The sequence below is a fragment of the Archangium sp. Cb G35 genome (genome assembly GCF_001896145.1).
Classification (GTDB): domain Bacteria; phylum Myxococcota; class Myxococcia; order Myxococcales; family Myxococcaceae; genus Archangium; species Archangium violaceum.
This window is the reverse complement of record NZ_MPOI01000001.1, coordinates 1,318,319-1,433,661: the sequence shown is the minus strand read 5'-3', so window position 1 is coordinate 1,433,661 and position 115,343 is coordinate 1,318,319. Positions and strand designations below refer to the sequence as shown.

The 115,343-nt window shown below is 68.2% G+C and carries 82 protein-coding genes (2 of these 82 running past the window's edge); 37 read left to right on the top strand and 45 right to left on the bottom strand.

What is annotated here, in order from left to right; all coding sequences use genetic code 11:
- Positions 1 to 5,163 carry the 3' portion of an Ig-like domain-containing protein gene (locus tag BO221_RS05900; protein ID WP_143195277.1) on the top strand. Its footprint begins 555 nt before the window's first position, so only the last 5,163 of its 5,718 coding nucleotides appear in the window; its start codon lies beyond the left edge, outside the window; the stop codon is at positions 5,161 to 5,163.
- Between the two features lie 23 nt (positions 5,164 to 5,186).
- Positions 5,187 to 8,015 (top strand): Ig-like domain-containing protein, encoded by a 2,829-nt coding sequence (locus BO221_RS53485; RefSeq protein ID WP_158079791.1) that lies wholly within the window; start codon positions 5,187 to 5,189, stop codon positions 8,013 to 8,015.
- Between the two features lie 83 nt (positions 8,016 to 8,098).
- Here the strand turns inward: BO221_RS53485 and htpG are convergent, their stop codons facing one another.
- Complete coding sequence (gene htpG / locus BO221_RS05890) at positions 8,099 to 10,072, bottom strand: molecular chaperone HtpG (RefSeq protein ID WP_073559260.1); 1,974 nt, start codon at positions 10,070 to 10,072, stop codon at positions 8,099 to 8,101.
- 182 nt (positions 10,073 to 10,254) lie between these two features.
- Here htpG and eis point away from each other — a divergent pair, with 182 nt between their 5' ends.
- The gene (gene eis, locus BO221_RS05885) at positions 10,255 to 11,445 is read left to right on the top strand and encodes an enhanced intracellular survival protein Eis (protein WP_073559259.1); all 1,191 of its coding nucleotides are present in this window, start codon (positions 10,255 to 10,257) and stop codon (positions 11,443 to 11,445) included.
- Position 11,446: 1 nt separating this feature from the next.
- Here eis and BO221_RS05880 read toward each other — a convergent pair whose 3' ends face one another.
- The gene (locus BO221_RS05880) at positions 11,447 to 12,046 is read right to left on the bottom strand and encodes an RNA methyltransferase (RefSeq protein WP_073559258.1); all 600 of its coding nucleotides are present in this window, start codon (positions 12,044 to 12,046) and stop codon (positions 11,447 to 11,449) included.
- A gap of 17 nt (positions 12,047 to 12,063) precedes the next feature.
- Positions 12,064 to 12,354, bottom strand: coding sequence for a hypothetical protein (locus tag BO221_RS05875; protein ID WP_073559257.1), 291 nt, complete (start codon positions 12,352 to 12,354; stop codon positions 12,064 to 12,066).
- 112 nt (positions 12,355 to 12,466) lie between these two features.
- Here BO221_RS05875 and BO221_RS05870 point away from each other — a divergent pair, with 112 nt between their 5' ends.
- A complete protein-coding gene (locus tag BO221_RS05870) occupies positions 12,467 to 12,862 on the top strand; it encodes a RidA family protein (protein ID WP_073559256.1) in 396 nt (131 codons plus the stop codon).
- A gap of 52 nt (positions 12,863 to 12,914) precedes the next feature.
- Here BO221_RS05870 and BO221_RS05865 read toward each other — a convergent pair whose 3' ends face one another.
- The 3 genes from BO221_RS05865 to acs are packed head-to-tail and all read right to left on the bottom strand — an operon-like array spanning position 12,915 to position 16,799.
- Positions 12,915 to 14,528, bottom strand: a complete 1,614-nt coding sequence (locus BO221_RS05865) for a sodium/solute symporter (protein WP_073559255.1) — start codon at positions 14,526 to 14,528, stop codon at positions 12,915 to 12,917.
- A gap of 16 nt (positions 14,529 to 14,544) precedes the next feature.
- The gene (locus BO221_RS05860; RefSeq protein ID WP_073559254.1) at positions 14,545 to 14,823 is read right to left on the bottom strand and encodes a DUF485 domain-containing protein; all 279 of its coding nucleotides are present in this window, start codon (positions 14,821 to 14,823) and stop codon (positions 14,545 to 14,547) included.
- Between the two features lie 26 nt (positions 14,824 to 14,849).
- The gene (gene acs / locus BO221_RS05855) at positions 14,850 to 16,799 is read right to left on the bottom strand and encodes an acetate--CoA ligase (protein ID WP_083680759.1); all 1,950 of its coding nucleotides are present in this window, start codon (positions 16,797 to 16,799) and stop codon (positions 14,850 to 14,852) included.
- Between the two features lie 246 nt (positions 16,800 to 17,045).
- Here acs and BO221_RS05850 point away from each other — a divergent pair, with 246 nt between their 5' ends.
- Both BO221_RS05850 and BO221_RS05845 read left to right on the top strand, forming a co-directional pair.
- Positions 17,046 to 18,488 carry an APC family permease gene (locus BO221_RS05850; protein WP_073559252.1) on the top strand — a complete coding sequence of 481 codons (1,443 nt, stop codon included), beginning with the start codon at positions 17,046 to 17,048 and terminating at the stop codon, positions 18,486 to 18,488.
- Positions 18,458 to 19,042 carry a cyclopropane-fatty-acyl-phospholipid synthase family protein gene (locus BO221_RS05845; RefSeq protein WP_083680758.1) on the top strand — a complete coding sequence of 195 codons (585 nt, stop codon included), beginning with the start codon at positions 18,458 to 18,460 and terminating at the stop codon, positions 19,040 to 19,042. The genes BO221_RS05850 and BO221_RS05845 overlap by 31 nt, the downstream gene beginning before the upstream one ends.
- A gap of 26 nt (positions 19,043 to 19,068) precedes the next feature.
- Here the strand turns inward: BO221_RS05845 and BO221_RS05840 are convergent, their stop codons facing one another.
- A complete protein-coding gene (locus BO221_RS05840; protein WP_083680757.1) occupies positions 19,069 to 20,985 on the bottom strand; it encodes a nitrogen regulation protein NR(II) in 1,917 nt (638 codons plus the stop codon).
- 318 nt (positions 20,986 to 21,303) lie between these two features.
- Between BO221_RS05840 and BO221_RS05835 the strand changes: the two genes are divergently transcribed.
- A complete protein-coding gene (locus tag BO221_RS05835; protein WP_143195276.1) occupies positions 21,304 to 22,251 on the top strand; it encodes a MauE/DoxX family redox-associated membrane protein in 948 nt (315 codons plus the stop codon).
- Between the two features lie 4 nt (positions 22,252 to 22,255).
- Here BO221_RS05835 and BO221_RS05830 read toward each other — a convergent pair whose 3' ends face one another.
- Positions 22,256 to 23,623, bottom strand: coding sequence for a sigma-54 dependent transcriptional regulator (locus BO221_RS05830; protein ID WP_073559250.1), 1,368 nt, complete (start codon positions 23,621 to 23,623; stop codon positions 22,256 to 22,258).
- 169 nt (positions 23,624 to 23,792) lie between these two features.
- Between BO221_RS05830 and BO221_RS05825 the strand changes: the two genes are divergently transcribed.
- The 4 genes from BO221_RS05825 (at position 23,793) to BO221_RS52350 (ending at position 26,888) form a co-directional block, all read left to right on the top strand.
- Positions 23,793 to 24,761: a hypothetical protein gene (locus tag BO221_RS05825; RefSeq protein WP_073559249.1), complete on the top strand. Its 969-nt coding sequence runs from the start codon at positions 23,793 to 23,795 to the stop codon at positions 24,759 to 24,761.
- The gene (locus BO221_RS53480) at positions 24,758 to 25,633 is read left to right on the top strand and encodes a hypothetical protein (protein WP_143195275.1); all 876 of its coding nucleotides are present in this window, start codon (positions 24,758 to 24,760) and stop codon (positions 25,631 to 25,633) included. The genes BO221_RS05825 and BO221_RS53480 overlap by 4 nt, the downstream gene beginning before the upstream one ends.
- 252 nt (positions 25,634 to 25,885) lie before the next feature.
- Entirely contained in the window at positions 25,886 to 26,386 is a 501-nt protein-coding gene (locus BO221_RS52355) for a helix-turn-helix domain-containing protein (RefSeq protein WP_158079790.1), read from the top strand.
- On the top strand, positions 26,379 to 26,888 hold the full coding sequence (locus BO221_RS52350) for a transposase (RefSeq protein WP_083680755.1): 510 nt from the start codon (positions 26,379 to 26,381) through the stop codon (positions 26,886 to 26,888). The genes BO221_RS52355 and BO221_RS52350 overlap by 8 nt, the downstream gene beginning before the upstream one ends.
- Positions 26,889 to 27,222: 334 nt before the next feature.
- Here the strand turns inward: BO221_RS52350 and BO221_RS53475 are convergent, their stop codons facing one another.
- The 6 genes from BO221_RS53475 to BO221_RS05790 all read right to left on the bottom strand — a co-directional run bounded on the left by BO221_RS53475 (position 27,223) and on the right by BO221_RS05790 (position 35,965).
- Positions 27,223 to 28,527 carry a hypothetical protein gene (locus BO221_RS53475; RefSeq protein WP_143195274.1) on the bottom strand — a complete coding sequence of 435 codons (1,305 nt, stop codon included), beginning with the start codon at positions 28,525 to 28,527 and terminating at the stop codon, positions 27,223 to 27,225.
- 151 nt (positions 28,528 to 28,678) lie between these two features.
- Positions 28,679 to 31,633 carry an ATP-binding protein gene (locus BO221_RS05810; protein ID WP_073559247.1) on the bottom strand — a complete coding sequence of 985 codons (2,955 nt, stop codon included), beginning with the start codon at positions 31,631 to 31,633 and terminating at the stop codon, positions 28,679 to 28,681.
- The gene (locus BO221_RS05805) at positions 31,630 to 31,824 is read right to left on the bottom strand and encodes a hypothetical protein (protein ID WP_043392229.1); all 195 of its coding nucleotides are present in this window, start codon (positions 31,822 to 31,824) and stop codon (positions 31,630 to 31,632) included. Before BO221_RS05805 ends, BO221_RS05810 begins: the two co-directional genes overlap by 4 nt.
- Before the next feature lie 2 nt (positions 31,825 to 31,826).
- Complete coding sequence (locus BO221_RS05800; RefSeq protein ID WP_073559246.1) at positions 31,827 to 32,201, bottom strand: Hpt domain-containing protein; 375 nt, start codon at positions 32,199 to 32,201, stop codon at positions 31,827 to 31,829.
- A gap of 97 nt (positions 32,202 to 32,298) precedes the next feature.
- Positions 32,299 to 35,421 carry a lipopolysaccharide assembly protein LapB gene (locus tag BO221_RS05795; RefSeq protein WP_143195273.1) on the bottom strand — a complete coding sequence of 1,041 codons (3,123 nt, stop codon included), beginning with the start codon at positions 35,419 to 35,421 and terminating at the stop codon, positions 32,299 to 32,301.
- A 169-nt stretch (positions 35,422 to 35,590) separates the two neighbouring features.
- Positions 35,591 to 35,965, bottom strand: a complete 375-nt coding sequence (locus tag BO221_RS05790; RefSeq protein ID WP_073559244.1) for a DUF488 domain-containing protein — start codon at positions 35,963 to 35,965, stop codon at positions 35,591 to 35,593.
- A gap of 141 nt (positions 35,966 to 36,106) precedes the next feature.
- Here BO221_RS05790 and BO221_RS05785 point away from each other — a divergent pair, with 141 nt between their 5' ends.
- Both BO221_RS05785 and BO221_RS05780 read left to right on the top strand, forming a co-directional pair.
- On the top strand, positions 36,107 to 36,550 hold the full coding sequence (locus tag BO221_RS05785; protein WP_073559243.1) for a GNAT family N-acetyltransferase: 444 nt from the start codon (positions 36,107 to 36,109) through the stop codon (positions 36,548 to 36,550).
- Positions 36,551 to 36,581: 31 nt separating this feature from the next.
- Complete coding sequence (locus BO221_RS05780; protein ID WP_073559242.1) at positions 36,582 to 37,151, top strand: class I SAM-dependent methyltransferase; 570 nt, start codon at positions 36,582 to 36,584, stop codon at positions 37,149 to 37,151.
- On the opposite strand, the gene BO221_RS05775 is transcribed toward BO221_RS05780, so the two are convergent.
- Together BO221_RS05775 and BO221_RS05770 are read right to left on the bottom strand one after the other, a co-directional pair.
- A complete protein-coding gene (locus tag BO221_RS05775) occupies positions 37,081 to 38,433 on the bottom strand; it encodes an AarF/ABC1/UbiB kinase family protein (protein WP_073559241.1) in 1,353 nt (450 codons plus the stop codon). The two genes, BO221_RS05780 and BO221_RS05775, sit on opposite strands and share 71 nt — an antisense overlap.
- Positions 38,434 to 38,493: 60 nt before the next feature.
- Positions 38,494 to 39,675 carry a serine hydrolase gene (locus tag BO221_RS05770; RefSeq protein WP_073559240.1) on the bottom strand — a complete coding sequence of 394 codons (1,182 nt, stop codon included), beginning with the start codon at positions 39,673 to 39,675 and terminating at the stop codon, positions 38,494 to 38,496.
- A gap of 165 nt (positions 39,676 to 39,840) precedes the next feature.
- Between BO221_RS05770 and BO221_RS05765 the strand changes: the two genes are divergently transcribed.
- From BO221_RS05765 to BO221_RS05750, 4 genes are all read left to right on the top strand, one after another.
- Complete coding sequence (locus BO221_RS05765; protein WP_073559239.1) at positions 39,841 to 41,082, top strand: hypothetical protein; 1,242 nt, start codon at positions 39,841 to 39,843, stop codon at positions 41,080 to 41,082.
- A gap of 46 nt (positions 41,083 to 41,128) precedes the next feature.
- A complete protein-coding gene (locus BO221_RS05760; protein ID WP_083680754.1) occupies positions 41,129 to 42,370 on the top strand; it encodes an MFS transporter in 1,242 nt (413 codons plus the stop codon).
- An 88-nt stretch (positions 42,371 to 42,458) separates the two neighbouring features.
- The gene (locus BO221_RS05755; protein ID WP_233165689.1) at positions 42,459 to 43,658 is read left to right on the top strand and encodes an Ig-like domain-containing protein; all 1,200 of its coding nucleotides are present in this window, start codon (positions 42,459 to 42,461) and stop codon (positions 43,656 to 43,658) included.
- Positions 43,659 to 43,757: 99 nt separating this feature from the next.
- Positions 43,758 to 44,060, top strand: coding sequence for a hypothetical protein (locus tag BO221_RS05750; protein ID WP_073559237.1), 303 nt, complete (start codon positions 43,758 to 43,760; stop codon positions 44,058 to 44,060).
- 1,013 nt (positions 44,061 to 45,073) lie between these two features.
- On the opposite strand, the gene BO221_RS05745 is transcribed toward BO221_RS05750, so the two are convergent.
- The 4 genes from BO221_RS05745 to BO221_RS05730 form a co-directional block, all read right to left on the bottom strand.
- Positions 45,074 to 45,775 (bottom strand): ribosomal protein L7/L12, encoded by a 702-nt coding sequence (locus BO221_RS05745; protein ID WP_073559236.1) that lies wholly within the window; start codon positions 45,773 to 45,775, stop codon positions 45,074 to 45,076.
- Between the two features lie 164 nt (positions 45,776 to 45,939).
- Positions 45,940 to 46,833, bottom strand: a complete 894-nt coding sequence (locus BO221_RS05740) for an alpha/beta fold hydrolase (RefSeq protein WP_233165687.1) — start codon at positions 46,831 to 46,833, stop codon at positions 45,940 to 45,942.
- Between the two features lie 32 nt (positions 46,834 to 46,865).
- Entirely contained in the window at positions 46,866 to 47,435 is a 570-nt protein-coding gene (locus BO221_RS05735) for a DUF488 family protein (protein ID WP_073559235.1), read from the bottom strand.
- A 124-nt stretch (positions 47,436 to 47,559) separates the two neighbouring features.
- Complete coding sequence (locus BO221_RS05730; protein WP_073559234.1) at positions 47,560 to 48,345, bottom strand: S-adenosyl-l-methionine hydroxide adenosyltransferase family protein; 786 nt, start codon at positions 48,343 to 48,345, stop codon at positions 47,560 to 47,562.
- 106 nt (positions 48,346 to 48,451) lie between these two features.
- Between BO221_RS05730 and BO221_RS05725 the strand changes: the two genes are divergently transcribed.
- The 3 genes from BO221_RS05725 to BO221_RS05715 all read left to right on the top strand — a co-directional run bounded on the left by BO221_RS05725 (position 48,452) and on the right by BO221_RS05715 (position 50,825).
- Positions 48,452 to 49,462: an FAD-dependent oxidoreductase gene (locus BO221_RS05725; RefSeq protein ID WP_083680753.1), complete on the top strand. Its 1,011-nt coding sequence runs from the start codon at positions 48,452 to 48,454 to the stop codon at positions 49,460 to 49,462.
- Positions 49,452 to 49,844: a DUF2750 domain-containing protein gene (locus BO221_RS05720; protein WP_073559233.1), complete on the top strand. Its 393-nt coding sequence runs from the start codon at positions 49,452 to 49,454 to the stop codon at positions 49,842 to 49,844. Before BO221_RS05725 ends, BO221_RS05720 begins: the two co-directional genes overlap by 11 nt.
- 99 nt (positions 49,845 to 49,943) lie before the next feature.
- Positions 49,944 to 50,825 carry an OmpA family protein gene (locus BO221_RS05715; protein ID WP_233165685.1) on the top strand — a complete coding sequence of 294 codons (882 nt, stop codon included), beginning with the start codon at positions 49,944 to 49,946 and terminating at the stop codon, positions 50,823 to 50,825.
- A gap of 7 nt (positions 50,826 to 50,832) precedes the next feature.
- Here BO221_RS05715 and BO221_RS05710 read toward each other — a convergent pair whose 3' ends face one another.
- Positions 50,833 to 51,066 carry a hypothetical protein gene (locus BO221_RS05710; RefSeq protein ID WP_233165684.1) on the bottom strand — a complete coding sequence of 78 codons (234 nt, stop codon included), beginning with the start codon at positions 51,064 to 51,066 and terminating at the stop codon, positions 50,833 to 50,835.
- Between the two features lie 249 nt (positions 51,067 to 51,315).
- Between BO221_RS05710 and BO221_RS05705 the strand changes: the two genes are divergently transcribed.
- Both BO221_RS05705 and BO221_RS05700 read left to right on the top strand, forming a co-directional pair.
- On the top strand, positions 51,316 to 53,847 hold the full coding sequence (locus BO221_RS05705) for a kelch repeat-containing protein (RefSeq protein WP_073559231.1): 2,532 nt from the start codon (positions 51,316 to 51,318) through the stop codon (positions 53,845 to 53,847).
- A gap of 110 nt (positions 53,848 to 53,957) precedes the next feature.
- The gene (locus tag BO221_RS05700; protein WP_073559492.1) at positions 53,958 to 55,640 is read left to right on the top strand and encodes an amidase; all 1,683 of its coding nucleotides are present in this window, start codon (positions 53,958 to 53,960) and stop codon (positions 55,638 to 55,640) included.
- 77 nt (positions 55,641 to 55,717) lie between these two features.
- Here the strand turns inward: BO221_RS05700 and BO221_RS05695 are convergent, their stop codons facing one another.
- Both BO221_RS05695 and BO221_RS05690 read right to left on the bottom strand, forming a co-directional pair.
- Positions 55,718 to 58,903: a tetratricopeptide repeat-containing serine/threonine-protein kinase gene (locus BO221_RS05695; protein ID WP_073559230.1), complete on the bottom strand. Its 3,186-nt coding sequence runs from the start codon at positions 58,901 to 58,903 to the stop codon at positions 55,718 to 55,720.
- Positions 58,904 to 59,034: 131 nt separating this feature from the next.
- Entirely contained in the window at positions 59,035 to 59,508 is a 474-nt protein-coding gene (locus BO221_RS05690) for a GNAT family N-acetyltransferase (RefSeq protein WP_073559229.1), read from the bottom strand.
- Between the two features lie 95 nt (positions 59,509 to 59,603).
- Between BO221_RS05690 and BO221_RS05685 the strand changes: the two genes are divergently transcribed.
- Genes BO221_RS05685 through BO221_RS05675 form a run of 3 tightly spaced genes read left to right on the top strand, consistent with a single transcriptional unit; the run spans position 59,604 to position 61,604 of the window.
- On the top strand, positions 59,604 to 60,467 hold the full coding sequence (locus tag BO221_RS05685; protein ID WP_073559228.1) for a WGR domain-containing protein: 864 nt from the start codon (positions 59,604 to 59,606) through the stop codon (positions 60,465 to 60,467).
- Between the two features lie 28 nt (positions 60,468 to 60,495).
- Positions 60,496 to 60,903: a hypothetical protein gene (locus BO221_RS05680; RefSeq protein ID WP_143195271.1), complete on the top strand. Its 408-nt coding sequence runs from the start codon at positions 60,496 to 60,498 to the stop codon at positions 60,901 to 60,903.
- On the top strand, positions 60,900 to 61,604 hold the full coding sequence (locus BO221_RS05675) for a hypothetical protein (RefSeq protein WP_143195270.1): 705 nt from the start codon (positions 60,900 to 60,902) through the stop codon (positions 61,602 to 61,604). The genes BO221_RS05680 and BO221_RS05675 overlap by 4 nt, the downstream gene beginning before the upstream one ends.
- A gap of 9 nt (positions 61,605 to 61,613) precedes the next feature.
- Here the strand turns inward: BO221_RS05675 and BO221_RS05670 are convergent, their stop codons facing one another.
- Positions 61,614 to 62,468, bottom strand: a complete 855-nt coding sequence (locus BO221_RS05670; RefSeq protein WP_073559225.1) for a hypothetical protein — start codon at positions 62,466 to 62,468, stop codon at positions 61,614 to 61,616.
- Positions 62,469 to 62,709: 241 nt separating this feature from the next.
- On the opposite strand from BO221_RS05670, the gene BO221_RS05665 reads away from it, so the two are divergent.
- Positions 62,710 to 63,672, top strand: a complete 963-nt coding sequence (locus BO221_RS05665) for a DUF6624 domain-containing protein (RefSeq protein WP_073559224.1) — start codon at positions 62,710 to 62,712, stop codon at positions 63,670 to 63,672.
- Between the two features lie 12 nt (positions 63,673 to 63,684).
- On the opposite strand, the gene BO221_RS05660 is transcribed toward BO221_RS05665, so the two are convergent.
- The 8 genes from BO221_RS05660 to BO221_RS05625 all read right to left on the bottom strand — a co-directional run bounded on the left by BO221_RS05660 (position 63,685) and on the right by BO221_RS05625 (position 74,304).
- Positions 63,685 to 65,127, bottom strand: coding sequence for a radical SAM protein (locus BO221_RS05660; RefSeq protein WP_073559223.1), 1,443 nt, complete (start codon positions 65,125 to 65,127; stop codon positions 63,685 to 63,687).
- Positions 65,128 to 65,178: 51 nt separating this feature from the next.
- Entirely contained in the window at positions 65,179 to 66,042 is an 864-nt protein-coding gene (locus BO221_RS05655) for a fatty acid desaturase (RefSeq protein ID WP_073559222.1), read from the bottom strand.
- Positions 66,043 to 66,128: 86 nt separating this feature from the next.
- The gene (locus BO221_RS05650; RefSeq protein WP_083680752.1) at positions 66,129 to 68,687 is read right to left on the bottom strand and encodes an FAD-dependent oxidoreductase; all 2,559 of its coding nucleotides are present in this window, start codon (positions 68,685 to 68,687) and stop codon (positions 66,129 to 66,131) included.
- A gap of 30 nt (positions 68,688 to 68,717) precedes the next feature.
- Positions 68,718 to 70,304 (bottom strand): FAD-binding oxidoreductase, encoded by a 1,587-nt coding sequence (locus tag BO221_RS05645; protein WP_073559220.1) that lies wholly within the window; start codon positions 70,302 to 70,304, stop codon positions 68,718 to 68,720.
- Between the two features lie 50 nt (positions 70,305 to 70,354).
- On the bottom strand, positions 70,355 to 71,905 hold the full coding sequence (locus BO221_RS05640) for a sensor histidine kinase KdpD (protein ID WP_073559219.1): 1,551 nt from the start codon (positions 71,903 to 71,905) through the stop codon (positions 70,355 to 70,357).
- 145 nt (positions 71,906 to 72,050) lie between these two features.
- On the bottom strand, positions 72,051 to 72,935 hold the full coding sequence (locus BO221_RS05635) for an aldo/keto reductase (protein WP_233165682.1): 885 nt from the start codon (positions 72,933 to 72,935) through the stop codon (positions 72,051 to 72,053).
- Positions 72,932 to 73,744 (bottom strand): hypothetical protein, encoded by an 813-nt coding sequence (locus BO221_RS05630; protein WP_073559218.1) that lies wholly within the window; start codon positions 73,742 to 73,744, stop codon positions 72,932 to 72,934. Before BO221_RS05630 ends, BO221_RS05635 begins: the two co-directional genes overlap by 4 nt.
- Positions 73,745 to 73,842: 98 nt before the next feature.
- Positions 73,843 to 74,304 carry a Spy/CpxP family protein refolding chaperone gene (locus BO221_RS05625; RefSeq protein WP_073559217.1) on the bottom strand — a complete coding sequence of 154 codons (462 nt, stop codon included), beginning with the start codon at positions 74,302 to 74,304 and terminating at the stop codon, positions 73,843 to 73,845.
- Between the two features lie 351 nt (positions 74,305 to 74,655).
- Here BO221_RS05625 and dnaE point away from each other — a divergent pair, with 351 nt between their 5' ends.
- From dnaE to BO221_RS05600, 5 genes are all read left to right on the top strand, one after another.
- A complete protein-coding gene (dnaE, locus tag BO221_RS05620; RefSeq protein WP_073559216.1) occupies positions 74,656 to 78,231 on the top strand; it encodes a DNA polymerase III subunit alpha in 3,576 nt (1,191 codons plus the stop codon).
- A gap of 66 nt (positions 78,232 to 78,297) precedes the next feature.
- Complete coding sequence (locus BO221_RS05615; RefSeq protein WP_073559215.1) at positions 78,298 to 79,125, top strand: crotonase/enoyl-CoA hydratase family protein; 828 nt, start codon at positions 78,298 to 78,300, stop codon at positions 79,123 to 79,125.
- Between the two features lie 5 nt (positions 79,126 to 79,130).
- Positions 79,131 to 79,931 (top strand): SDR family oxidoreductase, encoded by an 801-nt coding sequence (locus BO221_RS05610; protein ID WP_073559214.1) that lies wholly within the window; start codon positions 79,131 to 79,133, stop codon positions 79,929 to 79,931.
- Between the two features lie 142 nt (positions 79,932 to 80,073).
- On the top strand, positions 80,074 to 85,638 hold the full coding sequence (locus tag BO221_RS57235) for an Ig-like domain-containing protein (protein ID WP_073559213.1): 5,565 nt from the start codon (positions 80,074 to 80,076) through the stop codon (positions 85,636 to 85,638).
- A gap of 341 nt (positions 85,639 to 85,979) precedes the next feature.
- Positions 85,980 to 86,945 (top strand): hypothetical protein, encoded by a 966-nt coding sequence (locus tag BO221_RS05600; protein WP_073559212.1) that lies wholly within the window; start codon positions 85,980 to 85,982, stop codon positions 86,943 to 86,945.
- Positions 86,946 to 87,032: 87 nt separating this feature from the next.
- Here the strand turns inward: BO221_RS05600 and BO221_RS05595 are convergent, their stop codons facing one another.
- On the bottom strand, positions 87,033 to 89,543 hold the full coding sequence (locus BO221_RS05595) for a glycogen/starch/alpha-glucan phosphorylase (RefSeq protein ID WP_073559211.1): 2,511 nt from the start codon (positions 89,541 to 89,543) through the stop codon (positions 87,033 to 87,035).
- A 342-nt stretch (positions 89,544 to 89,885) separates the two neighbouring features.
- On the opposite strand from BO221_RS05595, the gene BO221_RS05590 reads away from it, so the two are divergent.
- Positions 89,886 to 90,473, top strand: coding sequence for a TIGR02265 family protein (locus BO221_RS05590; RefSeq protein WP_073559210.1), 588 nt, complete (start codon positions 89,886 to 89,888; stop codon positions 90,471 to 90,473).
- Here BO221_RS05590 and BO221_RS05585 read toward each other — a convergent pair.
- From BO221_RS05585 to BO221_RS05540, 10 genes are all read right to left on the bottom strand, one after another.
- Positions 90,470 to 91,546, bottom strand: a complete 1,077-nt coding sequence (locus BO221_RS05585) for a class I SAM-dependent methyltransferase (RefSeq protein ID WP_073559209.1) — start codon at positions 91,544 to 91,546, stop codon at positions 90,470 to 90,472. The two genes, BO221_RS05590 and BO221_RS05585, sit on opposite strands and share 4 nt — an antisense overlap.
- 156 nt (positions 91,547 to 91,702) lie before the next feature.
- A complete protein-coding gene (locus BO221_RS05580; RefSeq protein ID WP_073559208.1) occupies positions 91,703 to 92,875 on the bottom strand; it encodes a peptidoglycan DD-metalloendopeptidase family protein in 1,173 nt (390 codons plus the stop codon).
- A 213-nt stretch (positions 92,876 to 93,088) separates the two neighbouring features.
- Positions 93,089 to 94,582, bottom strand: coding sequence for a SpoVR family protein (locus tag BO221_RS05575; protein ID WP_043392120.1), 1,494 nt, complete (start codon positions 94,580 to 94,582; stop codon positions 93,089 to 93,091).
- Positions 94,583 to 94,603: 21 nt separating this feature from the next.
- Positions 94,604 to 95,713: a DUF444 family protein gene (locus BO221_RS05570; RefSeq protein ID WP_073559207.1), complete on the bottom strand. Its 1,110-nt coding sequence runs from the start codon at positions 95,711 to 95,713 to the stop codon at positions 94,604 to 94,606.
- A gap of 21 nt (positions 95,714 to 95,734) precedes the next feature.
- Positions 95,735 to 97,801 carry a PrkA family serine protein kinase gene (locus BO221_RS05565; protein WP_073559206.1) on the bottom strand — a complete coding sequence of 689 codons (2,067 nt, stop codon included), beginning with the start codon at positions 97,799 to 97,801 and terminating at the stop codon, positions 95,735 to 95,737.
- 334 nt (positions 97,802 to 98,135) lie between these two features.
- Entirely contained in the window at positions 98,136 to 98,933 is a 798-nt protein-coding gene (locus BO221_RS05560) for an ABC transporter permease (protein ID WP_073559205.1), read from the bottom strand.
- Positions 98,933 to 99,691: an ABC transporter ATP-binding protein gene (locus BO221_RS05555; RefSeq protein ID WP_052517864.1), complete on the bottom strand. Its 759-nt coding sequence runs from the start codon at positions 99,689 to 99,691 to the stop codon at positions 98,933 to 98,935. Before BO221_RS05555 ends, BO221_RS05560 begins: the two co-directional genes overlap by 1 nt.
- Positions 99,692 to 99,752: 61 nt before the next feature.
- Complete coding sequence (locus BO221_RS05550) at positions 99,753 to 100,133, bottom strand: hypothetical protein (protein WP_143195269.1); 381 nt, start codon at positions 100,131 to 100,133, stop codon at positions 99,753 to 99,755.
- A 312-nt stretch (positions 100,134 to 100,445) separates the two neighbouring features.
- Complete coding sequence (locus BO221_RS57230; RefSeq protein WP_073559203.1) at positions 100,446 to 104,081, bottom strand: PAS domain-containing protein; 3,636 nt, start codon at positions 104,079 to 104,081, stop codon at positions 100,446 to 100,448.
- A 62-nt stretch (positions 104,082 to 104,143) separates the two neighbouring features.
- Entirely contained in the window at positions 104,144 to 104,479 is a 336-nt protein-coding gene (locus BO221_RS05540; RefSeq protein ID WP_073559202.1) for a hypothetical protein, read from the bottom strand.
- 239 nt (positions 104,480 to 104,718) lie between these two features.
- Here BO221_RS05540 and BO221_RS05535 point away from each other — a divergent pair, with 239 nt between their 5' ends.
- Positions 104,719 to 105,642, top strand: coding sequence for a hypothetical protein (locus BO221_RS05535; RefSeq protein WP_073559490.1), 924 nt, complete (start codon positions 104,719 to 104,721; stop codon positions 105,640 to 105,642).
- A gap of 269 nt (positions 105,643 to 105,911) precedes the next feature.
- Here BO221_RS05535 and BO221_RS05530 read toward each other — a convergent pair whose 3' ends face one another.
- A complete protein-coding gene (locus tag BO221_RS05530; RefSeq protein WP_073559201.1) occupies positions 105,912 to 106,715 on the bottom strand; it encodes a tetratricopeptide repeat protein in 804 nt (267 codons plus the stop codon).
- A 252-nt stretch (positions 106,716 to 106,967) separates the two neighbouring features.
- Between BO221_RS05530 and BO221_RS05525 the strand changes: the two genes are divergently transcribed.
- Both BO221_RS05525 and BO221_RS05520 read left to right on the top strand, forming a co-directional pair.
- A complete protein-coding gene (locus BO221_RS05525; protein WP_083680750.1) occupies positions 106,968 to 108,551 on the top strand; it encodes a glycosyltransferase family 39 protein in 1,584 nt (527 codons plus the stop codon).
- A 147-nt stretch (positions 108,552 to 108,698) separates the two neighbouring features.
- A complete protein-coding gene (locus BO221_RS05520; RefSeq protein WP_073559199.1) occupies positions 108,699 to 111,023 on the top strand; it encodes a PAS domain-containing protein in 2,325 nt (774 codons plus the stop codon).
- Here BO221_RS05520 and BO221_RS05515 read toward each other — a convergent pair.
- The gene (locus BO221_RS05515) at positions 111,006 to 113,426 is read right to left on the bottom strand and encodes a PAS domain S-box protein (protein ID WP_073559198.1); all 2,421 of its coding nucleotides are present in this window, start codon (positions 113,424 to 113,426) and stop codon (positions 111,006 to 111,008) included. The two genes, BO221_RS05520 and BO221_RS05515, sit on opposite strands and share 18 nt — an antisense overlap.
- Positions 113,427 to 113,843: 417 nt before the next feature.
- Between BO221_RS05515 and BO221_RS05510 the strand changes: the two genes are divergently transcribed.
- Both BO221_RS05510 and BO221_RS55875 read left to right on the top strand, forming a co-directional pair.
- On the top strand, positions 113,844 to 114,095 hold the full coding sequence (locus BO221_RS05510; RefSeq protein ID WP_143195267.1) for a hypothetical protein: 252 nt from the start codon (positions 113,844 to 113,846) through the stop codon (positions 114,093 to 114,095).
- 82 nt (positions 114,096 to 114,177) lie between these two features.
- Positions 114,178 to 115,343 carry the start of a PAS domain-containing protein gene (locus BO221_RS55875; RefSeq protein ID WP_073559196.1) on the top strand. 1,666 nt of this gene lie beyond the right edge of the window, so 1,166 of the gene's 2,832 nt are visible here — the first part of the coding sequence; it begins with the start codon at positions 114,178 to 114,180; its stop codon lies beyond the right edge, outside the window.

The following is a 115,343-nucleotide window of genomic DNA, read 5'->3' as shown; positions in this document are numbered from 1 at the left end:
AGCGGCAGCGGCTTCCGCGGAGGCAGCTACGTCCGGCAGGTCCTGTCACGCCAATGCACCTCGCCGAGCGCTTGGATGGAGCGAGGCGCTCGCCGGGGTGAGGGTGTTGACAGTACGAATCCTGGAGGAGGGAGTGGCAGGGCCAACATCGCCAATGGCGGCGGCGGCGGCGCGTGCATGCCCTCGGGTGGCGGTGGTGGCGGTCATGGTGGGCCGGGCGGTCAGGGCGGCCAGCCCGCGGAGGGTCCACGAGACGTGGGCGGCATGGGCGGTGCCAGGCTCGTCTACTCGCTGCTGGACCGGCTGACCCTCGGCGGTGGTGGTGGTGGTGGTTCTGGATGGAATGCCCAGTACGCCCCCAACTCGAATGGTGGCCAGGGCGGTGGTGCCATCTTCATCCGCGCGGAGGCCCTGGTCGGCAACGGGCGGGTCGTGGCTCGGGGAGAGCCGGGGCATGGCAGCGAGAAGGAGGGCGCTGGCGGCGGCGGCGCGGGTGGAAGCATCTCGCTGAGAGTCGCGGGAGCTTTGCAGTGCGCGAGCCTCGATGCCTCGGGTGGTCATGGAGGCAATAACGGCGCTACGGGGGCTCTTGCGGCGGGCGGTGGGGGTGGCGGAGGGCAGGTGCTCTATCAGGCCGCCTGGGTGAGCGAATGCGTGATGTCGGCCGCGGCCAGTCTCGCGGGGTCGGGCCGGGCTCCCTCGGGTGCACAGCCTGACTCCACCACGCTGTTCGCCCATGCCGGTACCGTCACGCAGTTGGACGGTGGTCTGATTCGGCCTGGCGCCGCCACCATCCTCCACCCTGAATATGGCGCGCTCGTGAGGACCCGAACGCCCACCATCTCGGGAACTGCTCCGGTCGGACTGGAGGTGGTGATCTTCCTGGATGGCCTGGAAGTGGGCCGCACGGTGGCCGAGGGAGGCTTTTTTGAGTGGCGCATGAACCAGCCGCTCTCAGAAGGGCTTCACCATGTGCAAGCGGCTGCCTCGTACCAGGGATTGCAGGGGGAGTTGAGCCCATTCCAACTGCTCGTTGTATCCCTTCCACAATCCCCCTTGATTGAGGGTTCCACCGCCATTCCGGCTGTCTCCGCACCCACTTTCGATAAGATCGCTACCCGCAGTTACTCCAGTGGAATGCTCATCAATGACGCCAGCCCGTTGATCGAGGGGGCTGCTGCGGCTTGCGATTCAGTGACGGTGGAAATCAGAAATAGCGGCGGTAGCCTTGTCGCTCTACTCGTTGACCTCTGTTCGAGCAATAGATGGGATGTCACACCCGGTTTCGACCTTGATAACGGAACCTACACACTGATTGCGAAAGCGATCAAGGGCCTCGAGGAGAGTCCTACTGCGTCAGGCAGCTTCAGGGTAGACGCAGAGGCGCCTCCTGCCCCCGTCATCCAGGTGCCGGCGAACGGGGGATACGTCAATGATTTGAGCCCTGTTATCAGTGGCACGGCGGAGCCCTCGAGCACAATCAAGGTCTACATCGATGGTGCGTCCACGCCCATGTCGACGTCGCCCTCCACTGTCACCACCAGCGCCGGGGGGGCGTGGTCTCTCTCCCCTGGGTCGAGTCGCTCTGTAGGCTTCCATTGGATCCGGGTCGAGGCGACGGACGCGGCGGGCAACACCAGCCCCTTGTCCGATGTCTCAACCTTCACCATCGACAATGTCGCCCCCTCAATTCCGGTGGTGACTTCGCCTGCGAACAACGCTGTTACCAATGACACTCCCGAGATCCGGGGGACGGCCGAGGCGGGCAGTACAATCATCGTGATTGACGGAGCCACGGAATTGACGCCTACCGTGGTGGCGGATTCTTCAGGGAATTGGGTCTTCGTGGCGAGCACCCGGTGGAGTCAGGGCGCTCACTCGTTCAAGGTCAAGGCCAGGGATAGGGCGGGCAACATGGGGAGTGAGTCGTCGGCGCGTAATCTCACCATCGACGTCGCGCCTCCAGAGACGACCATCTCGCCCGCCGTCGCCGCATTCATCAAGACGGCTTCCCTCACCATCTCGTTCACGAGCGAGGCCGGTGCGACTTTCAAGTGCAGCACGGACGGGGTGAACTTCACAAACTGCACGACAGCCTCTTCCCACACCATCAACAGCATGGTTCACGGCTCCACGTACCGGTTCTACGTGCGTGCCAGCGACGCGGTCGGCAATGTGGATCCCACACCGGCCAGCGCGTCATGGGAGGTGGATACGCAAGTCACATCGCCCACGTTCACCTCTCCCGACAACAACGCCTACACCAACGACACGACGCCCGAGCTCCAGGGCACGGCCGAGGCGGGAAGCACGGTGACCGTGTATGACAGCGGCGTTGCGCTGACGCCTACCGTGGTGGCGGATGCTGCGGGGAAGTGGGTTTTCGTACCCAGTAGCCCGTTGACGGCGGCCACTCATACATTGACCGCCACGGCCAGGGATAGGGCGCTCAATGATAGTACTCCTTCCGCCCCGCGTACGCTCACCATCGACACCACGGTTCCGGACACCGTTCTCACGGGCATGCCGCCCAACCCGGACTACTCCGCTGATGCGCGGTTCACGTTCGCCGCCGGCCCGGGGGCGGGGACCGTCAACTTCGAGTGCAGCCTCGACGGGGCGGAGTTCTCGTCATGCTCGAGCGAGCACGCGATTGCCGATCTGGTATTCGGAACCCATACGTTCAGGGTGAGAGCCGTTGACCTCGCCTTGAATAGCGACCCGACGCCCGCGAGCTACACGTGGCTCTACGACAACCGTCCGACTGAAACCCGTATCGATAGCAAACCGGATGCATTCTCCAATGCGGCGAGTGTGACGATCTTGTTCAGCTCCAACAAGAGCGTCGCCACCTTCGAATGTCAGTACTACAAGGTGGGCACGACGCCTCCGGGCCCGACGGATTGCGCCTCTCCTTTCCCCATCTCCGGCCTCACCACGGGCCGCTATCGGTTCGAGGTCAATGCCACGGATGGGTCAGGCAATCGCGACGCAGCGGGGGCTTCCGCCGAATGGGAGATCGATCGCACAGCTCCACCGATGCCCACCATCTCGTCGCCGCTGGCCGGGGCGCTCCTGGCCTCCAACAGCTTTTCCGTTTCTGGCAAGGCGGAAGTGGGAGCCATCGTCACCGTCTCCATTGACGGCATCTCCAAGGGCGAAGTGGTAGTCACCGACCCCTCGGGCAATTGGTCGGTGCCGGTGTCTGCTGTCTCCGAAGGGGTCCGCACGGTGCGGGCCATGGCCAGGGACCTGGCTGGCAATATCAGCACGCCTCCCACGGAAAACAGCCGCCAGGTCACCGTGGATACCACCCCTCCCATCACCGTCCTGGACAGCCCCAGGCCCCCTCTGTACTCACCCGTGGCAACGGCACAGATCCACTTCTCCGCGAGCCTCGATACCAGCGAAAGCGCGGTGACCTACGAGTGCCGGCTCGACACTGGACTCGAAGAGGCTTGTTCCTCGCCCTGGACGGTGCCGGCCGCGGGGACCCTCTCTGAAGGGCCTCATACCGTCTTCGTACGCGCCACGGATGCCGCGGGTAACCGGGATCTCACTCCCGCGGAGTACACGTGGGAGGTCGACACGGTGAAGCCGCAGACCTTCGTCGATTTGAAGCCACCCGAGCGCACCGGAGCGAGGACGGTCTATTTCTCCTTCCGCTCCTCCGAGACGCCGATGACCTTCAAATGCGAGCTCGATGGTGTGCTCGTCTCGGGTGGGTGCTTGAGCAGTCACTCGGTGACCATCACGCCCGTCAGCCCCGACGTGCCGGAGACGCACTCCCTCAAGGTGTGGGCGTACGACCGGGCAGGCAATGAGGACCCCGTCGCGGAGACGATCACCTGGACCCTGGACGAGAACCTCCCTGGCGTCGCCATCGTGACAGCACCGCCAGACCCGACCAAGAACGCGCAGGCGGTCTTCGAGTTCACGTCGACCAAGTCGGGCGCCTTGTATGAGTGTCTGTTGGATCCCGTGGGAGAGCCCACAACCATCAGCAGTTGGCTGGGCTGTACTACTCCGTTCTCCTTCTTCGTCTCGGATGGGCCGCACGTGCTGTGGGTCCGGGCCCGGGACACCCTGGGCAACGTCACGTCCCCGGATGAATACAAGTCCGCGACGTGGACGGTCGATACGCAACGGCCAGACACCGTGATCGAAACGGACACGGCCGCGTGGACGCAGGAGACGACGGCCACCTTCAAGTTCTCCGCGAAGGATGAGACCGACGTCAGCTTCGAATGCACCCTGAACGGCGCTTCCCTCGCGTGCCTCACCACGCCCTTCACGACGCCGCCCCTCCCCGATGGCACCCACACGCTGAGTGTCAAGGCGAGAGATGCGGCGGGGAACGAGGATGCCGTGGCGGCCACGTTCACGTGGACGGTGGACACAGTGGATCCCGCTGCGCCGGTGGTAACCGCGCCTGCCGCTGACTCCATCCTGACGAACAACAGGCTCACGTTCGAGGGGACGGTGGAGCCATTGGCCCGGGTGGTCCTCGTCCAAGGGTCGAGAGAGCTGGGTTCGACGGTGGCGAGTGAAACGGGCGCCTGGCGCTTGGAATTGGCCGAGACCTTCCGGGATGGCTCGTACGACTTCGCCCTGACGGCTTACGATCGGGCACTCAACAGCAGCGAGGTGCCTACTGCTCTGTCGCTGGCGATTGATGCCACGGCTCCAGAATCCCTCATCCTCGAGGGGCCCGATGAGCGGCAGCGCATCCGCGCGAGGGAGGTCTCCTTCCGGATTGGCGCGAATGAGCCGGCGAACCTCGAGTGCAGTGTGGATGGCAATGAGCCCTTCGATTGCGGAGATGAGCCCTTCAATTGCGGTGGTGAGGGGCAACCTCCTGCTGCTTGTGGTGTGGTGCTCAACCTCAAGGACTTGAAGGAAGGAGATCACGACCTGTTCATCACCGCGAAGGACAAGGCGGGAAACAGGGAAATCTCAGCCGAGGTCAGGCGTTGGCGCGTCTATCTGGGCGGGGACAGCAAGGCCATGGGCGGTGGTCTGGCATTGAATTGTGCGGCAGGCGGAGCGGGTGCTTCGTCCCTCCTCCCGCTGGGGCTGGCGCTCATGTCAACGCTGCTGCGGCGCAAGCGCCGGGCCGTGACCACGAATCCAAACAAGTGTGTTGACAAGGAGTTGGTATAATGAGTTCTCAGTGGATGAGGTGGGTGCGAACCGCCCTCTCGGTGGCGATGGTGCTCACTTCGGGTTTGGTCCGGGCGGAACGGGATGTGTTCTTCCTGGGGACGGGTCGTGACGGGGCGTTGACTGTGTCCACGGCGGGCTCCGTCATCAATCGGTATGCGCAGGTAACGGTACCTCTGGCTGGAGGAGACACTTCCTTCTCCGTTTCCACGGTGGCCGCGGACAGCTTCAAGCCGGGGGACCTGATCATGGTGCTCCAGACGACAGGAATCGTGCCGGTTCCCGAGTCTGGGAGCGAGCTCAGCGTTTCCCTCGCCAACACGCCCGTAGGCCGATGGGAGTTGGCACGGCTTCAATCCGTCTCCGCTGCTTCAGGGGGAGCGACACTCACCCTGACCGCGCCCCTCGTCTACAGTTACGCCGCGCAGGTCACGCAGGTCATCCGCGTTCCCGAGTACACCACCGTGCAGGTCGATACCGGGGCGACGATCGAGGCCACTCCCTGGGATGGGGCCTCGGGTGGCGTGATTGCCTTCCTCGTTCAAAACACGCTGACGAACAACGGCAGGGTCATCGCCACGGGAGTGGGCTTCCGCGGGGGACAGGGGTCGAGGACCCCGGCAGCGGAGAGCCTGGGATGCCTGGGCGTCGACGAGGCGGCCCCCAACGGCGCCGCGAAAGGCGAGGGAGTCGCCAACGTGCGCTATGGGCCCTCTCATACAGGGAGGGGCAACGTCGGCAATGGTGGAGGCGGAGGGGTGTGCCTGCAGTCCGGAGGCGCTGGAGGTGGCAATGGTGGCGTGGGTGGTCAGGGTGGCTGGCCCAACAACGAAAAGGATTTTCCAGGCTACATCCGGGAGGCCGGAGGAATGCCTGGCACTCAAGTCCAGTTCTCTCCGTTCTATTATCTCAGCATGGGGAGTGGCGGCGGCGCCGGCCATGGTGTCACTGGGACGGGCGGTGATGGCGGACGAGGTGGTGGCATCGTCTTCATCCGCGCCAACGCCTTGACGGGGACGGGCCTCATCGAGGCGGAAGGTGCGCGGGGCTCGACTTCCACCGGTGTGGATGCGGGCGGCGGCGGTGGGTCGGGTGGAACCATCTACGCGCGCTTTGCTAGCACGGCGGCCTGCGGGAATCTGCGGGCGCGAGGCGGCTTGGGTGGGCAGTCCAATGGCGGTACGGCCTTTGTCGGGACGGGCGGCGGTGGCGGTGGCGGCGTGGTGCTGCTGCAGTCGTCGGGGGGAACCTGCACGCCGATCATCCTGGGAGGCGGCCAGGGCACCACCGTACAGGTCGACAACCCGTACGGCCGGACCTATGGCGCGGCGCAGGGGCGTAATGGTCGAAGCGAAACCTACACCACTTCCGGGTATGCTCGTCCTTCCACGCCTGTCTTCGAGACACCGGCGGATGGTGCGCTCGTCAATCGCGCGACACCTTTCGTGTCTGGAAAGGCGCAGCCCGGGGTCATCATCTACATCTACGTCGATGGGGTCCAGGTGGATGCGATCGCGGCTGATTCCGCGGGGAACTTCGGGGCCGAGATGGTCGCTGCGCTCACCGACGGTGCTCATCGGATGGAGTTGGCGGCCGAGTTCCAGGGTGCATGGAGCGCACGGAGTAGCGCCCACCAGTTCACGGTGGATGCCACTCCGCCCGCGACACCGGTTGTCACCGCACCGGCTGCGGGCGCCCGGATCGCCGACACGACGCCTACGATCACCGGGACGGCGGAGCCTCTCAGCAATGTGTCTGTCTACACCAACGCCTATGGAGGCAGGCAGTTTCCCACCACGGCGGATGCTTCCGGCAACTGGAGCGTTACGTTGGAGCCAGCCCTCGAGGAGACGACCTACCTCGTGTCCGTCAGGACCTACGATGCCGCCGGCAACAGCAGCCCCATTACGCCCGACAGGTTCTTCACGGTGGATGTGACGATGCCGGAGACGAGTCTCGACTCGAGGCCCGAGAACCCGAGCCGCACCGCCAGCAGCACCTTTACCTTCTCGTCGAACGAGGCGGAGGTTGGCTTCGAATGTGCCCTGGATGCCGGGGACTTCGCGAGCTGCACCAGCCCCGCCACCTTCAACCTGTCCGACGGTGCTCACGATTTCAAGGTCCGTGCCCGGGATGCGGCGGGCAATGTGGATGCCACTCCGGCTACGTACTCCTGGATCCTCGATACGGGTGCGCCAGATATCTTGATCACCGAGATGCCGCTGGCCGTGACGAACGTGACGAGCGCGAAGTTCGTCTTCAGCTCGACGGATCTTGGCTCGAGCTTCGAGTGCAGCTTCGATGAAGCTGCATTCACGTCCTGCACTTCCCCGTTCGAGCGCACGGGCCTCGCTGCGGGGAGCCACTCCTTCAAGGTGATTGCGCGGGACCTGGTGGGGAACGTCTCGGCGGCACCTGCCAGTTGGAACTGGACGATCGATACCACCGCTCCCGCTGCTCCCGTGGTGACGGCTCCTGTGGAGGGTCAGAAGATCGAGGTCTCCAACCTGACCATCACCGGAACGGCCGAGCCGGGCAGCAAGGTGCGAGTCTTCATCGGTGGAACCGAGGCGGGTTCTGTTACCGCGGGGGGCTCTGGCGATTGGAGCTTCTCTCCGTCCCCTTCGCTTGGGAATGGCAGTTACACCATCAAGGCCACCGCGACCGATGCGGCTGGGAACACCAGTCCCGAGTCTGGCGCGCGCAACTTTGTGGTGGAACTCAAGCAGGATCAGCCTGGGGATGAGGAGCCCTCGGGCTGTGGCTGCGCGGCGTCTGGTTTCGACCCGGCCATGTCGATGATGGCGCTGGCGGGGCTCGCGGCCTTCGTCTCCCGCCGCCGCCGCCAGTAGTCTGGTTTCAGGTTGTACGAAGGGGCTCCCCGGTGCTCACAATCGAGCGCCGGTGGAGCCCCTCTCATTTCAACACGGTGCTCTCAGTTGGGCCGGGCGGGCGTCTCGGGACCGGCGGCCACCGCGCCCGCGGGCGTGTGTGTGCCCGTCACCGGCGACTGCGCCGCCAGCTGCGTCATCAGCGACGTCATCCGGCGCGCGAAGCGGTTGGGGTCCTCCACGCTGCTGCCCTCGGTGAGCAGCGCCTGGTCGTAGAGCATCTCCACCCACTCCGTCACCTGCGGGGACGCCGGCTCCTTCTCCTGCAGCGCCTTCAGGTGCTCGACGATGGGGTGCGAGGGATTCACCTCCAGAATCCGCTTCACGCGCGGCACGCCCCGGCCCCGCTCACGCAGCAGCCGCTCCACGTACGCATGCGAGCCGCCCTCGGGCACCACCAGGCAGCACGGCGAGTCCGTGAGCCGGTCCGACACCCGCACCTCGCGCACGTGCTCCTTCAGCACCTCCTTCATCCGGTCCGCCAGCGGCCCCAGCCCCTTCGCGCGCTCCTCCTTCTCGCGCTTCTCCTCGTCCGTCTCCTTGAGCTTCAGGTCCGCGTGCATCGCCGACACCAGCGGCTTGCCCTGGAATTCCCTCAGCCCCTGCGTGGCCCACTCGTCCACCGGGTCCGTCATGTACAGCACCTCGTACCCACGCTTCTTCAGCGCCTCGAGGTGCGGGGAGTCCACCACCGCCTTCCGGGACTCGCCGAAGATGTAATAGATGGCCTCCTGGCCCTCCTTCATCCTCGACACGTAGTCCGCCAGCGAGGTGAGCCCCTCCTCCCGCGAGCTCTCGTAGCGCACCAGCGTGCCCAGCTTCTCGCGGTACTCGGTGTCGACCGCCAGGCCCTCCTTGAGCACCGTGCCGAAGCTCTTCCAGAACGTCTGGTAGTCCTCGGCCTTGTCCTTGGACAGCTTCTCCAGCATGTCCAGGGTCTTCTTCGTCACGTGCTTGCGGATGGCATTCACCACCGCCGAGTCCTGCAGCAGCTCGCGCGACACGTTGAGCGGCAGGTCATCCGAGTCCACCACGCCCCGCACGAAGCGCAGCCACTGCGGCAGCATCTCCTCGCACCGGTCCATGATGAGCACGCGCTTCACGAACAACCGCACCCCTCGCTGCTGGGCCGCGTTCAGGTCGAACGGCGGATTCTTCGGCAGGAAGAGCAGTCCCGTGAAGACCTGGTTGCCCTCGGTCCGGAAGTGCGTCCACGCCAGCGGCGCCTCCCAGTCGTGCGTCAGGTGCTTGTAGAACTCCTGGTACTGCTCGTCGGTGATTTCGCTCTTGGAGCGCTGCCACAGGGCGCTGGCCTTGTTCACCACCTCGAGCTGCGTCTCGGTCTTCTTCTCGTCCCCCTCGCCGGTGGTCTTCCGCACCTGGAGCTTGATGGGGTGGCTCACGTAGTCCGAGTACTGCTTCACCAGCTCGCGCAGGCGCCACTCCTGGAGGAAGTCCTTCTGGTCCTCCTTCAGGTGCAGGGTGATGGTGGTGCCGCGCGTGGCGTGCTCGGCCGGCTCCACCGTGAAGGCGCCCTTGGCGTCCGAGGCCCACTTCCAGGCCTTCGGGTCCTTGCCCGCCGCCCGGCTCACCACCTCGACCTGGTCCGCCACCAGATAGGCGCTGTAGAAGCCCACGCCGAACTGGCCAATCAGGTTCGCGTCCTTCTGGCCCCGCTGCGCCGCCAGCTCCAGGAACTCGCGCGAGCCCGAGTGCGCGATCGTTCCCAGGTTCTTCACCAGCTCGTCATGCGTCATGCCGATGCCGGTGTCCTCGATGGTCAGCGTGCCCTTCTCCGCGTCCGGAATCAGGCGGATCTCCAGCTCGGAGGCGCCCTCGAGCAGCTCCGGCTCGGTGACGGAGCGGAAGCGCAGCTTGTCCAACGCGTCCGAGGCGTTCGAGACGAGCTCGCGCAGGAAGATCTCCTTATGGCTGTAGAGGGAGTTGATGACCAGGTTCAGGAGCTGGTTGATCTCCGCCTGGAACGTGTGGGTTTCCCGCTGGGGGTCGACGGACATGTTTCCTCCGGGCGCCCATGGCGGGGCGCGATCTCCCTCCCCGTAACCATGGAAAACGGCTTGTCCAGTAACGGGGACGGTTTCCCGGGGTGAAACGCCCGGGGGGCGGCGGAGGAGGAGGCCCTGGCGCGCCTGCCCGCCCGGCTCCTAGGCTGCGCCGTCTCTGACTCCGGGAGGACAGCGTGGACACGACAGCTCCGGATTTTGGCCCGCCCCAGGGGGAGCGGGAGCACACCGCGGCCGCGGATATCTGGGCCCAGGCCTTCGCCCTCTCCCTCGAGGATGCCCGGGGCTGGCAGAAGAAGATCGAGGCAGGAGAGGCCCGGGTGGGTGTCCTGCGCGAGGGGGGCTCGGTGGCCGCCACCATCGTTCTCATCCCCATGGGGCAGTGGTTCAACGGGCGCCGGGTGCCCATGGCGGGCATCGGCGGGGTGGGCGTGGCCCCCGAACGCCGCGGCCAGGGCACGGCCACCCGGCTCATGCGCTCGGCCCTCCGGGAGCTGCGCGGCCAGGGTGTCCCCCTCGCGAGCCTCTATCCCGCCACCCAGCCGCTCTACCGGCGCGTGGGCTTCGAGCAGTCCGGCTCGCGCCAGGAGATTCGCGTGCAGCTCCACGGGCTCGATTTCCAGGAGCGCACCCTCGCGCTGCGGCCCGTGACGGAGGCCGACGTGCCAGCCCTCCGCGACGTCTACCGCCGCTACGCGCAGCGGCAGCAGGGGTGGATCGACCGCACCGCCTATACCTGGAACCGTGTCACCCATCCCCGGGAGGAGACCGCCTACGGGTACCTCGTGGAGGGCCCTGCCGGCATCGAGGGCTACGTCTACCTCACGCGCCGGGTGGTCTCGCAGGGCCTGTTTCAGGAGTTGAATCTCACCGACATCGTCGCGCTCACCCCGGCAGCGGGCCGGCGGTTGCTGAGCTTTCTCGGCGACCATCGCTCCATGGCCCAGGAGGTGGTGTGGCGGGGCGGGCCGGCGGATCCACTTCTCTTCCAACTGCGCGAGCAGACGTATGAGGTGAAGCACCTCTTGCACTGGATGCTGCGCCTGCTGGACGTGCCCGCCGCGCTCCAGGCGCGTGGCTATCCGGCCGGGCTCTCGGGAGCCCTGCACCTGGAGGTGGAGGATGACCTCTTCCCGGAGAACCACGGCCGCTTCGTACTCGAGGTGGAGAACGGCGAGGCCGAGGTGCGCCGGGGGGGCGATGGGGACGTGAAGCTGCACGTCCGGGCGCTCGCTCCGCTCTACAGCGGATTCCTCTCGCCCGCGGCCCTCCAGGGCGCCGGGGCGCTCGAGGCCGACGAGTCCTCCCTGCGCACGGCCGCGGCGATCTTCTCCGGACCGCCGCCCGCCATGCCCGACATGTACTGAGTCAGGGAACCCACGGGCCGAGTCCCGCCGGGGCTCCACCACAGACCTCGCGCAACCTCGCGAGCGCATCCTCATAGGTGAGGGACCCGGCGGCTTCCTTCACCGTGGGGGAGACCCAGTCCCTCCAGGAGCGCAGGACGGTGACGTGACGGCCCTCCTCCGTTCCGGCCTCGGAGACGTGCACGAGCAGCCGCTCCTCCAGGGCCTCGCGCCCCTTCGTCCACTCGCTGTTCTTCTCCAGGCGCACCACCTTGTCCCGCTCCACCGCCGTCAGCAGGGCGCGGGCCTGGGGAGACAGCCCCTCCAGCGAGCGGCGGCGGCGAGAGGGCTCCATGGCCACGCGGTACACCACCGCCCACAGCACGGGGTCCACGAAGGCCACCTTGCCCTCCACCAGCCGCACCGCGAGCACCTCGTCCGAGGCTCGCAGCATGCGGCCCAGCCGGTACATGAGCCGGCCCTTGGCGTGGCTGCGCCAACTGCCGTGCACCGGGCCTCCGGCCACGGCCTCGACGAGCGAGCTCATCCCCAGGGCCGGCACCTCGGTGATGATGCGCTTCGTACGGATGAGCTCCAGTGCGTCATGCTCGGTGCGGACCACGTTCGCGCGCCTCGCTCTCAGCCCTGGTGACCCTCGTGGCCGTGCGCGCAGCTACAGGTAGCCGCCTGGCCTTCCGTGCCCTGGGCCTCCGCGCTCTTGGCGGCGTGCCCACAGTGCGGGCAGCTACACCCGGCGGCATGGCCCTCCGCGGCCTGCGCGGAGCCTTCCTGGGCCTTGTGGTTGCAGCTGCACATCTTCGCTTCCGTCCCGCCGCTCGGGGCCTCCATCCGCGTGGCCGGAGCCGGGGTGCTGGCACAGCCGAGCAGGGCCGTGGTGGAGAGGGCCAGGAACATCGTGCGTACGCTCATGACAGGACTCCTTTGGGGGAGCATGGGGGTGGAACGTGGAGCATGCTCCTGGCTCCCGGTCATCCCCTGAGGGGATGAGCGCGGGCGTCCTGAAGTGAACTGGAGGTTCCACATGGCTCGCAAAACGCTGCACTCCGACAAGGCCCCCAAGGCCATTGGTCCCTACTCGCAGGCCGTCGAGGTGGGCCTCGGGAGGATGGTCTTCCTCTCGGGACAGACGCCCATCGACCCCGCCACCGGCGAGCTGGTCCAGGGGAGCGTGAAGGTCCAGACGGCTCGGGCCATGGACAACCTGCGGGAGGTGCTCGCGGCCGGTGGCCTGGACTTCTCCCACGTCGTCCGGTGTGGCGTCTTCCTCGTCGACATGGCCGACTTCGCCGAGATGAACGAGGTCTACGGCCGCTACTTCCAGGGGACTCCCCCCGCGCGCACCACCGTGCAGGTGGCGGGCCTGCCCAAGGGCGCGCGGGTGGAGATCGACTGCATCGCGGTGGTTCAACCCTCTTGAGGGAAGACCCTCACCCCAGCCCTCTCCCAGAGGGAGAGGGAGTGGGAGTGGCTCAGGTGATCTGCACGGGCGTGGCCTCCGCGGACGCCTTGCTGGGGGCCGAAGGCGTGGGTTCATCGGCCTCGGCGCCCACGTGCATGCGGTGCTCCACCTCGGCGTAGCGGCTGGAAGCCTCGGGCTCGGGGGACACCAGCGACACCACCCAGCCCACGATGAAGGCCAGCGGCATGGTGAGGATGCCCGGGTTCTTCAGCGGGAAGAGCGCCTCCTTGTTGCCCAGCAGCTCCACCTGCACCGTGGGCGACAGGAAGATGAGAATCACCGCGCTGAACGTGCCCGTGACCATGCTGGCCACCGCGCCCCGCGTGGTGAAGCCCTTCCACAACATGGACAGCAGCAGCGCCGGGAAGTTGGCGCTCGCCGCGATGGCGAAGGCCAGGCCCACCATGAAGGCCACGTTCTGCCCCTTGAAGATGATGCCCAGCAGGATGGCGAGAATCCCCAGGCCCAGGCTCGCCAGACGCGCCACCCGGAGCTGCTCGTGCTCGGGCGACTGGCCCTTGCGCACCACGTGCGTCCACAGGTCATGCGACAGCGCCGCCGCGCCCGACAACGTCAGTCCGGCCACCACCGCGAGGATGGTGGCGAAGGCCACCGCGGAGATGAAGCCCAGGAAGGGCGTGCCACCCACCGCCTCGGCCAGCATGGGCGCCGCCATGTTGCCGCCCTTGTCCACGCCGGTAATCGCCCCGCGGCCCAGCAGCACGGAGGCGCCGAAGCCGAGGATGAACGTCACCAGGTAGAAGTAGCCGATGAGGCCCGTGGCGTAGAACACCGAGCTGCGCGCCGCCTTCGCGTTGGGCACCGTGTAGAAGCGCATGAGGATGTGCGGCAGACCCGCCGTGCCGAACATCAGCGCCAGGCCCAGCGACACCGCCTCCAGCGGATTCGTCACCAGTTTGCCCGGCGCCAGCACCTCCGGGCCGTACTGGTTGACCGCCTCCTGGAAGAGCGCCAGCGGGCTGTAGTTGAACTTCGCCAGCACCATCAACGCCAGCGCGGAGGCTCCGCCCAGCAGCAGCACCGCCTTGACGATCTGCACCCACGTGGTGGCGATCATTCCGCCGAAGAGCACGTAGAGGATCATCACCACGCCCACGATGACGACGGCCATCTCATAGGAGAGGCCGAACATCATGCGGATGAGGTTGCCGGCGCCCACCATCTGGGCGATGAGGTAGAAGGCCACCACCGTCAGGGTGCCGAGCGCGGCGGAGATGCGCACCGGCGTCTGCTTCAACCGGTAGGCCACCACGTCCGCGAAGGTGTACTTGCCCAGGTTGCGCAGGGGCTCGGCGATGAGGAACGTCACCACCGGCCAGCCCACCAGCCAGCCCACCGAGTAGATGAGGCCATCGAAGCCGGAGAGCGCCACCAGGCCGGCGATGCCCAGGAAGCTCGCGGCGCTCATGAAGTCACCGGCGAGCGCGAAGCCGTTCTGCAGACCGGTGACGCCTCCACCGGCGGCGAAGAACTCCGAGGTCGTCTTCGTCTTGCGCGCCGCCCAGTACGTGATGGCGAGGGTAAGGCCCACGAAGGCCAGGAAGAAGACGATGGCCGTGGTGTTGGGCTCGCCGATCGAGGTTTGTGCCTGTTGGGGATTCATTCGCGTGGCTCCTGATTCAGCGGCGGAACTGGTGGAGGGCCTTGTCGTAGCGGTTGTTCGCCCACAGCACGTAGATGCCGGTGAACACCCAGGCCGAGGCGATGACCAGCGCGCCCAGCAGGATGCCGAGCGACAGCCCCGGGGCGATCTGCTTGCCCATCAGCGGCTTGTCGAACGCGACGAGCAGGATGAAGCCGAAATAGGAAATCAGCATGGCCGCGGTGAGCACGGCGGCCACGCGCCAGCGCGCCGCCGCCAGGGCCTCGAGCTCTTCCGCCTTGGTTTTCTGGGACATGGGTAGGGACTCTCCTCGGGAGATGGTCAGCGACGCTGGGACTGCAGTTGGGATTGCTGCTGGAGCAGTTCGTCGAGCACGGAGGGCTCGGCGAGGGTGGAGGTGTCGCCCAGGTCCTGCGTCTCACCGCAGGCGATCTTCCGCAGCATGCGGCGGAGGATCTTCCCGGAGCGCGTCTTGGGCAGGCCGGACACGATGCGCACCTGGTCCGGCGTGGCGATGGGGCCGATGACGTGGCGCACCTGCTCCTTGAGCGCGCCCATCATCTGCTCCTTGCTGGCGTCCAGGTACTCGGGCTTGAGCGTGACGAAGGCACATACGCCCGTGCCCTTGAGGTCATGCGGGACGCCCACCACGGCGGCCTCGGCGACGGACTCGTGGGCCACCAGCGCGCTCTCCACCTCGGCGGTGCCCAGACGGTGGCCGGAGACGTTGAGCACGTCATCCACGCGGCCCGTGATCCAGTAGTAGCCGTCCTCGTCGCGGCGGCAGCCGTCCCCAGTGAAGTAGAGGCGGGGGAAGCGCGAGTAGTACGTCTCGATGAAGCGCTGGTGGTTGCCCCAGATGGTGCGGGCCTGGCCCGGCCACGTGCGGGCGATGCACAGGTTGCCGGAGACGCCGTTGCCCTCCAGGACGCGGCCCTCGTCATCCACCAGCACGGGCTCGACGCCGAAGAAGGGCAGGGTGGCACTGCCGGGCTTGCAGGGCGTGGCGCCCGGCATGGGGGCGATGAGCACTCCGCCCGTCTCCGTCTGCCACCAGTTGTCCACCACGGGGCAGCGGCCCTCGCCCACCACGTCGTGGTACCAGCGCCATACCTCGGGGTTGATGGGCTCGCCCGCGGAGGCCAGCAGCCGCAGGCTCTTCCGCGAGTACTTCTTCACGTGCGCGTCCCCCTCGCGGAGGATGGCGCGCAGCGCCGTGGGCGCGGTGAAGAGCACCGTGGCCTTCACATCGTCCACCACCTGCCACAGCCGCCCCGCGTCCGGGTACGTGGGAATGGACTCGAAGAGCACCGTCGTCGTCCCGTTCGCCAGCGGCCCGTACAGCAGGTACGTGTGGCCGGTAATCCACCCCATGTCCGCGGTGCAGAAGTGCACGTCATCCGGCTGCAGGTCGAAGACGTAGCGGTGCGTGGTGACGGCGTAGACGAGGTAGCCGCCCGTGGTGTGCAGCACCCCCTTGGGCTTCCCGGTGCTGCCCGAGGTGTAGAGGATGAAGAGCGGATCCTCCGCGGCCATCCACTCCACCGGGCAGGTGCCGCGGTACTTGCTCATCTCCTGGTCCAGCCACCAGTCCCGGCCGGCCTTCATGGGCACGTCCGTCTCGGTGCGGCGCACCACCAGCACGGACTGCACCTGCGAGAGGCCCTCCACCGCGTCGTCGCTGATGGCCTTGGTCTGCACCCGCTTGGGGCCGCGCGGGCCTTCGTTGGCGGTGACGAGCACCCGTGCCCCTGAGTCGAGGATGCGCTCGCGCAGCGAGTCCGCGGAGAAGCCGGCGAACACCACCGAGTGCACCGCGCCGATGCGCGCGCACGCCAGCATGGTGTAGGCCAGCTCCGGCACCATGGGCAGGTAGATGCAGACGCGGTCCCCCTTCTTCACCCCGTGTGCCTTGAGCACGTTGGCCACGCGCCCCACGTTGTGCTTGAGATCCCTCCAGGTGATGAGCTCGTACTGCCCCGGCTCGTTCTTCGCCCAGATGATGGCGGGTCGGCGGGGGTTCGCCTTCACGTGCCGGTCCACCGCGTTGTAGCAGGCGTTGAGCCGGCCGCCGCCGAACCAGGAGAAGTCCACCAGGTCCGGGTCCGCGTCCAGGATGGTGTCTGGCGAGTGGAACCACGTGAGCGCCTGCGCCATCTCCCCCCAGAACTCCTCGGGCCGCTCGATGCTCTTGCGATAGAGGAGCTGGTAGTCCTCCATGCTCTGGATTCGAGCGGTCCTGCCGAAGCCTTCCTTGGGTGGGTAGATCATCGCAGGCCTCCATGAGCAACGCTCATTCCAGCCCGCAGCATGAATGTTCTCGCGGACTTGGCGCCTGCCACGCCGCGTCGAACGTTTCGAAAGGTAACGTCTCCGTCACCCCGGTAACGCCGGTAACACCAGCCCCCCGCCCCGCTGGAGCCCCGCCGAGCACTCGGTAATGGCCGTCATCGCGGGGCGCATTGCCCCACGGCCACGAGGTGTCCATCCCTTCACACAACCAGGGAGCGGTTACCCATGACGCAGGAGAAGTACCAGGGGGAGGGGCAGCCGGGCGGCGAGGCACGGCCCGAGCCGGCGCTCCCCTTGCCAAGTCTGCGCGTCATGGACGCCGTCGCGCTCGTGGTGGGCATCGTCGTGGGGGCGGGCATCTTCCGCACGCCCTCCCTGGTGGCGCAGAACGCCTCGGGCCCGGCCGCCGTGCTGCTGTTGTGGGGGCTCGGAGGACTGGTCTCCCTCATCGGCGCCATGTGCTACGCGGAGCTGGCCAGCACCTGGCCTCACGCGGGAGGCGACTACCACTACCTGCGCCGGGCCCTCGGCAGCTCGTTGGCCTTCCTGTTCGCCTGGGCCCGGTTGACGGTCATCCCCACCGGCTCCATCGCGCTGCTGGGCTTCATCTTCGGGGACTACGCCTCCCAGTTGCTGCCACTGGGGGCGCACTCGCCGGCGATCTACGCCGCGCTCTCGGTGGTGGTGCTCACCGGGTTGAACGTGGCCGGCATCCAACTGGGCAAGTGGACGCAGAACCTGCTCACCGTGGCGGTGGTGGTGGGGCTGGGCCTGGTCATTGCCGCCGGGTTCTTCTTCGCTCCCTCCGTGGCCCCCGCTCCCGCCGCCGCGGTGTCATCCGGCGAGGCACCCCATGCCGCCTGGGGCCTGGCCATGGTGTTCGTGCTGCTGACGTACGGCGGGTGGAACGAGGCGGCCTATATCTCCAGCGAGCTGCGCGGAGGCCGCCGGAGCATCGTGTCCGCGCTGCTGTGGAGCATGGTGGCCGTCACCGGTCTCTACCTGCTGGCGAACGCGGCCTACCTCCAGGGGCTGGGCATGGCGGGCGTGGGTCAATCCGACACGGTGGCGGCGGATCTCATGCAGCGCGTGGCGGGGCCCTCGGGAGCCTGGCTCATCAGCCTGCTCATCTGCGCCGCGGTGCTCACCTCGTCCAACGCCACCATCCTCATGGGCTCGCGCACCCATTACGCCATGGGCCGGGACTTCCCGCTGTTTTCCCCGCTGGGGCGGTGGAGCGCGCGGGCGAGTGCCCCCGTCAACGCCCTGCTGGTACAGGGGGCCATCTCCCTGGCGCTGGTGGGCGTGGGCTCCATCACCCGGCGAGGCTTCGAGACGATGGTGGAGTACACCGCTCCCGTCTTCTGGTTCTTCTTCCTGCTCTCGGGCGTGTCGCTGCTGGTGCTGCGCCGGCGCGAGCCGCACGTGGCCCGCCCCTTCCGCGTGCCGCTCTACCCGCTGACGCCGCTGCTGTTCTGCGCCTCGTGCGCGTACCTCCTCTATTCCAGCCTGGCCTACACCGGGGTGGGCGCACTCGCCGGCGTCGCGGTGCTGGCCACCGGCCTGGTTCCGCTGGCGCTCATGCGCAGGCGCGCGGGCCACCCACGCAGCAACCCCTCACCTGGAGGTCGTAAGTCATGGGGATTTGGAAGGCCGCGGTCGGTGTAGCGCTGTTGTTGGGGCTCGGGAGCGCTCCTGCCGTGGGGCAGGATGAGGACTTCATCTCCGTTCCGCCCAACCTGGGCCGCTCGGATCTGCCCGAGCGTGCGCCGGACGTGCCGTACGTGCCCACCCCGCAACCGGTGGTGGACGCGATGCTGGAGGTGGCCGACGTGAAGCCGGGAGACGTGCTCTACGACCTGGGCTCGGGAGACGGGCGCATCGTCGTCACCGCGGCGCAGCGCTTCGGCGTGCGCGGGGTGGGCATCGACATCAACCCCGAGCGCGTCCAGGAAGCGGAGGCCAACGCCAAGGCCGCGGGCGTGGAGCGGCTCACCGATTTCCGCCAGGAGGACATCTTCAAGGCGGACTTCGGCGAGGCGACGGTGGTGACCATGTACCTGCTGCCGAGCGTCAACAACCGGCTGAAGCCCAAGCTTCTGAATGATCTGAAGCCGGGGACGCGCATCGTCTCGCACGCCTTCGACATCGAGGGCTGGGAGCCGGAGCGCATCATCGAGACCGATGGGCGCACCATCTACTTCTGGGTGGTGCCGGAGTAGCCGGGACGCGGCGAGCGCTGACGGCCTCAGGCGTGGGGCTGGGGCTCCCCTCCCTGGAAGGGGAGCTCGATGGTGAAGGTGGCCCCCTGGCCGGGGCCCGCGCTCGTGCACGTGAGCGAGCCTCCCATTTCCCCGGCGGCCAGCGCGCTGATGTGCAGGCCGAAGCCGTGCCCATCCTTCCTCGTGGTGAAACCCTGCGTGCAGATGCGTGGCAGGTTCTCCGCCAGGATGCCCACGCCGTTGTCGGCCACCTGGATGCGCAGCCGTCCCTCGGGACTCCGTTCCACCCGGATGCGGATGTGTTTGTCGGTCTGGGTGCTGTCGAGCAGCGCATACCGGGCGTTGCTCACCAGGTTGATGAGGATCTGAAGCAACTTGTGCCGGTCCACCATCATCGGGGGGAGTTGCGAGGCATGGTCGGTTCGCACCTGGATGCCCACCTGCTCGAAGGACACGCTGTGCAGGCGCACCGCGTCGTCGATCAACTGCGGCACCGACACTTCCTCCACCACGCCCGTCACACGCGCGTGGGATTGCTGCATGCACACCACGGCCTTGATGTGCTCCACGCTCTGCTCGAGCCTCCGCGTCTCGGCCAGCAGCGCCTCCTGCTCCGTGGTGAGGTTCTGCGAGAGCAGTTCCAGGTATTGGAGGAACTGCTGGCCACGCGGGTCCCGGGTGAAGAAGGAGGACAGGTCGTGCGCCTGCTCGCGCAACAGCGCCGAGGCCCGGGCAACGCCGGTCAGCTTCAGCTTCCGCAGCCGCTGGGCGAGCAGCCCCGCGGACACGTTCACGCTGTTGAGCGTGTTGCCCACGTTGTGGAGGATGCCGTTGGCCATCTCCGCCATGCCCGCCTGGCGTGAGACGTCCAGCAGGTTGCGATGCAGCTCGCCCAGCCGGGCCTCGGCCTCCTTGAGGGCGGTGATGTCCCGTCCGAAGATCGTCATCCCCACCGGACGCCGCCCGGTCCCGAGCAGGGGGCTGAGGTTGATGTCCATCACCCGGGGCTTGCCCTCCATCGTGAGCTTCAGCTGCACGCGGATGTGCTCCCCATCGAGCGTCCGTCTGGCCCGCTCCTGCCAGACCGCCCGTTGCTCCAGGGGGAGCGCATCGAAGAGGGAACTGCCCGGAAGGGGGCTCGCTCCGAAGAGCTGACGGCACAGATCCGCCCCCGCATGGTTGAGGGTGAGGATCCGGCCCCGGACGTCGAGCGAGCACACCGGATCATCCGTGCTCTCCACGAGGCTGAGGAGCTTCTCCTCGCTCTCGCGCAGCGTCCGCAGCGCCTGCTCGAGCGCCGCGTCCGCCTCGTCACGCGAGGCGAGGAACATCCAGCTCACCAGCCAGCCGCACAGGAGGAAGAGCGCGGAGTAGAGGTTCAGCGCCCGGGTCTCGGGCGGTGGGTAGAGGTACGGGTGGACGAAGCCGATGTTCACGGCGGTGATCAGGGTGAAGAACAAGCCCCAGCGCACCCCCAGCAGGTACACGGTCAACATGGGCACCAGCATGGCCATGACGTTCACGGCCACGGCCTGCGAGCCGGTCCGCAGTGACTCGGCGCCTACGGCGGCCGTCACGAGGAAGCACAGCAGCAGGGCCGATCCCCGGAGCGAGCTGACCCGGCGCAGCCTCCAGAACGTCGCGGAGAAGAACACCAGGCACGTGAGCTGGACGATGCTGGAGGGCAAGGGATCCGGCTTCGCCTGGAGGAGGAAGACCAGGACGAGCAGATCGAAGAGCAGGAGCATCGCGAGGATGCCCACCAGCAACCGGCCCCGGCTGAGCTCCACGGGAGAGCTCTGGCGTAGCGGCTCCGAGAGGCACGCGTCGAGCCGTGCCAGCACCCAGGACCACAGGCCACGGCGCGAGAGCACGGGCAGGGAGGGCTGTGAGGGCCTGGTCGGATGATGCAGCCGGGCCTCGATGGTCGACGTAGTGGGCATGGACAGGAACCCCCGTGTATTCCCGGCGTCCGGAGACGTCGGGGAATCAGGAGAGCATGTCTGCCCATCGCGGGGTGCCCGGGGCGGGCTTTTCACCCGGGCGGACGTTGATGGCTCACCAACACGGAGCGTTCTGGCTCCGGAACGTGTTGGGCGGAGCACACTTCGGTGGCGGCCGGAGCTTCGTCACGGCTGGATCGCCCGCGGCTCACGGCTCCTCAGCGGCACCGGCGGGCCGCCGTGTGACCGATGGTGCCCGAACAGTCGAGGCGGGTGGTGTGTTGAGCCGCGGTGGGAAATCCCGGAGGGTGTGACTCCATGCCCGAGCAAGAAACACCTCGCGTGTCCCAGGTGGCCATTCTCGTGCTCTCCGTTGAATGGTTGTTGTTTGGCTCGTTCCACTTCACCTTCCGCGAGCTGACGGAAGCCCAGATTCCCAGCTTCATTCCTTTCAAGACCTTCGTCGCCATCACGACCGGAATGGCCGAGGTGGTCATTGGAATCTTGATCCTGCTCCCCAGCACCCGCCGGTGGGCGGCATTGGCGTCGCTCGTGCTCCTGGGTCTCTTCCTTCCCGCGGTCTACAACATCCTGGCCAATGACTCGGCCATTCCGGGGAGCGTGGCCTGGCGCAATCTCTGGCGTGTCGCGGTCGTGCCAAACAATGTCGTGCTGGTCTTGTTCGCTCTCCATCTGTGGCGGTCTCCAGACGCCGTGGCCATGGGTCCGGCTCGAGTCCTGGAAGATGTCTTGAAGCGCCGGCAGGAGCCACGACGGCCACGCCCTCCGCTCATGGTCGCGGTAGTGATGTTCGGGGCGAATGTCGCTGGGTTCCTGGTCATCCTGGCCTCGGGTTGGGCTTATACGACGGCTGTGATCTGGGGGCTGATGTGTCTTGCCACCGGCGCACTCGTCGGATTCCTCTTTGGTGTGCCGAGGGTGACTCTGGATGCGGCCCGGCGGGTCACGCACCGCCCCAATTCCAATATCGAGGTCGTGTCGGACTGGCTGACGAAGACCATCGTGGGGGTTGGACTGATCGAATTTCACGCCATTGGCGGGTTCGTGAGGAACATCTCCGCCGAACTCGGCAGAGCCCTCTCACTGCAAGTGGGTGGTGAAGGTCCGGCGACGTCCTTCGCGCAGGCCCTCATCGTCTACTTCTTCGTGGCTGGCATCATCCAGGGGTACCTCCTGACGAGGATGTACCTGAGTGCGCAGTTCGAGGTGTATGAGTCGCCGGCAGTGGAGACGAAGGAGCCGTGACCCGTCACGCGCGGGTGCGTGGAATGCCGAGCCGCTGACGACGCTCCCACAACGCCTTGCGGCTGATGCCCAATCGCCGTGCCAGCTCCGTCTCGCCCAGCTTGTCCTGATGCTCCAGCACGAAGCGGCGGAAGTACTCCTCCAGTGAATCCGGTGAGGCGCTGCCCTCGAGGGCCAGCCCCGCCTCCGGCAGCTCGGGTGTCTCGAAGGCGCCACCTCCGCCGGGCTCCAGCGATAGCAGTCCGGGCGTGATGACCGGGCCGTCCGCGAGGATGACGGCGCGCTCGATGGCGTTCTCCAGCTCGCGCACGTTGCCGGGCCAGGGATGCGAGGTGATGGCCATGAGCGCCTCGGGCGAGAACGTCGCGGGCGGCCGGTTCAGCCGCTGACACGCCTTCTCCAGCAGGTGCTTCGCCAGTGCCGGCACGTCCTCGCCGCGCTCGCGCAGGGGCGGCAGTTTGATCTCCACCACGCGCAGGCGGAAGTAGAGGTCCTGCCGGAAGGTGCCCTCCTGCACGCGCTTGGGCAGGTCCCTGTGCGTGGCCGCGATGATGCGCGCGTCCACCTTGCGCGAGCGCGTGGCGCCCACCCGCCGCACTTCTCCGTCCTGCAGCATCCGCAACAGGCGCGCCTGCGCGGGCGGGGGAAGCTCGCCAATCTCGTCGAGGAAGAGCGTGCCTCCATCCGCGCTCTCCACCAGGCCCGCGTGGGCCGCCTGCGCTCCCGTGAAGGCGCCCTTCTCGTGGCCGAACAGCTCGGACTCCAGCAGGTTCTCGGGAATGGCGGCGCAGTTGACGGCCACCAGCGGTCCATCGTGCCGAGGGCTCTGCGCGTGGATGGCCCGCGCCACCAGCTCCTTGCCCGTGCCCGACTCGCCCAGTACCAGCACCGTGGCCGGCGAGGCCGCCACCTTGCGGATGCGATCGAAGACGTCCCGCATGGCCGCGCAGTGGCCCACGATTCCGCCCACCGAGTAGACGCGCTCCACCTCGCGCTTGAGCGCCGCGTTCTGCCGCGTCAGCCGGCCCTCGCGCAACACGCGCTCCACCTGCAGGAGCAGCTCGTCGTGGTCGAAGGGCTTGGCGATGTAGTCCACCGCCCCCAGCTTCATGGCGTCCACCGCCGAGCGCACGGTGGCGTAGCTGGTCATGATGAGCACCGGCACCCCCGGCGCCTTGGCGATGACGTCCGTGCCCGGCGCTCCCGGCAGGCGCAGGTCGCTCAGGATGAGCTCGAACGTGTCCAGCGCCTGGTCCGTTTCGGCCTCGTGCACCGAGCCGGCCTCGGACACCTCGTGACCCGCGCGAGTGAGCAGCCGCCGCAACTCCGTGCGGATGATGGGCTCGTCCTCGATGACCAGGATGCGGCTCATGCGGTGCTCGAAACCCCCGGAAGACCTGCCCCGCAGGCTAGTCCCGCGCCCCCATCCCTTGTCCACTTCCCAGGTGGGATGACGAGATGCGTCATGGAGGGTCTCACCGTCTGTCCTGGTACGTTGCCGCCCGAGGTTGCATCAGCACCTGAGTGGCAGGGGACCTTTCGTGGGATTGCTCGAAGGCGTGTTCGTGGTGGCGGTGCACCTGGTGGTGCTGCTCTCGGCGCTCGTGGGTGGATGGCAGTTGGTGATGCTGGGGATTGCCTGGCGGCAGGTGCGCGGGGCACGGCTGGCCCTGGATGACTTCATGCGTCCCATGCCGGGGGACTCGCCGCCACCGGATGCCCGGACCTACCTCGGTGCGACCCACGAGGCCTTCGCCACGCTGGGCTGGCACTTCGAGGGCTTCTTCCAGAAGGTGCCCCCGGGAGAGGCTCCCCAGGCCGGCTTCTCCCTGTGGCTCTCGCCGGACGGCACGACACTCGGGGCGGTGGTGGCCACCCTCGCGGCGAAGGACCCGATCGAGCGCACCGTGCTGGTGAGCCAGGACGCCAGCGGCAAGGTGCTGACGACGAACGACCTTCCCGGCACGGGGGACCAGTTCGGCAGTGTCTCCTCCACGGCCACCCTGCTGCACGCGGCCCCGGCCGAGCTTCAGGCCTTCCACCAGCAGCGGTTCCAGGTCGAGGCCCGGTCTCCCTTGCGCACGTGGCAACCCGGTCAGGTCCACGAGGCCCTGCGGGAGCTGAGTGAACGCTCGGTGAGGCTGTGGGAGGCGAGCGGCGATGCCCGGTGGAATCCAGAGGTCCCCGGCGAGTACGGCTATACCCCCAAGGGCGCGTGGCGCTATGCGCGTCAGGCCGTGCGCTCGGTGCACGACGTGGGGGCGACCCAGCGCGAGCGCTTGAAGCTGCCGAGGTTGGGCTCACCCGGGGCCAGCGCGACGCGCTCCGGTCCTCCCCCCAGGCTCCTTCCGAAGTCCTCCCGGGCACGGGGGATCTTCAACACGGCGGCTCTCGGCGTGTGCCTGTGGCTCGTGGTGCGTTACTGGTGCGAGCCGCCTCCGAAGCCGCCGCGCGCGGTGCCCGCTATGCCGTTGCCCGCCGGTCCAGCGCCCTCGGAAGGGTCACGGTGAAGGTGGTGCCGGCTCCGGGCCGGCTGTCCACCTCCAGCGTGTCGCCGTGCTCCCGGACGATGCTGGACTTGAGTTGTTTGACACCCAAGAGCGGACATACATTAGGGGTGCTCGAAAACGGCTGGAAGCCGACATGGATATTCTGGGATATTGAGAGCATGCGCACGAAGCAAAATCCGAATGTTACGTCTGCCGTACTCAGCAACGAACGTGGAATAGCGTTCCAGTACATTATGATCCTCTCAGTGCTCCTGGCTTCAGCGTCGGCATTGGCAGAGCCACCTGAAGGCAAGAAGGAGACGCCTGTGGAACTAGGCGGCCTTCCGGGACTTGTTGCAGTTGTCGAAGATCCGTTCTCCGGAGAGCGGGAAGCGAAGCTGGACGATCTCCAGGTCGGCAGCAAACTCGAACTGACGCTCTTCGCAGACCTGAAGAATCGGCGAAGCCGCATCAAGGGGTGGTTGCTATCATCGAGCGATAGCTGGCGTTATCTGAATTGCCACACCACCGCGCTGCTTGTTGACTCGCGGCGAACACCCTTGACTACAACTCATGACGGCGATGTGCTTGACGGTGGTGGGGTTATTGAGTTCGTGGAGTTTTCTATCACGCGTGACGAATTGGTGCGCTGGACCAAGGCAAAATCGCTCGTCGGTAAGGTGTGCAACGACGTCTTCGAATTGAATGAGGAGGCGTTGCAAACGCTCAGGATTTTCGCTGAAACCGCCGGAGTCATTCCGCCGACGAAGCGTCCACAGGAGTCTGCCAAGACCGCTCCTGTAGCGGACGTGGCGCCTGCCGCGCCCAAGGGAGGTGCGACGTCGAATACACCGGAGGCAAATGAGTCGGAGGCGGCTTCTATCGGGAAATGACAAACTAGTGGACTGTCCACGAAGTCTGTGGACATAGTCGGAAGCGGTTCCTCGCTCTCGCTACGGAAACTCCCTCTGGCCGCACGCGGCTCGAATCGGTCCAACGATCGGACTGGTTGCTCGAACTCGCACCCTGAAGCTGCCTCTCTCCACTCTGCGCCTATGTCCACGAACTTCGTGGACAGTCCACTAAGCCCCTGGACATAGATATTGTCCACCCCCGGGATGAGACCGCGAGGGGTAGACGAGAAGATGCGCGCTCAGCTGCGAAAGCTGAGCCGCGCACCTGATGCAGGCTGGTGGGTGCGTGAGCGGGTCGACATGGTGCTGCTGGCCGCCAAGGGCTGGAGCGCGCCGCTCATCGCCCAGCACCTGGGATGTAGCGACAAGACCGTGCGGCGTGTGCTGCGCGCTTTTGAGGCCAAAGGGGTAGAGGCCCTGGAGCGGCAAGTCAGAGGGCCGCCACCTGACCTGGTCCAACGCCAACATGTCCACGCCGCTCTCGCCGCCCTCTTGGCTCAGCCACGCACGTGGACGTCGGGTCAGCTGGCGCTCGCCTTGCGCGAGCATGGCGTGCGGCTGGGAGCCCGGCAGGTGCGGCGCTATCTGGCGGACCTGGGGGCSAGCTGGCAGCGCACGAAAATGACGTTGGCCCACAAACAGCGGACGGACGAGGTGGCACGTGCCCGCCGTCATCTCTCCAGGCTAAAAAAACGCCCGAGCAGGGAGGGTAGACCTCTACTACCTGGATGAATGCGGCTTCTCGCCGACACAGCCCACGGGTTACAGCTGGGCGGCGCTCGGCCAGCGTAAGCTCGTCCCGTACGAAAACCCCCAGGGGCGGAGAGTCAACGCGCTGGTGGCTTACAGGCCGCTGGGCTCCAGGCCCACGCTGCGCTACCTCGTGCACCCACGCACGCTGACCAGTCGCGACGTGTTGCACCTGCTCGAGCGGCTCGCTTCGCCCCCGCGCTCCTGCGTGGTGGTGCTGGACAACGCGGGCATTCACGTCAGCAGGCAGGTGCGCGAGCAGTTGCCGCGCCTGGCTCGACAGGGACTGACGCTCTACTACCTGCCGGCGTATGCGCCTGAGCTCAACGAGGTCGAGGCGGTGTTTCAAGTCCTCAAGCAGTACGAGATGCCCGAGCGCAGCTACCACACCCTGGCGCAGCTGCTCGCCGCCATCCGGCGGGCGCTGGCTAGCTACAGCCAGCGCCTCCACCGACGTGGACAGAAACCGTGTCCAGGGGCTTAGACGACCCGCTCACTTCCGCTGGGGCACTGCGGACCTCCGAGGAGAAATCCTCCTCGGAGAGCAGCCGAACTGACCGAGTAGTATTAGGTGCGCGACCAACTGGTGGCCTGTTGCTCGTGGGATTGGCCAAGTCAGCGGAACTGATGGAGAATCTCGCAAAAAACGCGACTCTCGATTCTCCGTGGCCTGATGTTCTCGCACTTTGCTGGAACTTGGCGCTCTCTTCGAGGCAGATTTCACCTCGGAATTCCTCTGCGGCTCTTGGGCTGTGAGCGGGTCGTGGTTGGCGACAAATCGGCACTACCATTAGAGCAATCTTCGAAGAATGCGCCGCCTACTTCAAGAGATCGTCTTTAGCTTTGGCTTTCGGAACAGGTAGTACTCCAAAGACCAGTCCACCTCGGCTATAGTGAAGTGCTCCAGTTAGTGTGAATCGCACATATGCGTCGCGACTTTCCTCTGCTGCTTGTAACTCAGGCGGCAATCGTATGTTGTGCATCCTGCCTTTCGAGATGACGCAGCGGACAGTCTTGGTAACGGTGCTGGTGGGGAAATCGTATATCAGGAGTCGTTCAAAGTCTTGCTTCGCCATTAGCTCGAGTAGATCCTCGCGGATTCCAAGGAAGAGTATGTCGCGGGACGGCATCTGCATTGCGACACCACCAGCAGGGCCATCGACTACCTGAGACATGTTCCTGAAGAAGCCGTGCTGGCGAGAGCGAGGGTTGAAGCGGCTAATCTCGAACGGTTCACCATTGCCTCGAACCAGTGGGACTCCGGAAAGCTGGAACGGATCTTCAAGGTTAAGGAGGTCAATGAAACGAGTCGCCATGCTTGCTGCTAGTTGCGAACGAGGCGTGATGAAGCTAAACCAGTCGGACAGGAACCGCATTCGATTCAGCAACCGAACCCTCCTTGGATTCTCTGCGCCCTCTGCTGGTGGGTCCAAGAGCCAACATCGTGCCGACCCTGTATATCCAAGTGCACAGACTGCTCCATATCGGATATCAGCTGGATATTTGTATCGGTTCTGAGCTTCTAGCTCCGCAACCTTCTGTTTCTTTTCTTTGGCTTTGTTGAACTGCGCGCGAGCCGAAGCAGTTTTTTCGGCTGTGTTATTTACTGCGGTGCCCTTCGCCTCGGCCTGGATGACGAATTTGCCGTCACTGGCGATATCTGGGACAGTCGTTCTGTAATCGAACGTAGGGAAGCCGCTTCTGCCGCGGTGCTCCGGAATCTTGTCCCAATCAGCCTCGTGGAGTTTGTGGATTCTATTGACGACTGACAGTGCGATGCTCTCTCCAATGCGTTCGATGATCGCCCCGTCTTGAGGAGTAGCATCCGGAGCAGAAACGATTGTCTCATCGGAGAAGATAACCCAGTCGTCCAAATCCCTTATGGCACGATCGATATTTCGGCTGATTTCCGAGTAACTTCGATAGCCGGGTTTGCCAGGTCGCTTTTTGTGGAAGAGATAATAGGTGAGAAACTCGGCTGTAGGAACGCTTAAGCCATTCAGGACGAGTTGTTCGATCTGTTGTGCTGTCGGATAGGCGAGAAGCTTCTTTTTTTCGTTTTCGTCGAAGAAGTCGACGTCGATTCTTACGTGCGTTTGGGGAAGCGCGAGTGTTTCGCTCATGAGCGTTCAGGGTCTATGGTAGTGAGCAGGAGCAAACGCGTACTTGGAACTGAAGCGTTGTTCTTGGAAGATTGGCAGGCTGCATAAGTCACGTTCAACCGCAGTGAGTCATGTTTCTTGCTGGAAGTCAGAGCGGCTTTCTCGTGAGCCGCTACCCCGTCGCCTGTTGGTCCTGTGCCCTCGGAAGGGTCACGGTGAAGGTGGTGCCGGCTCCGGGCCGGCTGTCCACCTCCAGCGTGCCGCCGTGCTCCCGGACGATGCTGGACACCAGCGCGAGCCCCAGCCCCGTTCCCTCTCCCGGCTGCTTGGTGGTGAAGAAGGGCTCGAAGATGCGCTGCGCCAGATCGGGGGGAATCCCGTGGCCCTGGTCCACCACTCGCAACCGCACCTGCTCCCCGGCCTCCTCGGCGAACAGCTCCACCTGTCCGCCTCGCGGCGAGGCGTCGATGGCGTTGGTGATGAGGTTCACGAACACCTGCTCCAGCCGCTGCGTATTGCCCACCACCTCCAGGCCCTCGGGGCAATGGCTCACGCACCGCACGTCTGCGTCCTTGCGGCCCAGCCGCGAGAGCTGCGCGGCCTCGGTCAGCAGCGGCGCCAGTGGCACCCGCGTGACGGGCACGTTGTTGCCTCCCGTCACTCCCGCGTGGCTGAAGGTGACGAGCGCCCGCACGATGGCGTCGATGCGCCGCGCCTGCTGGAGGATGAGCTGTACCCGCTCGCGGATCTCCTCCGGGTCCTCCTCGTAGCGCAGGTTCTGCGCCACGCTGGTGATGGCCGTCAGTGGGTTTCCAATCTCATGCGCCACGCCCGCGGCCACCCGTCCCACCGAGGCCAGCCGGTCCTGGTGCGCCAACCGCGCGTCCATCGCCTTGCGCTCGGTCAGGTCCTCCACCAGCAGCACCGCGCCCTGCAACTGCTCGGGCTCCTCGCGCGGCGTCTCCGAGGGCGTGGCCAGCGAGCGGTGCAGCCGCAGGATGCGCTCCCGTCCGTCCAGCCGCACCTGCGTTTCGGCACCCGCGTCCGGCCCCGACGCGAAGCCGGCGAGCAGCCCTCCCCACGGCTCCGGCAGATGAGCCAGCGTCTGGCCCCGCACCTCCTCCGAGCGCAGGCCGGAGAGCCGCTCCAGCGCCTCGTTCCAGATGACCACGTCCTGGTCCGGTCCCAGAGCGCAGGCGCCCACCGGCAGCTCCTCGAGGATGCGCTGCAGGTAGCGCCGCACCGCCTCCAGCTCGCGCACGGGGCCTGTCATTCCCCGTGCGTCGCGCAGCCGCTCCTCCACGAAGCGCAGCTGCTCGGCCAGCGCCGTGCGTGCCCGCGAGTCCACTTGCAGGGCCTCACTCACCGCCAGCCGCGCCAGCACCGGACCGAGCAGGCCGGACAGGTTGCGTTCAATCTGGTCCCTCAACCGGCGCAGCTCGGTGGGGCGGCGCTCGCCCTCGGACAATCCGAGCTCGCGCAGGGCCCGGTCCAGCTCGGCGGTGGCGGCCTGCGGCCCCAGCACGGGGGCGAGCTGGCGGCGGAACTCGTCCGGAGAGCCGGCCGTCACGCTGCCCGCGGCCAACGAGGGGGCCTCGCGCGCGCACAGCCTCGCCGCCTCGGCTTCCTCGGGTGAGGGGCGCGTGGCCAGCGACAGCCCCACGAAGGCCAGCGCGTTGAGGGTGAGGGAGGTGAAGGTGACGAAGCCCCACGGCTCGCCGGGGGCGAAGCCCAGGAGCGACTCCAGCGACCGGGCCCAGGGCGGCAGGCCATGACCACTCCACAGCGGCACGACCAGCAACAAGGCCCAGACGGTGGTGCCAGCGGCCAGGCCCGAGAGGAAGCCCACCCGTGTGGCCCGGGACCAGAAGAGCAGGCCCAGCAGGCCGGGGATGAACTGCGCCACGCCGACGAAGGCGACGAGCCCCAGGTCCACCAGCCCCGCGGCCCGCTTGTCCAGGAGCAGGTAGAAGCCGTATCCCGCGAGGATGATGGCGGCGATGAGGACGCGCCGGGCCCACAGGAGCCGGCGGTACAGGTTGCCCGGTGAGCGCGCATAACCCAGCGGCAGCACCAGGTGCGTGAGGCACATGGGCGCCATGGCCAGGGTGGTGACGATGACCATGGCGCTGGAGGCGGAGATGCCACCGAGGAAGGCCAGCATCGCGAGCGCGGGGGCTCCCCGGGCCGCGGGCACGGCGAGCATGTGGAAGTCCGCGGGCCCCGGCAGGCCCAGCGCGAGGCCGGCCCAGAGCAGCAGCGGCACGGCCACGTTCATCAGCAGGAGCAGCAGCGGGAAGGCCCAGGTGGCGGTGGAGAGGGTGTCGCGCTCGGGGCTCTCCGTGAAGGCCACGTGGTACTGGCGGGGAATGAGGAAGGCGGCGGCGCAGGAGATGACGAGCATCGGCGCCCAGGACTGCTCGCGCGCGGGCTGCTGCATGGCGCGCAGGGCCTCGGGGTGCGCGTCCAGCCAGGACTGGAGGCCTCCCGGGCCGCCGAAGACGGAGGCCACCGCCCAGGCCCCCACGAGCACCAGGGCCACCACCTTCACCAGCGACTCGAAGGCGATGGCCAGGGCGAGCCCCTCGTGGCGCTCGCGCGGGGTGACGTAGCGCGCGCCGAAGAGGACGGAGAAGACGGTGGTGATGGCGCAGAAGCCCAGGCCCAGCGTGGTGGCCGAGGCCGAGGGGCTGAGGACGCGCGCGGACTCGACGACGGCGCGCACCTGGAGGGCCAGGTAGGGCAGGGTGCCGGCCAGCAGCACCAGCGTCACCGCGGTGCCGGTGGCCTGTCCCGGGTAGCGGAAGGCGAAGAGGTCCGCCAGCGAGGTGAGCTGCAACCGCCGGGTGAGCTCGAGCATCGGACGCCACAGCACCGGGACGAGCAGGCAGGAGAGGGTGGCGCCCAGGTAGATGGCGAGGTAGCGGAAGCCGTGCTGGGAGGCGTAGCCCACGCTGCCGAAGTAGGACCAGGAGGTGGCGTAGACGCCGAGCGCCAGCGCGTAGGCGAGCGGGTGCTGGGTGATGCGCGAGGGGATGAGTCCGCGCTCGGCGGCGTAGGCGATGAGGAAGAGCACCAGCAGGTACGCCAGCGAGGCGATGACGAGCGTGCCGAGCTCGAACGTCATGGCGCGCTCCGGCGCGCGGCCCAGGCGCCGAGCACGATGACGCCGAGCCACACGGCGAAGGGCTGGTACCAGGAGGCGCCCTCGCGCAGCCACAGGTGCCGCAGCGGCGAGCCGAAGAGCAGCGCCGCCACGGCGAAGACGAACAGCGAGAGCATGACCGGCTGTCCGCCCGGCCCGGACGAGGGCTTCATCCTCACTCCTGGATGCCGAGCTGCGCCATCAACAGGGGCCGGGCCTCCGCGTAGGCCTGTTCCATCTGGGCCAGAATCGCCTCGGCACCGTCCACGTCCAAGCTGGGGCCGCGCGCGAGGTTCTCCAGCGCCTTGCAGTGCTGGCGCACGCGCATCATCCCGAACATGCCGCTGCTCGTCGCCAGTCCGTGGGCCTCGCTCGCGAGCGGGTCGGCTTTCCCCGCGGCCAGCAGCTCCCTCATGCGCTGAAACCGCTGGGGCGTGCGGTCGAGGTAGCCACGGGCCATGTCCGCCACCAGGTTGGGCGAGTCCGCGTCCTGAAGCACGTTCAACTTCTCCAGTTGCCGCACATCCATCGCGAGGATCTGCTGCTCCATAGGCCGCGCATTCTGCCCTACCTGTGCCAGGCGGAAAAAGCCCGTGCGAGCTCTCGCCCTTCTTTCACTGCTCGTCCTCGCCAGCCCACGCGGGCCCTCACTGCGCGCGCTGCTTCAGGAGGGCCAGGCTCAGCTCGGCCTGCTTCATGCGCATGAGCTCCGCGTGGGCCCAGTGGTATTCGCCCTGCTTCGGGGTGCTCGTCTCGATGGTGGCCCGGTACCACGTCACCGCGTCCTCGTAGCGCCCCTCGGCCCGGGCCTTGAGGCCGAGGAAGAAGGGCAGCTCCTGGCGGCTCTTGGACGTGGCCGCCGCCGCGAGGACGGCCTGCTCCGGGATGAGGCCGAGCAGGTGGCGGCCCACCTGGTGGTAGAAGCCGGGACGGTCCGCCTCGAAGCGCTTGCGCAGCGCGGCCTGGTGCGCCGCGTCCTCATCCCTGGCGCGGGTGCTCGCGGCCGCTCGCATGAGCCAGACATAGTCCGCGTTGTCCCCCGTGCTCTCCGTGAGGGGGATGACGTCCCAGAGCACGGCGTTCTCCTTGTTCTGGAAGGCGAACATGCTCAGCGGCTCGAGCAGGTTCTTCGGCACCCGGGTCCGCAGCCACTTCACCGCGTCCTCCTCGGACTTCCACTCCTTCAGGTAGCCGTAGGCCTTCATGATCATCTCCAGCTTCTGGAGACCGGGGGCGTCGATGCGCGATTGCAGCTCGAAGGCGAGCTCGGGGCTGCCGGCGAGCCCCACCTCCGTCGCCAGTTGGCTCAGCTCCATGGCGCCGATGCGCTTCTTCTGGAGCATCTGGAACGCGTCCAGTCCCTCATTCACCGGACGTTTGCCGAAGACGGCGGCGAAGCGGTCGCCGATGCGCCAGCGCCAGTCGATGCCCCTCAGGGAGCGTTCGGGCGAGGCCAGGGCCTCGGCTGCCTCATCGGACCTGCCCGTGCGCCACAGCAGCTCGGCCAGCAGCGCCAGGCTTTTCGGCCCCGGGTAGCGGTTGGCCGCCGCCTTCGCGAGCGTGAGGGCCCGCTCGTCCTCTCCGAGCTCCTGGGACAGCAGCGCCGCCCGCTGCATGGCGCCGAACTGGTAGCTCTCGATGACCGGCTCCACCGCCTTCCACCCGGCCTCGGGGTTGCCCTCGAGCTGGTACAGCCGGGCGACGGCCGTGCGTGCGTTGATGTTCTGGAACGTGCTCGGCTTCGGGTGGGCCTTCAGCCACTGCTCCACCACGGCGCGGGCCTCGCCGTAACGCCCGTGCGTCTCGAGCAGGTCCACGCAGCCCGAGGTGAAGGACCACTCGTCCCCGTACTTCTCCAGCAGGGGCGAGAGCTTCTTCATCAGGGCCTCGGGCGGCACCTGCTGCGACTTCAGCAGATGTTCGAGCACCTGTTGCCGGACGCTTCCGTAGGTGTGGGGCGAGTCCAGCAGCGCCTGCAGCTTCGCGGAGTCCCGGTCGAGCCATGCCACCCAGGCCGTGCTCTGGTGGCCTCCCGTGGCCTCGGCGGTGGCGCGGTAGAGCTTCTCCGAGAGCGCCGGGTCGGACAGGGCACCCCGGGCGAGCTGCGCCAGGGTGTACCGATGCTCCGGGCGCGTGTCCATGCGGGCGGCGATGCGCCGGGCCATCGTCGGCAGCGATGGATCCATCCAATCGGCGGCTTCCTGGAGCTCCTCGACCACGCGGATGAGGGGCGCCGCGCCGAAGCTCTTCAGCTCCGTGAGGGACTGCATGAGCGAGGCCTCCACCCGTTGGCCGGACTCGGCGGCGATGAGCCGGGACATCCAGTCCTGGAACTCCTTGCTCGCGGGCGTGCCGCCGCTCCCGAGCCGCTTCGTGAAGTCGCTGGCGGCCTCGGTCGAGGCGAGCGAGTCGAGAAGGTGCAGCGCCATGCGGTATTGCGCGGAGAAGAAGATCCCCTGGAAGTACGCGCGCTCCGCTCCGGCATCGAGGAAGAAGCCCTCGGTGTTGCCCACCTGGGGGAGCTGCTCCTCGAAGGCGGGGAGGATGCCGCGCTCGGAGAGATTGAAACGCTCGCGGATCTGCTTCAACTGGCGCTCCAGCTCCTTGCCCGCATTGCCAGTCCCCTTCCTGGCGGGGGCGCGATCGTTGGCGTCGGTATACCCGGCGGCCGCGGCCACCTCTCTCAGGATGAGGGGCGGGATGACGTACCCCAGGGCGCGATCCAGCTCGAACTCACGGGAGTGCAGAAGGGCGGTGAGCTCGTGGATGGGGGGGAGCCGGGTCTCGTCGAGCTTGTCCAACCGGCGAGAGCGCTCCGTGCCGCTGACGTCCGACAGCCGGCGCAACCCCAGGTAGTGGGCCAGACCGGGCTCCCGCTCCTCCTTGGCGAGGGCCTCGAGCCGGGCATCCTCTTCCAGGAAGTAGAGGCGCAGGGGCGAGCTGGCGGGGAGCGTCTCCGCGAGCTGGCGCGCGGCACGGTCGTAGCCGAGGGCGCTGGCGAGCAGCGCCTGCTCTTCGGTGAGGGGCTCGCCCGTGACGACGCGCGCCAGGGCCAGGTGTGCCAGGGCGCGGGCGGGGACCTCGTCGGCCGTCCCGGTCAGGTCCACGAGCTGGAAGGCGAGAGACGCCAGCGCTCGCGAGCCCTCGCGCACCGAGGCCACACCGCGCTTGCCGGCCGCCCAGTCCCGGTCCTGCTGGTGCAGCACGTCGAGCGTCACTCGTCCGAGCGGGAGTGGGGCGCCGAGGACGCTGGCCTCCGCTTGGAGGGCGGGCTTCTTCTCGAGCTTCTTCTTCTGACGGGCGCCGCGCTTGCTGGACTTCAGGGCGGGCTTCTTCTTGGGGGGCGGGGGAGGAGCGGGCGGCGTGGGAGGGGCGGCGTCCGCGTCCTTCTGGAGGTCGAGCTTCTCCGTGCCGAGCTGACGGGCCCGGGCCTCGAGCAGCGAGAGGGCGTGGGAGAAGTCCGGGAACTCGGGCAGCGAGCCGACATCGGTGCCGTTGCTCAGGAGGTGCCACTGGCCTTCCTGGAAGCGAGCCTCCACCTTGGGCGCGGGCTGTCCGGTGAGGAGGTGCTCGAGGCTGGCGAGCGCGCGGGTGAGGCGTGCATCCGGCGTGAGCCGGTAGGCCTGTTCATACGCGGTCCGGAAACCCGTGAGGCTGTCGGCCTTGGCGATGTCCGCGTCCCGGGCGACCTGGAGCGGGCGTCCCGCGGGACGGGGCGGAGGCGGCTCGGCGTCTTTCGAGCAGGCCTGGGTCGCGACTCCCAGACACATCAGGAGCGCGAGGGAACGGGAGGGGCGTGAGCGTGAGCGTGAGCGTGAGGTCATCGGGATTCGTGGCGCGGCGGCCGGGCCGGCATCATCTCCGAATCTCTCACGTGGGTAACGTGAATCGAGCGCCCTGTGACAGAGCGTGCGGGTGGGGGTCGCGGAGCGCGGGGGCTCACTTCGCCCGGGCGGCCTCGATGAGCTCGGCGAGGATGGTGCGGTGGCACGCCTTGTCGATGATGCAGTCCTTGGAGCACATCAGAGTGAGGGTCTCTCCGCGGTCCACGCGGGCCGCGAGCTCCGTGATGGCTTCCCGCTGGGATTCCATCTCGCGCACGTAGCGCTCGCGGTACTCGTCGAGCGAGATGGGCGTCTGGCCCTTGCCCTGGAAGGCGGCGAGCAGCGGCGGACTGGGACCCAGGTCCTTCATCCACACGTCCCACGTCTCCTTCGCCTTGGGGAGCCCGCGCGGACGGAAGCGGCAGATCAGGATGCGCAGTCCGTCATCGGGCTCTCCGGGCACGCACCAGCGCCTGGTCTTGATCGGCATTTCCCGGCAACAGCGGGACGGCTCCCGGTCATCCCAGCCACGGGCGCCCGCTCGCTCCTCCGCATACCGGGCCTTCAGCTCCTCTGATATCCATTCTCGCCGCGGCCGGAAGCGAACAGGCGTTGGCCACAGGGGGTCGAGATGCGACTGAAGAGACTGAAGGCGGGCGACCGGGAGCTGGCGAAGGTCCTGTTCACCGTGATGGCGGAGGTATTCGAGGAAGGCAGCGGGGAGTTGAGTGATGGCTATATCGATCGGCTCCTCGGCCGGGAGGATTTCTGGGCGATTGCCGCGTTCGTCGACAACGACATCGTGGGGGGGCTCACCGCGCATACCTTGCCCATGACCCGGGCGGAGTATTCCGAGATCTTCATCTACGACATCGCCGTGCGAAGCGATCATCAGCGGAAAGGCATTGGCCGCGGGTTGATCGAGGAGCTTCGGACCCAGGCGGCTGGCATGGGAATCCGGGATCTGTTCGTCCCCGCCGATAACGAGGATGTCCACGCGCTCGATTTCTACCGTGCCCTCGGCGGGGAGGCCGCCCCGGTGACGATCTTCACCTTCACGGACGATTCCGAGTAGTCACGGCCGGAAGTGCCGAGCGGGAAGAACGATGGCGGAGCATGAAATCCCGGTGCGGTTGCGGTGGGCGGTGGAGCAGCTCGTCATCGCGCCCGACGCCCGCGTGTTGGAGATTGGCTGTGGAACGGGTGTGGCCGTGGGGCTCGTCTGCGAGCGTCTGCGCACCGGCCACATCACGGGTATCGATCGCTCGGCGAGTGCCATCGAACGGGCGAGGAAGCGCAATGCCACGCACATCGCGGAGGGGAGGGCCGGGCTGTGGCTGGGTGAGCTGAAGGACTTCGCGTCGGACGCCGGAGCCTTCGACACGGTCTTCGCCGTCAACGTGAACGTCTTCTGGACAGGCCCTGCACGGGACGAGCTCCGGAAGCTGTTCGAGCTGACGAAGCCGGGCGGTGTGGTGCTCCTGGTCTACGAGGCACCTGACGCCCGGAAGGCCGAGCGGATCGAGAACGCCCTCCACGAGAAGTTCACAGCGCAAGGTTTCCTGACGACGAGCTCGAAAGGCCCCTCATCGAAGCTGGTCGGGATTACCGCCCTCCACCCGCCCGCCGGGCCTCCGCGGCCCACTGGCTCTCGAGGGCACCCCAATCGGCGATAGCGCCGAGCCGGGCGAGCACGGCGTAGAGCCCGAAACGCAAGCGGAACAGGAACAGGAATCGCCCGGGGAGCGAGAGTTTCGCGAGAAATCGCTTGTCGCGGAGGATCTGCTGCGCCTCGAAGCCCGAGCCTGGATGGACGGGGCGGGGGCCGTGCTCGAGGAGGGGAGCGAAGAAGCCACGCAGGAGGGTGCGAAGCATGGCCAGGCTCTCGGCGTCTCCGGGGGGCCGGGCGCCGAGCGCCACCAGGGCCTCGCGCATGCCATGTGCTTCATCCGCCCGGACGGCATCCACGAGCCCGGCGAAGGCAAGCACCGTGGCGGAGTCGAAGGAGCGCACGCAGCCGAAGTCATAGACAACCACGCGGCCGTCCTCGCGGAACGCGTAGTTGCCGGGGTGCGGATCTCCGTGGAACAGGCCGTGCCGGTAGAGCGTGCCGATGTAGAAGGAGAACAGGGCGATGCCCACCCGGTCCCGGACCTCCTGGGAGGGCTGGGACGCGAGGAACGCGTCGAAGGGCCGCCCGGGCATCCAGAGGGTGGTGAGCACGGAGGAAGCGCACCATTCGGGCTCGACGGCGGGGATGAGGAGGACCTCGTCCCGGGCGAACAGCCGCGCGAAGGTGGCCTGCCGCTCGCGCTCGAGGGAGAAGTCACACTCCTCGAGCAGCACGGTGCGGGCCTCGTCGATGAAGCCCTTGATGCTGGAGGCGGCACCTGGCAGCAGCACACTCGCGAAGGAGGATCCGGTGCCGGCGGCCCGGAAGTCACCCTGGAGCGCCTCGTCGATGCCGGGGTGGCGGACCTTCACTGCCACCTCGGTACCGTCCGGGAGACGGGCGCGGTGGACCTGCCCGATGCTGGCCACGGAGACGGGCTGCCGCTCGAGCCCGGCGAGGAGCACGTCGGCGCGCGGCCCGAAGGCGGCGCGGAGGGTGGCCTCCACCTGGGGGAAGGGGCTGGCGGGAGAGGCCGTCTGGAGGACGGAGAGCAGCCCACGAATCTCCGGGGGGAGCGTCGGGTCGATGTAGCCGAGCACCTGTCCCGCCTTCATGGCGAGGCCCTTGAGCTCTCCGAGCCGGGACACGAGCTGGGAGATGGCACGCACATCGGCTGCCCCAATCCCCTCGCCTTTGCCGCGCAGCTTGCCGCCGACGACGGAGAGCGCCAGCCCCGCGGCGCCGCGCCCGGTCTTCCACAGCCGCTCGACGCCCGAGCGGACCACCGGCCGCTCCGTGCCGAGCAACTGCTCCCGGAGCATCGCCACCAATTCATCCTCGTGCATGAAGGAGCATCCTCTCGCGGGTGTATTGGCCAACCCGTCGGAGTTCATCGTCCATGAGCGTCATGGCAGAAGCGGGAGCGAGCCGTACTCCCACGACCACGGCGCGCCGGTTTCGCCCAGAATGGCTTTGACGAGACGGGGATAGGCCGGTTCGGCGCGGACATCGTTGGAGAGGAGCACCACGCACCGGCGCCGCTGCTCGACGCAGACCCAGATGTTGCCGGTCGAGTCGTTGTGGCCGCCTTTGAGGAATCCGCGCCCTTGCGGTCCGTCGAACACGATGACGCCGAGCCCGGCGGCGAGATCGCGATGGCGGGACTCGGGAGGAAGTTCCGGCTGCGGCGTTGGAAACTGCGAGGCCGTGCCGATGGGGAGTTGCGGCCGGGTCAGCTCCGCGCGGCTGGCGTCCGTCAGGCCCTCGCCCCGCACGTAGGCCGCCGCGAAGCGGGCGAAGTCGGCGAGCGTGGTGTCCATGGAGCCGGCCGCACGGACCTTGCTGCGCTCATCATGTGCCTCGACCTTGCCCTCCAGGGTCCAGCCGTCGGCGAGGTTGTCCGCGAAGCTGGGCCGCCAGACCATGCTGGTGTCAGTCATGCCGAAACGATCGAACACGCGGCGCTGCATCTCGCGTCCGACGTCGAGCCCCAGGCCCTGTTCCAGCACGAACTGCAACAGGATGATTCCATCCCCCGAGTAGGCGTAGCGGCTTCCAGGGTCGAAGTGGAACCGGAGCTTCCCGTCCGGCTCGAGGAATCCGAAATTGGCGAAGCCCGCGCTGTGGGTCAGCAGGATGCGGGGGGTCAGCGCGCGCCAGCGCTCATCGCCAGCGAGGCCGCTATAGCGGGCGTACCGATCCTCGAGCTGGGGGTCCGTGTAGTCGGGCAGGGGCTTGGGCAGCAATTGGCCGATGGGCGTGTCCAGACCGATCACGCCTTCGTCCACGAGCTGCGCGACCATATAGGCGAACACCGCCTTGGTGAGCGAGGCGCCGTACATGATGGTGTCCGGCTGGAGCGGCTCGCCCGCGGCGTTCCGCACTCCGTGGGTTTGGACGTACACCGGCTGGCCGTCTTCGATGACGGCGAGCGCGAGCCCCTTCGCGCCGGTGTCTTGCATTGCGCGGGCGGCCTCGGCGTCGAGGCCCGCGGGGGTCCACGCACGACCGCCCGTCGTGGGAACGGTCGCGCATCCAAGGGTGCTCGCGAGAGCGAAGGTCATCGTGAGTGCCGTGCCGCGCTTCATGGGAGTCGTCCGTTTCATGCCGTCCGCAGTCTACGCGGACGTGCTACCGGAATGGCGCTCCAGCTTCCTCCTCATGGCTCATTCTCCTGGTGCTCGAGGCGAATGGCGTCATGCTGCGGGTACAGAATCCATCTGCCTGGCACTGCTGGGGAAGGGAAGCCGTTCATGTACGTATCGCGTCTGTGGCCTTGTCTCTTGTTGGCCGCCACATTGGGTCTGGCCTGCGTCGGGCAGACCAGCAACCCCGTTCCGGATGCAGGCACCTCGGATGCAGGAGAGACCGGCACCGGCGGCCCTGATTCGGGCCACGGTGACGCGGGGCTTCCAGACTCGGGGACACCTGACGCGGGGCTTCCGGACGAGGGGACACCTGACGCCGGGTCCACCGATGCGGGTACTCCCCATGCGCGCGCCCGGATCTTCTTCTCGGGGCACAGCCTGCTCGACAACCCGATGCCCGACTATGTCGAGAGCATCGCCAGGAGCCAGGGCAAGGACATCCTCTGGAACCAGCAGAACGTCATCGGTTCACCGCTCCGGGTGCGTACCTGGGGCAACAATGGTTGGGAAGGGTACCGCGGGGGCAAGAACCGCGATGGATATGACATGAACGTGGTTCAGGAACTCCTGTCACCGCGGACGCTGGGCACGGGCGACCGATACGACACCCTGCTCATCACCGAGCGGCACGACATCCTGGGAACCATCGAGTGGGAGAACACGATCGGCTATCTGCGCCACTACCATGACCGTCTGATTGACGGGAACCCCGAGGGCCGCACCTATTTCTATCACACGTGGCTGGATATCGATAAATCCAACCCGGCTACGTGGATCAACTACGAGAAGAACGCGCTGGCCGCATGGGAGTGCGTGTCCTCGAAGGTGAACCTCACGCTGGAGGCCGCGGGGCGAGGTGATCGCGTGGTGACGATCCCGGGTGGCGCCGCCCTGGTCGACCTGGTGGAACGCATCCTCGCCAACCAGGTTCCGGGTATCAGCGGCACCACGGCGCAAAAGCTGAACATGATCTTCAGCGACAACGTGCACCTGACGGAGCTGGGCGTGTATTACATGTCTGCCGTCCACCACGCGTCCGTGTTCCGGGATTCTCCGGTGGGCGCGGCGGGTCCGTCTGGTGCGAACGCGGAGACCGTCCAGGCGCTCCAGACCATCGCGTGGAACTTCGTGAGCGCCTACTACGCGCGGCCCGATGCGGGCACGCGGACGATGGCGGACTGCCGCACGCGCATCTCCCAGGACGTCTGCCCCGGCTTCTGGACGATCCTGGGCTCGCCCGGGAACATCTCCGGTTGCCAGCGCTACTTCAGCAACGCGGACCCCGGTTCGGGTGGAAACCCGTTCGTCTGGCCGGATCCGAACTGGGCGCCGCTGCCTCCTCCGTGACTCCGCGTGGGAGGGACTGGCGGGAGGCCTGAGGTATGGTGGGCCCGTGGCCTCCAACCCCGCTGAATCGAGCGCGCTCCGCGTCCCGGGCTTCCGGATCTTCCTCATCACGTTCCTGTTGGCCATGATGGCCGACAACATCGAGCACGTGATCAGCTACTGGGTGGCGTTCCAGAAGTTCCACTCACCGGCGCTGGGTGGGTTCGCGGTGGTGTCCCACTGGCTGCCCTTCTTGATGTTCTCGGTGCCGGTGGGCGCGCTCAATGACCGGTTCGACTCCAGGCGCCTCATCCAGGCCGGCATGGTGCTCTTCATCACCGCCTCGGCGGGGTGGGGATACTTCTTCGTCACGGACTCCTTGCAGGTGTGGCACGCGATGGTCCTCCTGACGATCCACGGCTGCGCGGGTGTCCTCTGGGGCACCTCCAGCCAGATGTTGCTCTACGACATCGTGGGCCCGGCCCACCTGCCCAGCGCGGTGCGCCTGAACGCGACGGCCCGTTACCTCGGGTTCCTGGTGGGCCCTGGCGTGGGCAGTCTCGTCATGCGGATGTTCGGGCCCACCTGGGGCATCTTCGTCAACACGCTGTTCTACCTGCCCCTTCTGTTCTGGCTGGTGCGCGCCCCCTATGGCCGGCATTTCCGTGGGGCTGCGCCGGGCCCCAAGCGGGCCGTCCGGGGCTTCGCCGACATCGTCCAGACCATTCGCGACGTGCGCGGGATTCCCGTGGTCGCGGGAATGGTGGTGCTGGCGGGGGCGGCCTCCTTCTTCATCGGCAACAGCTACCATGCGCAGATGCCGGGCTTCGCCCATGACCTGGGCCATGGAGACCCCGGTCTGACCTATACGCTCCTGCTGGGAGCGGATGCGGCCGGTGCACTGCTCGCGGGCATCCTGCTCGAGACGCGCGGAAACTGGCTGCCCACGGCGCCCGCTTCCGCGATGAAGCTCGCGTTCCTGTGGGGGTGCTCGCTCCTCACGTTCTCGTTGATGAACTCGTACGCCGCGGCGATCTGCGTGCTGTTCCTGGCCGGGTTCCTCGAGCTCTCCTTCAGCAGCATGACCCAGGCGATCGTGCAGCTGAACGCGCCGGACACCATCCGAGGCCGTGTCCTGGGGCTCTTCAGCATGTCGGCCTCCGGCCTGCGGGCGTTCAGCGGCGTGACCGTGGGACTCCTGGGAAGCCTGACCAACCCCCACGTGTCGCTCGCGCTGTCCGCCCTGGCCTTCGTGACGGTGGCCGGCCTGCTGCTGCTCCGCCGGTCCCGGCAGGGTGGTCTGGCGTAGGGCATGCGATAGTCGCCCCATGAAAACATTTCGGTTCGTCGTGGGATGTCTTGTCTTGGGGATGATGGGGTGTGGGGGCGATGATTCCGTGGCGCCGGTGAATGTCCGGGTGGTGGAGGGCGTGACGGAGGGAGAGAGCGTCTCGGGCTCGCGGACCCTCCGGGCCATCGCCGAGGACAACTCGGGCACGGTGGCCCGGGTGGAGTTCTCCGTGTCCGGCTCGCTGGCGTGCGTGGATGGCACCGCGCGGCCCTCGGGTTCGACCTTCTCGTGCACCTGGGACGCGTCCAATACGTCCCCGGGGAGCCACCAGCTCACCGTGAAGGCCCAGGATGCCGCGGGCAACAGCACCGTCTCCGCCCCCGTCTCCTTCACCGTGCTGCCGCCCAATCGCGCCCCCACGCTCGGCGCGGTGACCGCGACGCAAACGACAGTCAATGAGGGCTCCAGCACGAGCCTCTCGGTGACGGCCACGGATGCCGATGGCGACACGCTCACCTATTCCTGGACCCAGAGCCCGTTCTCGCCCCTGGGGATGTTCGCCGAGGGGAGCGGCTCCACCGCCTCGTGGACCGCGCCGTTCCTCTCCCGCGACACGGCCTTCACCCTGAAGGTGACGGTCTCGGACGGGAAGGGGGGCTCGGCCGAGCGCACGGTGTCTGTCTCCGTGGTGAACGTCCCCGCCCTCAATCAAGCGCCCGTCGTGGACGCGGACATCATCGTGGACTCCGAGGGGCTCGTCGCGGGCAAGTCCCTCCCGCTCTACATCTCCGCGAAGGATCCGGATGGGGACACGCTCACCTATTCCTGGACGACGGAGCCGTCCGGAGCGGGGGTGTTCTCCCGCCCGAACCAGGCCACCGCCGAGTGGCGCTCGGGGGATCTCGACCGGCCGGCGGCCTATACCCTGAAGGTCACGGTGTCCGATGGCTCCCGCTCGGAGACGCGCTCGGTGAACGTGTCGGTGGGTGTTCCCCAGTATGCCCGGGACATCGAGCCCATCTGGAGCTCGAAGTGCTCGGAGTGCCACAACGAGTACAGTGCCGAGGGACTGAACCTGCAGACGGGCAAGTCCCACGCCTCGCTGATGGCGCCGGGGGTGGGGGAGTGTGCCTCGGGCCCCCGGGTCTCGCCCGGCCACCCTGACGAGTCCCTGCTGGTGTTGCGCATCAGCTCCGATGGGTGTGGCCGCCGGATGCCCTTGGGCGATCCCAACCATTTCGACTCCAACCCGGGAGAGCTCACGAAGATCCGCTCGTGGATCCTCGCGGGCGCGCTCGACAATTAGAGGGTGGTGAGCGGCTGAAATGAGCCCGCGGTTGCCCGGAATCCATGTCCACGGGTCTCAGTGGATGTGCTCGTGAACGGAGCAGGGGAGAACCGCACAATGAATCGCACCTGGAACCACTCGGAGCCCTACGCGATCTCCTACGACGACGCTCGCTTCATTGGCGTCATGCGCGACGGCTATCCCATCTACGGGCGGAAGGACGCGGACGGCAGCGCTCCGACGCTGGACTCGGCGGGCGGCCACACCGGCGTCACCGCGGACAGCCCGACGACGCCCGTCTACCACTACCACGTCCACGAGCAGACCAGCACGAGCAGCGGGACGCTGGGCCAGAAGCAGTGGTTCATCACGACGGGCACCTACCGGGGCGCGCCCGGTGGGTGCACCGGCTGCAACTGATGGCGGGACGCGGAGCGGAATTCCTCATGGAGTGCTCCGCTCCACCTTGGCCTGGAAACGTTGTCGTTCTCGGAGGCTTCACGCTCCGTCTTATCCGCTTCGCTCAGCAGGCTGCCTGCTCACACTGCCCATTGCAATTATAGATGCAGTCGATGAGTGAATTACAGCTCACGTACCACCTAGCATCGGAGTCGTAGCACGAGTTGTTGGCTCCAGCCTTCACGCAGTATTGGCCTACAAGGTCCTGATCATAGAAATAGATGCCTTGGAAGCACGTCGGAGGCCGGTGCGTACCGATGCTACACCATCCGCCCTGGTATTCATATGTCGATTCGGCACTGAGGACAACCCACTTCTGACCGTGGGTCCCGGCCCTCGGATCGCAGGTGGGGATGGGTACACACGTTGCCCGGTTGGTGCGACCGCCGGAGCATGTCCCCCCGCAGTAATACGAGTCGCAGCTCGTGTTCGCCGCGTACCAACCACTCGGGCAAGTCACTCCACACTGGGTAAACGTGCCGATATTCTGCTCGCAGGTTACCTGGTTGGTGCGACCGACGGAGCACGTCCCCCCGCAAGAACGCGCGTCGCAGCTATAGCTCGCCGGGTGCCAGCCACTTGGGCAAGTCGATCCACATTGGGTAAAACGCTGCTCGAGCGCACCGAGTTCTTCCACACCTGCTCCTGCCTGGTCATTCTCATCCGTCTGTACATTGCAGCCCAACATCATGAACATGCTGTACGCAGATACCGCGAACAGCGAGAGTGCTCTGCTTTTGCTCATCACTGGAACCCTCGTCTGAAGTGGAGATTCTCTCCGTGTGTTGGAGAGACATACTAGTGGTGTGAACTGCCAGTACAAGGAAACAACTGCCTGGAAGTTTGGCTTGGTAGTTCCATCGTCCAGCGCGAGGTGCGTTCGCTCGTACTATCCGGTGCGAAATGAACGAGCGGGCGACGCCTCGGTCGTCCTGTATGAGGGGCGCAACGCGTCCGAGAACATCGTCTGGACGCTACGAGCCGACCACCATCCGCACCTCGGGCACGCGCTGCTCCGCCAACTTCCGGAGGTACTCCGCCACTTGGAGCAGCTCCGGTTGTGGCGGCACCCTCAATCCGGGCAGTTCCAGCCACTCGGGGGGAAGCTCCTCTCCGGGCAGGGGCTCGGGCTTCTGAGCCGGCGGAAGCGGGTGGCGCGTCAGCACCGCGCCCGCCGCCAGATACCGCTTGATGAGCTCATCGAGGTGATGGAGGCCCAGCCCGTCGCGCGGGTGGAGCTCCAGGGGCAGGCGCTCCAGCAACTGCTTCGCCTCGCTCAGGCTCACGCGAAAATGCTCGCGCAGCAAGGCCATGAGCTCGATGCGCCGGGGTCCCACCTCCATCAGGTAGAAGTTCGACATCTGGGGCGGCTCGGGGGGCGCCCACACGGGCCGGACGCGCGCGGTGGCCCCGGCCCGCTGGAGTTCCTCGATGAGCCTTCCCGCCTCCTCCCGGGTGATGTCCGAGGCCAGTTCCAGGGGAACGCGCTCGAGCAACGCCTTCGCCTCATGCGGTTCCACGCCGAGCACGCGGCGCAACACGGCCATGACCTCGACACGCCGGGCCCCCACGTCCGTGAGGAGGACATCCCGGTCCGGCACGGGCATGAAGTGGAGGGGGGCGATGGTCCCCAGGAGCTCGCCCCGGGAGAGCCAGAAGTACCGGCCGCACCCCATGGCACCGCACCACGAGGGGATGAGCGGGGAGCATCGGCGCCTCGCGCTTTCCGTCCGACCACCAGCGCGCGCCCGAGGTGTTGCCGGACATGAGCGAGCCCCGCCGGTGGGGAGCGCCGCACGAGGGACAACCCATGATGAAGTCTGGACCGGGAATCATGCGTTCAGTCCCCGTCCTCCGAGGTGTGCTCGAGCACGGCCCAGGTGAGGATGGGGAAGAAGTGGGGATTGAGTGCGTGTCCCATGTCTTGGATGACCAGGGAGTCGCCCAGGGGCGTGGCGTCCGCGGCCGTCCGGGCGTGGACCGGGGAGAAGATGGGATCCTCCGAGCCCTGGATGAAGCGGGCGGGAACCGTGAGCTGGCTCAGGGCGGGCAGGAGGTTCTTGTCCTGGATGTGCTCGGCGGCTCGGCGGTGGTGCTCCCCGGCGCGTGGGCTGTCTCCGCGCGCGAAGGCCGTGCGCTGGAGCTCTCGCCACCAGGCTTCGTCGAAGGGCGCGCGGGAGCCATTGGCGAGGCGCCAGTTCTCGACCATGAGGTCCAGGAGCGGCACGTCCGGGGACAGGCGGCCGAGGGCCTTCATCCACTCCGCGTCGGGAGGAGGCAGGGAGGACGTGGGGGCCTCTCCGCCCATGAATGTGTGCAGCAGCACGGCGTAGTCCGAGGTCGACATCATGCTCGTGAGCGAGAGCGCGCGCCCGGGATGGTGCAGGGCGAGCCGCTGGGCGAGGAATCCTCCCATCGAGAGCCCCACGAGGTGCGCTCGCGCGACGCCGAGGTGGTCGAGCAGTCCGAGAGCATCGAGCGCGAGGTCATTGAGGGTGTAGGGCTGGCGGTCGAAGTCCTCGATGTGGGTGGACAGGCCCGTGTCGCGGTAGTCGAAGCGGATGACGCGGCGGCCGCCCTGGGCCAGCAGGTCGCAGAAGGGCTCCGTCCAGAAGGACGAGCCACAGCCGTTGCCCATGAGCAACAGCACAGGCTGTGCATCCGGCGCTCCGCGCACCCCGTAGGCGATGTCGATGCCGTGAACGTGGGCGCTCCCCGTCGTCTCTGGATGCATGGTTCCAGCATCCCCGGTCCCGAGAGGCGACTTCAAGCGAGGTGATTGTCTGGATAGAGCACCTGTCTGCCGTGCAGCTCCGCGAAGGGCGTGAGCTTGTGCGGCTCGGCGCGGGTGCGGCTGGTGATGTGCCGTACCTCCACGCCTCGGGCGTACAGCGCGTCCGCTACCAGTGTGCGGTGGCACCTCCAGCGCACCGCCTCGGCGCACATGAGTGCCAGTGGCCCGTCCGCCGTGAGCTCGCGTAGTTCCTTGAGTCCCCGTGTGAACTCGTCCGTCTGCATGTAGTCCGCGTAGCCTCGGAAGCTCGCGTTGCGCCACGCGGTGTTCGGCGAGTCCTTGCTCGTACGCCGCAACCCTCCGAGCCTCGGCAGGTGCACGTACCGGATGTCCGCCTTCGCGAGCGTCCGGGGCAGGGTGTCCTGGTTGAACTGTGGGTTCGTTCGTGAGCGCGGCACCGTGCGGATGTCCACCAGCGTCTGGATTCCGTGCGCCTGGAGCAACTCCAGCAGTTCCTCTGCTGTGCGTGTGGAGTGGCCCACCGTGTAGATGCGCGCTTTCGCCCAGCCTGGGGCCTTTCGTTTTGGCCGCTCCGTGCTCATCGCGGGTTGTTCCCCTGGGGTGAAGCTGGGCACGGGGAGGAACGGGTGGGAAGCAGATACCCTCACCCCGTCCCTCTCCCGGAGGGCGAGGGGGCGGTCCACCGTGGCCCTCAAGGCGCTTGATTCAATACGGCTCGATGCGTACTCGCGCTCCCTGGCTTGCCCCCAGTTCCTCCGCCGCACTGCCATCCCTCACCGACACCTCCAACAGTCCCGCGCTCCCCACCAGCGTCAGGGGTTTCCCGGCTGGGACCGACTGGTAGTGCGCGTGCGGTGCGTCCTCGATGACCGTGCTTCCGATGTGCACCCGGAAGCGCGCGGGAAGCACCGCCCCCGGCAGGTTCGTGATGAGGTTGCCGTAGGTGTCCACGTGCAGCACCTCGCCCACCGGGCATCCGTCCTCCTCCCCGGGCCTCGGGAATGAGAACGGTCTCTCCAGGTCCTCCAGCGTCCGGCCGAGCTTCTCCAGTGGGACTCCCGACGCCAGGTGCCCCACCACCGGCGCGAATACGTCCCGCCCGTGAAAGGTCCTCGACTGCCTCGGGCCCCAGTACGCGGACCCGGTCAGCTCCACCGCCCCGGCCAGTCCCCCGAGCTGCTCGAGCGCCGGCACCAGCAGTCCATTGTCCGGCCCCACCAGCACGTCTCCCCGCCGCGCCCTCGCCGCCACGGCGCGCCGCGCCGAGCCCACTCCCGGATCCACCACCGCCAGGTGCAGCGAGCCCTCGGGAAAGGACTCCACCGCACTCCACAGCAGGAATGCGCCGCCCTTCACGTCCTGTGCGGGTACCTCGTGTGTCAGGTCCACGAGGCTCGCCCCTGGACAGACCCTGAGCAGCGCCGCCTTCATCTGGCCCACGTAGGTGTCCTTCACGCCGAAGTCCGTCAGCAGGCTGATGAGTGGAGGCATCACTCCGGGAGGATATCCGCACCGCCCGGGTTCCGGGATTCAGTGGGGGGGGCATTCACTTCACGTGCCTCGTCCGCATAGAACAGGGAACTGCACCCTGTCTCCCATGCGCGTCGTCATCCTTGGCTGTGGAGTCTCTGGCCTGTCCTGCGGTGTCCGGCTGCTCGAAGCCGGTCACGCGGTGGAGATTTGGGCGCGCGAGCTGCCTCCCCACACCACGTCCGATGTCGCGGCGGCCGTCTGGTACCCGTACCTCGCCTTCCCCCAGGAGCGTGTCACCGCCTGGGGCGCGCGCACCCTCGAGGAACTGTGCGCCCTCGCCGCGCGGCCCGAGACCGGGGTGCGGCGCGTGCTCGGCACGGAGCTCCTGCTCTGGCCCGCTCCCGACCCGTGGTGGGCTTCCAGCGTGCCCGGCTTCCGCCACGCCACCGCGTCCGAGCTGCTCCCGGGCTTCGTCGACGGCTTCGTCTTCGAGGCCCCCGTCATCGACATGCGGCGCTATCTCCCGTACCTGATGGAGCGCTTCCGCCGGCTCGGCGGCTCCATCGTCCAGCGCGAGGTGCACTCGCTCGACGAGGCCTGGTCGGTGGCTCCGCTCGTCGTCAACTGCACGGGCCTCGGTTCGCGCGCCCTCCTGGGCGACGAGTCGCTGTACCCCATCCGCGGCGAGGTGCTCCGTGTGGCGCCGCTCCCCCTGGAGCGCTTCCTCCTCGACGAGCAGGACGAGGCGCGGGGTATGACGTACCTCATTCCCCGCATCGACGACTGCATCCTCGGCGGCACCGCCGTGAAGGGGAGTGCTTCCCTGGAGCCGGACCCCTCGCAGGCCGAGGCCATCCTCGCGCGCGCGGCGCGGCTGCTGCCCGCGGGCACCCCCATCCACGTGTTGCAGCACCTCGTGGGGCTGCGGCCCGGCAGGCCCACCGTGCGCCTCGAGCTGGAGCAGGTGGATGGACGCCACGTCCTCCACAACTACGGGCATGGCGGGGCGGGCGTGACACTCTCGTGGGGATGCGCCGAGGAGGTGGCCGCGCTCGTGGGCCAGTTGACCGATGGCGCGCCCCATGTCGGACCGGCCCACCATCCTTCGAGCATTGGGAGGACCCATGGAAAGTGAGCAGAGCCAGGATCGGATGCAGGCCGTGCTGCGGTTGCCCGCGGCCCGCCGCTATGCGTACTTCCTCCAGCGCGTGGCGGAGTCCGGCGAGGTCTGGGGGCTCGATGGCGAGGGCTGGGCGCTCGCGCTCGACGACTCGGGGCGGGACGTGCTGCCGCTCTGGCCCGCGCCCGAGTTCGCCGCCATGTGCGCCACGCGCCTGTGGTCCGGCTTCCAGCCTCGCGCCATCAAGCTCCATGAGTTGCTGGAGAACGTGCTGCCGCAGCTCGAGGAGGAGGGGATGCCCGTGGGCATCTTCTTCACCCCGGAAGGGCAGGGCCACCCGGTGTCGGCGCGCGAACTCATCGACGCGCTGAGCACCCCCACCGGCTCGCTGGCCTGAGACTTCGTCCGCCATCGGTGCAACGTTGCACCCGTAGATACCTGTGCTTACCTGCAACGCCTTGAGTCACACCCGGGCGGGGCCTCTAGCTTGCGCGCCATGTCTGGAGACTCCGATAAGACGGTGTACGCGAAGGGAATGGCTCCCCAGAAGGACGGGGGTGGTTCGAAGCCCTGGGTGCCGTGGCTGGTGACGGCGGTGGTGGTGCTGCTGTCCGGTGTGGCGGGCTACCTCGGTTACGGCGCGTATTCGATGCAGAAGGAGCGCGCGGAGGCGGCGGAGAAGTCGGCCGCGGAGGCCCGTGCGCAGACGGTGAGCACCGAGCAGGCGCGCAAGGTGTTGGAGGGGCAGCTGTCGCAGCAGCTCGCGGCGAAGGACCAGAAGCTCACGGCGCTCGAGGACGAGCGCACGCGGTTGAATACCGAGCGGGATCAGCTCCAACAGGCGGTGCAGGAGAAGGACGCCGAGCTCGCCCGCCTCAAGGCCACCTACGAGGACATCGAGCAGAAGCTGAAGTCGGAGATCGCCGACGGGGAGATCCGCCTGTCGCAGGCCGAGGGCCGCATCCAGGTGGACCTGGTGGATAAAATCCTCTTCGACTCGGGCGAGGCGAACCTGTCGCCGCGTGGCAGCGAGGTGCTGGCGCGGCTGGGCACGGTGCTCTCCAAGGTGGAGGACCGCTCCATCCTCGTGTCGGGCCACACGGATGACGCGCCGCCCTCGCAGCGGCTGGCGGCCACCTACCCGACGAACTGGGAGCTGTCGGTGGCGCGCGCGGTGAACGTGGTGCGCTTCCTCGGCGAGAAGGCCAGTGTTCCCCCGGGCAGGCTGGTGGCCGCCGGTCATTCCGACACGAAGCCCGTGGCCAGCAACGCCAACGCCAAGGGCCGCGCCCGCAACCGCCGCATCGAGATCCTCCTCATCCCGGATCTCCCCGCGGGCAAGAAGGGCCAGGCCCAGACGGCCTCGGACGCGCGCTGAGCCGCGTCTAGGGAGTGCTCGGACGGTGGGGCGGCTGCTTGTGCCTGGACAGGCGGAAGGAGACCCACGCGAAGGCCGCCGCCGCCACCACGAGCATCGCCACCCAGTACCAGAGCGCCGAGCTCTGGGTGACGTACTGGTTCACCTTCTCGCTATCCCCCGGAGGCGCCGTCTGCGCGAGCGCCATCAGCGGGGTGAGCAGGCACACGAGCCAGGCCGGAATCATCTGTGAGGTCTTCATCGCTCCGGAAAGCTGAGCATCTGTCCGGAGGCGAACAAGCCGTGCGCCCGGTGCCGCCTGCCCGGTGCTCAGGAGTGCCAGCGAAGGCTTCGGGCCCCGCTGAGCGCCGGGCCTCTCGGGAAATCCTCCTCTGAGTCCGAACCGGTGGCGGACCCCCCCGTCCGTCCACCCCGAGCGCTGGTGTACAAAGGCGCCCCCCCGCCTGCTCCGGGTGTCCGGGAGCGGTGCGTCCGAACTCCGAGGTAACCCATGCGGTCTGAAATCCCCCCGAGGAACTGGAGCGGCCTCTGCTTCCAGATGCTGATGGTTTTGGGCGTGGGATGGCTCGTGGCCTGTGGTGGTGAGATGCCGGCGGCCGTGAGCACGCGTCCCCAGGGGCTGGGCAGCACCAACAAGGTGCTCATCCTGGGGGCTTCGGTGACGGGGGGTTCCAACAGCGTGGAGGCGGTGGCCGCGCGGAGTCTGGGCTACACGGTGGAGGTCGTTTCCGATGCGGCCTGGGCCGCGAAGAGCTCGGCGGACTTCGCGGGCTATCGCGCCATCATCCTGGGGGATGCCACGTGCGCCGGCAGCCTGGGGTCGATCTCCGCTGCGTCCAAGAGCCGCGGCGTCTGGGGCCCCGTGGTGGACGGCAACGTCATCATCATGGGCACGGATCCCGTGTACCACTACAAGGAGCAGGTCACGAAGAACGCCGTCCAGTTCGCCGCCGCGCAGGAGGGCAGGACGGGCGCCTATATCAACCTGAGCTGCTACTACCACGACGCGGATCCGATGACGCCGGTGCCCGTGCTGGAGCCCTTTGGCTCCTTCACCGTGACGGGCGTGGGTTGTTACGACGATGCCCACATGGTGGCCTCGCACCCGGCCCTGTCGGGCCTGACGGACACGCTGCTGTCCCGTTGGGCCTGCTCGGTGCACGAGGCCTTCGATTCCTTCCCGGCCGCCAACTTCACGCCGCTCGTCATCGCGAGAGACCCCGCGTACGGCGCGCGTCTGCCGGGCTCGCTGGACTTCGCGGACGGCTCGCACGGGGTGCCGTACATCCTGGCCCGTGGTGCCGTCCCCGTGCGCTGCGGTGATGGCGTGGTGCAGTACCCCGAGGAGTGTGACACCGGCCTCGGCAACGGCGTGCCGGGGACGGCCTGCTCGTCCGTGTGCCGCCTGCACTGGTGCGGAGATGGCACGTTGGATCCGGGCGAGCAGTGCGACACCGGCGCGGCCAACGGCACCGGCACGTGCAGCGCGTCCTGCCGGTCCGTCGCCGTCAACCGTGCGCCGGTGGCGAAGTGCAAGGATGTGACGCTCCCGGCTGGCCCCACTTGCAGTGTCACCGTGCCCTCCGTGAATGACGGCTCGTACGATCCGGATGGAGATGTGCTGCAGTGCACCCAGGGACTCGTCGGCTCCCTGGGGGTGGGTTCGTACCTCGTGGGGTTGACCTGTCTCGATCCCGCGGGCCTGCTGTCGAGCTGCGCGGGGACGGTGTCTGTCGTCGACACCACGCCGCCGGCCGTGTCGCTCGTGGGGTACGCCTCGGAGACGCTCGAGTGCCGCAAGCCCTACGTCGAGACAGGCGCGGTGGCCACCGACCAGTGCTCCGGGGACCTGTCCTCCGCGGTGACCGTGTCCGGCTCCATCAACACCCGCGTGCCCGGCACGTACACCCTCACGTACTCGGCGAAGGATGAGTCCGGCAACGTGGGCAGTGCGACGCGGACCGTCACGGTCGTTCCGGGCGCCTCCGGCACGTGCGAGGACCGGGGCGGCGGCTGGATTCCGACCGGCAGCATGGCCCTGCCACGGCTGCTGCACACCGCCACGTTGCTGGACGATGGGCGGGTGCTGGTGGCCGGTGGCTTCAACACCACGGCGGAGGTCTACGACCCGGAGGCCCGGACCTGGTCCGCCACGGGCAGCACGCTGGGCTCGCACCGGGGTCACACGGCCACGAAGCTGCGGGATGGCCGGGTGCTCATCGCCGGCGGCGGCGTGTGCCCCATCACCAGCGCCACGGCCGAGCTGTACGTGCCCGCCCTGGGCAGGTGGAAGCCCGCGGGCCTCCTCAACACCCAGCGCTATCACCACACCGCCGTCTTGCTGCCCAACGGCAAGGTACTCGTGGCTGGAGGCCGCACGGGTGAGTACGACAGCGCCACGCTGGCCTCCGCCGAGCTGTATGACCCGGCGACCAACACCTGGTCCCATACCGGCGGCCTGAACACGGCCCGCGCCTTCCACACCATGACCCTGCTGCCCGGCGGCAAGGTGCTGGTGACGGGCGGCAGTGATGCCTTCGACGGCCTCATCGCCTCCTCGGAGCTGTACGACCCGGCCACCGGGAAATGGACGGTCGTGGGGGCGATGGCCACGGGACGTGCCACACACACCGCCACCCTGTTGCCCGGTGGCAAGGTGCTGGTCGCGGGCGGCTCGGGCACCGACGGGGCGCTGAGCGCGTCGGCCGAGCTGTATGACCCGGCCACGGGGAGCTGGTCGGCCACGGGCGGCATGGGCTCGCCGCGCCGGCTCCACACCGCCAACGTGCTTCCGGATGGCCGCGTGCTCATCGCTGGTGGCTACCACCCGGCCACGGGCATCCTGACCTCGTCCGAGCTGTATGACCCGGCCACGGGCTCGTGGAGCGTGACGGCGGCCATGAACGTGGACCGCTATCAGCACACCGCTACCTTGCTGGGTAACGGCACGGTGCTCGCGGTGGGCGGTGTGAGCAACCACGACCAGTCGTCGGCGGAGTACTACGACCTCACGGAACTCTAAGGCCGTCCCCTCCCGGGTCTCGCACGGAAGGTGTGTGGAGGCGCAGGGGCCAGGGGTGAAGGGACCCGGGTTGTGGCCGGGTGCTTCCGCTGTTGTACTGGGCACCCGCCATGAAGAAGCCCATTCCTTCCCCCGGAAACTCCCAGGGGCTGAGCCGCCGGACGTTCCTCGGTGGTGCCGCCGCCGCCAGCACGCTGGCCGCCCTGGATGTTCATGCTCAGCCCTCTCCCGGCAACGCCGCGCCCGTTTCCGCGCCGCGCGCCGGCTCCTTCGAGCTCGAGGAGGCCACCGTCTCCGAGCTCCAGGCCGCCATGCAGTCGGGACGCTTCACCGCACAGGGTCTCGCCGAGCGCTACCTCGCCCGCATCCAGACGCTGGACCGCGAGGGAGAGCTCCCGCTCAAGTCCGTCATCGAGCTCAACCCGGATGCGCTCGCCATCGCCACCGCGCTCGATGAGGAGCGCAAGGCGAAGGGTCCTCGTGGTCCGCTCCACGGCATCCCCGTCCTCATCAAGGACAACATCGGCACCGCGGACAAGATGCAGACCACCGCCGGCTCCCTCGCGCTCGTGGGCGCCGTGCCTTCCCGTGATGCCTTCGTGGTGGAGCGGCTGCGTGCCGCGGGCGCCGTCATCCTCGGCAAGACCAACCTCAGCGAGTGGGCCAACTTCCGCTCCACGCACTCCTCCAGCGGGTGGAGCGGGCGCGGCGGCCAGTGCCGCAATCCCTACGCCCTCGACCGGACTCCCTCGGGCTCCAGCTCGGGCTCCGGCGCCGCCACCGCCGCCAACTTCTGCGCCGTGTCCGTTGGCACCGAGACCGATGGATCCATCGTCTCTCCATCGGCGGCGAGCTCGCTCGTCGGGCTCAAGCCCACCCTCGGGCTCGTGAGCCGCTCGGGCATCATTCCGCTTTCGCACAGCCAGGACACCGCCGGCCCCATGACGCGCTCCGTGGCCGATGCCGCCGCGCTCCTGGGCGTTCTCGCGGGCATTGATGCTGCTGACGCCGTGACCGCTTCCAGCAAGGGCCACGCTCACGCGGACTACACGCGCTTCCTCGACCCGAATGGATTGAAGGGCGCTCGCATCGGTGTCCCTCGCGAGCGCTTCTTCGGCTACCACCCCGCCACCGATGCGCTCGTCGCGCAGGCGCTCGAGCTCATGAAGGCCCAGGGCGCCGTCATCATCGACGAGGCCCACATCCCCACCGCCTCGAAGACGGATGAGCCGGAGATGGAGGTTCTGCTCTACGAGTTCAAGGCCGGCATCGAGGCCTACCTCGCCGGGCTCGGGGACAAGACCCGGCTCAAGACGCTCGCGGACCTCATCCGCTTCAACGAGGAGCACCGTGACACCGAGCTGCCCTGGTTCGGCCAGGAGCTCTTCCTCCAGGCCCAGGAGAAGGGGCCCCTCACCGACAAGAAGTACCTCAAGGCCCTCGCCGCCTGCCGGAAGCTGTCGCGTGCGCAGGGCATCGACGCCGTCATGGCGAAGCACAAGCTCGATGCGCTCGTCGCGCCCACCCAGGCTCCTCCCGGACTCATCGACCTGGTGAATGGCGACCACTGGCTCGGCAGCAGCTCCTCGCCCGCCGCCGTCGCGGGTTACCCGAGCATCACCGTCCCCGCTGGTTATGTGGCCGGGCTGCCCGTGGGCCTTTCGTTCATCGGGCGGGCGTGGAGCGAGCCCGTACTCCTGCGTCTCGCCTTCGCCTACGAGCAGGCCTCCAAGCATCGCCGCGCGCCCACGTTCGCTCCGACGGCGGACCTGCGCTCGGTGACCAAGGTGTAGGCGCTCGGGGGCACGGGCTCAACCTGGGGCCCTGATACCCTCACCCCGTCCCTCTCCTGAGGGGAGAGGGGTGGTTGTCACGGCGCCGTGGGTTGGGCCATGACTTCGGGTGGGGGCGTCTTCGGCTCGTATCGCTTCAGCACCGCGTCCAGCTGCGCCAGCTCGTTCGCGCGCAGGATGGGCGTCCGTGCGTAGGTCGTCCGTGCCGCCGTGGCCAGCTTCTGCACCCGCTCCGGCTGCTGTCCCGTGTTCCACAGCGCTCGCGCCAACGCGGATTGCACCAGCGCCAGGTACTCGGGGCGCCCCTTGTGTTTCTCGACGATCTGCAGCGCCCGCTCCAACTGCGGAAGGGCCTCGCCCGCCCTGTCCAGCTTGCGCAGCGCCTCGCCCTTTCCCGCCAGCAGCAGCGCCCACACCGGTGACTCCAGGTCCGTCGTCTTCTCGAACAGCACCCGCACCTGCTCGAACAGCGCGAGCGCACGCGCCGGCTGCCCCATCTCCAACAGGCTGTTGGCGACCTCCATCCGGATGAGCGACGTGTTGAAGTGATCGGCTCCCAGGAACCGCTCGCGCAGCTCCAACACCTGCTGGTGCAGCTTCAGGGCCTTGTCATGCTGGCCCCGCACCGTGCTCAGCGCCGCCAGCCCGTTCAGCGCCTGCGTGTAGATGTGCTCCTGCTGCTGCGGGTCCTTCTTCGTCAGCTCCAGCACCCGCTGGAACGTCTGCTGCGCCTGTCCCAAGCGCTCCAGCGCCATCTGCGCCTCGGCCACCCGCACCAGGGATTGCAGCGCGTCCGTGCTCTCCGGACCCGTGAGCGTCCCGTACAGGCTCGCAGCCTCCTGGTAGTGCTCGAGCGCCTCGGCGTCCCGGCCCTGCTCGCTGTCGAGCTCGCCCGCCGACAGGTGGTAGTGCGCCCACTCCTCCGAGTTGGCCCGGAACGCCCGCTTCACGATCTCCCGCACCCGGTCGAGGATGCGGCGCGCATCCGCCAGCCGCCCCTGCATCACGTACGTGCTCGACAGGTTCATCATCGGCTGCACGAGGAACGGGTGCAGGGGACCCAGGTTCCGCTCCCCCACGGAGACGAGCGTCTCCAGGGCCCGCAGCGACTCGTCCATGCGGTCCAGGTTGCCCAGCGCCGCCAGCGAGTTGGTGGCGTAGCGCAGCGTCGTCGAGTGCGCCGGGCCCAGCGTCTGCTCCGCCAGCGCGAAGGCCTTGTCGAAGGACTCGTACGACTCGGCGAAGTTGCCCTTCTGGTAGAAGGCCAGGCCCCGGTTGTTGTGGTAGATGGCCCGCAGCTCCCCGTTCTCCCCCAACCGGTCCAGCGAGGCCAGCGCGAAGGCCTGCCAGCGGCTGTTCTCCTCGTCCGGGCCCCGCTGGGCGTAGTAGCCCATCAGCCGCACCGCCGCGGCGGCGGCGATGACGTCGTGCCGGGAGGCGTGCGCCAGCCACAGCGACTCGGTGAGCAGCGGGGGCACGCCCTGGTTCTCCCCGGAGATGATCTGCACCCACGCTTGCGTGAAGAGCGCCTCGGCGTGCACGGGCGAGTAGCCCAGCGTGGGCGCCTTCTTCGCCACCTCCGTGGCCAGCTCCAGCGCCTCCTTGAACTTGCCGGCCGTGGTGAGCGCCTTGACGCGGGCCAGTTGCGCGCGGACCGTCTCCACCGCCGCGCGGGTGTGGGTGTCCTCCGGCGGCTTCACCTCGGACATGAGCGCCTCCACGTCCGCGCAGCCCCACAGGCGCCGCAGCGAGCTGGTGGCGAAGATGGCCTTCTCCACCACCGTCTCGTCCGCGGTGGTGAAGACCTCGGTGAGCGCGGCCAGTTCCTGCCGGCGGCCCTCCAGGCAGGCCATGCGCAGGGACATGACGGCCTCGGATTGCTCGCCCCGGATGCGGGTGGCCACGCACGTGTCCTGGTGCATCTCCTGCCACTCGCGGGTGTACAGGTCGAGCGCCTCGCGCACGCGCACCCACGTGTCGCGCGCGTAGTCCCGGCCCGTGGCGAAGAAGGCCTTCTCGATGGCCGCCTTGCGCGGCACGTCCCAGATGCCCACCAGCTTCGCCGCGCCTCCGGTGCACAGCTGCGCCTGGCGCTGGTGCCACGTGGTCCACACCAGCGCCGCAGAGCCCGTCACCAGCAGGCCCAGGGCCGCGATGGCCAGCGCGCGGCGGCGCACCCGGGCCGGATCCCTCTCCAGGACGGCCAGCAGTGCGTCCAGCGACGGGTAACGCGCCTCCGGGGCCGTGTTGAGCGCGCGCAGCAGGGCGCGGTTCACCCAGGGCGGCACCTTGGAGTAGGCCGGCGGCGGGTTGATGCGCCCGGCCAGCACGTTCTCCCGGCGCTCGCTCGGGGACGTGCCCTCGAAGGGGCGTACGCCGTAGAGCGCTTCCCACAGCGACACGGCGAAGGAGAACTGATCGCTCCGCGCGTCCGCGGTGGCGCCCCGGAACTGCTCCGGCGCCATGTAGGCCGGCGTGCCCAGCACCGCGCCCCGCTGCGTCAGGTTCAGCTCCAGCAGGCTGTGCCCCTTCACCGGGCTGGTGTCCGGAGGAGCCTCGGAGGCCTGCTCCGCGGGGGCGTTGTGCGGACGCGCCAGGCCGAAGTCCGTCACCCGGACGCGGCCGTCCTTGCCCACCAGCACGTTGGTGGGCTTGAAGTCGCGGTGCACCAGCCCGGCGGCGTGCGCGGCGGCCAGTCCCCGGCCCGCGGCGAGGTAGGCCGTGAGCAGCTCCCGCCACGTCCTCGGCTTCTCCCGCTCCCACTGCAACAGCGTCTGGCCCTCCACCAGCTCCATGGCCATGAAGACCTGGGAGTCGTGCTGGTGCACGTCGTAGATGGCCACCACGTTGGGATGCGACAGCCGGGCCATGGCCTGCGCCTCGCGCAGCAGCCGCGCCCGTCCCGAGGACATCTCGGGGCCTCCGTCGAGCTCTCCCGGCGGCAGCAGCTTCAGCGCCACCTTCCGGTCCAGCACCGAGTCGTACGCGGCGTACACCATCCCCATGCCGCCCTCGCCCAGGGGATCCAACACCACGTACCGGTCCAGGGGCGTCCCCCGGCCGAGCGTGGGGGCCTCGGTGGGTGCCCCATCGGGCCGGGCGCCAGCCGCGGGCCCTGGTGCGTTCCCCGTACCGATGTTCACCGTGCGCCGATCGTCCGTCACGACCGTGCGCCGGGGCTCCTCGGGCACGAGCGTGCGGCGCTCGTCGTTCACGACGTCGTTCACGAGCGTGCGGCGCTCTTTGTCATCGAAGGACGTCATGAGGCCTCGCTACCACGCACCTACCACGCAGAATGTCATGCCCGTGTGGACGCGAGAATGGATCGTCTCACCGATTCGCCAATCAACGCACGGCGGCGCTCCGCGGCGGGCCGGATGGAGGGCAGCCGGGCTCAAGTCGCTCGGGCGAGCCGCTCCAGCGCCTCCCCTGTGACGCGGAAGACGGTCCAGTCGTTCATTGGTACCGCGCCGAAGGATTTGTAGAACTCGATGGACGGGGTGTTCCAGTCCAGCACGGACCACTCGAAGCGGCCGCAGCCCCGCTCCACGGCGAGCTTCGCCAGGTGCGACAACAGGCGCTTGCCGTGCCCCCGGCCGCGCTGCTCGGGCAGGACGAAGAGGTCCTCCAGGTAGATGCCCGGCTTGGAGAGGAAGGTGGAGTAGTTGTGGAAGAAGAGGGCGAAGCCCACCACCTGTCCGCCGTCCTCGGCCAGGACGACCTCGGCATAGCGCCGCTCGCCGAAGAGGTGCTGGCGCAGGTCCTCCTCGCGCAGGACGACCTCGTGGGAGAGCTTCTCGTACTCGGCCAGGGCCCGGATCAGCCGGGCGATGGAGGGGATGTCCGCGGGGGTCGCTGAACGAATCATGTGGGGTGATGGTAGCGCTCCGGGCACACGGCGGGTGCCGCTTCGTAGTAGCGTCCGGCCCGCATCCGCACACCGGGTACGGGAGGGGCAGCACCATGCGCAGGTTCGAGTTCGTGGAAGGCACCAGCGCCAAGTTCTGGATGGCCGAGGTCCAGGGCAGCACCTTCATCGTGGTGTTCGGCCGGTTGGGCACCGACGGACAGCGCAAGGAGAAGGAGTTCGATAACGAGGCGGGCGCTCAGCGCGAGTACGAGCGCAAGGTGGCCGAGAAGCTGCGCGAGGGCTACCACGAGGTGTCCTCCGAAGCCGCTCCTGCACCCAAGGGCGCCAAGGGCGCGGCCGCCGCCACTCCGAAGCTCGTGCTGCCACCCCGGGTGCGCGGGGGCAAGCCGGCCGCGGAGCAGGTGACGGCGGCCACCGAGGCGCTCACCGCGCTCGACGCGCGAGTGGGGGGACGCAGCTGGAAGGTGTCGCTCCAGGCCCGCCGGGCCCGGCGCGCGCTCCGGGCGCTGGGAGGCGTGGACCCGGCCAGCCACTCCGCCCTCGGCGCGGTGTTCACGTCACTGATGGGGAAGGTGGTGGCGCCCCGGGGCGAGCCGCGGCTGCCGCTGTGGGTGGCCCTGGAGCTGCTGTCCGAGCTGGACGCCGCGGCCTTCGTCCGGACGTTGGAGCAGTGGAAGCGTGCCCCTGAGGGGACGCCGGCCCAGGCCGCCATCGGATTGCTGTCCCGCCAGGCCGAGGTGCTCGGCGAGCCCGAGCTGGCGCTGCGCCTGGGCTCGCTGCTGGGCGCGCGGCCCCGTGCCTCCGGCGACGGCTGGGAGAAGCGCTGGAGCGAGCTGCGCCCGCACGTGGAGGGCCACCTGGTCTCGGGAGGCAGCTCCCTGCCGGCACTGCTGCGCTCGCTGGAGGCGGGGGGCGATACACGGCTCGCCGAGCGCCTGTCCCGGCTGGGCGGGTGAGGGGTGGTACCCTGGCGGGACCATGAACATGTCCCGCTGGTGTTGGTTGCCCGTGCTCGCGCTGTGCGCGGCCGGGTGTGCTTCGAGCAGGAGTGGTGCCCGTGCATCCTCGGGCTCGGCCACGGAGCGGCGCGCGAATGAGCTGGAGGCGCGCAACGCGGAGCTCCGGGCCGAGCTGGAGCGCAAGAGGGCCGAGCTCCAGCAGTCCTACCAGGTGATGGCGCAGGCGGAGGGTGCCGCCGGCCTCAACAACCTGGGCTGCGCCGGCGTGGCTCCGGCCAACGCGCAGGTGCCGGGGCTGCCCCAGTCGGGTGCCGTGCACGCCCGCTTCCAGCTGCGCGGCCAGCCCTACAGCATGACGGCCACCTTCTCCGCGCCTCGCAAGGCGGGGGAGTGGCGCGTGTCCCAGGGCACCTGCCGGGTGGTGGGGCCATGAGGGCGCTGTCGATGGGCCTCCTGGTGGCGTGGGCCGTCGCGAGCACGGGCTGTGGCACGAGTGCCGCCACGCGGCTGCGCTCGGCGGAGAAGGACAACCGGCTCCTCACCGAGGAGCAGCAGCAGCTCGACCGGGCCCTCCAGTCCGTCTCGCGCTACACGGAGGGGCTGCGCTCGCCCGGCAAGGCGGGGCGCTCCTTCTCCATGTACTACACGCCCGCGGCGCTGGAGCAGATGGCCGCGCAACTGCTGCCGATGCGGATGCCCGCCCGCACCTTCGACCAGAGTCTGCTGGGCGAGGTCGTCATCGAGCGCATCTCCGACGTGCGCTTCGGCCCGCTCAACACGCTCACCTGCCGGGCCGAGATGCGCGGCGACAACATCCGCTACAACGGCAGCGTCCCCAAGGCCTACCAGGCCGAGGTCCGCAAGTTCCAGTCGGGCGTGGCCGCCGGCGTGGTGGCGGACCTCGTGGTGGAGCTGTCCATGGGCGGCGACAACTCCCTGCTGGCCCGGGCCCATGCCTCGCGCACGAAGCTCAAGGCCAACTCCAGCAGCCAGCCGGAGGGCATGCTGCGCAACGCCCTGAACGAGCGCGTGCTGCGCCTGCCCTTCACCTTCGACCTCACCGTCCCGGGCGGCGGCGCGCCGCGCGGGATGGTGCTCACCGCCAACCACCTGGTGGTGACGTACGCGCCGTAGCGCGGGGGCTCAGTTCCCGCCCGCGGCCGTGCCCTGGGCGGGCGCCGGTTCGGAAGCGGGAGCCGGTGCGGGAGCGGGGGCCGCCGCGTCCGCGACGCTCGCCGGCTCCTTGTCCATCTCCTCCACCGGGTAGCCCTGGGCCGCCTCGAGGTAGCGCGGCGGCTTCACCTTGCGGCGATCCTTCGCGCTGAGTCCCTCGGGCGAGAACAGCGCGGGCTCACCTCCCTTGGCCGACTGGACGACGTGGCCATCACAGAAGAGCCACTCGGTGGTGCCGTCGATGTACTTGCGCGCGTAGTACAGGTCGGTGCTGCCCACCTCGGGGTTCTTGGCACACCACGTCTGGCGCGCCGCCTGCTCTCGCTGTGGCGCCTCCGCCTTCCACTTGTGCTGGGCCTCCACCAGGGCGAGCACCTGGCTCCCCTCGGCCAGCCGCGCCCGCGACTGATCCAGCAATTCCGTGCCGCGCTTCGCGATGTCCGGGAAGGCCCCGCTCTTCGCGAAGCCGCACTTCTGTACCGCCTGGAGGTTGTTCTGGTGCACCTTCAGCACCTTCTCCAGCGAGCCCGATGCCTCCTTCAGCAACTCCATGGAGCGGGCGTAGTCCACCGACTTCGGGTTCTTCACCTGTTCGGTCTCGGACAGGAAGCGCGTCATCAGGCCGTTCACCGCGCTCAGCTCGTCCGTCAGCCAGCGGGTCTCCGCGTCACAGATGTTCGCCTTGGCTCCCGTGTAGTCGCGGTAGTCCGCGCGGGCCACTCCCAGGCTGTACCGCTGCACCGGCGCCGCATTCCTTGCTCCACACGCGCCCAGCGCCAGGCTCATTCCTCCGACGATCCACAGCTTCCGGCTCACGAAATTCATGGCTCGCGACTCTAACGGAGAGCGCCCATCCGGTCGAGGTGGTTGGATCTCAAAGCAAAAGGGTGAATGGCGGGCAAGTAGCGGTAATCCAGGTTTTATCGTGGCGGGAGCGTCACACGGCGGGAAGGAGTGAGTGGCTGCCTGCCTGGTGTCCAGCCAGGAGGGCATGTCCGGCTTCTTCGCTAGCATCCGCGCCCCCGCCGGCATTCCGCCGGCCTCCTTCCCCCAGGGAGATGACTGAATGAATCACCTCATCGTGCGACTCGCCGCCCTGAGCCTGCTGTCGGCCTGCGCCCATACGGCGGCCCCTACCGAGAAGCCCGCGCCCGTTGCTGCTTCCGCGCCCGCCACGGCGCCAACGCCCACGCCCGAGGCCCGCGCGCTGGCGATGCAGGCGGATGGGCTGCTCGCGAGCGGCAAGAGCGCCGAGTCGCTCCCGCTCTACCGGCAGGCCTGGGAGCAGGGCGTACGCAACGAGCGCATGAGCTACAACGCCGCCTGTGCCGCGGCGCTCGCGGGTGAGAAGGCCGAGTCCCTCACGTGGCTCGAGCGCGCCGTGGACGCTGGCTTCGCCGCCCTCGAGCACCTGAAGCAGGACGAGGACCTGGCCTCCCTGCGCGAGGAGCCCGCCTTCGCCCGCATCGCCGGGAAGGCCGCCGCCAACGAGGCGAAGCTCATGGAGGCCCAGAATCCACAGTTGCGCGACGAGCTGCTGCGCATGATGGAGGAGGACCAGGCCGCCCGGCGCGCCGCGGGCGCGGCTCAGTTCAAGGACCTGGCGGCCAACGAGCGGATGAAGGCCATCGACATCAAGAACACCGCGCGGATGAAGGAGATCGTCGCGCAGCTAGGCTGGCCCACGAAGACGCTGGTGGGCGAGCGGGGCGCGAAGGCCGCATGGCTGCTGGTGCAGCACGCGGACCTGGACGTGGCCTTCCAGCGCCAGTGCCTGCCGCTGCTGGAGAAGTCGGTGGCGGCGGGCGAGGGCTCGCCGAAGGACCTTGCGTACCTGACGGACCGCATCCTGGTGGCCGAGGGCAAGCCGCAGCGCTACGGCACGCAGTTCCACACGGTGGAGGGCAAGCTGGTGCCCCGTCCCATCGAGGACGAGGCGAACGTGGACGCGCGCCGCGCGGCCGTGGGCCTGGGCACCATGGCCGAGTACAACGCGCAGATGCAGCGCATGGCCTCGGGCGGCAAGTAGTCCGGTGACGGCTCAGCCCGCCAGGGCGACAGGACCTGGCGGGCCGATGCGCTGGGGCTCGAGTCCCAGCCGCACCATCTGTTGGGCGTCCCACGCCTCGAGCGGGTCCATCCCGGCGATGTAGCGCCGCGAGGTGTTCTTCACCGGGTTGCGGATGCTGAGGATCTCCGGTCCCGAGAAGAGGATGGTGCTGCGGTAGCGGGGCATGTCGCTCATGGCGAGCTTGGACCCGTAGTGCCGGGCGATGTTGGGGAGGCTGCCGAGCGTGTGGCACAGCCGCTGGAAGTGCTCCACCACCTCCGAGGGGTGCAGGTTCTTCGGGCGGTGGCACAGCGTGTAGCCGTCGTAGTCGCGGCTGATGGTGCCGGGCAGCAGGCGGCCCTCGGAGACCACTTCCCGGAAGAAGGGCGTCTCCGGGTAGGGGCTGACGATGCCCAGGAAGGTGATGGAGAAGTAGCGCAGGTCCGCGAGGTACTGGGGCACCTTCTCCAGGTACTCGTTGGTGTCCCCGTCCGAGCCGACGATGAGCCCGAACGAGAGCAGGATGCCGCTGGAGAACGCGCGCTGGATGACGGCGTTCACCTCGGACAGCTTGTTCTGGCCCTTGTTCATGGCCTCGATGGACTCGGGGTTGAGCGACTCCAGGCCGGTGTAGATGTAGCGGCAGCCGGCGCGGCCCATCAACTTCACCAGCGACTCGTCCTTGAGCACGTTGAAGGTGAGCGCGCAGCCCCACGTCTTCTTGAGGGGGATGAGCGCCTCGCACAGCTCGCGCAGGTACTTGGGCGAGCCCCCCAGGTTGTTGTCCAGGAAGACGAAGGCGTCATCCATCAGCCCGAAGAAATTCTTGTTCCAGCACATGCGCGTCTGGATTTCGTCGATGACCTGGGGGACGGGGCGGTAGCGGTAACGCTCGTGCCCGGTGAGCACGCAGAAGTTGCAGCTGAAGGGACAGCCACGCGAGGCCTCGATGCCCGGCAGGCGCACCTTGTTGTGCGAGAAGTCGATGAGATCGTACCGGTACGGCCGGATGTCCGTGACGCCCCTGGCGCTCAGGCCGTAGCGCTTCTTCAACTGCCCCTTCTGGAAGTCCGCCACGAGCGCGGGGACGTTGGGCTCGGGCTCGCCGGTGATGACGGCGTCGAAGTACCGCTCGCAGTCGTCGGGGAAGTGGCTCGCGTGCCGCCCCCCCGCCACCGTCACGATGCCGCGCTGGCGGAAGAGCGTGGAGAGCACCTTGGTGTGCTCGTAGTAGGAGTGCAGGTACGAGAAGAAGACGAGGTCCCACTCCCGGTCGAGCGGGATGTCGAGCTCCTTCTCGTTGTAGAGCTCGATCTCGGCGTCCTCGGGGCAGAGCCCGGCGATGAGCTCGGGCACCGAGGACTGCATGATGGATGGCTCCTTGATGCGCTGCCGGGTCGGGTGCGTATACGTGGAGATGACGGCGATCCGCATGGAGTGGCCTCTCTGGATGGAAGGTCGAGGGGAGGGGAGGAGTGACGTGACTCAGGCCATCGGCGCTTCCCGAGGGGCCTCGGGCGTGCGCTGGCCGGGGAGCCGCACGTCCCAGGCGAGGCCGAGCCAGCTCAGCAGCCGGATGAAGGCCCAGCCCGGATCCAACTGCCACCAGGCCTGGCCGTGCCGCGCCGAGCCCGGGAAGGCGTGGTGGTTGTTGTGCCAGCCCTCGCCGAGCGCGAGCACGGCGACCCACCACACGTTGCGGCTGAGGTCGCGCGTGTCGTGGGCGCGGAACCCGAAGGCCTTCACGTGGCACACCGAGTTCACGCAGTAGGTGCTCTGCATCCAGCACACCACGGGGAGGAAGAAGCAGGCGGGCACCACGCTCCAGCCGAGCGTCAGGCCGAAGAGCACCACCGCGAGCACCTGGGGCACCATGCGGTAGCGCAGCAGCCAGTGGTAGTAGCGGTCGTGGGCGAGGTCCCGGCAGCACGTGCGCCACGCCTCGGAGTCCGTCGAGTCGTCGTCGAGGATCCACCCCATGTGCGAGTACCAGAAGCCGCGCACCGGGGAGTGGACGTCCTGGGGCAGGTCGGTGTGGATGTGGTGGATGCGGTGGGTGGCGGCCCAGAGGAGCGGGCTGCCCTGGCCGGTGAGCATGGCCACGGTGACGAGCGCGTACTCGATCCAGCGGGGGCAGCGGAAGGCGCGGTGGCTGAGCAGCCGGTGCAGCCCCACCGTGGTGCCGAGCCCGATGCTCACGTACATCGTGAGCGCCACGGGCAGGGCGTAGGGAGGCCAGGGCAGCCAGAAGGCGGAAGCGGCGAGCCCGTGCGCCACCACCATGTAGGCGACGATGGCCTTGTTGATGCGAGGACGGCGGAGCGGCTCGGACGGAGTGGCGGACGGCATCTGGCGGGCCCCCTTCGCCGCCTTTGTCTCAAACGAGGTGTGACGGCGCCGTGACGGCGTGTCCGCCGGGGGAGTGTCCGTCCGTCCTAACTCGCCGCGAGCGCGGGGAGGCGCGGCGGTGCCACCCGCGACTCGTCCAGCCAGCGCACCATGCGCGCGACGAAGCGGGGCGCGTCCTCCATCTGGGGCACGTGGCCGATGTTGTCCATGGGCTCGAAGCTCCAGTCCGGGCGCAGGGTGGCCAGGGCTTCCGAGGAGGCCACGGGCACCAACCGGTCCTGCCTGCCATGCACCAGCAGGGTGGGGACACGCACGCCACGCACCCAGGACTCGAAGCGGTTGCGGCCCAGGAGCGTGAGGAGCATCGAGCGCGTGGCCCGCAGATAGCTGGCGGAGTGGCCCAGGGGCATGCGCTCCATGCGCTCGGCGATGAGGGCCGTGTTCTCCTCCACTACCTCCTGGGGGACTCGCCGCACGTCCGCGCACCCGAGGGTGAGCAGGTCCATGAACAGGCCGCGCGCACCGCTCCGCTTCCCATCGCGCCACAGGATGTACTCGCCCACGCCCGGCATCGTGTGCAGCACGAGCCGGGCGGCCTGGACCGGATCCAACCGCGTGCCCCGAGGAGGCGGCTGCGCGGGGCTGACGAGCACGAGGCCCGCCGTCGTCTCCGGCGCCTGGGCGGCATGGGCGAGCGCCACCAGCCCGCCCCAGGAGTTGCCCACCAGCACCGCGGGCCCGCCCACCACCTCCGTGAGGAAGTGCTGGAGCATCCGCTGCTGGCTCGCCACGCCGACGGAGCGCCCGGCCATGGGCGTCCGCCCGAAGCCGATGAGGTCCAGCGCGAGCACCCGCGCGTGCTTCGTCAGCATCGGCGCGGCCGGGAGCCAGTTGAGATGGCATCCACCCAGCCCGTGCAGCATCACCAGCGTGGGCCCGCTCCCGCCGTAGTCGGCGTAGTGGACGGGGCCTCCCTGGAGTTTCACCGTTCGCGGTTGCACCGGCTTCGTCTGGGGCGAGGCGAGCCGGACGCCCGGCAGCTTGGGCGTCGCCTCGTCCTCAGTGGGCAGGTGGGGCCGTTCGGGCAGTGCGTAGTGGGTGCGCCAGAGGGTCAGGTAGGCCTGGGCCTCGGACTCCCAGCGCGCGTCGTCCCAGCCCAGCTCCCGCTGGCAGAGGGCGCGGATTGCGGGCAGGTGCGCCTCGCCGCCCCGGGGCAGCAGCAGCCCCAGCCGCACACGCCGCAGGAGCAGGTCATCCAGGTGGACGACGTTCTCGTTGCGCGCCGCCCAGCGCAGCTCCGCCCAGAGCGTGGAGGTGCCGGGGACGGCATCGAGCTCGCCGGGATGGGCCGTGGCCACGAGCGCGGGCGCGTCCGCTCCGTAGCGGCCTCTCAGGCGCAAGCGGGCCTCGGGGGAGAGGGGCACGTCGTCCAGCGAGGGAGGTGTGCCGAGGAAGGGTCCGTCCGGCTCCAGCGCGGACAGCTCGGGAATCCGGTGGCGCAGAGCGCGCAGGGCATCGTGCGCGATGGCGCGGCAGGTGGTGAGCTTGCCGCCGGTGACGGTGACGAGCCCCTCCTCCTCGAGGACGAGGTGCTCGCGGGACTCCTTGGACGGGTCGCTCGCGCCGGAGGAGATGACGGGCCGCACCCCGGCGTAGCACGACACCACGTCGTCGAGGGTGAGCTTCAGCGCGGGGAAGCGGGACTCCACCGCCTCCATGAGGTAGGCCACCTCCTCGGAGGAGATGGAGGGCTCCTGGCTCAGCGGGGTGGGGTGGTCCAGGTCCGTGGTGCCGACGAGCGTGGAGTCCTCCCAGGGCATGACGCACACGAAGCGGTCGCCGCGCGGGTGGCGGAAGCTGATGCCGTGGGCGAGGGGGAAGCGCTGGGAGGAGAAGACGAGGTGGCTGCCGCGCAGGGGGCGCAGCTTGGGGGCCGCGGACAGGTGCGCGCGCACCGAGTCCGCCCACACGCCCGTGGCGTTGACGACGGCGCGGGCCCGGACGGTGGCGGAGCGCTGCCCGACGGTGTCCATCAGCTCGACACCCGCGACACGGCCGTCCTCGCGGAGCAGGCCGGTGACGCGCACGTGGTTGAGCGCCGAGCCTCCCGCCGCCATGGCCTCGCGGACGATTCGCAGCACCAGCCGCGCGTCGTCGACCCAGGCCTCGTCATAGGGCACGCCGATGAGCCCCTCTTCCCGCACGAGCGAGGGCTCCAGCTCGCGCAGCCGGGCGGTGGCGTGGTTGCCTCGCGGCCACCGGCCGGTGAGCAGCTCGTACACGAAGATGCCGGCGCGGCCCTGCCAGTGCTTGCCGCCCTCCCTGGCGTGGCTGGCGAGCATGAAGTCGAGGGGCTTCACCAGTCCGTTGCCCTCGGCCAGCAGGCGCTTGCGCTCGCGGATGGACTGGCGGACCAGGGGCACATCGCCGGTGGCCAGGTAGCGCAGGCCTCCGTGGACGAGCTTGCTGGAGCGGCTCGAGGTACCCCAGGCGAAGTCACGCTGCTCGACGAGCAGGGCCTTCAAGCCGGCGCGGGTGGCCTCGCGCAGCACGGACGCGCCGGTGATGCCGCCGCCGATGATGATCAAATCCCAGGGCCGGGTCAGCGCTCCCCAGAGCGTCTCTCGTTCAGTGAATGCGGACATGGTGTGACGACTCCCCCCGGCTGCCTGTTCTCAGACGAGCTTGCCCGGGTTGAGCAGGCCCGTTGGATCGAAAGTTCCCAACATCTGCCGGATGGCGGAGAGGCCGAGTGCGCCCTTCTCCGCTTCCAGCCAGGGACGGTGGTCCGTGCCCACGCCGTGTTGATGGCTGATGGTTCCGCCGTGGGTGGCCATGGCCCGGCTGGCGGCGGTCTTGAGCGCGAGCCAGCGTGCATGGGTCTCTTCGGCATCCTTCCCCAACCGGAAGATGAACGTCGTGTACAGGTTGGAGCCGGTCGCGTACACGTGAGACAGGTGGGTGAAGACGAGTGCCCGCTCGCCCTGGTCCGCGAGGGCCCCGCGCAGGGCATCCTCGACGGCGGAGAGCAGGCGGGGCACGTTGCTCCAGGAGGTAGCCGTCTCCACGGTGTCCACGCCCCAGCCGCGCTCCCAGGCGGCGTTGCGCAGGTAGGGGGCGCGGAAGCGGCCCTTGAGCCACTTCTGTCCCAGCAGGGGGACGCGCACCCCGCCGTGCCGGCCCGCGAGCCCCATGGCGGTGTGTTGCGCGAGCTCCACGGTGCGCCGGCTCCCGGATACGCCGAGCACCAGCATGCAGCCCTCGGAGCCCACACCCAACAGGGAGAGGGAACCGGACAGCACCTTCACCATGCGCGGGTGGCCGGACAGGGCGAGGTTGATGGCCGTCTCCTGGGGGGTGCTCAGGCGCAGCATGGAGAGGGGCGTACCGCTCTGCACCAGCTTTCGCACGGCGGTGCGGGCGCGCTCCCAATCGGGGAAGAAGAGGGCGTGGAAGTCCTCGCGCTCGGGCAACGGGGAGATGCGCACCGTGGCCTCGGTGAGGATGCCCATGCGTCCCTCGGAGCCGAGGACGAACTCACGCAGGTCCGGCCCGGTGGCGCTGGCGGGGAAGGCGGGGAGCACCACGGTGCCGGCGGGGGACTCGAGCCGTCCTCCGACGAAGAGGTTCTCGATGCGCCCGTAGCCGAGCGACTGCTGCCCTCGCGAGCGGGTGACGATCCACCCGCCGAGCGTGGACAGCTCGAAGGACTGGGGGAAGTGCCCGAGCGTGTAGCCGCGGGCGCGCAGGGCCTCCTCGAGCCGGGGGCCGCTCACGCCAGCGCCGAAGGTGGCGAGCCGGTCCTCCTCGGAGAGCGAGTGGAGCTGCTGGAGACGCTCGAGGGAGACGGTGAGGATGGGGGCGTCACCGGGAGCGACGTTGACGTGGCCGACGACGCTGGTGCCACCGCCGAAGGGGATGAGTCGTGCGCCAGCGTCACGCGCATAGGCGAAGAGGGCGCGGACTTCTCCGGCATCGCGAGGGAAGGCGACGCCATCCGGGAAGGCGGGTACGCGGCCGCCACGCAGGACGATGAGGTCGGGGAAGCTCTGGCCGCGGGCGTGGCGCAGGCGGACCTCGGGCTCGGTGGAGACGAGCGGGTGGGGGGGAAGGCGGGAGGGAGGGACGGAGGCGAGCACCTCGGCGAGCGAGGCATCCCGGGGTGGCGTCCCGGGCCCGATGCGTTCCGCGAGGACGGCCGCGGTGGCGTCCGGCAGCGGATAGCTGACGGCGGCATCTCCCCATCCATTCCAGCGCCTCACGACGGCCTCCAGGCGGGTGCGCCCGGCCCTGGCGCTCCCACTGATGGGCGTCAGTGTGCGGGGAGCTCCCCGCTGCTGGCAAGAGGCGGCGTGTTCTGGGAAAGGCCGTCCCTTTTGGTCGCTCGTGGCAGGTGCATGCAGAACGTCGTCCCTCGCGCGTCGGACTCCACCTCCACGCGGCCGTGGTGCGCACGCACCAGACGCTCGACGACGTACAGTCCCAGCCCGATGCTCCGGCTGCGGCTGGCGGAGGGGGCCGTGGTGCCACGCCGGAAGGGCTCGAAGAGGTGCGGCAGGAGCTTCGCGGGGATGGGGCCGTCGCGGTTCTCGTTGTGCACGCACACGCTCACCTCGCCCTCGAACGTCCGCGCCTCCACGTGGATGGGACTGTCCTCCGGGCTGTGCACCACCGCATTGGCCAGCAGATTCCCGAGCACCTGCTGCAGCCTGTCCGTGTCCCACATGCCCGCCCCGTCCCCGTGGTACTCCACCTCGAAGGTGCGCGTGGGGTGGGCCGCCCGCAGCTCGTCCACCACGTAGTGCACCAGCAGGTGGATGTCCGAGGTGGTGGGGTGCACGGGGATTCCGCCGCCCAGACGCGCCTGGGTGAAATCCAGCAGGTCCGTCACCAGCCGGCTCGCCCTCTGGGCGCTGGAGATGATGCGGGTGGCGGCCTTCACTCCCTGGCGGTTGTCGGGTTGCTGTCGGAGCAGCAGGTTCGCGGCCGAGAGGATGGCGGAGAGCGGGTTGCGCAGGTCGTGGCCCACCACCGCCATGAGGACCTGGGCGAACTCCGAGCTCCTGCGCAGCTCCGCCATCGCGTACAGCAATTGCTTCTCCAACAAGCCCACGGTGGCCTCGGCCTCCTCCGCGCGCTGGGCCGCCACGGCCGCCGTCTGCTGGGCCTTCTCCTGCTCCTGCTGCCAGCGGGCGAACTCCGGGAGGTGCTCCTCGAAGTAGCGCGCCAGTCCCGGCTCCTCGGCGCTGAGTGGTTCGAAGTGCAACTGGTAGCGCGCATCCATCCGGTAGGAGACCTGGGGATTGGCTTCCATCCACCCATGGCACGTCTTCACGTAGTTGATGAGCGCCACCAGCCGGTTGTAATGCGTACGGCCCAGCACTCGCAGCAGGTACTCCCGCGCCGCCGCCGCGGAGGGCTGGCGCAGGTAGACGATGCTGGAGAGCTGCAACACGTCCTCCTCCAGCTCCGAGCCCGGCGAGGGAAACTCCCCCACGGGTGTCCGCACTCCCGACTGCCGTGAGAGGATCCGCTCGGTCCGCGCCTCGTCGGGAACAGGCGACGTGAGCAACCGCAACACCTGCGGGCCGCGCATGCCCAGGCAGCCCAGACTGCAGCTGTGACACACCAGGCAGTAGGAGACGGCGCAGTAGCGCGACAGGAGGGTGGAGAGCTTCTCCTTGAAGAGCGCGGGGAGCGGGTTGTCCACGTACGCCGTGAGCGTCTGTTGCCACAGCAACGACAGCACATCGGGTGTCTCCACCGCGGGCTCGAAGAACGGCGGCACGAAACCGAAGCGCTCGGTGATGGCTCTCAGCAGGCGCTGGCTCTCGGGCGGAGTGGAGGGGTTGTCCATGGACATGGATGCAACGCGGACCCCGTCGGGAGGTATTTCGGCACGGGCCGGGCTGTTCCTCCCGGGAATGAAGGCCACGACAGACGTCTTCCTGTCTCAGGGTCTTCGGGAAGAGCGGCGCCCGCTGAGCGGTCTCACGGCCTGACGCTCGTCAGATGAGCCCCTCCCACCCATGGTCATGCTGGCGGAACGCGTTGCGAATCCGTTCCACCATGGCCTCGGGCAGCGGGCCCTTCTCCAGGGCGTACACGTTGCGCTGGAGGTTCTCCATCCGCGTGGTTCCCACGATGCAACTGGCCACACCGGGCACGAAGGCGGCGAAGCGCAGCGTCAGCTCGCTCCAGTCCATCCCCCCGGTATCCAGGCCCATGGCGCGCATGCGGTCCCAGTACGTCGCGACATCCGGAGCGGAGGGACGCTCGGCGTGACGCCAGGGCGCATTGCCCAGGGGGCGCTTGGCGATGACGCCGATGCCCTTCTCCCGGGCCAGGGGCAGCGCCCAGTCCATCACCTTCTGGTCGAACACATTCACGGACGTCTGCACGGAGCCGAAGGCCCCCGAGTGCAGCGCCCAGCTCAGCGGCGCACTCTCTCCCGAGTACGCGGCCACGCGCACCTTGCCCTGCTGCACGGCGTGCCGGAGCGCGTCCACGACACCGGGGCGCTCCAGCACCTCCACGGGGCACGAGTGGAAGTGCACGATGTCGAGGAAATCCGTGCGCAGCCGGCGCAGGGCCAGCTCAATCCCCTGGGTGATGCAGGGCCCGGTCCAGTCCTCCACGCCGGGCACGCCGTAGCCGCACTTGGTGGAGAGCACGAAGTCCTGTCTCCGCCCCTGCAGCGCGCGGCCGATGCGCTCCTCGGACTGCCCGTAGCTGGGGGCGCTGTCGAGGAGGTTGATGCCCGCGTCCAGCACGCCCTTCAGGAGGGCCTCGGCCTCGGACTCGGACAGCTCTGGACTGCCCACCGGCCCCGCTCCAAAACCCAGCACGGAGACCTGCAGACCGGTGTTGCCCAGAGGACGGCGAATCATCATGTGCTCCCGCTTCCACGCGCGGCCAGGTCGATGAAGCCGCGAACCCAGATGAGGTTGATGGCGTGGCAGGCTTCTAGCGGAGTCCGGGTGGTCGTCTCCAGTGCCGTGGTGTAGGGCACGCCCAGGCGCATGAAGTAATCGGTGACGCTGCCGTCGTGGTACTCGATGAGGCCGTCCGGGTCGGTGCGATTGACCTCGTCCACCTTCTCGTTGCGCATGACCTGGGCATGCGCCGAGGCGGCCTTCATGAAGGGCCGGTAGGCGTCCTTGTCCCCGAAGGTATAGGCGTAGGTGGCGGCGCCGGGCAGGTAGTTGTCCTGGTGGATGTCCAGCGCGGCGGCGGGAGCGGGGTAGCGCGCGATGTCCGAGCGCACCGCGCGCGTCTCCTTGGGTCCGCCCTCGTAGAGCGCCCAGCGCAGGAAAGGCTCATCGCGGTTGAGCTCGCCCTTCCACTCGCCGGGGGCGACCTCGTAGCGCATGAAGTCGTTGTTGGGTTTCTCCCCGCTGCGGTTGTAGCGGGTGCCATCCACGAAGCCCGAGGGGTTGATGCACGGGTACACGCGCAGGCCCACGCCACGTTCGCGGGCGTAGGCGGCGATGTCCGGGAAGTAATGGCACAGCGTGAGCGGGCCGGCGGGCTCCTCGCCGTGGAAGCCCGAGGTGATGACCAGCCAACGGTCTCCGGGTGTCGTGAGCCGGAAGAGTGGGTACTCGACACCACCCTCGACGACACGGGCGTACTCGTTCACCTCGGCGAACTGGGCGTAGCCGCGGATGCGGCGGGCGTACTCGTCGTAGTTCTGGGGCACGCCCCCAGGTTATTCACCGGGGGGCCTGCTCCGCAGTGTCCTTGGGCCCGATTGTGCCCGGATGTGTGCATGGATGGATACCGGGCGCCGGGTGAGCGCTAGCGAGCGTTCATGTGCTCACGAACGTTCTCCGTCACCTGCTGGCGCTGCTCCGGGGTGAGGATGCGGTGGGCCTGGAGGGCGGAGTCCGCCACCTTGTGGGCGAAGGCGCGGAAGGCGTCCACGCGCGCGTCCACCAGGGCGTGCACGGCCTTCGAGTCCGGGTTGGCCGACTCCCACTGCTCCACCATCTGCCCCCGGGCGCCCTTGTTCTCCTCGAAGAGGCGCTTGCCGTCCTCGAAGAGCGAGTCCTTCAGCCCGTGGATGGCCTGCTTCTGCTGCTCCGAGGCCTTCAGGTCCTCGAGCCGGTCATCCAGCTTCCAGGTGATCATCTGCTTCACGCGCTCGGGGTCCCGCGGGCCGCCGAAATGCCCGCCGAAGTGTCCCCCGCGGAAGCCCGTGAGGAGGACGAAGGCGAGGACGGCGGAACCGGCGATCATCAGCTTGTTCTTCGTGTTCATGGCGTGTAACTCCCAGGGGCCTCGGGGGCCCGCTTTCCGTTCGTGGGCGCCGTCAATCGGCGACGGTGTACAGAATGCGAGAGGCCCGTTGCGGGCGCTTTTCGCTGGGGTAAAGAAGTGTGAAGGCCCGCTCGGCTGCTCTACGAGGGGGCCTCCGAGGGGCACCCCAGGTGCCAGGCCACCCGAGCCATGCCCGACCTGATGGCTCCTTCACGGCCCGTGTGAGGCATGCCACAAGGTTCCGGGGCCGATTTTCCGGCTCCAGACGCGACGTCCGGCCGGAAACTGGCGAGCGTCTCCGCCCTGAACAAATGTGGTGCTGTAGGCCCTCTTCCTGACTACTTTCCCGCCATGTCCTTTACCCATCTACACCTGCACTCCCTGTACTCGCTCCTCGATGGGGCGATCCGGATGAAGGACCTCATCAAGACGGTGAAGGAGAAGGGGATGACGAGCGTGGCCGTGACGGATCACGGCAACATGTTCGCCACCATCGACTTCTACAAGAAGGCCAAGGACGCCGGCATCAAGCCCATCATCGGGATGGAGACGTACGTGGCCGGGCCCAAGGGCCGCAAGGACCGTACGGAGAAGGTGGGCCACCACCTCATCCTCCTGGCCAAGAACAAGGACGGGTACGACAACCTCAAGTACCTCTCGTCCATGGCCTACCGCGAGGGCTTCTACTACCACCCGCGCATCGACAAGGAGCTGCTGAAGGACCACAGCAAGGGTCTCTTCGCGCTCACCGCGTGCCTGGGTGGTGAAGTGACGGGCGCGGCCTTCCGCGGCGACATGGACCACGCCCGCAAGGCGGCGCTCGAGTACAAGAACATCTTCGAGCCCGAGCACTTCTTCCTCGAGGTGCAGTCCAACGGGATGCCCGAGCAGGAGAAGGCCAACGAGAACCTGAAGCAGCTCGGCAGGGATCTGGGCATCGGGCTGTGCGCCACCGCGGACGCGCACTACATCAAGAAGGAGGACGCGCGCGCCCACGAGCTCCTCATGTGCATCGCCAGCGGCAAGACGCTCGCGGATGGCAAGCGCATGAAGCACTCCACGGACAAGCTCTACGTCACCAGTCCGCAGGAGATGCTGGAGTACTTCAAGGACACCCCCGAGGCCGTCCACAACACCCAGCGGATTGTCGAGCAGATCAACCTGGAGCTGAAGCTGGGCAAGCCCATGCTGCCCACCTTCAAGGTGCCCGACAGCCACTCGCCGGACAGCTACATGGCGGAGCTGGCGCGCGCCAACCTCGAGGAGCGCTTCAAGGAGATCGACATCGCGCGCTACCGCACGGGCCAGAAGCCCGTGGACCGCGAGCCCTACAAGGCGCGCCTGGAGCTGGAGATCGGCGTCATCCAGAAGATGGGGTTCAGCGGCTACTTCCTCATCGTCCAGGACTTCATCAACTGGGCCAAGCAGCACGGGATTCCGGTGGGGCCGGGCCGTGGCTCGGGCGCCGGTTCGCTGGTGGCCTACTGCCTGCGCATCACCGACCTGGATCCGCTCCCGTACAACCTGCTCTTCGAGCGCTTCCTCAACCCCGAGCGCGTGTCGATGCCGGACTTCGATATCGACTTCTGCCAGGACCGGCGCGACGAGGTCATCAAGTACGTGGGCCGCAAGTACGGCGAGAACAACGTGGGGCAGATCATCACGTTCGGCTCGCTCAAGGCCAAGAGCGTGCTGCGCGACGTGTGCCGCGTGTTCGCGCTGCCCTTCAGCGAGGGTGACCGCATCGCCAAGCTGGTGCCCGAGGTGCTCGGCATCACGCTCAAGGACGCCATCGAGATGGAGCCGCGTCTCAAGGAGATGATGGAGAAGCCCACCGCCATCGGGCAGGTGGAGGGCAAGGACGTCACCACCAAGGACGTGCTGGAGATCGCCCTCGCGCTGGAGGGTCTGCACCGCCAGCCCGGCATGCACGCGGCCGGCGTCGTCATCGCCGACAAGCCGCTGTGGGAGTTCGTCCCCACCTACCAGCCTCCGGGGGAAGACACCCTCATCACCCAGTTCGCCAAGGACGAGGTGGAGGCCGCGGGCCTGGTGAAGTTCGACTTCCTCGGCCTCAAGACGCTCACCGTCATCCAGAACGCGCTCAACCTCATCAACCGCAACCCGCCCAACGGCAAGCCCATCCTGCGCGAGGACATCCCGCTGGAAGGTGACGCCGAGGTCTGGAAGCTGATGGCCGAGGGCGACACGGCCGGCGTCTTCCAGATGGAGTCCAGCGGCTTCACCGAAATGGTGATGAAGCTCAAACCGTCCTGCTTCGAAGACGTGGTCGCCGCCGGCGCGCTCTACCGCCCGGGTCCGCTCGACTCGGGCATGGTGGACGTCTTCATCAACCGCAAGCACGGCCGCGAGCCGGTGACGTACCCGCATCCGGCGCTGGAGCCCGTCCTCAAGGACACCTACGGCGTTATCGTCTACCAGGAACAGGTGATGCAGATCTCCCAGGTGCTGGGAGGCTACACCCTGGGCCGCGCGGACCTGCTGCGCCGCGCGATGGGCAAGAAGAAGGCCGAGGTCATGCAGGCCGAGCGGGCCGGCTTCCTCGAGGGCTGCAAGACGAACAACGTCGACCTGAAGGTGGCCGGCGAAATCTTCGACCTCATGGAGAAGTTCGCCGAGTACGGCTTCAACAAGAGCCACTCGGCCGCCTACGGCCTGGTCACCATCCACACGGCGTGGCTCAAGGCGCACTACCGCGTCGAGTTCATGGCGGCCCTTCTCACCAGTGAGAAGGACAACACCGACAAGGTGGTGCTGCACATCGGCGAGGCCCGGCAGTCGGGCGTGCAGGTGCTGCCGCCGGACGTGAACCAGTCGGACATGGCCTTCGGCGCGGTGGAGGGGAAGATCCGCTTCGGCCTGGGCGCCATCAAGGGCGTGGGCGAGGGGGCCATCGAGGCCATCGTCGAGGCGCGCAAGGAAGGCTCCTTCAAGAGCCTGTTCGACTTCTGCGAGCGCGTGGACTCGCGCAAGGTGAACCGCAAGGTGCTCGAAGCGCTGGTGAAGGCCGGAGCCTTCGACTTCGAGAACCGCCCGAGGCGGCAGCTCTTCGAGAGCATCGAGCGCGCGATGAGCCGCGGCTCCAGCAGCCAGAAGGACAAGGCGGCGGGGCAGAGCTCGCTCTTCGGCATGCTGGGCGGTGGCTCCTCGGGCGGCGGCGCCGCGATGAAGGACGACTACGTCCAGGCGGAGGAGTGGCCGGAGAAGGAGCGCCTGTCTCTGGAGAAGGAAGCCATCGGCTTCTACGTGTCGGGCCACCCGCTGCACCAGTACGACAAGGAGCTCAAGCGCTACGCCCGGCCCATCACCGCGGTGGCGCGTGCGCGCAAGGACGAGAAGCTCACCATCGCCGGCATCGTGGCGGCGCTGCGCGAGCGGCCCACCAAGACGGGCAAGCGCATGGCGTGGGTGACGCTGGAGGACCTGTCCGGCTCCATCGAGCTGGTGTGCTTCCCCGGCAAGGACGGCACGCGCAACGTCATGGGCAAGGACGGCAAGTGGACGAAGCAGGGGCCCAAGCCCGGCTTCGAGCACTGGGAGCCGCTGCTCAAGAGCGATGACCCCATCCTCGTGACGGGCACGGTGCAGATCAACCAGCGCGACGAGGACACGCCGGTGGCGGAGCTCATCGTCGACGACATCCAGAGCCTCAAGGCCGTGCGCGAGAAGCGCACCAAGCGGCTGGAGTTCCGGCTGCCGGTGGACCTCGCCACGGAAGAGCGGATGGAGAAGCTGGCGAAGATCGTCAAACAGTACGAGGGCGCCACGCCGGTGGCCGTGAGCCTGCTCTTCACCAACGAGGCCGAGGCGCTCATTGGTGGCACCTCGCTCAAGGTGCAGGTGAGTGACGAGCTCATCCAGTCCGTGGAGCGGCTCTTCGGCATGAAGGTGGTCGAGTTCGGCTGAGCGCGGGCGTGGACGCTGCCCGCCCGTTCTGCTCAAGTGGGCCCTTCCTCGCGAGGGAGGGCCTGAATGACGGCGGCATACCAGTCTCTTCGCATCGAGCAGGCGGACGGCATCGCCGAGCTGGTGCTCATCGGTCCGGGCAAGGGCAACGCGCTCGGGCCCGACTTCTGGCGCGAGATGCCCGAGGCGCTCCGGGCCCTCGACGCGGATGATTCGGTTCGCGTCATCCTCCTGCGCGGCGACGGCGCGAACTTCACCTACGGCCTGGACCTGATGGCGATGACGGAGTCGCTCGGGCCGCTCATCCTCGGCGAGGGCAACCTCGCGCTCGAGCGCACGAAGCTGCTCCAGCTCATCGAGAAGATGCAGGCCGCCACCGAGGGGCTCTCGCGCAGCCGCAAGCCGGTGCTCGCCGCGGTGCATGGCTGGTGCATCGGTGGTGGCATGGATCTCATCGCCGCGTGCGACTTCCGCTACTGCTCGCGCGAGGCGAAGTTCTCCCTGCGCGAGGTGCGCGTGGGCATCACCGCGGACCTCGGCGCCCTGCAGCGGCTGCCGCGCATCATTGGTGAGGGCAATGCCCGTGAGCTCGCCTATACCGGCGGGGACGTGGACGCGGACCGGGCCCTCCAGATGGGGCTGGTGAACCAGGTCTTCGCCACCCCCGAGGAACTGCTGGCCGCGGCACGCGTCACCGCGCGGAAGATCGCCGACAACCCGCCGCTCGTGGTCCAGGGCGCCAAGCAGGTGATGGAGTATTGCGCGGACAAGTCCGTGGCGGACGGCCTGCGCTACGTGGCGGTGTGGAACTCCGCCTTCCTTCAGTCGCATGACCTCGCCGAGGCCTTCGCCGCGTTCGCCGAGCGCAGGACTCCGCGTTTCCAAGGGAGATGAATCACATGTCGGACGTGTTCAAGCCGGGGCTGCTCCAGGGCAAGGTGGCGTTCATCACCGGTGGCAGCAGCGGCATCAACCTCGGCATCGCCGAGGCGTTCGTGAAGGCCGGGGCCAAGGTCGTCATCAACGGCCGCAACGTGGAGAAGCTGGAGGCCGCCGTGAAGGGGCTCCAGCAGCACGGCACCGCCATGGGCCTGGCCGCGGACGTGCGCAACTACGAGTCCGTGGAGAAGTCCTTCCAGTCGGCGCGCGATGCGTACGGGGAGCTGGACATCCTCGTGTGCGGCGCGGCCGGCAACTTCCCCGCGCCCGCGGTGGGAATGTCCTCCAATGCCTTCAAGTCGGTGCTGGAGATCGACGTGCTGGGCACCTTCAACGCCTGCCGCGCCGCCTTCGAGCACCTGCGCAAGCCGGGCGCCTGCGTGCTCAACATCTCCGCGCCCCAGGCCTACCTGCCCATGGCCATGCAGGCCCACGTCTGCGCCGCCAAGGCCGGCGTGGACATGATCACCCGCACCCTCGCCATCGAGTGGGGTGGGGCGGGCGTGCGCGTCAACTCCATCACCCCGGGTCCCATCGACGACACCGAGGGTATGCGCCGGCTCGCTCCCGGTGACGAGACTCGCGAGAAGCTCACCCGTGCTCTGCCATTGCAGCGTTTCGGGACAAAGCAAGACATCTCGCAACTCGCGCTTTTCCTGGCGTCCGATGCGGCGTCATACATCACCGGCTCCATCATGGTTTGTGATGGAGGCCAGTCGCTGCTCGGCTCCGGCCTCATGCTCCAGGCCATGGGAATGTGAGAAAGCCCGGTCTGGCAGAGGAGGCAGTCCGCTGCTTCCTTTGTCGCTGAGTTTTTACAGGTAGAGGGTGTCTGGTAGGATACAGAACGTGCCCGCTGCGTGATTGGCGGGCGTTGTTCACCCCCTTTATCTGGAGTTGTCCATGATGCATGGCCCCCCCACCTTCGCGCGGTTGGTCGCGTGGAGTGTGTTGCTGTTCGGTCTATCCGTGGGTTGCGGTGGGGGCTGTGGAGATCCCGTCACCAATCCACCCCCGCGGGAGATGCCGGACGCGGATAGCTCGACGGTCACGGTGAGCAGGCCGGTGGGGGTCCGGGCCAACGGTGAGGACGCCGTCGACATCCAGGTGACGGTGCGCAAGGAGGACGGCACGCCGTTGCCGGGCCGGACGGTGCAGGTGGCGGTCTCCGGTGAGGGCAACACGGTGACGCAGCCCGGCTCCACCGACGCGCAGGGCCAGACGAGCGCGAAGCTGGTGTCCACGGCGGCGGGCGTGAAGACGGTGACGGTGTCGGTGGAGGCCGAGGGCGGCGCGGTGACGCTGTCGTCGCGGCCCACCGTCGAGTTCGTCAGCCTGCCCGCTTCCAAGCTGGCCTTCACCGCGGCGCCTTCCTCCGGGACGGCGGGTGAGGCGCTGGGCACCTTCGAAGTGGTCATCCAGAACGCTGCCGGCGAGACGGTGAGCGACGCCACGGGCCCGGTGACGGTGGCCATTGGCGCGGGTCCGGCGGCGGCCACCCTGGAGGGGTCGCTGACGGTGGCGGCGGTGAATGGCGTGGCGCGCTTCACGGACCTGGTGATCGAGAAGGCCGCTCAGGACTACACGCTGGTGGCGAGCTCCGGGAGCCTCACGGGCGCGACGAGCGGCACCTTCGACGTGGCGTCCGCCTCGCCCGCTTCGCTGGTGGTGAGCCACTCGGGGCCCGTGACGGCGGGTGTCCCGCAGAGCGTCGAGGTCTCCGTCAAGGATGCCTTTGGCAACGACGCGGCCAGCTACACCGGCACGGTGCGCTTCACCTCGGAAGAGGGCACGGACACGCTGCCGCCGGAGTACACGTTCACCTCGGCGGACGCGGGGCGCCACACCTTCACGGGCATCATCGCGAGGCGCGCGGGCACCCGGCGGCTGACGGTGACGGATACGGCGACGGCGGCCTTCACCTCCTCGGTGGAGCTGTCCGTGGTGCCGGCGGCCGTGTCGACGCTCGCCTTCACCGAGACGCTGCCCAACCGCCCGGTGCGCGCGCTCTTCAGCGTGCAGGTGGCGCTGACGGACGCGTTCGGCAACCTGGTGCAGGTCAGCGCTCCCAATGTGACGCTCACCGCGAACAAGGATGGGCGGGTGACGGACCTCGGCAGCGCGATGCCGGTGGATGGCCTGGCCTCCTTCTCGGGCCTCTCCATCGCCGAGGAGGACACGGGTTACGTGCTGACGGCCTCGGCCTCGGGCCTGGGCTCCGTGCCCAGCAACGCCTTCGACATCATCGACAATGTGCCGCCCTCGAAGCCGGAGCTGGCCCAGACGGCCAATGCGCCCACGTCCATCACCGTCTCCTGGGCGGCGGTGGGCGATGACGGGATGCTCGGCACGCCGGCCAGCTACGAGCTGCGCTACTCCTCGTCCAACATCGTCACGGAGGCGGATTTCAATGGGGCCACCCCCGTGGCGGTGGCGCCTCCCTCGTCGTCCGACACCACGCTGTCCGCGACCATCTCCGGCCTCGTCTCCAACACGACCTACTACGTGGCCCTGAAGGTGACGGACAACAGTGGCAACGCGGTGCGCTCGAACACGCTCATGGCCTCCACGAAGAACCTGACCGCCACCCAGCTCGCCTTCATCGAGCAGCCGAGGAGCGGGAAGGCCGGCGGGGAGCTGGCCCCCATCAAGGTGGAGGTTCGTGACGCCGCCGGGGTGCGCGTGGACAACGCCGCCGTGGCGGTGACGCTGACGGTGGTGGGCACCACGGGCTTCGGCCCCTTCACCGCGACGTCGGACAATGGCGTGGCCACCTTCCCGGGTGTGCGCATCGACAAGGCGGGCAAGGGCTACAGGCTGACGGCCTCCTCGCCCGATCTCACTTCCGACAACAGCACTCCCTTCGACATCGACAACGCCGATGCCACGCGCCTGGAGCTGGCGGGGCTGGGCTCGACGACGATCGCTGGCGCCGACAACACCGTGACGGTGACGGTGCGCGACGCCTACGGCAACGCCGCCGAGGACTACGCCGGCACGGTGTCCTTCTCCTCCAGCGACGCCGCCGCCGACAAGCCGGCGCCCTATGCCTTCGTCGCCGCCGACAAGGGCCAGCACGCCTTCGAGCACGTGAAGCTGCGCACCCCGGGCGATCAGAGCCTCACGGTGTCCGCCCCGGGCCTGCTGGAAGCCACGTTGCACACGGAGGTGGGCCATGGGGAGCCCAGCACGCTGCTGCTGACGGGGCTGCCGGCTACGGTGGACGCGGGGGTGACGTCCGACCTCACGGTCGAGGTGCGGGACGGCTTCGGCAACCGGGTCACCGGCTACACCGGCACGGTGGTGTTGAGCTCCACCGACAGCAGGGCCACCCTGGCGTCGGAGTACACCTTCACCACCACGGACAATGGCATCAAGACGTTCCCGGTGAAGCTGCTGACCGCGGGCGCGCAGTCCGTCACGGTGCAGGACAAGGCCGTCACGGCGCTCCAGGCCAAGGCCGACACCTCGGTGAAGTGGCTCTCGGCGGCGCGCTTCGTGCTGGAGGCTCCTGCCTCCGTGGAGGCGGGCAGCCCGCTGTCCCTGACGGTGACCGTCCTGGATGCCCATGACAACGCGGTGAAGGACTACACCCGCGAGGTGACCTTCTCCGTGGATGCGGACGACGCCACCGGTCCCTCGACCTACACGTTCGCCGGCACGGACGAGGGCAGCCGCCGCTTCGACTTCACGCTGGAGAAGGCCGTCTCCACGAAGATCACCGTGACGGACACGGCGGGCCTGACCGCTTCGCACACCGTGTCGGTCTCCCACGCCCCGGCTTCCTCGCTCGTGATGGTGGCGCCCTCCACGCCGCTGGAGGCGGGGGTGGCCTTCACCGTCGACGTGACCCTGAAGGACGCCTACGGCAACGTGGCCACCGGCTACACGGGTACCCTCGGCTTCACCTCGAGCGACCCTCAGCTGGTGTCTCCCGCCAGCGGCGAGCTCACCAGCGCGGATGCCGGCCACAAGGTCTTCTCCGTGACGCTGAAGACCGCGGGCGAGCAGTCGCTGTCCGTGAAGGACCTCGCCAGGGCCTTCCTGGCGGATACGGCTTCCTCTCTCATGGTCAATGCCGGCCCCGCCCGGAAGCTCGTGTTCCGCGACCAGCCCGCGAATGGCAAGGTGCGCACGGCGTTGGCGGCGGTGACCGTGGCCGTCACGGATGCGTTCGACAACGTGCTCGACGTGGACGCGCCGGACATCACGCTGGGCCTGAGCGGCGGCAACCCCGCGGCCGTGCTCGGTGGCGGCGCGCTGACCGTGAAGCCCGTGAACGGCATCGCGGCCTTCTCCGGCCTCACCGTGGACCAGCAGGGTACGGGCTTCCAGCTCGAGGCCGTGGGGGGGACGCTGGACGGTGCCACGAGCAACACGTTCACCATCGTGGATGACGTCGCGCCGGCGGCCGTGACGCTCAGCATGACGGGCAAGACGAGCATCCAGGTGGAGCTGAAGTGGACGGCCGTGGGTGATGACGGCACGGAGGGCACCGCCTCCGAGCATGAGCTGATCTACGCGACCGTTCCCATCGAGACCGCGCCCGCTGGCGCCATCTCGTCGGTGTCCCTGGACAGCCCGCTGCCTCCGGGGTCCGAGGAGTCGGTGCTCGTCGCCGGGCTGACCCCCAGCACGACCTACTACTTCCGGCTGAAGGTCATCGACGACGCGGGCAACCCGGCCGTCTCCACCCTGAGCACGACGACGAACGCGGACCCGTGCGAGGGCTTCACCTGCGCGCCGCCGAGCGCCACCTGTGCTCCGGATGGTGTCTCGCGAATCGAGACCTCGGAGACGTGCGTCGACGTGGACAACACCGCCACCTGCAAGGAGTCGCAGACGACCACCACCTGCCCGGGTGCCAATGCCGTCTGCTTCAAGGACGTGTGCGACACGGCGGCCGCTCCCGGTGCCAACCAGCTGAGCATCTCCGAGGTGATGCACTCGCCCTCGTCGGCCAGCATCACCGAGTACATCGAGCTGACGAACAACACCGGCAACCTGCTCAAGCTCAATGGGCTCTCGGTGCTCTACCGGAACAGCGCGAGCATCACGTCTTCCATCACCGTGAGCTCCGGTGGCACGCCGCTGATCATCGACCGCAATGGCACCTTCGTGCTGGCGCAGAACAAGGACCGCGCCACCAACGGTGGGGTCTCCGCCGACTACCAGTACGGCACGGACCTGAACCTGGAGGGCTCGGGCCGGCTCGTGCTCAACCAGGGCACCACCACGGTGGAGGACTTCCAGTACACGCCGGACTTCCCGCAGACGCTGGGCAGGTCCATGAACCTCTCGGCGGTCGTGGTGGGGACCAAGTCCTCGGCGTATCACTGGTACTGGTGCGACTCGGAGGCGCCGCTCGTGGCGGGCGGTGACCTGGGCACGCCCAACGCCCGCAACTCCACCTGCGGCATGCCGGAAGTCCCGACGCTGGATTGGTGCAACATCCAGTTCCCGAAGACGTTCCCGGAGGGCACCGACTACCCGGCCACCGTGAACACCGGCACCTCGTGGCCCATCTACAGCCAGTTCTACGGCGCGAGCATCACCGACCGGAACACGACGGGGAACGACTACTACCCGCACGTGGCCGCCGAGCTGGGCTACGGCACGGATTCCGCCGACCCGGCGGGTTGGACGTGGACGGCGGCGCTGCCCAACGGGGGCTACTCCAGCTCGTCCAGCAACAACGACGAGGTGCTGGGTACGCTGAGCATCCCCACCGAGGGCACGTACAACTACGGCTTCCGCTACCGGCTCTGGAACACGGCCACGGGCAGCTACGGCTCCTACGTGTATTGCGACCAGAGTGGCGCGGTCACGCCGCCGGCCGGTACCTACGGGAGCGTGACGGTCATCAAGCCGGCGTCTCCGGTCCTGACCGATCACGTGGTCATCAGCGAGTTCGCCGTGGCGGGGACCGTCCACAATGACGAGTTCTACGAGCTCTACAACCCGACCGACGCCGAAGTGGACCTGTCCGACTGGAAGCTCCAATACAAGGCGGCCACCAGCCCTAACTACAACGCGTCCTTTGTCATCCCCTCGGGCACGAAGATCGCCGCCCGCGGCTACCTGCTGGTGACGCCTAGCACCTACGTCGGCACCGTGAGCGGCGATGTGAGCTCCGGTAACACGCTGGCCCTGGGTGGAGCCGTGGGTCACCTCCGTCTCGGCAAGCCTGGCATCACCACGGCCAAGTCGGATCCGCTGACGGTGGACACGGTGGGTTATGGCTCCACTGCGGACTCCCCCGAGGGCACTCCAATCACGGGAACGGTGCCCGCTGGTGGTAGCTACGAGCGCAAGGCGTACAGCACCTCCACTGCCGCGACCATGGCGGTGGGCGGTGTCGACGCCGACCGTGGCAACGGGACGGACTCGGGCAACAACGCGAACGACTTCGTGATTCGCGCGGTGCGTCAGCCGCAGAACTCCGCGAGCCCTGCTGAGCTCCCGTAACGCTCCGCTCGTTCATCGGATGTGAAAAGAGGCCGCTCCGGGTTTCCGGGGCGGCCTCTCGTTTTCAGCACCAGATGGGAGGTGCTTCCGTTGAACTCCTGGCCTCCAGGGGTGCACCCGGGGTGAATGGTGTTCCCATGTTTGCCCATGTTAGATGGCGAGCGCCTTCGTACCCGGAGGCGTGAGGGGGGTATGTCTTGGAAAGCGCCTGGGTCACCTGTCCATCCTGCCAGCTCAAGCATCGCGGCCGTTCCGAGGGAACCTGTCCGCGATGTGGCGGCATCATTGGCCTGGCTCCACAGGACGCCTTCTCTCCACCGGCACCGGCCGCCGAGGCTGCCGTGGCGCTTCCGTGGAACGCGGGCGAGGTGGCCCAGGACTCCGGCTCCGGGGAGGTGAACCCGGCGCTGCGTCTTCCTGGCGCCGTCCTCCTGATCAATGCCGTGCTCGTCCTGGCGGAGCGGCTGCTGGTGCCCGGACTCGGGGCGGACGCGCCAGGAGGCGTGGGCTCTGGCATCGTCTCCGTCGTCATCGATGCCGGCCTGGGCATCTCCCTGCTGACCGGGAGCGAGCGCTATCGCTCCTTCGCCACCGTGCGCGCCGCGCTGGGGCTCCTGCTCTTCACCGGGTTGCACCTGTTCCGGGGCGACATGGTGTCCGCGGTGCTGCAATTCTCCTTTTCCGTTTCGCTCCTCATGCTGCTGGCGGGGACGCCGTCAGGGCTGCGCCGTGGGCTGGCGCTGCTGGGGGTGGGCCTCTGCTTGCTGCTCGAGGTGGCCGGCATCCATGCCCTGCGCACCGGCCGGGACCTGTTCGGTGGCATGTTCTCCGGCGCCCAGAAGGTGGAGGGCGGCGTCATCACGGGACGGAACTTCTCCTACCGCATGGACGTACCGGGTGACTCCTGGCGCATGCGCGGCGAGGAGTCCGCGGCCGAGGACAACCCGCTGGTGGACCGCTGGCTCATCCATCCCGGGACGGGGGCCAACCTGCTCATCATCGGTGAGGAGGTGCCCGCCGGCAGCCAGCTGAACCTGTCCGCGTTCGGGCAGGCCGTCATCAAGAACCTCCGCCAGGGGATGACCGTCCTCGAGACGCAGTCTCCCATCTGCAACACCCACGAGGGCATTCCCTCATGCGTCATCCGGGGGAGCGGCAGCGCGAACATGATGGCGGTCGAATACGAGATCCGCGTGTTCTCCACGCCGGGCGCGGCCTACCAGTTCATCGCGTTTGGCCCCACCGAGAGCTTCACGGGGCTTCAGGACGAGCTGCGGCAGGCGGCGCTCTCCTTCGCCGTCGAGTGAGCTCCGCGGCGCACGTGGCGAAGGCCTCCTGGGTGACCAGGAGGCCCCGCGCCGGGTGGCCGTCGAAGGTGCCGGGGCCGGGGACGCTCAGGAGATGGGCGTCTGCTTCACCCGCCAGATCTCCTCGGCGTACTGCTTGATGGTGCGGTCCGAGGAGAAGATGCCGGCCTGGGCCACGTTGTGGATGGCCATACGCGTCCACTTCTCCTGGTCCTTGTAGACCCGCGCCACGTCCTGCTGCCGGGCCGCGTACGCGGCGAAGTCCGCCAGCAGCAGATAGCGGTCCTCGTTGAGCAGGCCGTCCACCAGCGGCTTGTAGAGGTTCTTGTCCTCCGGCGAGAAGAAGCCCGAGGCGATGAGATCCAACGCCTCGCGCAGCTCCACGTTGCGCTCGTACTCCTCGCGCGGCTTGTAGCCGGCGCGCTTGCGGGCGAGCACCTCGTCCACCGTGAGGCCGAAGAGGAAGAAGTTCTCGTCCCCCACCGCCTGGCGGATCTCCACGTTGGCGCCGTCCAGCGTGCCCAGCGTGAGCGCGCCGTTCATCATGAACTTCATGTTGCCCGTGCCGGAGGCCTCCATGCCCGCGGTGGAGATCTGCTCGGACACGTCCGTGGCCGGGATGATGCGCTCGGCGAGGCTCACCCGGTAGTTGGGCACGAACAGCACCTGCAGGCCCGTGGTGCCCGCGTCGCTGTTGACCACCTCGGCGATGCCGTTGATGAGGCGGATGATGAGCTTGGCCTCGTGGTAGCCCGGCGCCGCCTTGGCCCCGAACAGGAACACCCGCGGGGCGATGATGGTGCTCGGATCCCTCCGCGCCTTCATCCACAGCGACACGATGTGCAGCGCGTTGAGCAGCTGGCGCTTGTACTCGTGCAGGCGCTTGATCTGCACGTCGAAGATGGCGTTGGGGTTCAGGTCCACCTGGCACGTGTCGCGCAGGTAGCGGGCCAGGTCCTGCTTGTTCTGCCGCTTCACCTCGGCGAAGGCCTTGCGGAACTCCGCGTCCTCGGCCAGCGGCGCCAGCTTCTGGAGCTGATCCAGATCCGTGGCCCACTCCCCGCCGATGCGGCTCGTAATGAGCTTCGCCAGGCGCGGGTTGCTCCACGAGAGCCAGCGGCGGGGCGTCACGCCGTTGGTCTTGTTGTTGAAGCGCTCGGGGAACATCTCCGCGAAGTCCGGGAGCACGTCGCGCTTGAGCAGGTTGCTGTGCAGCTCGGCCACGCCGTTGACGCTGTGGCTGCCCACCACCGCCAGGTGCGCCATGCGGATCTTCTTGTCCGGGCCCTCCTCCACCAGGCTCATCCGCCGCATCCGGTCGTTGTCGAACGGGTAGCGGATCTGCACCTGCCGCAGGAAGCGGTGGTTGATTTCGTAGATGATTTCCAGGTGGCGGGGCAGCAGCCGCTCGAAGAGCGTGGCGGGCCACTTCTCCATGGCCTCGGCCAGGAGCGTGTGGTTGGTGTAGCCGAAGGTGGCCTGGGTGATGGCGAAGGCCTCGTCCCACGGCAGGTGCTTCTCGTCCACGAAGACGCGCATCAGCTCGGCCACGGCGATGGCCGGGTGCGTGTCGTTGAGCTGGATGGCCGCCTTGTTGGGGAAGTCCCGGAAGTCCGTGTGGCTCTTCAGGTAGCGCCGGACGATGTCCGCGATGGAGCAGGCGACGAAGAAGTACTGCTGCTTGAGGCGCAGCTCCTTGCCGGCCTGGAAGGCGTCGTTGGGGTAGAGGACCTTGGAGATGACCTCCGAGTCGTTCTTCTCCACCACCGAGCGCTCGTAGTCACCGGCATTGAAGAGGAGCAGATCGAACTCCTCGCTGGCGCGTGCCTGCCACAGCCGCAGGGTGTTGACGGTGTTGTTGCCGTAGCCGGCGATGGGCGTGTCGAAGGGCACGCCGATGACCGTCTTGCCGCCCACCCAGCGCGCCACGGGCCGGCCGTCCGCGCCCTGGTGGTGCTCCACGCGCCCGAAGAAGCGCACCGGAACCGCCTTCTCCGGCCGGACGATCTCCCAGGGGTTGCCGAACTTCAGCCACTCGTCGGCGCGCTCCACCTGGTAGCCGTTGACGATGTCCTGGGTGAAGATGCCGAACTCGTAGCGGATGCCGTAGCCCATGCCGGGGTAGCCCAGCGTGGCCAGCGAGTCCAGGAAGCAGGCCGCCAGACGGCCCAGGCCGCCGTTGCCGAGGCCCGCGTCCGGCTCCATCTCGACGAGGGTGGACAGATCCACGCCCATCTCGCGCATGGCCTGCTCGGCGGCCTCGTACATGCCGATGTTGATGAGGTTGTTGCCCAGCGCGCGCCCCAGCAGGTACTCGGCGCTGAGGTAATAGGCGCGCTTCACGTCCTGCTCGTAGTAGGTGCGGGCGGTGCGGACCCAGCGGTCCGCGAGCCGATCGCGCACGGCGAGGGCCAGGGCCATGAAGCGGTCGTGGGCGGTGGCCGTCTCCGGGTTCTTGCCGCGCGAGAAACGGACGTGCTCGAGCACGCCCCGGCGCACGTTGCGCGGGTCCAGCCCGGTGCGGCTGGGCTCACGCCCCGAGTCCTGCGTGTCGGACGCGGAGGTGGGCTGCGGATCGACGGGTGCGAGGGTGGACATATGCGTGGAACTCTTCGTTCGGTGAATCAGGTGTCGTCATGCGCCCGCCGGTGGGCGGTGCGCGGGGCTTGCCAGGGTATCTGTCACCGCTCCATCTCGCACCGAAAGAAAAAATGCGTGCTCCCAGAGCGGGCAGGCGCTCCGGGCACGCAGCCTGATCGCGAGTTGCGGGGCTCTGAGCCGTGAAGCCACCCAGTGGAGCACCGGTTCCCGGGCCGTGCGGACGGAGGGCGCGGCGAGAGTGGGGCGGCCTCGCTGATCACTCGCCGATCAGGCGAAGACTCTGGTAGGAAGCGGAGCATCCAGGTTCTGCCCCCGGCCTGGGACCCGGAAGGTTCTTTCATGCCCAGTGACAAGAACGACCTCGCTCAGCGGATAGCCATCTGCAAGCCCGAGGACACTGTGCGCGGCTTCATCTTCAAGGCGGTGTACGGCCTGGTGGAGCAGCGCGTGGGCAGCGCCGGGACGGATCGCATGCTGCAGCAGCTGCGCATCAACAAGATGCCGGTGGACTTCTTTTCGTACCCGGCGGCGGACTTCCTGCGGATGCTGTACACGGCGGCGGACGTGCTGGAGCCACAGTACCCCAGCATCGAGGACGCCATCCGTGCGTGCGGGGCCTCCACGGTGACGGGCTTCTTCAAGTCCTACGTGGGCAACACGCTCATGAAGCTGGTGGGGGTGGGCGAGCCCAAGCGCGTCTTCTCCTCGGTGGACACCATCTATTCCACGCTGGTGAGCTACGGGAAGCGCTCGTTCGAGGACCTCGGGGAGAGCCGCCTGCTCCTGCACTACCGCGGCGACATGCAGCCCATCTACTTCCACGAGGGCGCCCTCACCGAGGCGCTCCACGTGCTGAGGGGCAACGGCAAGGCCACGGGAAAGGCCGTGGCCCTGGACTACGGCCAGTATCTGCTGGAGTGGGTCTAGCGCTTCTGTCCGGCCCAGAAGATGTTGGTGTCCGTCGCGTCCGTGGTGAGCTCCATGGTGCGCATGCGGCGCTCGGCCGGGCCCTCGCACAGTGCCTGGAACTGCTCACGGGTGCGGTGCAGCACGTACCAGTCGCACACGTACTCCATGAGGGCGCGCCACGGGTTGTGCTGGTTGAGGTTGGTCAGCAGCAGCACCCCGCCCGGGGCCAGCAAGGAGGACATCATCTCCAGGAAGCGGGCGATGACGTTGTCCTTGAGGTAGTCGAGGATGCCGGCGGCGATCACCACGTCCATGGGCCCATCCGGGTGGCGCAGCTTGTCCAGCGAGTCCCGGTAGCGGATGAGCTGGTAGGTGGACACCTGGGTGAAGCGCACGTGGGGGGCGGGGATGCCGCCGCGGGGCATGCGTCCCAGCTTCTCGAACTGCCGGCGGCAGTAGTCGAGCGGGGCGGGATCGAAGTCGCAGAGCGTGTAGTCCCCGGTACCGCCCATGGCGGTGTGCTCACGCAGGGAGTGCTCGGGCCCACAGGCGAAGGAGAGCACCTTGAGGGGGCGGCCCACCTCCTGCTCACGCTTGCGCAGGTGGCCGAGCAGCCAGGGCGGACGCGCACGGTGCGCCTGGGCAGGCCCCACGTTGAGCGCGTAGTGCGACAGCAGCCTGGACATGGTGGAGACGCCCTGATCCTCGGTGCCGAAGAGCATCTCCACCGTCACGTAGTCACCGGGGTAACCCAGGGGCTTGTCCACGCAGCGCCGGATGAGCGGGCACTGCAGGAAGAAGGGCTGCACGGCGGAGCGATGGTGCTCCATGGCCCGCTCGCGCTCCTCCTCCGTCAGCTGCGCGTCCAGCTCGGTGAGCTTCCGGTACCTCGCGTCCAGCCAGCTGGTCACCTCCGGGATGCGCCGGCGGAGCACCTCCTGCTGCTCATGCTGCATGACGGCGCGCTGCTGGGGGTCTCGCGGAAACCGCGCGAGGCGCTCGGGGAGACCGTGTTGGAACTCGTTGCTCAGTTCGGTGAGCCCCTTGCGGAGCTCCTCGGCGATATCAATGAAATCGGCGATGGCGGACATTCTGTCGGGGGGGGCGGCGGAGGGGGGACGCGCGGGTAACACCCCATCCTATCAGACAGGTCGGCCCACAAATACAGGGCCTGCACGTTTCCCCGGTTTTTCGGTGAGACGGGGAAGTAGGGTGCAACCCTACATTTCAGGTCAGGCTGGAAAAATCTACGGCTGGCTGCTCGCCGAGGCGACGGACACGGCGTCGAGCTGCTGGGCCAGCGGAGCCACCTTGGCGCGGAAGTCCGGGAGCAGGTTCTTGGGCAGCGGCTCCGTGCGCGGGAAATTCTGGTTGAGCGGGTTGACGAAGCCGCCGTTGCGCTTGAGGGCGTAGTGCAGGTGGGGGCCGGTGCTGCGGCCGGTGTTGCCCGAGTAGGCGATGACCTGCTTCTGGCTGACGCGGGCGCCCGCGCGCACACCGGCGCCGTACTTGGACAGGTGCAGGTAGCACGTCTCGAAGCCGTTGGTGTGGCGCAGGCACACGGTGTTGCCGCCCGCGCCGGTGTTGTGCGCCACGGTGACGGTGCCGTCGGCCACGGCCCACACCGGCGTGCCAATGGACGCCGCGTAGTCCACGCCGTTGTGCGCCTTCACATACTTGAGCACCGGGTGCACCCGGCTGCCGAACCGGCTGGTGACGTGCGCGTACTTCAGCGGGCTCTTGAGGAAGGCCTTGCGCGCGCTCGCCCCGTCCTCCTGGAAGAAGCTGGCCTTGCCGTCCGGCAGCTCGTAGCGGAACACCCGCTTGGTGCCCACCGACTCGCCCTCGTACGTGGCCGCCAGCACCTCGCCGTAACGCAGAATCCGCCCCTTGGAGACGAACTTCTCCACTAACGCCCGCGCCCGGTCACCCCGGCGCACGTCCCGGTAGAAGTCGATGTCCCAGGCGAACACGTCCGCCAGCACCATGCCGATCAGCGGATCCTCGCCCGCCGCCAGCGCCGCCTCGTAGAGCGAGTTGTTGATCTCCAGCGAGACCAGCCCCACCTGCTTCTCCACCTCGATGGAGCGCTTGCTGCCGACGTATTTCTCCCCGTCCCGGCGCACCTGCCACTCGTCCACCGTGCTCTGCCGGTAGTCGAAGAAGTCCAGCTCGCCCTCGCGGATGACCAGGCGGAACTGATCCCCCACCCGCGACTTGCGGAAGTCGAACACGCCCTCGAGCGCGGAGATCACCGCCCCCACCTGCTCCGGCGGCAGTCCCGCATCCTGCAGCGCCACCGCCATCGGCTGGTTGGGCTCGATGCGGCGGTTCTTCACGGTGTAACGGACGGTCGACGCTTCGGCGAAGGGCGCGGCCAGCAGCAGGCCCAGGCACACGACGGCAGTGGCGAGTCTCATGGGGCCCGCGCAGTGTAGTGGAGCTACAGGCCTGTGCCTAACTTCTGGCCGCTATTCCCCGGGGCTCGGTTACCTGGCTGCCCCGTGGGTTCATGGTGACGGTGGTTTTCCGGCACGGGGGGAACTCGCGGCCCGGGCACCCTCACCCCGTCCCTCTCCCGGGGGGAGAGGGGTTTTGCCCGCGGGTGGTTGGCGAGGGCTTCAACGACGGTTCTACAGGTCGATCTTCTTCTCGGTGTGGTTCTGCCCGTCGAACCGCAACAGCACGCCCTTGTTGTCGTAGCGCGTGATGATGCACGTGGGCCGCCGCCACAACGACTGGAGGTTGCGCAGCGTCTCCCGCGCGTAGTCCCCCTTCAAGTCCTGCCCGTCGTGCTTGTGCGCCAGCAGCAGCTCGCCCCGGTTCTCGTAGTTGCCGTCCACCACCTCGATGATCGGCTGCCCGAAGTTCGTCAGCCCCTGCAACAGCTTGTTCTTCACCTTCCGGAACTCACGGTCCAGGATCTCCCACGAGTTCCTCTTCTCGTTGAAGCCGTACACGAACAGCTTCTGCTCGATCGCGAACTCCGGCGTCAGGAACGTGTCGATGAAGGTGATGTCGTTGTAGTGCTTGCGCACCTCGAAGATCTTCTCCCGGCCCACTCCCAGCTTCTTGTCCCAGGAGCGGCGCGCCCGGAGGTCATCGCACTCGTCCCACTCCTTGCCGAAGCGGCCCTTGTTCCAGCGCTCCTCGATATCCCGCCACAGCTCGATGCCCAGCTTGTACGGGTTGAGCGCCCCGGGCCTCGTCCCCATCGTGCCCGAGTGCCGGTCCGCGTAGTCGATGACCTCGTCATCCTTCAGCGCGCGCCGGGTCATGATCGTCGAGTGCCAGTAGCTGGCCCACCCCTCGTTCATGATCTTCGTCTGGCCCTGCGGCGCGAAGTAGTAGGCCTCGTCCCGGATGATGGACAGCACGTCCGACTCCCACGGCTCCAGCGGCGCGTGCTCCAGCAGGAACATCAGCACGTCGCGCTGCGGACGCTCGGGGAACTTCTTGGCCTTGAGCTTCTCGTCCTCCACCTTCTTGCGCTGGCTGTCGAGGAACTCGGCGGGGTTGATGAAGCCGCGCATGTACTCGCGGTCCACCTTGAAACCCTCCACCCGCTCGTTGGACTTCATCTCGTCCTCGGCCCGCTTGGGGTCCGGGTTGCGGCGGATGTGCGGCGCGTGCTGGTCGATCAGGTTCTCCAGCGACAGCGTCCGATCGATGAAGTCCTCCACCTTCTCCACGCCAATCTTGTCCACCCACCGGCGCACGCGCGTGGCGTGGTTCGCCATGTCGTCGATCATCCGGCGGTTGGTGTGGCGGAAGCTGAAGTTGTTCTTGAAGAAGTCGCAGTGGCCATACACGTGCGCCATCACGAGCTTCTGATCCACGTCCGAGTTGCTCTCCAGCAGGTACGCGTAGCAGGGGTCGTTGTTGATGACGAGCTCGTAGATTTTGCTGAGCCCGTACTCGTACCCCTTCGACAGCTGCTCGTACTCCATGCCCCAGCGCCAGTGGGGATAGCGCGTGGGGAAGCCTCCGTAGGAGGCCACCATGTTGAGCTCGTCGTAGGTGAGCACCTCGAAGATGGTCTCGAAGAAGTCGAGGCCGAACTGGCGGGCGTAGCCCTCGATTTCCTCTTTCAGCTTACTGAGTCCGGGGGTGAGGCTCTTGGGCATCGCGAGCTCCAGGGACCGCCGTCAGCGGCCCTTGCCGAGGAAATCCTTGATGGAAGTGTAGATGGCGTCCTTGTCCGCGATCTCGCTCAGGGCCACGTTGGTGGAGTCTCCGATGGCCTCGCGCAAGTCCTTGATGAACTGGCCGCTGCCATAGGGGCTCTCCACCTGACCGTAGGCGAACTGGTTGACGCCAGGGAGGATGTCCTCGCGAAGCATCTCGATGCACTGACGCGTGTCGTCCGCGCTCCAGTTGTCGCCGTCCGAGAAGTGGAACGGGTAGATGTTCCACGCGCTCTTCGGATAGTCCGCCTTGATGATGTCCCGGCACAGCTTGTAGGCGCTGGAGATCATCGTGCCGCCGGACTCGCGGGTGTGGAAGAAGGTGTCCCGGTCCACCTCGCGCGCTACGGCGTCGTGGATGATGTAGCGCGCCTCCAGACCCTTGTACTGGTGGCGCAGCCACGTATCGAGCCAGAAGCTCTCGATGCGGACGATCTCCTTCTGCTCGTCACCCATCGAGCCGGACACGTCCATCATGTAGATGATGACCGCGTTCGTCTCCGGCAGCTCCTGCAGCTTGTAGCTGCGGTAGCGCCGATCCTCGCGCGTGGGGATGATGATGGGCCGCGCCGGGTCATACGTGCCCATGGCGATCTGCCGCCTCAGGGCCTGCTTGTAGGTGCGCTTGAAGTGGCGCAGCGACTCGGGGCCCGTGGTGTTGACCCCGGTGTATTTGATCTTCTGGGTGACGATCTTCTCGTTGTGCCGGCGCTCGATGTTGGGGAGCTGCAGCTCCTCGCCCAGAATCTGCGCCAGCTCGTCGAGCGTGACGTCGACCTCCAGGGAGTGGTCACCCTCTCCCTGGCCGGCCTGGTGCCCATCCCCGGGCTGGACCGCGCCCGGGGACAGCTGCTGACCCACCTCACCCTCTCCCTGTCCGACGCCACCCTGCTCCTTGTGGCCGTACTTGAAGTGGGGGATGTCGATGAAGGGAATGGGGATGGCGATGGTGTCCTTCCCCTTCTTGCCGATCATCTCCCCCTTCTGCACGTACTTGCGCAGGTTGGATTTGATCTTCCCGCGGACGATCTGTTTGAAGCGCGAGTGGTCCTGGTGGATCCGCAGTGACACGACAACCCCCTTCTTGGGTGGCTACTCCTTGGCGTCACCGCGGGCGAAGATGCTCGCCACGAAGTTCAGCACGTCGGTGGAGCAGATCTCGCAGTACCCGTAGTTCTTCATCAGCCGGTCCTTGACCAGGTCGATCTTCTCCTGGGTCTCCTTGTCCACCACGCTGGAGACGAGGTTCTTGAGCTTGATGCTGTCCTTCTGATCCTCGAACAGCTTGAGCTCCAGCGACTTGTGGAGCCGCTCGTTGGTCCGGTAGTTGAAGGTCTTTCCCTCCACGGCGAGCGCGCCGATGTAGTTCATGATCTCCCGGCGGAAGTCATCCTTGCGGCTGTCCGGGATGTCGATCTTCTCCTCGATGCTGCGCATCAGGCGCTCATCCGGCTCCTCGTAGAGGCCGGTGTACTTGTTGCGGACCTTCTCCTTCTGGGTGTAGGCCTTGATGTTGTCGATGTAGTTGCCGCACAGCTTGCTGATGGCGTCCTCATCGGCGCTGATGGCGCGCTGGACCTCGTTCTTGACGATGTCCTCGTACTCCTGCTTCACGGAGGTGAGCATCTCCTTGAAGCGCTTGCGCGCGTCCTCGCTGTTGATGAGCGAGTGGCCCTTGAGACCGGCCTCCAGCTCGTTGAGCACCATGAAGGGGTTGATGCAGCCCTCACCCTTGTCGCTCACCAGGGCGTTGGAAATCTTGTCCTGGATGTAGCGGGCGCTGATGCCCTCGAGGCCCTCGCGCATGGCCTCCTTGCGCAGCTCCTTGATGTTGTCCTCGGTGAAGTTGGGGAGCGTCTTGCCGTTGTAGAGCTTGAGCTTCTGCAACAGCGAGAGGTTGTGCTTCTTGGGCTCCTCCAGGCGCGTGAGGACGGCCCACATCGCCGCCATCTCCAGCGTGTGCGGCGCGATGTGCTTGCCCTTGATGGCGCGGGAGTTGAAGTCCTTCTCGTAGATCTTCACCTCCTCGGCCAGCTTGGTGATGTACGGGATGTCAATCTTCACCGTACGGTCACGCAAGGCTTCCATGAACTCGTTGTTCTCGAGCTTCTTGTACTCGGGCTCGTTGGTGTGCCCGATGATGACCTCGTCGATGTCCGTCTGGGGGAACTTCTTGGGCTTGATCTTGTGCTCCTGCGAAGCCCCGAGGAGATCGTAGAGGAAGGCCACGTCGAGCTTGAGCACCTCGACGAACTCGATGAGGCCGCGGTTGGCGATGTTGAACTCGCCGTCGAAGTTGAAGGCGCGCGGGTCGGAGTCCGAGCCGTACTCGGCGATCTTCCGGTAGTTGATGTCACCGGTGAGCTCGGTGGAGTCCTGGTTCTTCTCGTCCTTGGGCTGGAAGGTGCCGATGCCGACGCGGTCCTTCTCGCTGAAGACGAGGCGGTTGACGCGCACGTGCTCCATGACCTTGGCGAAGTCGCCCTTGTACTGCGTCATCAGGTCCTTGAAGACGAAGCGGCAGGCGGGGCACAGCTCGCTGCCATCCGGGATGGTGTAGCCGGACTCCGGAGGGCACAGCTCGGTGAGGACCTTGGAGCGCCACTCCCGGGGGATGAGGTTGAGCGGCTCCTCGTTCATCGGGCACTTCATCTTCTCGCGGACGGTGACGCCGTCCGTGCCCTTCTTATCGGTGAGCCAGGAGAAGGTGTAGGAAGCACCCTCGGGCGTCTTGGAGTACTCCTCCAGGCCCTTCTTGAGGAGGCGGGCGATGGTGGACTTGGACGAGCCGACGGGGCCGTGCAGCAGGATGACGCGCTTCTCGGTGCCGTAGCCCTGGGCCGCAGACTTGAAGACGTTGACCAGCTTCATCAGCGGGACGTCCAGACCGAAGATGGCGTCACGGCCGCCGAACTTCTCGTCACTGAAGAAGTGGTAGCGGATGAGCTTCTTCTTGTTGTCGATGTACTCCGTCTTCCCGTGGGAGAGGATCATGTCGTAGATCCTCTGGAAGGCGGTGCGGGTGACCTTGGGGTTCTTGCGGACGATTTCGAGGTAGTCCTCGAAGGAGCCCTCCCAGTGGAGCTCCGCGTAGGTCTTCGCGTCTTGCAACGCGGCGATCTTCGCGATCCACGAACCCTTGCTCTCTACGTCCTTCATGACGCTCCCTTGGGCCACCCGAAAGCGCGGGATTTCGCGCCTTTGGAGGGCCAAAAAGTGAACCTGGGGGGGTAATGGGCCATTCCAATTCCCACCCACGACGGGTCCCAGACGACACGAACGTCCGACCTGCCCTTTCGGGACCCCGCCGCGGGGTGGGACCGCGTGGCCAGCTCGTGTCGGAAGGGCTCGCCGCCGATGCAGCGGGCCCCGCCTCCACGGGGTGAAAAGGCACACTCCATTATAAGGGGGGATGGTTTTTCGGGGAGGTGGGGAGACGATTTCTCCGTCCACGGCGAACGACAGTACGAGAGGAAGGGTGGAAATTGGACGTTCAGCTGTGGGGCAGCGTCCCCGCCTGCTCTACATGTCGGCGCGCGGCGGATAGCGCTCCCGCCGCCAGGGGCCAGAGCACGAGACAGAAGAGGGCGAGGGTGGCCCAGGTGGGAAGCAGCTCGCGAGGGCCGGCGCCCCGCAGGGCGGACTCGCGCAGGCCGTGCAGGGCATGGGTGGCGGGGAGCAGGCGGCCCATCGTGCGCAGCAGCGGGGGCAGCACGTCTGTCGGGTAGAGGACCCCGGCGAAGAGGTAGCTGAGCGCGTCCAGGGCGTAGGTGAAGGGATCTCCCCGCTTGAAGACGAGCACGAAGGCGGCCGACAACAGGCCGAGCGCGCAGAAGGTGAGGGCGCTCAGCAACAAGGTCAGGACGAAGGAGACGGGGTGGAGGTTCAGCCGGGCGCCGAAGAGGAGCGCGCCCAGGGTGAGCAGTCCCACCGCGCGCAGCAGGGCGTTGGCCACGGGCCAGGCACCCATGAGTGTCACCACGTGCACGGTGGACAGGGGAGCGCCCAGCAGTGGCTCCAGGGAGCCGTCGTTCTGCGCCGCACGGACCGCGCCGCCAAAGCCCGTCTGCAGCGCGCGCAGCAGGGCGGCGGTGGCCAGCCCCAGCAGCGCGAAGGAGAAATAGTCCGTGCCGTAGCGGCCGCGCACCACCGGGGACTCGCCCACCGTGCGGGCGAGGAAATAGAAGAGGGTGAGGGTGGAGAGGCCCCCGGACACGAGCAGCAGCGCGTTGAGCCGGTAGGCCGTCAGAATCTGGAGGTCGCGCCGCAGGAAGGCGAGCAACAGGCGCATCACTCCTCCTCCCGGGGCACGGCGGCGAAGACGGCCTCGGCGGTGGGCCGCACCTCGGAGAAGGGGCCCTCGGCGGCGATGCGGCCTCCGTCCAGCAGCAGCACCCGGTGCGCCACGGCCTCCACCTCGGCCAGGTCGTGGCTGGCGAAGAGCACGGCCGCTCCCCGTGCGGCCACGTCCGTCAACAGCCGCGTGCGCAGCCGGCGCGCGGCCCCCGGGTCCAGGGAGCGCGTCACCTCGTCCAGCAGCAGCACCCGCGGCCGGTGGAGCAGGGCGCGCGTCAGCACCACCCGCGCCTTCTCGCCCGTGGAAAGCGTGCGCACCTCCCGCTCCAGCAGGCGCCGGGCCTCGAGCAGTCCGGCCAGCTCCTCGATGCGCGCCTCCACCTCGCGCGGGGGCACGCCGTAGAGCGCGGCGTAGAAACGCAGATTCTGGCGCGCGGTGAGGCGCGGCGACAGGCCCCGGTCATCCGCGAGCGCGGCGCCCACCTCGCGGCGGCACCCGGGGCGCTCGCGCACCACGTCGCGCCCGGCCACCCGCGCCGTGCCCGCGCCCGGCAGCAGCAGGCCCGAGAGGATGCGTAACAGCGTGCTCTTCCCCGCGCCGTTGGGACCGATGAGGGCCACCACCTCGCCCGCCCGCACCTCGAAGGAGACCCCTCGCAGGGCCGTCCGGGGAGCCTCCCGCCAGCGCGCCCGGGGCCACCAGGGCCGTGGGTATGTCTTCTCCAGCGCGAGGGCTTCTATCTCCGGGGACATCCCCCCATCTCAACCCGAAAACGCCGCCCGGGTGAATGCGCGAGCCCACCGGCGGGGCGTTCTACCGGGTGCCGTGAATCGCGGCGTATTCGTCGGCCCCCATTCCGGGGTTCGCCTTGACGAGCGCCGTGGCGGCCTCGGGCTCGGCCCGCTCCGCTTCGGCATGGAGGCGGAGCACCTCTATCTCGTGCCGTTTCGCGAGCGCCTCGAAGAGGAGGGCTTGTTGTGCCGCACGGTGCGCGTCCAGGCTCGCCAGCCGTGACATGGTGGGGTTGTCCTCGCTTCGTGCGAGGTTCTCATCCGCCCGGGCGGCCTCCTGGAGGGCCAGGACCCGTTCCTGGCAGGCCTTCGCGGCCTCCTCGTAGGCCTGGGCCTGACGCCGGGCCTTCGCCAGGAGCGCCGCGGTCTTGCTGGCCTGCATGTCCTGCTGACGAGCGCTCACGTGAGGTCCCTCCCTTCCCTGGGGGTGAGGGGCGGACCGCCCCATCTGGAGAGGTTCCGCATGCTTCCGGGAGGCAGCAAGGGGGACGGAGCGAGCCGCCCGGCGCCCCAAGCCATCGGAAGAAAGTCCGTGCAGGGGTCTGTCCTCAGCTCGAGCGCAGGAGGGGCCCTTCCGGGCACGGTCTCGCCAAACTTGTCCAACAGTTGGACAAGTTCATGAAGAGCGCGCCCGGGAGGCGGGCTGAACTCCAGGGAGTGACTTGCGTACACGGTGCGGACACTCCCACCCCTGAAAGGACTTTGTTCCGATGGCTTAGCTCCCCGGCGAGAGCACCACCAAGTTGGAGAGGACGGACAGCAGCTCCGCGGGCTCCACGGGCTTGGCCACGTGCATGTTGAATCCCGCCGTCAGGGCGCGCGTGCGATCCTCCACCCGGGCGTAGGCCGTGAGGGCCACCGCCGGCACTCCGCCGCCCTCCTCGGATGGAAGCGCGCGCACCTGGGAGATGAGCCGGTAGCCGTCCTCGCCCGGCATGCCGATGTCCGAGACGAGCAGATCCGGCCTTTCCTCGCGCACGGCGCGGAGGGCCTCGGACGCGGAGGCGGCGGTGACGACGTGCGCCCCGTACTCCTCCAGCATCACCTTCAGCACCTCGCGGTTGTCCTCCTCGTCGTCCACCACGAGGATGCGCCGCCGCGCGAGCACCGCGTGGGTGGGAGCGGCGGCGGGCGGAGCGGGGCGCGCGGGTTGCTCCTGCCGGGGCAGGACGAGGGGCAGGCGGACCGTGAAGGTGGCGCCCCGGCCCGGCCCCTCGCTCGCGGCGTGCACCGTTCCCCCATGCATCTCCACGAGGTGGCGGACGATGGCGAGCCCCAGGCCCAGGCCTCCATGCCGCCGCGTGGTACCGCCCTCGAGTTGGCGGAAGCGCTCGAAGATGTGGGGCAGGAAGTCCGCCGGAACCCCCGGGCCCTCGTCCGCCACCGTCACCTCCACCGAGGACTCCAGGCGCCGCAGCCGCACCTGGACGCGGCTGTCCCCGGGAGAGAACTTCACCGCGTTGGACAGCAGGTTCCACACCACCTGCTGCAGCCGGCCCGAGTCCCCCATCACCAGGTCCTCGTCCGGCTCGAGCTCCGCCTGGAGCCGGATGCCCCGGGCCTCCGCCGCGGGACGCACCGACTCCATCGCCGCCTGGACGACGTCCACCAGGTGCACCGGCTGCGTTTCCATCCGCAGCTTGCCGGAGATGATGCGGCTCACGTCCAGCAGATCCTCGATGAGCTGGGCCTGCGCCTGGGTGTTGCGGTCCACCGTCTCCAGCGCCCGGGCGTGCTTTTCGGGAGGCAGCCGGCCGGTGCGCAGCATCTTCACCCAGCCGATGATCGCCGTGAGGGGCGTGCGCAGCTCGTGGCTGACGGTGGCCAGGAAGTCGTCCTTGAGCCGGTTGGCCTCCTCGGCACGCTGGCGCTCCTCCTGGGCCAGGGTGAAGAGCCGTGCGTTGTCGAGCGCCATCGCCACCCGGCGCGCCACCTCCTCCATCCGCAGCACGTCCTCCTGCCCGTAGCGCCGGCCGGACGACTCCGTCGTCGCGAACATCAGCACGCCGAGCGTCCGTCCCCTCGCCATGAGCGGCACGGACGTCAGGGAGCGGCACTTCATCTCCTGGATGACCCGCAGGTGCTCGGCGTTCTGGGCCGATTGCTCCTCGATCGCGCCGTTCATCTCCGCCACGTGGATGGTCTGCTCCAGGCGCATGGCCCGGGCGGAAGGGTGCTCGGGGTTCTGGACGGGCGGGAAGTGGCGCAACCGGTCCGCCAGCTCCGCCAGGGTGGGGTCCGCGTGGGCCACCTCGACGCGCTCGACGCGGCCGTCCTCTCCCATCAGGTCCACCATGCACCAGTCCGCCAGCACCGGCACGGCCAGGCGGGCCACCTGCTTGAGCGTGGCCGCCTGGTCCAAGGAGGCCGCCAGGGCCGCGCTCGCCTCCGAGAGGAAACGCAGCGTCTCCGCGCCGCGCTTCTGGTCATCGATGTCCGTGCAGGTGCCGAACCAGTGCGTGATGCGGCCCGCTCCATCCCGCAGGGGCAGGCCCCGTGCGATGAACCAGCGGTACGCGCCGTCCGAGGCCCGCCGCAGACGGTACTCGACGGAATAGGGCTCGCCCGTGGCGACCGCGCGCCGCCAGACCGTCCGCGTCTGCCCGAGGTCCTCCGGGTGGACGGCCTGGAACCAGCCGTCTCCCTGCGCCAGCTCCTGCGTCTGTCCCGTGTACTCGAACCAGCTCGGGTTGAAGTATTCGGTGTACCCGTTCGCCCGCGTTCCCCAGATGAGCTGGGGGAGCGCCTCGGCGAGCAGCCGGAAGCGCGCCTCGGACTCGCGTTGCTGCTGCTCGGCGTGCTTGCGCGAGGTGATGTCCATCACCACGCCGGCCAGCTTCGTGGGCCGTCCCCGCTCGTCGAACAGGACCCGGCCGCGGCTCTCCTGCCAGCGCACGCCTCCGTCCACGCGCAGGATGCGGTACTCCAGCCGGTGCTCGCTCTCGCTCTCGCTCCGGTCGCGCGCCGTCTGCCCCAGCGTGCGCGACACGCGCTCACGATCCTCCGGGTGGATGAGCGCCAGGGCGGCTTCGGTGGTCCCCATGAAGGTGCCGGGCGCCATGCCGAACATGGCCCCGACGTTGGGGGTCCACATCATGCGCTGGCTGTCCAGGTCGAACTCCCAGGCCCCCACCTCGGCGGCCTTCAGCGTCCGGCGCAGGTGGGCCTCGCTCTCGCGCAGCGCGGCCTCCGCCCGCTGGCGGTACGACAGGGACTCCTCCGCCGCCTGCCGGGCCCGCACCTGCTCCGTCACCTCCACCGCGAAGAGCAGCACGGCCTCCACCTGGCCTCTCGCGTCCAGCAGGGGCTGGTAGGTGAAGTTGAAGTAGCCCTCCACCCGCTGGCCATTGTTGTCGCGGTCCAGCATCAACCGGCGCCCGGTGGCCGAGTGGGGCTGCCCGGTGCGGAAGACCTCGTCGAAGGCCTCGAAGAGGCCGGCGCTCGCGTACTCGGGATGGGCCTCCCGCGCCGTCCGGCCCAGCAGGGTCCGGCCTCCGTGGAGCCGCTGGAGGACCGGGTTGGCCAGCTCGCACCGTTGATCCGGCGCCCGGTAGACGCCCACCGCCGCGGGGACCTGGGAGAAGATGGCCTGGAAGCGGGCCCGCTGCCGCTCGGCCTCGGCCCGCACCTGCTCGGCCTGCTCACGCTCCAGCACCGCCTCGCGCTCGGCCTCCTCTCGCTCCCGCGAGCGCACGTCGCGCACGAGGGAGGCGGCGGTGAGCCCGATGAAGGCCAGCAGGAAGCCACTGCCCGAGAGCACGAGGAAGTCCGCGCTGCGCGAGACCTCCGCCAGCCGGGCGTTCTCCCGCTGCAGCCGCCCCTCGGCCTCCTCGCGCAGCTCCCGCTCGAGCACGCGCAGCGCGTCCATGAGCTGTTTGCCCTCGCCGGAGCGGACGGGCTCGAGCGCGGCGGCGGACTGGGTCTCCTGTTCGAGCCGCACCGTCCGTTCGATCAGCGCGAGCTTGCGTTGGATGAGCGCCTCCATCGCCTCCAGCCGCCGCCGCTGTGGGGGCTCATACGCGGTGAGGGCGCGCAGGCGCTCCAGCGAGGGCTGGATGCGGCCCCGGGCTTCCTCGTAGGGAGCGAGGAAGTGCCGCTCTCGGGTGAGGAGGTAGCCCCGCTGGCCCGTCTCCGCGTCCTTCATCAACGACAGCAGCAGCTCCGCCTCGTTGATGACGTCCAGTGTGTGCGTCACGCGGCCCGAGCTCCCGGCGAGCTGCCGGGTGGAGCGCAGGAACAGGGCGGCGATGAGGAGCACGGTGAGCGTGGCCGCGAGCAGCCCGGCGATCACCGGCAGGGGAAGCCGGCGTGAGCGCCTGGGGGAGGGTGTGCTCGGGGTGATCGGATCCATTCAAGCTGCCTTCGGAGACGCTTACCCCATGGGCAGCCTGTAGCTCGGGCCTGTTCGAAGGATCAATGCTCCCACGTCGGCTCGGCAACACATGTGCATCGCCCGAACGGCCACAGTGCCGCCTGGAGCGCATCGGTTCGGTTGCTCTTCAGGGGCGGTGGCGCTCGGCCACGCGGTAGAGCTGGGTGAGGGAGGAGCTCGCCCAGGTAGGCGCCAATGGAGGGCACCGCGCGCTCGCCGCTGGCTTCGCGCGGGTTCCTGGTGGGGAAGTCCCGGTGCCAGAAGTGGAAGTCGGCGTCCGTGAGGGACTCGGGCGCGGTGTCGAAGATGGAGGACACCTGCAGGCGCGCCGGCGCGAGCGGCTGCTGTCCCTCCTCCTTCGTGAGGGCGACGGACATGCTCCTGCCGGACTCCTCACGTCACTCCGGGCGAGGATTTATGGAGGAGGCAGGTGGCGGGGCGAGGAGGGCTGAAGAAGCTTCCACCTGACAGACGGCCAGCCGTGCGGGTGTCGACACCCGCCCCGGGCATCGTCCCCGGCTGTCACAACCCGCCGCCCGCGCGTCCCTCCTGTGGGATTCACCTGGAGAGGTGGGTGAATCCCTCATCCACTCATCACCTGGACACGCAGGCCCCCATGAACCCTGACAAGGCAGCCTCCCTGGAAGAGGAACTCAAGTGTTATGATCAACCGGATACGAGCTCGCAGGTGCTCGGCCGGCTGCCTCGGCGGCGGTTCAAGGTGCTCAAGGAGCGCCTGTCCTGCCCCAGCGAAGAGACGGACTACCTGCTCCTGTCCACCCCCGGCATCGGCACGGGGAAGGCGTGGATCTGCTCCCGCTGGAAGGACCATCGCTATGCCTCCGTGACGGAGAGCCTCTCCGATGCCATGGCCATTCCCGATGCCATGGCCATTCCCGATGCCATGGCCATTCCCGAGTCCTTGCTCGTCGCGCGCCTCAAGGACTTCCGCGGCTACGGGTACAGCCTGGACAAGAACATCAGCTACCCGTGGCCGCTGCCCGGTGTCCAGGTGGACACCGGACTGCCGACGCCGAAAATCAACTGCTGCACCTTCGTCGAGGCGCTGCTCGTCAAGGCCTGGGAGGATGCGCTGCCCGGGCGCTTCAGCTGGAGCCGGAGCCTCCACAGCCAGATGATGATTCTCGGCAAGGACTTCTTCTCCCCGGTGACGGCCGTCATCGAGGCGGGCATGGCCACGCCCATCGCGGACCCGAGCGAGCCCCCTCCGCCCTGGACGCTCGTCCAAGGCTGGAAGAGCCTGAATCCGCTCAAGGGAGGCCACTCCTTCCTCGTCGTCGCGGAGCGTCAAGGCGCCGTGCTCACCCTGGAGGCCAATGCCTCCCACAGGCTGAGCGGCGTTGGCTTCCGCGGCCTGGGCAATGCCGAGCAGTTCGGCTTCGCGCCGCCTCCGGACTGGTGGAGCAACAAGGACCTGTGGAAGGATCAGAAGGTGTGGAGCTGGGAGAGCCTCCTGAAGGCCTATGGGACCCTCAAGCTGGCGCGTCTCAAGGTCACCGACCTGCGATGGGCCGGGTGAGCCGCGCCGTTACGCCCGGCGACCCCTGGCCACCCAGGAGAAAAAGGCGAAGGGCCTGGAACCATCGGGGGACTTCCCAAGGAGTCCTGTTACCGCGCACATGAGCCTGGTTCAGGCAACAAGGCGAGCAATCGATGGCAGGCGGTTGTTGTCCGCTTGTACGCCTGGAGACTCGAACGCGGTGGCGCCTGGGCTGAAATACAACCGGGCCGCCACCAGGACACTGTGTCCTGGGGACGGCCCGGTGGGGGCGTCAGTGCCGCGGCGGATTACTGCGCCAGGGCCTGCTGATCGGCCAGGCGCTTGGCGCACTCGGCCTTCATGTCCACGTAGTAGTCCTTGGCCGACAGGGAGATGGCCTTGGTGTACAGGTCCAGGGCCTCCTGGTACTTGCCCGAGGCGTCGAGCAGCACCGCGAGGTTGTAGAGCGCCGCGGAGTTCTGCGGGTTGGTCTGCACGTAGGACTCCATCTCGGTGATGGCCTGGGGCACGTTGCCCTTCTCCGCCACCTCGATCATGGGCTTCTGCGCCTTGTCGTCACCGTCCATGCGGATGTACTTGGTCACGTACGAGGGCGTGATGTCGCCGAGGATGCGGCCCACCAGCGCGCGGGCCGCGTTGCCGATGGCGGTGTCCTTGTCCTCGCCACGGCCGACCATCTCGTACTCCTCCTCGGCCAGCATCGCCTTGCCCGCGGCGTTGAAGGCGGTGACGCTCACCACCGTCTTCGCCTCGTAGAACTTCACGTCGCGCTCGGTGGTGTTGCCCTTGCTGTCCGTCTCCTTGACGGTCTCGGTCTTCTTCTCGGCGTCCCAGTCGTTGACGTCGATGCGGATGCCAATCTCATCCTGGCTCTGCGCCGGGCCACTGCCGGTGCTGAGGATCTGCACGGAGCGGCCGGCCACCTTCACGACGATGCCCTCGTCGGAGCGGTCCGTCACCTGGAAGTAGCCGCCGGTGCGGGCCTGGCGGGTGAGTTCGTCGATGACGAAGTCCCGAGCGCCCTTGCGGCCCTCGGTCTGCACCACCGTCAGACGCTTGGAGGCGCCCAGGTTGACCCGGGCCGGCTGCATGACATTGACCTTCAGACTCGGCGCGCAGCCCACCGCGAGGGTGGCAGCCAACGCCATCACGACGTGACGCAAAGAACGAGAAGACAACATGTCGGGTGATTCCCCCTTTGGGACGCCCGCATGGATGCGGGCCGGCGAAGGCTACACGTCCGCCTGTCCACCAGACAACCCTGGGGGGAGGGTGCGAAAAGACCCATGCCGAGGGGATGGTCGCTTGGCTTTGGGCCGGGCCTGCGTATTCTGCGCGCCCTCATGCCGTCCGCTTCGTCCGTTCCCGCCGCCCCCCCACGCCCCTCGGGCTCCACCCCCCTCCTTTCCGCGGTGCCCGACGTGGCCCCGGAGCCGAGCACCCGGCTGCTGCTGCTGTTGCTGCTGGCCGCGGCGCTGCTGCCGCGCCTGGTGCTGATGCCCTTCAACGAGAACTACTACGGCGACGCGGTGGCGCGGACGGAGCTGGCCGAGCGCTGGGCGAATGAGCCGCACCTCATCACCTCGTATGGGGATGGGGCGTACCAGTTCGGGCCGCTGCACCTGTATGTGGTGGGGGCCGCGCTGAAGGTGGTGGAGGACAAGGCGCTCGCGGGCCGGCTGGTGAGCCTGCTCTTCGGGGTGCTGTCGGTGGTGCCGCTCTTCTCGCTCACCCGGCGCCTCTTCGACTGGCGCGCCGCGGTGGGGGCCTGTCTGGCCTTCTCCGTCTGGGGCATGCACCTGCAGATGTCCACGACGGCGGCCAGCGAGGCCATGTCGCTCTTCTTCATGCTGTGGGTGTTCGCGCTCATCGCCGAGGGGCTGGACGACAACCGCATGGGGCCCTTCTTCGGGGCGGCCCTGGTGCTCAACCTGGCGTGCGCCGTGCGCTACGACGCGTGGCTGTTCATGCCGCTGTTGTCCCTGGCGCTGCTCTTCTGGGGCGAGGACCGGGTGGCCGCCATCACGCGCGCGGTGGGCTTCGGCCTGCTGTGCCTGCCCTTCCCGCTGCTGTGGATGCAGGGCAACGAGATGGCGCATGGAGATCCCTTCTTCCCCATCCACGCGGTGGAGCAGTTCCACGCGGACTGGACGCGCGAGGGCGTGGCCCGGGTGGGGGAGTGGCGCTACCGGCTGGAGAGCCTGGGCTTCTGGCCGGGCGTGGCGCTGCTGACGCTGTCGCCGGGCGTGGCGCTGCTGGGCATGGCGGGCATGTGGCGCTCGTGGCGGGAGCGCAAGGACACGCGCTGGCTGATGCTCGCCGCGCTGGTGCCCGCCGCGTACTTCACCTTCCGCGCCGTGGTGCTGCTCGACTTCCAGCCCCTGGGCCGCTTCACGGTGACGGAGCTGGCGGTGCTGTTGCCCTTCGTCGTGCCGGGCCTCGAGCTGGTGCGCGGCGCCGGAGCCCGCAGGGCCGTGGCCGCCGTGTGCGCGGTGCTGGCGGTGGCCGTGCCCCTGGCCATGGGCCTCTACACCTTCCGCGCCGATGGCCGCTGGCAGGACAGCCTCCGCCCGGTGAGCCCCACCTCCACCAACCCCGTGCCCCTCATGCAGGTGGCCCGCTTCCTCAAGGAGGAGGTGGCCCCCAAGGGCGGCGCGGCCGTGGTGGATCAGGACCCGAGCTACATGGACCTCCAGCTCGCCTTCTTCTCCGGCCTGCCGGATGAGCGGCTGGCCCGCGTGCGCTGGGAGACCTTCCGCAAGCACCTGCGCCTGGCCAACCCGGAGTACCTCGTGCGCTTCGACAACGGCTCGCTGGCGCGAGATCCAGGCGTGAAGCTCGAGGGCCGCACGTTGACGCTCGATGGCGTGGCCTATGAGGAGCAGGACGGCTTCTCCGCGCCCCTGCATGTCTACCGGCGCCGCTGAGCCCTCGAGCCCTTTTTCACCAGGGTTCTCCAGATGACAGAGCCGAGGAAGCCCTGGCTGGGGCCCTCGGCGCCATGAGAGAACCCTGGACGCCGGGTCCACAAGACACCCCCCGCTCGTGACACACCCTCGACAGGCTCCCAGGCCATGAAGTCCGCCGCACCGCTCTCCGGGGCTCCCCCCGCCACGGATCAAGCGAGCATCCTCATCGTCGACGACAGCCCCAACCAGCTCGTGGCGCTCGAAGCGCTGCTGGTGCCGTTGGGGCAGCGCATCGTCAAGGCGTCCTCGGGCCAGGAGGCCCTGCGGTTGTTGCTGGGGCTGGACTGCGCCCTCGTGCTGCTGGACGTGCACCTGCCGGACATCGACGGTTTCGAGGTGGCGCGCCTCATGCGCGAGCGCGAGCGCTCCCACCGCACGCCCATCATCTTCCTCTCGGGGCTGACGGCGGACGTGGCCTTCACCTCGCGCGGCTACGCCCTGGGGGCGGTGGACTTCCTCTTCAAGCCGTTCGACCCGCAGGTGCTGCGGGCCAAGGTGGAGGTGTTCGTCGAGCTGTACCTGCACCGCGAGCGGCTCAAGCTGCAGGCGGAGCGGGAGAAGGCGGAGACGGAGCGTGTGCGCCTGCTGAGCCTGCTGATGCAGACGCCCGCGGCCATCGCCCTCACCCGGGGGCCGGACTTCATCTTCGAGTTCGCCAATCCGCTCTACGAGAAGGTGGCGGGCCGTTCCATCCCCGTGGGCCGGACGCTGCGCGAGGTGATGCCCGAGCTCCTCTCGCAGCCGGTGATGGAGGCGCTGCGGCGCGCCATGCGCACCGGCGAGTCCTTCGTGGGCCGGGAGTTCCCGGTGATGATCGACCGGCAGGGGACGGGCCGTGTGGAGGAGGCCTTCTTCGACCTCGTCTACCAGCCGCTCCGGGACGAGCACGGCGAGGTGGAGTGGCTGCTCACCCACGCGGTGGAGGTGACGGAGCAGGTGCGAGCGCGCCGCAAGCTCGAGCTCACCGAGGTGGAGCTGCGCCAGCGCGAGGCCGAGTTCCGCGGGCTGGCCGGGAACATCCCCGACCTGGTGGCCCGCTTCGACCGCCAGCACCGCCTGCTCTACGTCAACCCCGTCGTCGAGCGCACCCTGGGGCTGCCGCCGGAGCGCTTCCCGGGCAGCACCATGGCCGAGCTCGGCATGCCGGCGGAGAAGATGCCCGACTGGGAGGGAGCCTTCGCCGAGGCGTTCGCGGGGCGGAGCACCTCGCTCGAGTTCGTCTTCCCCACGCCGTCCGGGCTCCGCTCCTTCGAGGCGCACGTGGTGCCCGAGCGGGACGCGCACGGTGAGGTGCGCTCCGTGCTCGCCGTGGCCCGCGACGTGACGGAGGCGCGCACCCGTGAGCAGGCGCTGCGCGAGAGCGAGGGCCTCTTCCGGCTGCTCGCCGAGGCCAGTGAGGTGCTCTCCTCGCTGGAGGATCGCACCGTCCTGCGCAAGCTGACGGAGCTGGTCGTGCCGCGCCTGGCGGACTGGGCGGCGGTGGATCTGCTCTCCGAGGAGGGCAAGGTTGATCGGGTGGCCGCGGACCACTGCGAGCCGGAGAAGGCGGCGCTCGCCTTCGAGATCGCCCGCCGCTGGCCGCTGGACACCTCCCATGGCGGAATCGGCCAGGTGCTGCGCACGGGCGAGCCCCTACTGCTGAAGCACATGCCGGACGAGCTGCTGCCCTCGCTGGCGCGAAGCGAGGAGCACCTGAGCCTGGCGCGCACGCTGGGCTTCAAGTCCTCGCTGTGCGTGCCCCTGCTGTCGCGCGGACGGGTGCTGGGGGCGCTCACCCTCGTCCAGGCCGAGAGCGGCCGGCGGTTCAGCGAGAAGGAGCTGCCGTTCGTCCAGGAACTGGCGCGGCGGGCGGGGCTCGCGGTGGACAACGCGCTGCTGTACGGCGAGGCGCGCAGGGCCCAGGGGCGTGCCTCCCGGCTCCAGGCGGTGGCGGCGGCGCTCTCCCGGGCGGCGACGCCAGAGCAGGTGGCACGCGCCATCCTCGTCGCGGGCCTCGAGTCCGCGGGCACGCACGCGGGCATCATCTACGTGCGCGAGCCCGAGGGAGGTCTGCGCGCCCTCCACATCCAGGGCTACTCCGAGGAGGTCGTCCGCACCCAGAGCTACCTGCCCGCGGGGACGCAGGCGCCCCAACTGGACGTGGCGCTCGCGGGGGAGGCGCGCTGGTACTCCTCCACCGAGGAGTTGTTGGCGCACTACCCCCAGCTCGCCAACCTGGCGGGGGCCTACGAGGCGCGCGTCGGGCTGCCCCTGCTCGCCGATGAGCACTCCCTGGGGTGCCTGTGGCTGTCCTTCGCGGACCGGCGGCACTTCTCCGCCGAGGATCGGGACTTCCTCATCGCCCTGGCGCAGCTGTGCTCCCAGGCGCTCGAGCGCGCGCGGCTGTTCTCGCGGGCCCTGCCGCCGGAGTCCTCAGGCCGGGGGCCGTGAGCGGGGCAGGCGCACCGTGAAGGTGGTGCCGTCTCCCGGGATGGAGCGCACGTCCACGGTGCCTCCGTGCCCGAGGACGATCTGCCGGGTGATGTAGAGGCCCAGGCCCAGGCTGCCCCGGCCCGGGCCCGCATCCGCTCCCCGCCGGTAGGGCTCGAAGAGCATGGGCAGCAGCTCGGCGGTGATGGCGGGGCCCTCGTTGTGCACCTCCAGCAGGAGGCTCGAGTCCTCGCCCCGGGTGGACACCCGCACGGGCGTGCCCGGCGGGCTGTGCTGCAGGGCGTTGCCCACCAGATTGGTGACGACCTGGGCCAGCCGGCCTTCATCCGCCTCGCCCTGGCCCTCGCCGCTGGCCTGGAAGTCGATGCGGCGTCCGGGCCACGCCAGCCGCACCTCCTCCACCACGCGCCGCACGTGCTCGTGGAAGTCCAGGGGCTGCGGGTGGATGGGAATGCCTCCCCCCACGCGCGCCTGGGTGAAGTCGAGCAGGTCGCGGATCATCCCGCTGGCCCGCTCCGCCGCCGCGGTGATGCGGCGGGCCGTCCGCGTGGTGCGCTCGTTGACGGCCTCGCGCTCGAGCAGGGTGGCAGACAGGGAGATGGCGTTGAGGGGGTTGCGCAGATCGTGGCTGACGATGGCCACCACGTCCTCGCGCACGCGGACGGCCTCCTGCGCCTGCTGGTAGAGGAGCGCGTTGTCGATGGCCACGGCCGCGCGGTCCGCCAGGCCCCTGGCCACCTCCAGGTCCTCGGCGAAACCGCCCTCGGTGTGGGGCCGGGTCCAGGCCAGGTTGATGATGCCGAGCCTGCGCCCGCGGGCCACCAGGGGCACGAGGGCCACGGACTTCGGGCCGAGCGCCTCCAGGATGGCCCGGTGCTCCGCGTTCCGGGCGGAGGCATCCAGCCACGCGGGGGTGAGCACCGGCACCGCCAGGGCCTCGCCATTCTCCAGGGCCCGGCTCACGGGGCTGCCGCTTCCCATCAGGGGCGGGTAGGGCCGCGCCCGTTCGATGAGGGCCTGCGCCGCGGGGTCGCGTGCCGCGAGATCCAGCCGGTGCAACTGTCCGTCCTCTCCCAGCAGATCCACCATGCAGTAGTCGGACAGGTGCCGCACGGCCAGGGAGGTGATCTTCCTCAGGGTTCTGGTCACGTCGAGCGACTGCGACAGCAGGGTGCCGGCCTCGAGGAAGAAGGTCTGCGCCTGCTCGGCGCGCTTGCGCCGGGAGATGTCGCGGGTGAACTGGGAGAAGCCGCGCAGCACGCCGGCCTCGTCGCGCAGCGCGGTGACGACGAACTCCGCCCAGAAGCGGCTGCCGTCCTTGCGCACGCGCTGTCCCTCCATCCGGCAGTGGCCCCGGGTGACCGCCGTCTGGAGGCACTGCTCGGGCTGCCCGGTGTCCCGCTCCTCGGGGGGATGGAAGAGGGCGATGTGCCGGCCGAGTACATCCCGCTGCGTGTAGCCCATGATGCGCTCGGCGCCCGTGTTCCAGCTGATGATCCTGCCCTCGGTGTCCAGCAGGTAGACGGCGTAGTCCTCCACGCCCTCCACCAGCAGGCGGAAGCGCTCCTCGCTCTCGCGCAGGGCCTGCTCGGCCTGCTTGCGCGCGGTGATGTCCACGGAGATGCCTCCGAGCGCCATGGGAAGCCCCTCGCCCCCGGGCAGGGGGAACTTCGTGGACAGGTACGTGCGCGGGCCCGTGTCGAACTCGACCACCTCCTCGAAGGTGCGGGTGTGGCCCTCGAGCACCTGGGTGTCGTGGAGCCGCAGGGCGTCCGCCAGCAGCCGGGGGAAGAGCGCGGCGTCGTCCCGGCCCAATATCTCCCCGAGTGGGCGGCCCACGAGCCGCTGCTGGTAGCGGTTGCTATAGAGGTAACGGCCCTCGGCGTCCTTGGCGAAGATGGCGGCGGGCGCCTGGTCCAGCATCGCCCGGAGCCGCTCCTCGCCCGGGCGCTGGACGGCGTCGCGCTGACGCAGGTACTCGTCCACCCCCTCGGCGATGCCGGTGGTGATGAAGGCGCTCAGCGCCCGCACCTCCCCCAGGGTGACGCGCACGCCCGTTTCCTCCACCAGGTCCAGGATGCACTCGCGCAGCACGTGGTACTCGCGCACCAGCGCCTGCACGTCGAAGCCAATGCGCATCCGCTGGCGCCCGTGCTCGCGTGCCACGGGCAGCCACTCCGGGAGCGGCTCGGCCCCGGCGGCCGTCTGCCGGCGCAGCACCCGGGCCATCTCCCACAGGTACTCGCCGATGTGATCCTCCAGCTCGGCCTGCGTCCGCTGCGCGGGGGCGAGCCCCTCGCGCAGGCGCCCCGTCCATCGCTGGATGATGTCCTCGTGCTGGCTCTCCAGCAGATCCGCCAGGGTGGGCGGCGGGGACTCCGAGGTGTGCGAATCGAAGTTCACGACGGCGCCCCCCGTCCGCCCCTGGGTGGGTCCTCGACGGTGCGGGTGGAAGGTGGGCTCATGGGAAAAATCCGGGTGTCCGGCTCATGCGTGCCACCAGCCGGGTTCCCAGACAAGCGCGTGGAGGCGAAGTGCCGTCCTGCAAGGGACATATCCAGGGGGCTTCCGGCTCGCACCAGGGGCCGGCCTCCCCTCGGAAAAAGCAGGCTGCCCCACGGCTTCCCGGTAGCCCGGGCCGGTCCCTTTTATCCACAATGGACTGAAGGTTTTACCGGTTTTTGCCTGTAAGGACTTCAGTCTGACTTTAGACCCCTGGAATAAGTGTTGAAGATGACAGACAGGGGAGTTGGCGCGATTCCTGCTCAACGCGGGCCCGCAATGCGTAGACCCGAGAGCCTCTCGCGATACACGGTTGAAGTGAGTCCCAACGCCTGGCGGCAGATGGCCCATCTGCCCCTTGAGACGTACCAGCGCATCCGCGAGGAACTGGAGGCGGTGGCGGCCCGGATGAGGCCTGAGACGCCCATTCCGTTGCCCCAGAAGTACGTCCGGCCCGTCGAGACCCGCTCCATCCTGCTGGAGAAACACATCGCGCTCTATGAGGTGGACCCGTCGCGCAAGCGCCTCACGCTGAGGGAGATCGCGCTCCGAGCGACGCAGGGCGCGTAGGCGGCCGGGCAGGCGTGGTGCCGGGTGCTCGCGGAGCCCGCTGACGAACATGGCGGGGTGGGCCGACGCATTCTTGGGAGGTATGGCCGAGCACGAAGCCTCCATCACACCGGAGCGGGTCCGGCTCTGTGACTTCATCCGGGACAACACCTCCCGCATCCTGGAGTTGTGGGAACGCGAGGTCCGCCTGCTCCCGGTGCTCCAGGATTTCTCCCGCCACCGGTTGATCGATCATCTGCCCGAGTTCCTGGAGCGGGTGGCCGAGGTGGTGGAGACGGTCCACACCGGGGAGGAGAAGACGCTCGGCGGATTCCCCGAGGAGCATGCGCTGGAGCGGTTGAACGCGGGCCTGGACGTGGAGCAGGTGGCCCAGGAGTACGCGCTGCTGCGGGCCTGTGTCCTCGAGCTCTACGCCGGGCACGTGGGGGCGATGGGGGCCTGGGCGCCGGACGTGATGCTGCACGAGGTGGTGTACTTCAACCGCACGTTCGACGAGGCCGTGACCACCTCCATCTCGCGTTATGCCCGGGCGCGCACGCGGACGCTGGTGGCGTTGGACCGGCTGTCCGAGGCGGCGCTGGGGACGGAGGCGCTGGACACCTTCCTGCCGAGGCTGCTGCGCATCATCCTGGAGACCACGGAGCCGGTGGACACCGTCACGCTGCTGCTGCGGGAGGGGGACATGCTCCGGGTGCGCGCCTCGGTGGGGCTGGAGGAGCTGGTGTCTTCCGGCTTCACCCTGCGGGTGGGCGAGGGCTTCTCCGGGACGATCGCCGCCGAGCGGCGCCCTCGGGAGGTGCGCTCCGCGTCGACGGATCCGCTGGTGAAGAGCCAGGTGCCACGGGAGCATGGGATTCGCGCCCTCTACGGCGTGCCGCTGTTGCAGGACGGCGAGGTGCTAGGGGTGGCGCACATGGGCAGCCGCACGGCCTTCGAGTTCTCCAACGAGGACAAGCTGCTCTTCCGGGCCATGGTGACGCGGGCCACGGGCCTCCTCGTCCAGGCCCGGCTCGTCGCCAGCGAGCGCGCGGCGCGCGAGGAGGCGGAGTCCCGCAGGCAACTGTTGCGCATGGTCATCGAGCAGAGCGGGGACGCCATCATCATGGCGGACGAGCGGGGGCAGGTGCGGCTCTTCAACGCCGAGGCCGAGCGGCTGCACGGAGTAGGCCGCGAGGAGGTGACGACGCTCGAGGGGCCCCTGGCGTCCACCCTGCTCACCGTGGAGGGCCGTCCCCTGTCGTGGGAGGA

Bases quoted from the DNA above. Each gene is read 5' to 3' on its own strand.
- BO221_RS05590 (WP_073559210.1), top strand. From the start codon at position 89,886: ATGCCCAGTGACAAGAACGACCTCGCTCAGCGGATAGCCATCTGCAAG.
- BO221_RS05540 (WP_073559202.1), bottom strand. From the start codon at position 104,479: ATGTCCGTCGCCCTCACGAAGGAGGAGGGACAGCAGCCGCTCGCGCCG.
- BO221_RS57230 (WP_073559203.1), bottom strand. From the start codon at position 104,081: ATGGATCCGATCACCCCGAGCACACCCTCCCCCAGGCGCTCACGCCGG.
- BO221_RS05690 (WP_073559229.1), bottom strand. From the start codon at position 59,508: ATGATTCGTTCAGCGACCCCCGCGGACATCCCCTCCATCGCCCGGCTG.
- BO221_RS05585 (WP_073559209.1), bottom strand. From the start codon at position 91,546: ATGTCCGCCATCGCCGATTTCATTGATATCGCCGAGGAGCTCCGCAAG.
- dnaE (WP_073559216.1), top strand. From the start codon at position 74,656: ATGTCCTTTACCCATCTACACCTGCACTCCCTGTACTCGCTCCTCGAT.
- BO221_RS05860 (WP_073559254.1), bottom strand. From the start codon at position 14,823: ATGTCCCAGAAAACCAAGGCGGAAGAGCTCGAGGCCCTGGCGGCGGCG.
- BO221_RS05795 (WP_143195273.1), bottom strand. From the start codon at position 35,421: ATGTGTCTGGGAGTCGCGACCCAGGCCTGCTCGAAAGACGCCGAGCCG.
- BO221_RS05520 (WP_073559199.1), top strand. From the start codon at position 108,699: ATGAAGTCCGCCGCACCGCTCTCCGGGGCTCCCCCCGCCACGGATCAA.
- BO221_RS05615 (WP_073559215.1), top strand. From the start codon at position 78,298: ATGACGGCGGCATACCAGTCTCTTCGCATCGAGCAGGCGGACGGCATC.
- BO221_RS05850 (WP_073559252.1), top strand. From the start codon at position 17,046: ATGACGCAGGAGAAGTACCAGGGGGAGGGGCAGCCGGGCGGCGAGGCA.
- BO221_RS05700 (WP_073559492.1), top strand. From the start codon at position 53,958: ATGAAGAAGCCCATTCCTTCCCCCGGAAACTCCCAGGGGCTGAGCCGC.
- BO221_RS05680 (WP_143195271.1), top strand. From the start codon at position 60,496: ATGTCCCGCTGGTGTTGGTTGCCCGTGCTCGCGCTGTGCGCGGCCGGG.
- BO221_RS05730 (WP_073559234.1), bottom strand. From the start codon at position 48,345: ATGCCTCCACTCATCAGCCTGCTGACGGACTTCGGCGTGAAGGACACC.
- BO221_RS05675 (WP_143195270.1), top strand. From the start codon at position 60,900: ATGAGGGCGCTGTCGATGGGCCTCCTGGTGGCGTGGGCCGTCGCGAGC.
- BO221_RS05555 (WP_052517864.1), bottom strand. From the start codon at position 99,691: ATGTCCCCGGAGATAGAAGCCCTCGCGCTGGAGAAGACATACCCACGG.
- BO221_RS05875 (WP_073559257.1), bottom strand. From the start codon at position 12,354: ATGAGCGTACGCACGATGTTCCTGGCCCTCTCCACCACGGCCCTGCTC.
- BO221_RS05710 (WP_233165684.1), bottom strand. From the start codon at position 51,066: ATGAAGACCTCACAGATGATTCCGGCCTGGCTCGTGTGCCTGCTCACC.
- BO221_RS05640 (WP_073559219.1), bottom strand. From the start codon at position 71,905: ATGTCCATGGACAACCCCTCCACTCCGCCCGAGAGCCAGCGCCTGCTG.
- BO221_RS05780 (WP_073559242.1), top strand. From the start codon at position 36,582: ATGGCGGAGCATGAAATCCCGGTGCGGTTGCGGTGGGCGGTGGAGCAG.
- BO221_RS05790 (WP_073559244.1), bottom strand. From the start codon at position 35,965: ATGCCGATCAAGACCAGGCGCTGGTGCGTGCCCGGAGAGCCCGATGAC.
- BO221_RS05840 (WP_083680757.1), bottom strand. From the start codon at position 20,985: ATGCCCACTACGTCGACCATCGAGGCCCGGCTGCATCATCCGACCAGG.
- BO221_RS05655 (WP_073559222.1), bottom strand. From the start codon at position 66,042: ATGCCGTCCGCCACTCCGTCCGAGCCGCTCCGCCGTCCTCGCATCAAC.
- acs (WP_083680759.1), bottom strand. From the start codon at position 16,799: ATGATCTACCCACCCAAGGAAGGCTTCGGCAGGACCGCTCGAATCCAG.
- BO221_RS05525 (WP_083680750.1), top strand. From the start codon at position 106,968: ATGCCGTCCGCTTCGTCCGTTCCCGCCGCCCCCCCACGCCCCTCGGGC.
- BO221_RS57235 (WP_073559213.1), top strand. From the start codon at position 80,074: ATGATGCATGGCCCCCCCACCTTCGCGCGGTTGGTCGCGTGGAGTGTG.
- BO221_RS05695 (WP_073559230.1), bottom strand. From the start codon at position 58,903: ATGACGTCCTTCGATGACAAAGAGCGCCGCACGCTCGTGAACGACGTC.
- BO221_RS05530 (WP_073559201.1), bottom strand. From the start codon at position 106,715: ATGCAGCCGGCCCGGGTCAACCTGGGCGCCTCCAAGCGTCTGACGGTG.
- BO221_RS05575 (WP_043392120.1), bottom strand. From the start codon at position 94,582: ATGCCCAAGAGCCTCACCCCCGGACTCAGTAAGCTGAAAGAGGAAATC.
- BO221_RS05725 (WP_083680753.1), top strand. From the start codon at position 48,452: ATGCGCGTCGTCATCCTTGGCTGTGGAGTCTCTGGCCTGTCCTGCGGT.
- BO221_RS53475 (WP_143195274.1), bottom strand. From the start codon at position 28,527: ATGAGCGAAACACTCGCGCTTCCCCAAACGCACGTAAGAATCGACGTC.
- BO221_RS05765 (WP_073559239.1), top strand. From the start codon at position 39,841: ATGTACGTATCGCGTCTGTGGCCTTGTCTCTTGTTGGCCGCCACATTG.
- BO221_RS05810 (WP_073559247.1), bottom strand. From the start codon at position 31,633: ATGACGTTCGAGCTCGGCACGCTCGTCATCGCCTCGCTGGCGTACCTG.
- BO221_RS05830 (WP_073559250.1), bottom strand. From the start codon at position 23,623: ATGAGCCGCATCCTGGTCATCGAGGACGAGCCCATCATCCGCACGGAG.
- BO221_RS05770 (WP_073559240.1), bottom strand. From the start codon at position 39,675: ATGAAGCGCGGCACGGCACTCACGATGACCTTCGCTCTCGCGAGCACC.
- BO221_RS05635 (WP_233165682.1), bottom strand. From the start codon at position 72,935: ATGATGATTCGCCGTCCTCTGGGCAACACCGGTCTGCAGGTCTCCGTG.
- BO221_RS05610 (WP_073559214.1), top strand. From the start codon at position 79,131: ATGTCGGACGTGTTCAAGCCGGGGCTGCTCCAGGGCAAGGTGGCGTTC.
- BO221_RS05670 (WP_073559225.1), bottom strand. From the start codon at position 62,468: ATGAATTTCGTGAGCCGGAAGCTGTGGATCGTCGGAGGAATGAGCCTG.
- BO221_RS05560 (WP_073559205.1), bottom strand. From the start codon at position 98,933: ATGCGCCTGTTGCTCGCCTTCCTGCGGCGCGACCTCCAGATTCTGACG.
- BO221_RS05735 (WP_073559235.1), bottom strand. From the start codon at position 47,435: ATGAGCACGGAGCGGCCAAAACGAAAGGCCCCAGGCTGGGCGAAAGCG.
- BO221_RS05625 (WP_073559217.1), bottom strand. From the start codon at position 74,304: ATGAACACGAAGAACAAGCTGATGATCGCCGGTTCCGCCGTCCTCGCC.
- BO221_RS05800 (WP_073559246.1), bottom strand. From the start codon at position 32,201: ATGGAGCAGCAGATCCTCGCGATGGATGTGCGGCAACTGGAGAAGTTG.
- BO221_RS05705 (WP_073559231.1), top strand. From the start codon at position 51,316: ATGCGGTCTGAAATCCCCCCGAGGAACTGGAGCGGCCTCTGCTTCCAG.
- BO221_RS05650 (WP_083680752.1), bottom strand. From the start codon at position 68,687: ATGTCCGCATTCACTGAACGAGAGACGCTCTGGGGAGCGCTGACCCGG.
- htpG (WP_073559260.1), bottom strand. From the start codon at position 10,072: ATGTCCGTCGACCCCCAGCGGGAAACCCACACGTTCCAGGCGGAGATC.
- BO221_RS05720 (WP_073559233.1), top strand. From the start codon at position 49,452: ATGGAAAGTGAGCAGAGCCAGGATCGGATGCAGGCCGTGCTGCGGTTG.
- BO221_RS05565 (WP_073559206.1), bottom strand. From the start codon at position 97,801: ATGAAGGACGTAGAGAGCAAGGGTTCGTGGATCGCGAAGATCGCCGCG.
- BO221_RS05685 (WP_073559228.1), top strand. From the start codon at position 59,604: ATGCGCAGGTTCGAGTTCGTGGAAGGCACCAGCGCCAAGTTCTGGATG.
- BO221_RS05845 (WP_083680758.1), top strand. From the start codon at position 18,458: ATGGGGATTTGGAAGGCCGCGGTCGGTGTAGCGCTGTTGTTGGGGCTC.
- BO221_RS05785 (WP_073559243.1), top strand. From the start codon at position 36,107: ATGCGACTGAAGAGACTGAAGGCGGGCGACCGGGAGCTGGCGAAGGTC.
- BO221_RS05665 (WP_073559224.1), top strand. From the start codon at position 62,710: ATGAATCACCTCATCGTGCGACTCGCCGCCCTGAGCCTGCTGTCGGCC.
- BO221_RS05535 (WP_073559490.1), top strand. From the start codon at position 104,719: ATGAACCCTGACAAGGCAGCCTCCCTGGAAGAGGAACTCAAGTGTTAT.
- BO221_RS05750 (WP_073559237.1), top strand. From the start codon at position 43,758: ATGAATCGCACCTGGAACCACTCGGAGCCCTACGCGATCTCCTACGAC.
- BO221_RS05740 (WP_233165687.1), bottom strand. From the start codon at position 46,833: ATGCATCCAGAGACGACGGGGAGCGCCCACGTTCACGGCATCGACATC.
- BO221_RS05580 (WP_073559208.1), bottom strand. From the start codon at position 92,875: ATGAGACTCGCCACTGCCGTCGTGTGCCTGGGCCTGCTGCTGGCCGCG.
- BO221_RS05745 (WP_073559236.1), bottom strand. From the start codon at position 45,775: ATGGGGTGCGGCCGGTACTTCTGGCTCTCCCGGGGCGAGCTCCTGGGG.
- BO221_RS05775 (WP_073559241.1), bottom strand. From the start codon at position 38,433: ATGCACGAGGATGAATTGGTGGCGATGCTCCGGGAGCAGTTGCTCGGC.
- BO221_RS05715 (WP_233165685.1), top strand. From the start codon at position 49,944: ATGTCTGGAGACTCCGATAAGACGGTGTACGCGAAGGGAATGGCTCCC.
- BO221_RS05870 (WP_073559256.1), top strand. From the start codon at position 12,467: ATGGCTCGCAAAACGCTGCACTCCGACAAGGCCCCCAAGGCCATTGGT.
- BO221_RS05595 (WP_073559211.1), bottom strand. From the start codon at position 89,543: ATGTCCACCCTCGCACCCGTCGATCCGCAGCCCACCTCCGCGTCCGAC.
- BO221_RS05660 (WP_073559223.1), bottom strand. From the start codon at position 65,127: ATGCGGATCGCCGTCATCTCCACGTATACGCACCCGACCCGGCAGCGC.
- BO221_RS05805 (WP_043392229.1), bottom strand. From the start codon at position 31,824: ATGAAGCCCTCGTCCGGGCCGGGCGGACAGCCGGTCATGCTCTCGCTG.
- BO221_RS05835 (WP_143195276.1), top strand. From the start codon at position 21,304: ATGCCCGAGCAAGAAACACCTCGCGTGTCCCAGGTGGCCATTCTCGTG.
- BO221_RS05865 (WP_073559255.1), bottom strand. From the start codon at position 14,528: ATGAATCCCCAACAGGCACAAACCTCGATCGGCGAGCCCAACACCACG.